This is a genomic window from Streptomyces sp. NPDC005408 (genome assembly GCF_040606445.1).
In the GTDB taxonomy this organism is placed as follows: Bacteria; Actinomycetota; Actinomycetes; order Streptomycetales; family Streptomycetaceae; genus Streptomyces.
This window is the reverse complement of the sequence record NZ_JBEXEX010000006.1, coordinates 167,302-271,921: the sequence shown is the minus strand read 5'-3', so window position 1 is coordinate 271,921 and position 104,620 is coordinate 167,302. Positions and strand designations below refer to the sequence as shown.

The window sequence follows — 104,620 nt, the reverse complement described above, 5'->3', positions numbered from 1 at the left end:
CGCGGAGGAGGGAGCCGAGGGCGGTGTCTCGCGCCGTGCGGTCCGCCGTCCAGCGCGTGAGGAACACGATCCGGCCCCGGAGCACCCGTCCATGGGCAGGGCGTGTGCGGGGGACTTGCCCTCCGTCAGGCATGCTTCTCGCCGAGTGCGGTGCGCAGCCAGTCGAGGGAGCCCTGGCTGAGGAGTTCGTCGGCGAGCCGGTGAGCTGTTTCGGTGACGAGTCGACCGCGGCTGTTGTCGATCCACCGCTGCGCGTTCTCGTAGCCCTGAGCCTTGTACTCGATGCCTTGGAGCATGCACTCCAGCTTGTCCGCGTCCCTGGCGCAGACCGCTTCGGGGGACTCCTTCGCTTCGTACTCCGCGACCAGCTCGCGCACTGCGGATGCCAGCACGTCAGGCATGCCGGCCGTCTGGTCGGCGGTCACGTCCTGCGGGTCAGCCCCTGGCGAGTACTTCTTCCCGAGGTAGTTCACGTCCCCGGTACGGGTCTCCTGGGAGTCGTGCCATACGGCGAGGAACGCGGCCCGTGCCGGGTCCGCGCCCTCCAGCTTGGCGATGATCGAGGCGATCAGGGAGGTGCGCCACGAGTGCTCGGCGACGCTCTCCGGATCGCGCACGCCTGCCATCCACCATCCGGTACGCCGCACATGCTTGAGCGTGCCCGCCTCGTACAAGAAGTGCGCCACTGCGGACAGGTCGTCAGCCACCGTCCGTCTCCTCTCACGCCTCGGCGAGGCGGATTGCGTACCGGATGCCCTCAAGCTCCAGGCGCGCTCGCGCCGACAGCTCCCGGCTATCCAACATCACAGGGAGCCGGGAGCGCAGTGCTCGAACTGCCGACGCCCGCAAAAGGTTGGGGCGCGCGGCGAGGAGAGCCCACAGGGTGTGGACGTTGAGGTCGAAGAACCCGTGATACGGCGTAAGTCCGCGCACCAGGTGATGCATCAGCTTGTCGCCCTGCCAGGGACCCCGGGCGGGAGAAGCGATGAAGTCGTCGGAGAGCTGGACGTGCGGAGTCTCGCCGATCCAGTAGGCCCAGTAGTTGAGGTTGGCGGCCTCGCCCGCGTCGTCGTCGGCGAGGGTGGTGGTGATGAAGTGCGCCATGCGTTCCCGGTCGCCTTGCCGAGCGGCAACGGCCGCGACCGAGCGGTCGTTGAGCCAGCTCGTCAGCCAGTCGTCTGGGCGCTCGGTGCGCTGTTGGTGGGCGAGCCAGTCGGAGGTGTCCGCGCCGTCGTCGTATCCGGCCAGATAGAGAGCCTGACGTCGAAGGAGGAAGTGCGCTGATCCCCGCGCCTGTTCGGCGTTCCCGCGCATACGGGCGAAGAACTGCGCGCGATCGCCGGCCGATAGCTCCGGCCCTGTCGGGACCGGGCCGCGACAGGGGCGTGGGGGGTCGGGCAGAGCTCGCAGCGGCGTGGGCACCATGCCGTTCAGTGGCCAGGCGAGCACCTCGACCAGGTCGCGCTGCAACACCCACGCGCCAAGAGGGTTGTCATCCGCCTGCACACTGCCATCCAGGGCACTGGACAGCAACACGTCTGCTTCCATGGCACGTTCGAGGGCCAAGAGGAGTGCTGGGCTGGTGCCGAGCCACAAAAGGCGGTGGCGGTGCACGAGCATCTGGCCTACAGGTACGGCAGTGAGCGGCCGGCGGCCGGACTCCCATCCGGCGATCGTGTCGGGCGATACCCGGAAGTTGTCGGCGAGCACGTCCTGAGTGTGGCCCAACTGCTCCCGGATGAGACGGAAGACGTAACCGGAGACTATGCCGCCGCGTCCACGCGGAGATGTTCCCCGACCGGTGGTCGGGGTGGTTCGCGGGTGGCTGTCCACGGTGTCCCCCCTTGCCCTTGGGCAGCTGCCCGTTACCCGTACCTGTGGTCACTTCAAGCGGCGATGCGCGCTGCCTACTGTCGTATTCGCAGTGATGACCGGGCAACTGAGCGTAGCGGGAAGGTGCCATCGTGGATGTCACACAGCGGATCCCGAGTCCTCAACACGGGAACGCAACGGCCAAGGAACGGCCGTGCGCCTTCATTTACGATCGGCACGCCACCACCTCCACGGCGATACTCGGCATCCGCCTCGACCGTTGCCGCGCCTACGCACAGTCCCGAGGCTGGGAGATCGCAGGCATCTGGCTCGACCTCGGCGACCACGCCCTGGGGCATTACCGGCCCCAGTTCGAGGCGCTGTGCGTGGCCATGGACACAGCCACGGATCCCGCCGTCTGCCTCGTCGACAACTGGGATCGCCTCACCCGAAATGCCGCTCAGAGTGCCGACATGCGCCGCCGAATCGGGCACGCGGGCGGACACTGCGAGACCGCCGAAGGCGAGAGCGACTCCACTGCGGAAGAGGCGCGCGGTCGCCTGTGCACACCCCAATGACGCCTGCCCCGGCCGATGCATCCGGCCAGGAAACCCCGGCCGGGGCGGGTCAAATCCCCTTCCAACAAAGGAGATCGATCGTGAGCGTACCTCCGACCCCTCCAGTGCCGGACCCACCGGGCAGCCCCATCCCGGACCTGGTCCGCTGTCTGATCACCGACAAGCAGTTCACCAGCTGCCGCAAGACCGTGATGGACGCCAACCCCGACATGGCCGAGGGAATGGCGGGACGCATCATCGAGGAGGCGCTGAAGTTCGTTGCCGCTTGCTCGCGGTACTCCATGGTCGGCCTCGCCCCCTCCCGGATCATCGACGAGGGCTGGCACGCGCTGATCCTCCACACGGCGATGTACGCGGAGCTGTGCGGCTCGCTCGGCGGCTTCGTGCACCACTTCCCCGGTTGGGACCCGACGTACTACGAACCCGAGATCCTGGGCCGCACCCGGGCAATGATCGTCAAGGTGGGCTACACCCCTGACCTCGACCTGTGGGGCCCGCCCTCGGACGGGACACTCGTATCGGTGGCGGCGAAGTGCCAACACGCACCGGAGTGCACCATCCGCCCCATGCCCACCCCCCAGCCGCCCGTAGCCTGAGCGGAGGAGGTGGCGCATGGCCGAGTGGATCGACCCGCGATACGCGCAGCTGGCCGCGGCGTGGAAACGTGCACAGACACCAGACTCCCGCGATCCGCAACCTAGGCCCGTGAGAGGTTTCGTCCTCCCGCGTAAGGCCTGAAAGCACAACGAGTCCCGGGCTGTCTGCGTACCCTGTCGCGGACAGACCGGGACTCCTTCGTCTTGGTGCGTGTCTACCTATCAGGCGTGGGTCTGAGACGGTCATTCGTGCGATCGGTGAACCCGGGGGTTCCGTAATCCGCAGCCTGCCCGCATCCAGGCGGCGTGTTGCTCCATCCGTTGGCGGTCTTCGGGGAAATACCCCTGCCACTGCTCGTCCAGCCGCAGCCAGGCCGCAGGCTGACCCTGCTCAGGGGCGAGTGGTGTCGCTCGGTCGACGATTGCTGTGAAGGACACCCCCATCGTGGCCCGCCAGCCGGGACAGTAAGAGCGAACGGTCACAGCGGCCGGCCTGCGAGGAGTTCTGCTCTGATCCCGGTTTCCTCGAACAGCTCGCGAGACGCCCCCTCGCGGGGCGTCTCATCCGCCTCAACCCTGCCGCCGGGCGAGACCCAACCCCGCCAACGGTGGTTGACCAGCAGGACGTGCGTCAGTTCCGTATCGAAGACCCATACTTCGGTCGCCAACGGTCCACTCACTGCCGCCTCGGCTCTGAGCAGCCAATGGTGGGCGTTGTCGTGCTCGGCTACGGCCTGACGGGCGTCCGCGGCAGCAGCCTCCAGGGTCCGTCGTGCAATCACGTGATGCGTCACCCGCGCACAGTACGGCGAGGCACTGACCGTCGCCCCCGCCTACTCCCCGCCCACCGCCACGTTCGGGTTCCCGTCCCGCCCCTGCGGCTTCAGCTCGATCTGGATCGTGTGCGTCGAGTCCCGGCCCGCCGAGCCGCCCCCGCCCGCCGTGAGCACCCCGATCCGCAGTTCCGCCCGTCCACTGCCCTCGCGGCGTACCTGCACCGCGAACTCCAGATTCACCTTCTCCACACTGAACTTGAGGTCGCGTTCGTCGCCCGCCCGCTGAGCCCGCTCCAGCTCGTCCCGGACCTGTCCGATCACCTCGGCCAGACCTGCCACAGCCGCATCGTCACGCTCAGCCATCGCGCACCTCGTCTCCTGTAGTTATCGTTGTGAAGTATGAGGGAGCCGTTGCGCACGTCCAACTCATCGTCGCAGGAAGAGAGTTGGCGGGTCTGTCTGCTTCGTACGCAGGACCGCTCCGGCCGCCCGCTGGGCGCCGGGGTGCTGCTCCCCGGGGGACTCGTGCTCACCTGCGCCCATACGGTGCTCTCCCGCCCCGGCCACGACGGCACCCGGACCCCCTTCGACACGGTGTACGTCGATGTGCCCGGCGCCGCCGCCCTGCCCGGTGATGCGCCGGACCCGCTGCGCGCCCGGCTGCTGCGGGAGTATCTGGTCCTTCCCACCGCGCACTTCAGCGGCGATCTCGCCCTGCTCAAACTGGACCACGAGCCGCCCGTGCCGCATGCCGTACTGCACCGCCAGATCCCGGCGCGCAATGAACCCGTGCACTTCACCGGCTATCCCGAGGACCTGCCGGGCGGTGAGCATCTCGACGCCCGGCTGATGGGACGCGGCGGGCCGGCGCCCAAGCCCGAGTGGGTGCAGCTCGACACCGACGGCTCGCCGTACGTCGTCCGGCACGGCTACAGCGGCAGCGGGGTCGTGCACAGCCGCTCGCGCCGCCTCATCGGCATCGTGGCCCACCAGTTCGGCACCCCGCAGGCGCCCGTGCGGCGGGAGCACGCGTACATGATCCCGACCGAGACGGTGCTCAAGCATCTGCCGCTGGAACGGCTCGGCCTGACCGTCACCGGCCCCCGTGCCGTCTCCCGCGATGTCGCCGTGGCCCCCGACCGGACCGCCTCGGGACGCGTGCCCGGTCTGCACCGCAGGCTGACCCGCTGGCTGGACGGGGCGCCGGACACCGACCCCGTCGAGCTGGCCTTCGCCGGTGAGGGCGAGCATGCGCTGCTGCACACCATCCGCTCGGCTCTTACCCTCGCCGACCGGGAGCAGAGCCCGCCGTCCGCGTCCGGGAGTCCGGCGGGTGAACCACAGGTGGGCAGCATCGACATCGCCGTCGACGCCACCAACCGCACCGCCGGGCAGCTCGCCGTCCATGCCGCCGAGCGGATCGGTCTGGAGGGCCTCGGATCCCGCACGGCGCTGCTTGAGCAGATCGCCGAGGAGAGCCCGCCGCTGATCGCCGCCTTCCTCGCCGTCGACCGGTCCGCGTCCGAGGACGCGGAGATCACCGCGCTGCTGCGTGCCCTGCTCGCGCGGGACGACAGCAGGCTGCTGCTCGTCTTCAGCGACCCCGGCTCCCCGCTGCTCGCGCGCGTACGGGCCGAACTCCTTGATCCCGAGTGGGCCGACCGCCGCGCGGACCGGCTCGCCGCGCGCGTGAACCGGCTGGCCGAGAGCGAACAGCGATTACGGCAGCTGCCGGGGCACCCGGGCACGGCGGGCCGTCCCGCACCCCGCCGCCCCGAGGACCGGTCGCCGAAGCTGCGCCGCGAGCTCCAGCAGCTGCGCCGCGGCGGCCCGTTGTACGAATCGCCGGCCCTGCCGCACGCGCTGTTCCGGCTCGCCGTCGACGTCGAGACGGCGCTGCTCGACGCCGAGGCCGCCGAGCAGGCGCTGGCCGGTCCGCTCGGCCCGCACGAGTTCGTCGTCGAGCCGCCGGGCGACGGGCTCACCGATCTGCCGGTCGTCGCCGTGCGCGACCCGGACGCGCTCGTCACCGCACCGGCCGGGCCGCATCTGGCGGGCGGCGACCGGCTGCACCAGCAGTACGAGGTGGTGGGCCCGATCGGCCAGGGCAGTCACGGACAGGTGTATCTGGCTCGTGATCTGCTGCTGGACAACCGCCCGGTCGCGCTCAAGGGCATTCTCGATCCGGGCAATCCGGCTGCCGTCCTTCAGGCGCACCAGGAGCGGCTGCGGCTGGTCAGTCTCAACCATCCCTCCGTGATCCGGGTGGTCAACTATGCGCGCCATCCGTCGACTTCGGCGGAGTTCATCGTGATGGAGTTCGCCGACGGTGCGCCGCTGGAATGGGTCGCGGCGCGTATCGGCCAGCAGCGTCCGCCGTTCTCGGGACCTCGCGTGCGCGAGTTCATCGTCGTGTACGGGCTGCTGATCCTGGACGCGCTCAGCTATCTGCACGACCAGGAGGGCCTCGTCTACGGCGATCTCTCCCTCACCAACGTGCTGCACTGCGGCAACGGCATCAAACTCATCGACGTCGCCGGAGTGCGCAGACCGGGCACACCGGGACCGGTCAGCCACCGGCCGCCGGAGACGGGCCCCTCGGGCGAGATGACGACCGCGGGCGATCTGTACACCGTCGGCGCCGTCCTCGACGCGCTGCTCGCCACGGCCCCCGTGCCGCCCGCCGACCTCGGCACCCAGTCGCTGGAGCGGGCCCTGCGGCGCGCCATGGCGCGCGACCCCAAGCGGCGTTACGCCACCGCCCAGGAGATGGCGCTCCAGCTGCGCGGAGTGCTGCGCGAACTTCGCTCCCTGCGGCTCGGCGAGGAGACCTTCGAACCCTCCCCGCTCTTCGACCGGGCCGCCACCGCCCTGGACGGGCAGCTGGGCAAGGCTCCGCCGCTGACCCGCTGGCGGGCCGACGGCAGCGGTGGCGACCCAGGCGCGCAGGTGCCGGGCCCGGCGGAGGTGGCGGTGGCCCTGCCCGTGCCCAAGGCGGACCAGCAGGACCCCAACTGGAAGGAGCTGCAGCGCACTTCGTACGCCGATCCGGCCGGTCTGCTGCAGCTCAGCGACGAGTGGCTGGCATCGCCCGAACTGCATCTGCTGCGCTGCCGGCTGCATCTGGAGCTCGCCCGCGACCAACTGCACGGGCGCGACCAGCAGCTGGTCGCCGCGGCCATGGAACTCGACCGGGCGGGCCGGCTGCTCGGCGACCGGGCGCGCTACGACTGGCGGCTCGACTGGCACCGGGGCCTGACCGAACTCGCCCACGGCCGGGTTCGCCGTGCCCTGACCTGCTTCGACGAGGTGTACGACGCGATTCCCGGCGAGTACGCGCCCAAACTCGCCCTCGGTTACTGCCACGAGAAGCTGGCCGACGGCACGCCGGATGCCGCGACCCGCGAGGGGCACGAGCAGCAGGCCATGCAGTTCTACGACGCGGTGTGGCGGCGCAACCACGCGCTCGGCAGCGCCGCGTTCGGGCTCGCCCGTATCCATCTCGCCCGCCGCAGCCCGGACCTGGCCCTCGCCTCGCTGGACGGCGTGCCGCCCGACTCCCGGCACCGCACGGCCGCCCGTACGGCCATGGTGCGCATCCACGCCGGCCCGCCCGCCGACGGGTCCCCGCCGACCGTGGCGTCGGCGGTGCGCGCCTACGCCGCGCTGCGCAGGCTGGTCAGCCACGAGGGGCTCACCGACCGGCAGGCGTACGAACGGCTCACCACGCAGCTCCTTGAGCTGCTGCTCGAACTGGTCGGCGCGGCACGGGAGAAGGGCGGGGACCTCCTGGCCGAGCTGCGCGGTTCGCTGCCGCCGGGGATGTCCGTACCGGCGAGCGAACGGGAGCTGCGCGAACAGCTCTCCGCCGGCTATCGCAAGCTGGCGAAGCAGGTGCCTCGCACCGATCTCGCCGAGGACGCCGCGCTCGCGGAGGCGCTGCTCGACAACGCCTACCGGACCCGGCCTCTCGGTCTGAGACATGCCAGGGACGGGGACCGGCGCCGGAGCCGGTGGCGGGTCCGGCTCACGCCGGGCCGGTCGCCCGGCGGCGGGGAGAGCGCATGAAGCTCCGCGACCGGGTCCGGCCCGCCGTGACGCGGCTGCGCCTGGGGGTGGCAAAGGCCCTGCCCGCGCTGTGGCAGCGCGCCGCGGGACGGACCCCCGAGGGCAGCCGCCACACTGCCGCGTTCCTGCGCCGCCGCATGCTGGTGCTGCCCATGCTCGCCGTGGTCGCCCTCGCCCTCTCGGCGGCCGCCTACGGCGACATCCACGGCCGTACGCAGCGGCTGCGGGACCGGTGCGTGCCCGCGCTGGTCGATCTGGCGCAGGCCAGGACCTCCCTCGAACTGGCCCAGGAACAGGCCGAGTTGCGGCTGATCAAGACCGAGACACCCGGCCTGGTCGAGCTCGGCGAGACGTACCGCTCTCTGCTGACGGAGGCCACGCAGAGCCTCAACCGGGTCGCCCAGTCCAGGGCTCTGCACAAGGGGCAGGAGCAGGAACTGCGAGTGGTCTCCGGCCTCGTCGTCGCCTACGGGGACAAGATCGCCTGGGCGGAGCGGAACCGTACCAGCGAGGTCCTGCGCAGGGCCGGGGTCGCCTACGCCGAGAACATGCTGCGCGGCAGGCACCGCACGGTCGCCCCGGGAACCGCCCAGGAGCCCATTTCGATCCTGGAGCGCGTCCAGGAGCTGGAGGGCCAACTCCAGCAGGAGAACCACGACTTGGCGGCCTGGAGCCCGCTCACGCTGACCGGCGCGGCCGCCGCCGCACTGGCGGCCCTGCTCTTCGCCTTCGTCCTGCTGGGCACGTCGGTCTTCCTGCGGGACCGACTGCGGCTGATCAGTGTGCAGTTGGCGGTGGCTGCGGTGCCGGTGCTGCTCACTCCCGTGCTGCTGGCCTTCGGCGGGGCCGGGGAACATACCGCGCAGGAGCGGGCACGTACGGCCGTCGGCGCCCTCGATGCGGTAGCCGCTGACCGTTCGGCCCCCCGCCGGATCGAGTCCGCCGCGCACACGGCGGACGTCGCGATGCGCGACGCACATCCCGAGGGCTGGTCACTGACGGCGGGCGTCGTCGTGCCCGCCGGCGGGGTGGGCGCGCTCGCCTGCGGGGTCACGCTCTTCCTCTACGTCCGGCCCTATCCGGCCGGCCGCCGCCCCCGACGGAGGCTAGGGGGTGTCTTTTGGATCAGGCCGGATCAGTGAGCGGGGTCTGGTGCGTGCAGATGCAAGGCGGAGGAAAGAGCCGACGCGGAGCGTCGGCGACTGACGACAACGCAGCAGATGGGCGTGCCAGGGCACGCGAGCCCGGCAAGATCCGAAAGACACCCCCTGGGGGACGCATGAAGCGCTTGAGGGCATTGCTGGCCTGCTGTCTGCTCACCGCCACTGCCGTCACGGCAGGCGGCTGCTCGGACGCGGGCGAGGAGCGCACACTGGTCGTACTCGGCCCGTGGACGGACGGCGAGGAGAAGCCGTTCGTGGCCGCGCTGAGCCGTATCGGCGAGCGGACCGGGCGCAGTTACGTCTACAAGGGCACCCGCTCCCTGCGCGAGACACTGCTCGCCCAGCTCCAGGCGGACGCGCCGCCGGACCTGGCGATCCTGAGCAGCCCCGGCGACCTTGCCGAATACGCCCGCACCGGAGACGCCTACCCGCTGCCCGAGAAGGTCGCCGGAGCCGCGGTCCCGCCCTGGGCGCCGTCCGTGACCGTCGGGAACGACCGGGGCGAGGCCCGTACGCACGCCTACTGGGCGCCCGTGCGGGTGGACCTGAAGTCGCTCGTGTGGAGCCGCGCGGCAAGCGCCGGGAAGAAGCCGGACTGGTGCCTGGGCATGGGCTCGGGTGCGACCTCGGGCTGGCCGGGCACCGACTGGGTGGAGGATCTGCTGCTGCAGCGGAAGGGGCCCGCGGAGTACGAGGCGTGGGCGACCGGCAAGACGCCGTGGCAGCAAACGAGGCCCGCCTGGGAGGAGTGGGCGAGGCTGCTGGCCGCGAACGACAGGAAGGGCGGGGACGCCAGGGCCCTCGGCGCCGAGGGTCTGCGCTCCTCCTTCGAACTGCTCGGCAACGGCAAGTACGGGCTGCTGAACCGGGGCGACTGCACCCATGAGCACCAGGGCTCGTTCATTCGCCGCCACTACCGCGACGACGTCATGCCCGAGCCGACCGCGCGCTTCCTCGGCGCGAAGAGCGCGGGCGAGAGCGTCTACGAGGTCTCCGGCGACCTGGCAGCGGTCTTCAAGCCCAGCGCAGCGGCGTGGGACCTGCTGGGCCGCCTCACCTCCCGCGAGGCGCGCGAGGACTGGGCGAAGGCGGCGAAGCCCGGGGAGCGGCCGTACTTCCCCGGCGGCACGTTCGGCTCCGTACCGCTGTCGCGCGGCACGCGAGCCGTCCAGGAGCTGCTCGACGGGGCGGGCCAGATCTGCCTGGACGCCTCGGACGCGATGCCGCCGACGCTGCGGGACGCGTTCTACCGTGCCGTGCTGGAGTTCCTGGGCGATCCGCAGGACAAGGCGCTGCTGACCCGGCTGCTCGACCAGCTGGAGGCGGAGCGGAAGCTGCAGCGGGACGAGGGGGCGTTCGTTCTGGACGATCTCTGCGACAACGCGCCCCGGGAGGCTCCCTAGGCCCTAGCCGAAGACGACCGTACGGCGCCCGTTCAGCAGGATCCGGTGTTCCGCGTGCCACTTCACGGCCCGCGCCAGCGCCTGGCACTCGACGTCGCGGCCGATCGCCACCAGCTGGTCCGGGGTCACCTCGTGGCCGACACGCTCGACCTCCTGCTCGATGATCGGGCCCTCGTCGAGGTCGGCCGTCACATAGTGCGCGGTCGCGCCGATCAGCTTCACACCGCGTGCGTGCGCCTGGTGATACGGCTTCGCGCCCTTGAAGCTCGGCAGGAAGGAGTGGTGGATGTTGATGATCCGGCCGCTGAGCTTCTTGCACAGATCGTCCGAGAGCACCTGCATATAGCGGGCAAGCACGACAAGTTCGACATTCTCGGCGCGTACCAGCTCCAGCAGCTGCGCCTCGGCAGCCGCCTTGGTGTCCTTGGTGACCGGAATGTGATGGAACGGGATGCCGTACGAGGCGACCAGTTCGGCAAAGTCCGTGTGGTTGGAGACGACCGCCGCGATCTCCACCGGCAGCGCGCCGGTCCTGGAGCGGAAGAGCAGGTCGTTGAGGCAGTGACCGAACTTGCTGACCATCAGGACGATCCGCATCCGCTCCTCGGCGAGATGGATCTGCCAGTCCATCTGGAAGGAGTCCCCGACGGCGGCGAAGCTGGCCCGCAGCTTCTCCACGGTCACCGGCTTCTCGGCCGAGAAGTGGACCCGCATGAAGAACAGACCCGTGTCCCGGTCGCCGAACTGCTGACTGTCCTCGATGTTGCAGCCGGTAATGAAGAGATAGCTCGACACGGCGTGCACAATGCCCTGTTTGTCCGGGCAGGAGAGCGTCAGGACGTACTGGTCAGTCATCCCCGTAGAGTGCCATATTCGCCGGTCCCGGCAGGCCCCCGTCCGTCAGGCGGACCGCGTCATGATACGGAGCACATCCAGCGAGCGCGGCGGGGCGTCCGGGTCCTCGCCGTCGTTGGCCGACAGCCGGACGTGCGCCTCACGGGCGGCCCGCACAGCCTCCGGCCAGCCGTGGTGCTCCAGATACGCCGACACGGGGGCATCCGCACCGACTTGGTGCATGATCCGCAGGACGCGCAGGACGGCGACGTCGACCAGGGCGGCCTCGCCCGAGTCGCGGAAGATCGTGCCGACGTATTTCTCGGCGGACCAGTTGTCCAGCCAGGTGTCCTCGACCAGGCGGTACACGGCGTCGGTGACGTCGCCGTATCCCTCGCGGCCGGCGAGCCAGCACTCCTGGTGGAAGACGGGATCGGAAAGCATGTGCAGCGCCGAGCGCACGTTGCTGCGCCAGCGCCACCAGGGCACGTCATTGAGCGGCATGTCGCCCATGGTGGATGAGCGACGGCCGCGACGGGAAGGGGTGACCGAAGCTTGCTGCATGCCTTCGATCGTACGTTCCCCTGTTGCCCGGCCCGACAGCCCCCCGTAATTCACCTTCTGGTCACCTCTCGTTGAACGATGCTCACTGCTCCGTTACCCCGGAGCAGGAAATGTGCATGACCATGACCGGTTGGCGACGTTCCTCCTCCCCCCGCCCCTCCAGGACCGCTCGGGTTCGCGCCGTCTGTATGACCACGACGGCGGCTGTGGCGGCCGGAACGTCGCTGGTCACCGGCTGTGGCGTGATCCCTGGTGGCTCGGGGGGCTCCAGGGAACCCGTCAAGGTGATGACCTTCGCACCCGAGGACACCCGGGCGACAAACATGCCCGGCATGCCTGCCATGGCGAAGGCGTACGCCAAGTGGGCAAAGACACAGGGCGGCCTGGACGGGCACGAGCTGCGCGTCATCTCCTGCAACGAGGAGAACACCTCGACCGGCGCCGCGACCTGCGCCCGGCGGGCGGTCAAGGAAGGCGTGGTCGCGGTCGTCGGCTCCTACAGCCAGCACGGCGACGCGTTCATGGCTCCCCTGGAGGCCGCGGGCATCCCCTTCATCGGCGGGTACGGGATTTCCGGCGAGGAGTTCACCAGCTACCTCTCCTACCCCGTCAACGGCGGCCAGGCGTCCCTCCTCGCGGGCAACGGCCGGCAGCTCGCGGACGTCTGCGAGCGGGTCTCGCTGGTGCGGCCCAACACCCTCGCGGGCGACGAACTGCCCCAGCTCCTCAACACCGGCCTCACGGAAGGCAGTCGGCACAAGTCCACGGACATCCTGGCGGCCGAGGACGCGACCGACTACACCCCGCAGGCCAAGCAGGCCCGCAGGAAGGCCGGAGCCGGGATCGCCCTCGGGTCGGACCGCCCGGGGTGTGTGACGGCCGCGCTCGGCGAGCGCACCGAGACCTTCGTCGACTCCTTCCGGCGGCTGCCCGAGGACAACCGCAAGATCCGGATCTCGTCCGTCATGGGCAGCGTCGGCCAGCCGCTCATCGACCGCACCGGCGGCCGCAACGGCCCGCTCGAAGGCGCGTACGTCACCGGCTGGTACCCGGACGCGGGCGATACGCGCTGGAGCGAGATGGAACGGGTCATCCGCGCCCACGCCTTCGGCGACAACCGGATCGACCCGGCCGACGCGGGCGTGCAGACCACCTGGATCGCCTACACCGTGCTGAGGACGGTCATCAAGTCGCTCAACACGGACCAGATCACCCCGGGGAAGATCGCGCACGCTCTGGACGACGGGGTGCCGGTGTCGACCGGCGGCCTCACGCCCACACTGCGCTGGGAGTACGAGGACATGCTCGGCACATCCACCTTCCCGCGCATAGTCAACCGCAGCGTGACCTTCCAAGTCGTGCGCGACGGGCGGCTGGTGGCGCAGAAGCCGGGCTTCGTGGACGTCACCAAGACGCTGACGGAATCCTCGACGCTCTGACCCTTTGACCCGCGTGGACCATCTGACCCGCGTGGACGTCTGACCCGCGTGGACGTCTGACCCGCGTGGACGTCTGACCCGCGTGGACGTCCCGCGTGACCCGCAAGGCCGAGGCCTCGCGGGTCACGCGTGACCCTACAGCTGGTCGCTGCGCCGTTCGGTCAGCCCGTACTTGGTGGCGATGGTGTTCCAGAGCCCGGAGGCTTCCCTCTTGGCCTTGGTCGCGTCACCGCTGGCGCGGTTGGCCTGGGCGGTCTGGCCGGTGTTGCGCGCCTTGCCGTCCTTGCAGCCCTTCTTGCCCTTGACCTGCTGGGCCCAGGCCGCGTAGTGGTCGTCGGCCGACGCCGATGCCTGCCAGGCCTTGGTTAGCGCCGAGGTCAGCGCGGCGTTGTCGGGCAGCTTGTCGACGGTCAGACCCTCGAGCCGGGTCACCAGACCGCGGCGCTGCTCAGCGGCGCCGTGCAGATCGGTGGCCGCCTGGTCCAGGTTCTCGCACTGCTTGATGTTCTCCACCGAGCGGATCACCGCGGAGCGGCTGTTGTTGCTGTCCGCGAGGAGCTTGTCGAGCGCCTCGGCCTGCGCCTTGGCGGGGTCGGCGGCGGCCTTGGGGTCGTTGCTCGGTGCGGCGGACGAGGCGGCGACGTTCTTGCCGGTGCCGGGGTCGTCCTTCTTGTCGTCCCCGCTGAACATCACCATGCTGACGCCGAGTCCGAGTACGGCACAGCCGACGACGACGGCGGCGATGACCGGCACGCGCGAGGACTTGCGCGCACGGGGCTCGGGGTCCAGGTCGTGCGGCTCGTACTGCGGCTGCTGGTACTGCCGTTGCTGTTGTTGCTGCTGCTGTCCGTGCTGCTGGAACTGCACCCGGGGCGCCTCGAAGCGGGGCAACTGCTGGGTGGAGTCGGGCGTTTGGCCCGCGGGCCCGTCCGTACGGAAGAGGCTGTCGAACTCCGCGGGAGGCTGCCGGTCCCCGGGCGCCCCGGGCCGGATCCCGAACGGCGCGGCAGTGGGCGCGGGCGGTACGGGCGCGATGTACTGCGTGGCATCGGCGTCGGGCCCCGCGGCGGGTCCCTGGCCGGGCATGGCGCCGAGGAACCGGGTCGACTCGGCGGGAGTCTCGGGCGGCAGCGCGCCGGGTGCGACGGGCGGGATGTACTGCGTGGCGTCGGAGTCCGAGGCGGCGGCGAGGTGCGGGGGCAGAGCGTTCGGAAGCGGCTGCGGCTGCACACCGTACGACCCGGCCTGCGCGGGCAGCACCTGCGTGCCGTACTCGGCGTCCGGTGCGGATCCCTGCCCGTATCCGGCCGGCCCGGCGGGACCCTGCGGGGGCAGCGGCTCGCCGCCGTACCCGCCCTGCGCCTGCGCCCCGGCAGGAGGCAGCGGCTGGGCAGGCGCACCGTACGGAGGCAGCGCATGGGCGCCGTACCCGTCGTGCGCGGCAGGTCCCTGCGCCGCCCCGGCAGGAGGCAGCGCGTGTGCGGGCGCACCCGGCGCGGGAAGCGGCTGGGCGCCGTATCCGGCCTGCGCGTCGGGTCCGTGCGCGTGCGCGCCGTACCCCGGCTGAGGCGCCTGCGCCGGCGGCTGACCGCCGTACCCGGCGGGCGAAGGCGACCCCTGCGGCGGCAGCGGCTGACCCCCGTACCCCGGCTGCGGGGCCTCGCCCCAGCCGTCCTGGATGCCCGGATCACCGGACATATCCGGCATACCGGGCGCACCCGGTCCACCCTGCTGCGGTCCCCACGGCTCACCCCACGGCCGGCCGCCCGCCGGAGCCACCTGGGCCTCGGAGACGCCCGGTATATAGGGCTCACTTCCGTCGGCGGGCAGCACGACGCCTTCGTGCGCGGGCCGCGCAGCAGACTGCTGCTGCTCGTCACCCTGTCCGCTTTGCGTCACCGGGACTCCTACGTGTGGACCTACGGAATCGACGGCTCACGCTACCGGGTGACTCCGCCGCTCCGCACACACGCGTGAGCTCGGTAACAAGACTGCTGCACAAGACGCTGTTAGGGGGTGTCTTTTGGATCAGGCCGGACCAGTGAGCGGGGTGTGGTGCGTGCAGCTGCAGGCCGGAGGATGGGGGTCCCCCCCGCCGAAGGCAGGGGGAGAGCCGACGCGGAGCGTCGGCGACCGACGACAACGCGGCGTGGGGGCACCTCCCGTGCCCGAAGGGCTACGGGGGAGTGCGTGCCAGGGGACACGAGCCCGGCAAGATCCGAAAGACACCCCCTAAGCCCCGCCGATCTCCCCGGCCTCCTCACGCCGCCTGGAGCTCGAGGCGCGCACCGAACTCACGGACCGCCGGCTCGTCCGCGTACGGCTCCAGCCGCTGCTGGAGGTCTTCCAGATACTCCGAGCCCCGGCTGGAGCGCAGCCTGCCCAGGAGGTCCACGGCGCGCGTGCCCGTGTGGCAGGCCTGCTCGACCTCCCTCTGCTGCACCTGCGCCGTGGCCAGCAGGACGAGGCCGATCGCCCGCCGCCTGGCCCGCGACTCCGGGAGGCCGTCCAGCGCGTCCGTGGCATGGTGCGCGGCCACCTCAGCCTGGCCGAGATCCCGGTAGCAGTGCGCCAGCTCGTCCGCGAGATAGGCATGGTCGAAGTGGGCGATCCAGGCAGGGTCGTCCCCCGCCGACGGCTCGGCGTGCTCCAGCGCTCGCAGCGCCCTGCCCGCCACCTCGTGGCAGGTGCGGGCGTCCCCGAGCAGGGCGTGCCCGCGTGCCTCGGCCGCGAAGAACATCGCCTGCGCCCGTGGGGTGACCCGCCCCCGTGCGCCTTCCTGAGCGGCCCGCGCCAGCTGGGCGATCTCTCGCGGGTTCCCGAGCTGCGCTGCCAGATGGCTCATGGAGGCGGCCAGCACATAGCCGCCGTACCCCCGGTCGCCCGCCGCCTGGGCCAGGCGCAGCGCCTGGATGTAGTAGCGCTGGGCGAGACCGGGCTGACCGGTGTCGACGGCCATGTAGCCGGCGAGCTCCGTCAGCCGCGCGACCGCGGCGAACAGCTCACGGCCAACCGATTCGCGGTACGAGCCCGAGAGCAGCCCGGAGACCACGCTGTTGAGGTAGTGCACGACGACCGGCCGGACGTGCCCGCTGCCGAAGCGGTGGTCCAGCTCGGTGAGCGCCGCCGTCATCGCCTGTACCGCTTCGACGTCCGAGGTCCCCACCCGCGCTCCCGCCGTGCGCGCCACCTGGGTGTCCGCTCCGGTGATCAGCCAGTCGCGGCTCGGCTCGACGAGCGCGGACGCGGCGACCGCGGAGCCGGACAGGAAGTCACGGCGGCCGACATCACTGCGCCACAGCTCGCAGACCTGCTCGATCGCGCCCAGCACGGTCGGCGAGAACTGCAGGCCGACACCCGATGCGAGGTTCTTGCCGTTGGCCATGCCGATTTCGTCGATCGTGACCGTACGCCCGAGTTTGCGGCCCAGCGCCTCGGCGATGATTCCCGGCGCCCGGCCGCGCGGCTGCTGCCCGCGCAGCCAGCGCGCCACCGATGTCTTGTCGTAGCGAAGGTCGAGCCCCCGCTCGGTTCCGACCATGTTGACTCGACGGGCGAGGCCGGCGTTGGAACACCCGGCTTCCTGAATGAGCGCCTGCAACCGTTCATTCGGTTGTCGGGCGACGAGAGGCCTGGCTGCCATGAACTACCCCCTGAGGCCGCGATGATCCATGAAGTGATCACTGCCCGGCTGATTACGGACAATGCAGACTTGGAGTGAGTTGGTCGGGTTTTTCCCTGACGCCCCGATCCGCGTGACGCCCCCTGCCAGTGGCTACCCGCCCGCCGCGGCCCGGCCGCATGCGCGCCCCCGCCCGTGCACCCGTGCGCCCCGCGTGCAGGATCGATGCTTTGCGCGCCACGGCCGGACGCCCGTAACCCAAGGTGATGGCGGTAGTTGAGTGTGTCGTGGAAGAGACCATCGGAGTCACGGAAGCCGCGCAGATCCCCCAGCAGCGAGGTGAGCAGCTGCTGGACAATGCCGTGCGGTACGCGGAAGAGCGGCACTGGGACGTGTTCCCCGGCACCTGGCTGGAGGCGGTGGAGGGCATGGAACGCTGCTCGTGCGGCGACACCGCATGCCCGGCACCCGGCGCCCACCCGGCCAGGCCGGACTGGGCGAACCAGGCGACCGGAAGCGCGGTCGCCGCGCGCCGAATGTGGTCGAAGCACCCGAGGGCGTCGATCTTGCTGCCGACGGGCCGTACCTTCGACGCCGTCGACGTCCCGGAGTCGGCCGGCTTCCTCGCGCTGGCGCGTCTGGAGCGGATGGATCTCCCGCTGGGCCCGGTGACCTGCACCCCCGACCGCCGGATGCTGTTCTTCGTACTGCCCGGAGCGGCGGTCAAGATCCCCGACATGATCCGCACCCTCGGCTGGACGCCGAGCGCCATCGATCTGATCGCGCGGGGCGAAGGTCACTATGTCGCGGCGCCGCCGACCCGTATCGGCGGCCATGGCGCGGTGCAGTGGGCGCGCCGCCCCACCCCGGCCAACCGATGGCTGCCGGACGCCGACGAGTTGATCAGCCCGCTGGCGTACGCGTGCGGGCGGGAGGCGGCGGCGGAACGGGCCCGGCGTGGATAGAAGGTGCCGTACTTAAGGTGGTCCCGTACAGAACACATTTACGGGGACATCGAAGGGCAGGGGCACCATGCCGGACCAGGCAATTGGAGCCGAAGCGGCGGGCGGAGCGCGAACAGCGCCGCCCGCCGTTCGCGTGGAGGGACTGTGGAAGAGGTTCGGCGAGCAGATCGCGGTCGCCGGTATCGATCTCACGCTCCCCGCGGGCAAGTTCATCGGCCTGGTCGGACCGAACGGCGCGGGCAAGACGACGACCCTGTCGATGGTGACGGGCCTGCTCCGCCCGGACCAGGGCAGGGTCGAGGTGTCGGGCCACGACGTGTGGCGCGACCCGGTCGAGGTGAAGTCCCGTATCGGCGTACTGCCCGAGGGCCTGCGCCTGTTCGAGCGGCTCTCGGGCCGCGAACTGCTCGCGTACAGCGGGCGGCTGCGGGGCCTGCCGGGCGACGAGGTCGACAAGCGCGCGGCTCAGCTGCTGGATGTACTGGACCTGGCGGGCGCGCAGCACAAGCTGGTCGTCGACTACTCGACGGGCATGCGAAAGAAGATCGGTCTTGCGGCCGCGCTGCTGCACAACCCCGAAGTGCTGTTTCTGGACGAGCCGTTCGAGGGCGTCGACCCCGTCTCGGCGCAGACCATCCGCGGAGTCCTGGAGCGGTACACCGCATCGGGCGCGACCGTCGTCTTCTCCAGCCATGTGATGGAGCTGGTGGAGTCGCTGTGCGACTGGGTCGCTGTGATGGCGGCGGGCCGGATTCGCGCGCAGGGCCCGCTCGCAGAGGTACGGGGCGATGCGCCGTCGCTGCAGAACGCGTTCCTGGAGCTGGTGGGGGCGAACGGCCGGGACACCGGCCACTCGCTGGACTGGCTCGGCGGCGGTGGGGCCAGGTGAGCACCTCCGCTCTCACCCCCGTCTTCATCCGTCTCAAGCTGTCGCTGCTGCGCAACGGCCTGCGCCAGTCGTCCGGCCGCAGGGCCGCGTACATCACCTCCGTCGTCGTCACCCTGCTCTTCGCGGCACTCCAGCTCATCGGCCTGATTGCGCTGCGCGGAAACGATCACGCGGCGTCGGTGGTGGTGCTGTTGACCGGTGTGCTCGCACTGGGCTGGGCGGTCATGCCGCTGTTCTTCCCGAGCGGGGACGAGACGCTCGACCCGACGCGTCTGGTGATGCTGCCGCTCCGGCCGCGGCCGCTGGTGTCGGCGCTGCTCGCGGCATCGCTGGTGGGCATCGGGCCGCTGTTCACGCTCTGCCTGGTGGTGGGCTCGGCGTTCGCCCTGGCGCACGGTGCTTTCGCCGTTGTCGTCTCGGTTCTCGCCGTGCCGCTCGCCCTGCTGGTGTGCGTGGCGCTGGCGCGCGCGGTCGCTGCGGCGAACATCCGTCTGCTGACCTCGCGCAAGGGCCGCGACCTGGCCGTGCTCAGCGGCCTGGTGATCGCGGTGGGCATCCAGATCGTCAACTTCGGCGCGCAGCGCATCGGCGACGCGGGCGGCCTCTCCGCACTCGACCCGGCGGCGGCGATCGTACGGTGGCTCCCGCCGGCGTCCGCGATCGGCGCGGTGGACTCGGCGAGCGAGGGCTCGTACGGAGTCGCCGTCGCCCAACTCGCGCTTTCCGTAGTCGCTCTGGTCCTGCTGCTGGGCTCCTGGCAGCGCAGCCTGACGAAGCTGATGACGTCCCCGGACGGCTCGACGCTGGCCGCGGCCTCGGAGCCGACCCGCAAGGAGTCCGCATCGGGCCTCCACCGTCTGCTGCCCGAGGGCCGTACGGGCACAGTGATGCAGCGCAGCCTGCGCTATGTGTGGCGGGACCCGAAGACGAAGGCGGCATGGGTGACGGCGCTGGCGATCGGTCTGATCGTGCCGATGTTCAACGCCCTTCAGGGCACCGGCTCGATCTACTTCGCGTGCTTCGCGGCGGGGATGCTCGGCATCCAGATGTACAACCAGTTCGGGCAGGACACCTCGGCGTTCTGGATGGTGGCGCTGACGATCTCGTCCACGAAGGACGCGTACGCCGAACTGCGCGCTCGCGCCCTGGCGTTGCTGGTGATCACCCTCCCCTACACCGCGCTCGTCACGGTGCTGACCGCTTCGCTGCTGGGCAACTGGAAGGCCCTGCCCGAGGTGCTGGGTCTGTCCTTCGCGCTGCTGGGCGCGATGCTGGCGACGGGCGCTGTGGCATCGGCCCGCTTCCCGTACTCGATCCCGCAGGACAGCGCGTACAAGAACGTCGCACCCGGGCAGGGCGGGCTGGCCTGGATCTCGATCTTCGGCGGCATGATCTCGGCGGCGGTGCTGTGCGCCCCGGTGATCGCCCTGACGATCTGGCTGCACGCGTCGAGCGGGGAGTCGGCGACGTGGCTGCTTCTGCCGGTGGGCGCGGCGTACGGCCTGCTGATCGGGTGGGCGGGCGTACGGGTGGCGGCGCCGCAGACGGCGAACCGGCTGCCGGAGATCCTGGCGGCGGTCAGCAAGGGGTAACGGACCCTGCACGCAGGGTGCTTCGCACTCGTAAAGTAGCGTGAGGCGCATGTCGACGCCGCCTCCGAACCCCTACGGGCAGCCGCAGTACCCGCAGCCTCAGCAGTATCCGCAGCAGGGGTACGGGGGTCAGCCTCCGTACCCGCAGCCCCGGTACGGCCGGCCTCCGTACCCGGGGCAGGGCGGCTGGGGCGGGCTGCCGACGGCGCCGCCGATTCCGCCGCCGAAGAAGAACCGGACGGGACTGACGATCACCCTCGCGCTGGGGTCCGTCGTGCTGCTCCTGGGCATCGCCTGGTTCGGGAACAACGTCACCGTTCGAAAGGGTGGCGGCAGCGGCTTCCCCGAGGCGCAGTACCGGCTTACGCTTCCCCCGACGCTGCTCGACGGAAAATACAAGCTGGACAAGGACCTGTCCGACAGCACCCAGGACGAGTTGGCGGGGACGAGCCAGGCCAACATCCGTGACGCCAAGGGCACCACGGCTCGGTATCTGTCGCAGGCCGAGGGCGGCGTCCTGGTCCTGTCCGGCATGCACGGCCGCATCAAAGACCCCGACGAGGCCCGCAGCAGCATCCTGAAGGGCGCCGGGGACGCGAAGGGTTCCACCATCGCCGTACCGCCCAAGGACTTCACGCCGGCCGGTTCGGAAGTCACGGTGACCTGCCAGGTGTTGACGTCGGAGCAGGAAGACGGCGGAACGTCCGCGTTCGCCATGTGCGCCTGGGCCGACGACAACACCAACGCCGCGGTCGCCCTGACCAGCGTCAAGACCGCGAAGCAGTCCCCCGAGGAGATCGACCTCGAGGCGGCGGCGGTAGCGACGGTGAAGGTGCGCGAGGAGACCCGTCAGCCGATCGGCTGACGGGCCCGTCCCGCACGACGGGGCAACGTGCGCCCCTGGTCGCTCAGTTCGCTGCCTTCGCTCAGTTCTGCAGCAGCGACTCCAGAATCGCCTCGTTCGGCGGCAGCACCCTCGCCTCGACACCGCTCGGGCACCGCGGATCGAGCCGGAGCCTGGCCAGATCGCGGTCGGCGACGCCCCAGGCGTACCAGGACGACCGTTCCCAGGCCAGCTGCGGCGGGTTGTACCAGCCGTCACCGAGGCCGCCGAGTGCCACCTCGGCCTGGGCGAGCCCCGGTCCGAGCCGGTAGACGAGGCCGCCGAACACCGACGCGTACACCTGGCCGCGGTGGACGCTCAGTTCGCCGTAGCTCGGCAGCTTGCCCGTCTGCAGGACCGTGCGCGTCTCGAGGTCCATCGCAAACCAGTTGCCCGCGACCCGCTTGTAGACCCCGTACAGCACACCGTCGTGCACCTCGATGTGCTGAATGCTCGCGTAGCCCTCGACCGGCGCGACCTCCCACAGCACCTTGCGGCGCCGCAGGTCGAAGGCGACGATCGTCGCGCTCGGCCGGGTCGGTGGCACACTGCCGCCGCCCCAGGTGTCCCCGGCGAGATACGCGATGGGGCAGTCGTCCCTGTCGTCCAGCGCGACCGACATCACGCTCTGGTCGACGATCACGTCCTTGTAGACCGTCAGCTTGCGCCGCCAGGTGTCCACCACGGTCAGCGCGCCCTTGAGCAGGCCGACGCCCGGGGCGCTCGACAGCAGCAGCAGGTCTTCGTCCTCCACCCGCGCGAGGTCCGTCGGCCGCTGCTGGTCGCTGTTGACGAAGCCCAGCGACCGGACCCTGCCGCGGTCCGGGTCGAGTTCCAGGACCTCGGTGCTCGGGTACATCGCCGCGTACACCTTGCCGCCGACGACCCGCAGCTGCTTCGGCTCGCCCGCGACCCTGATCCGCCGGGACGTGCCGTTCTCCGGCCGGTGGGTCGTGATCGAGAAGTGCCCGCCGACATGCACCGTCCCGTGCGAGCCGTACGTCATGGACTGCACGGGATCCGGTCCGGACAGGCCTGCGTCGATCAGCTCCAGGATGTCCGACTGGCCGGAGGCCAGATCCAGCCACCAGAGCCTGCCGCTGCCCGCGCCACCGAGCAGTGTCTCGCCGGCGAGTGGCACCAGCCCGCGGTGCTCGTCCCCGCTCACCGGTGCGACGACCGGCACGAGCGTGTTGCCGTCCCGCCGGTAGACGGTTCCGGTCGGGCGGCCGACGCAGTACAGCGTGCCGTCGTCCGTCATCGTCATCGCGTCGATCAGCCGTTCCGGCGCGGGCGTTGGGATCACCCGTGCGTCACTGCCGTCCGGCGCCATGTCGACGAGGTACTTGGTGAGCGCCGCGATCACCCGGCCGCCGCGGGCGATCATGGCGGCCCCGCCGCCATAGGGGGCCGGGGTGAGGTTGGTCTTCACGCCGGTCGTCCGGTCGTACGCGACGACATAGCCGGATGGCAGCGTTGCCGCGTAGACGTTCCGCTCGTCGGCGGCGATCGCGCGTACATACTGCTGACCGGGCACGGCGTTGCCGAGATTGCGCAGGGCGCCGGTACTCGGTTTGTACTCCCACACTTCGCCGCGCGGCGAAGTGCCCGCGTAGACCGTGCCGTCGGGCGCCGTGGTCAGACACCAGACGAAACCGCCCGCCGGACCGACCGTGCCGATCAGCTTCACCTCGCCGGTGGCCGGGTCGAAGCGGTAGATGTCCGGGAACGGATAGGTCCCGAGGTAGACCTGCCCACCCGATACGGTCGCCGCCCAGCCGCCTTCACCGCGACCGAGCCGGACGGTTCTTGTGAGGGTTCTGGACGTCAGATCGATTTCGCCGAGGAGCGGCGGACTCTGACCACGGGCGACGACGTACGCGCGGTCGCCGAGGGTTGTCATAGCGACTATCGCAGCCGTCAACGATGCGACGCCGTACGTCGAGATGGGGGTACCGGAGCAGGTATCCCCCGTAGTGGTCGTTCCGGTCGTGCTGGTCCCGCTGGTGCTGCCGACTGGGTCTGCCGTGCTCGTTGTGCCTGCTGGGTCGGCGTTCGCCGTTCCCGGAGCCGCGAGCTGCCCCGCCACGGACGCCAGGGCGAACCCGGCACCGGCATGCAATAACCGCCTGCGTTCCATGCGTCACTCCCTGAGACTCGGAGACCCCACTCAAGGTAGATGCGGATCAACGGCCCGTCAGCGATCTCGCACGGGTTCGATCAGAATGTCTTGCCGCGGTGCAACCCCGCGGGATTAGCACCCGTATACGTTCCGCCCTCGCCGACGGAACTCGCAATCGCCGCAACACCCCTGACAGAGCGACAGTTTCCAGTCGATGCGGCCTTCGCGCGCAGCGAGCCGTCCGCACATCAGTGCAGCTCAGGCGATAGTTTTCCATTGCACCACCGAAGATCGTCCATATGGTGGACACCCCGCCGCACCCGCTCCGAGCTGCCCGAACGACCATTCGGTCACCCCCGAACGAACGTACGCGGCCGGAAACGGGCGATGAACATGCGCTCACTGTCCGCATGCGCAAGACTCCCGACCGCAATCACCCCCCGAGCGAAGGAGTTTCACACATGCGTTACATCCGCAACACAGTCGCCGCAGCCGCCACGACATCCGCACTCCTGCTGACCGGCACCACGGCGACCGGCGTCGCCCAGGCCCAGCCCACGCAGCAGACCCAGGCGAAGGGCCTGTACGCCCCCTCCGCCCTCGTCCTCACCATCGGCATGGGCGAGACCGCCGCGACCGCCACGGTCGAGCGGGCCGTCACCCTGACATGCGCCCCGCGCCCCGACGGCACCCACCCCTCGCCCGCGACCGCGTGTAAGGAACTGAGCTCGGTCGACGGCAAGTTCGCCGCGCTGGCAGAGCAGCCGTCGCACAAGATGTGCACGCGCCAGTGGAATCCTGTGGTGATCACCGCCCAAGGCGTCTGGCAGGGCAAGCGGGTCGCCTGGTCGAAGATGTACGGCAACCCGTGCGAGATGGAAGGCAGCATGGCCGACGGAACCGTCTTCGCGTTCTGACGGCTGCGCTCACGCGACGTTCCACGAGGCCGGTAGCTCACCCCCGCAGCAGACGACCTCGATCGTAAGCATCGACGACGCCGACCTCGCCGACCGCCCAGCCGTTGCCGCCGCGGCTGCAGGCGATCCCTCCCCCCGCACCGGGCACACCGGCTCTCCCGTAACTCCGCTGTCCCGCCCAGGAGTTCGCCACCCGGCGCGGGCGCCCGCTCATGGCGTCAGTACGCCGTCCAGGAACGGCTCGATCGCCGTCCGCCAGCCGTCCGGCTGGTCGTAGTGCACCAAGTGGCCCGCGTCCGCCACCTCGCCGTATTCACCGCGCGGCAGGACCCGCACCATCTCCTGGGCCTCAGCGCGGCCCAACTCCCCGTCCAGGCCACGGACCACCAGCGTCGGGCACTGGACCTGGGCCAGCTCTTCCCAGTGGGCGTCGTGGACCCACGTCTCGCGGGACTTGAGCATCTGCCGGCGGGAGAAGACCGGGCGCCAGCCGTCCGCCCGCTCCGCCATGACCTCCGCGAAGAACTCACCGCGGGCCGGATTGTGGCGCTCCACCCACGGGTCATCCTCGCCGAACCACTTCCGTACGTCCGCCAGCGTCGCGAAGGGGACCGGCCAGGAGCGGAACCAGTCGTCCCATTCGCGCTGCGAGGCCGCGCCCAGCGCCGAGGCGCGCATGTCGCAGATGATCAGGGCCTGGACCAGATCCGGGCGCTTGGCCGCGAGCTGCCAGGCGGTGAGTGCCCCCATCGAGTGACCGATCAGGGTCACCGGGGCCAGGCTCAGCTGTTCGATTGCCGCCTCCGCGTCGGCAACGTACGCCTCGCGGGTGAAGGGGCCCTCCGCCGGCTTGTCGCTGCGGCCGTGTCCTCGCTGGTCGAGCGCGACCGCCCGGTGGCGCTCGGCCAGCCAGCGGGCCGTGGAGGCCCAGTGCGAGGCACGGCCCATCAGGCCGTGAAGCAGTAAGACCCCAGGGGCATGCTCACTCTCGCCGCGCCCCTTGGGCGGATCCGCGAACTCCCAGGCCGCAAGGCGTACGCCGTCGGCTCCGGTCACGTCGATGCGCCGCACCATCTGGCCTGGCACCCCCTTCTCTCCCCCGGTGGTCGAGCTCCGTCTCGTCCTGCCAGACTATCGAACCTCTATTCGAAAACTGGGGTCTGGCGCGCAACACCGCTCGTTCGAGTGACCGCCCTCAAGGATTGACTCGCGTGGCCGAGGGGAGATCTTCTGCGGGAGGCGGGCCGCTCGGGGAAAACGGTCCGAGGGGACTGACCCTGGGAGCTCGGGGCTCCGGGTCGGAACAGGGGAGGACAGGCCCCGGCGCCCATAGGCGCCGGGGCCCTCCTGTGGAGAGGGGACGAGGTGCGGGCCCTCGTGCGGAATGCGCCTCGCCGGCGGGCGGCGCATGGCTTGCGGGACGTGCGCGATGCGCGTGATGGGCACGCCGCACCGGCTCTGCGGGATGCACGGGACGAGCTGAGCGCGTTGCGGTGCGCGCGGGGCGTACGACGGGCGCATACCCTGATCCTCCCCCTGGCCTCGCCGGGGACCCCCACCCCCGGCCATGGGTCATAGCCTCAGCCCCAGCGTGGCACGCGATTCGCCCGGGCGCTGCCATTCCGGACGGAAAACGGTTACTGGCGGGTGAAGAACGGCTACCGGCCGGTGTCGGCGAGGGGCCTACTGCTTGGCCACGAACACATGCGAGGCCACATCCGCCTCCAGCTCCGCCGCCTCACCACTGCTGCCCACCAGCACTCCGCCCGCGGACTCGGTCACGCTGACCACCGAGCCGGGCTGGACGCCCGCCCGCCGCAGTGTGTACATCAACTGCGCGTCCGTCTGGATCGGCTCGCCGATGCGTCGTACGACCACGGTCTTGCCGTCCGCGCCCGGGTCCAGGTCCGCCAGTGAGACCATGCCGTCGTCCAGGAACGGGTCGGCCTCCGCCTTCTCGCCCAGCTCCTCGAGGCCCGGGATCGGGTTCCCGTACGGCGACTCCGTCGGGTGGCGCAGCAGCTCGAGCACGCGCCGCTCCACCGCCTCGCTCATCACATGCTCCCATCGGCACGCCTCCGCGTGGACCTGCTCCCACTCCAGGCCGATCACGTCGACGAGCAGACACTCGGCGAGCCGGTGCTTGCGCATCACACGCGTCGCCAGCCGCCTGCCCTCTTCGGTCAGCTCCAGGTGGCGGTCGCCCGCGACCTGCACCAAGCCGTCCCTTTCCATACGCGCCACGGTCTGGCTCACCGTCGGACCGCTCTGGTCGAGCCGCTCCGCGATTCGGGCGCGCATGGGCACCACACCTTCCTCTTCCAGTTCGAGGATGGTGCGGAGATACATCTCCGTCGTGTCGATCAGTCCGGACATACGTGCCCCTCGATGCTGTGACTTGAAAAACAGTCGTGCGCTGGCCCCGACTCAATTCTGACGCATCCCGCTGACAACCGGGCCATGCCGGGGGAAGCCGGTCGGTGAGACCGTATTGACAGGGGAATGGTCCAGACCGCAACGTGATCCGCGGCACTGGTATTCCCCCAGCGGTCCGTCTGCGTACTCCTTACGTACCCATCTGCGTTCCCCACCCCCCGGAAAGGGCTCGGCGATGAGCGAGAGCAAGCTGGCCGGTCAGTTCTTCGACGCCGCGATCGGTCTGCTGCAGCACGTACGGGACGAGGAGTCGGCGAACATCGCCGACGCCGGGGCCGCGATCGCCGACACCGTCGCCGCGGGCGGCCGCCTCTTCGCCTTCGGCGCCGGGCACTCCTCGCTCGCCGCGCAGGACGTCGTCTACCGGGCCGGCGGGTTCGCCCTGATGAATCTGCTCGCCGTCCCCGGTGTGGTGGGTGTCGACGTGATGCCCGCGACGCTCGGCTCGGCACTGGAGCGCGTGGAGGGGCTCGCGGGCGCGGTCCTCGACTCCAGCCCGGCCAAGCCGGGCGACGTACTCGTGATCATCTCCCTGTCCGGGCGCAACGCCCTGCCCGTGGAGATGGCCATGAACGCGCGGGCGCTCGGGCTCAAGGTCATCGGCGTGACATCGGTGGCGTACGCGGAGGGGACCAAGTCGCGGCATGTCTCCGGCACCTTCCTCAAGGACCACTGCGACATCGTGCTCGACTCGAAGATCGCGGTCGGCGACGCGGAACTCACGCATGAGGGCATCGAGGCGCCGTTCGCGCCCGCGTCCACCGTGGTCACCAGCGCGCTGATGCAGGCGACGATGGCGGCGGCGGCCGAGCAGCTCGTGGCGCGGGGGATCGAGCCGCCGCTGCTGCGCTCGGGGAACGTGGACGGCGGGCACGAGTGGAACGGGCGCGTGATGACGGAGTACGGCGACAGGATCTTCTTCCGGCACTAGAGGGAGAGCGGGGCTTCAGGCTCGGCCCGAGCCGATTCAGCCCCGCCGGCGCTTGAGGCGCGGGGTCCGGGGCGGCGATCCGGCAGGGCGCCGACCCGTCACTCCTCCGTCAACCGCGCCAGATCCAGCGACGCCGCCACCAGCACCGCCATGCTCTCCGCATACACCGCGTCCGCCCGCTCGAAGCCCGGGCGGCTCGTGCCCCTCAAGAACGTCACCACACCCAGCGTCCGCCCCCGGCTCCGCAGCACCGTGCACAGCGCGTGCACCGCGTCCCGCGGCCACTGGCGGTCCGCAGCCCAGTCGCCCGTCGCCGACGCGGCCCCCGACGCGGGCGCGCTCGCGCGGACCGAGCCGTTGCGGTCGGCCGCCTGGAGCGCCGGGTGGCCCTGCGGGTAGCGGACCGGGATGCCGCCACCCGCCACCGGGACGCACGGCCCCGGCGCACCCGACGGCGTGGCCGCCGCGCGGATCAGACGTTCGCCGTCCGGCTCGACCAGATCGATCAGCGCATGGTCCGCGAAGCCCGCCAGTGCGAAGTCCAGATACGCCGTCGCCGCCTCCATCGGGTCCTCGCACTCCGCGGCGGCCCGCCCAGCCCGGTGGAGCTGGCTCGACCGGAAGCGCAGCCGGTCCGCCTCCTGCTCGGCCAGCTTGGACTCGGTCACATCGTGGAACAGCCACCCGACCCCGAGCGGCACGGGCTCCTCCGCGAGCGGCGAGGCCAGCCGCAGAAAACCGCTGCGCCAGCACCGCCGCTGCTCGCCCTGCGAGGTGCTCAGCGTGACCCACAGTTCCATGAGCCCACGCGGCGCCCCTTCCGCCAGCACATGGTGGAGCGCGCCCTCCAGCTCCTCCACGCCCTGGACGACCAGCTCACCCAGCGGACGCCCGAGCGGAGACGTACGCCCCGCGCCCAGCGCCCGGGCCGCGTAGCCGTTGACGACGGTCGGCCGCAGATCCACATCGACCAGGACGACTCCCCAGGACGCGTCCTCGAACAGCGCCTCGCTCAGCGCGATCGACCGCTCCAGGTCGATCTGCGCATGCACCTCGCTGAACGCGCAGTACACCCCCGCGGGCTTCCCGTCGGCGCCCAGCACCCGCGCCGACTGGGTCCGTACGAGAACCCGCCCGCCGTCCTTGCGCAGCAGCGCGAACTCATGGACCTGCCGCCCGGGCGCGTCCATCGCGGCCATCAGCCGCCCCTGCACCTCCCCGGCATCGGCGGTCCGCACCGCCCACCCGGCGAACCCGCGCCGCCCGACGGCCTCCTCGGCGGACCAGCCGAGAATCCGCTCGGCCTCGCGGTTCCAGTGCGTGATCGTGCCGCCGGCGTCGAACGCACAGAGCGCGGCATCCATCCCGTCGAGCAGCGCCGCGAGCAGTTCCGACCCGGGCACCGGCGCCGAATCCTCCAACCCCGCGCCCTCCCGGTCCGGCTCGTCGGGCCCCAGCGCATTGGTTGTCTCACTCCTGGAAGCACTCATCCTGAACCCCCTGGCAGGACGCGTCCGCGCGAATTGTGCACGTCAGATCATTCAACTGGAACGTGATGCAGGACACACCCTGTTCCCGGAAATCGTTGCCTTCTGGAAATTCGGTTGTGAGGTCGCGGACCGCTTCCTAAGGTGTGGGGCACACGCGAAAGGAGGTGTTCCGGAAGTGATTTCTTCTCGGACTCGTGAGGTGGCTGCGGGCTGACAGCCCGTCGTCGCACTCTGTGTGCAGCCGACTGACCGTCGGCCGAAATTCCAAGCAGTCACCGACCCGCGGGCTCGCCGGTAAGTCCGGCCGGCTCCTCCTCGGAGGAACCAGAGCCCGCGGGTTTCTGCGTTCACCGGCAGGCGAACCTCACGGCGACAGCCGCTCCACCCGCCAGGAGGACGCCTTCTCCGCGCCCTCCGCCCCCGTACGGACATACCGCAGCCGGTCGTGCAGCCGGTTCTCGTGGCCCTGCCAGAACTCCACCGTCTCCGGCTCGATCCGGTAGCCGCCCCACTCCGGCGGTGCCGGGACCTGTTCGCCCTCCGGGTAGCGGGTCGCCAGCTCCTCGTATCTGCGCACCAGCTCGTCGCGCGAGCCGATCACCGAGGACTGCTCGCTCGCCCAGGCGCCGAGCTGGGAGCCGTGCGGGCGGCTGCGGAAGTACGTGACGGTCTCGTCGCGGCCGATGCGGGCCGCCGTGCCCGTGACGATGACCTGGCGGGCCAGCGCGTGCCAGGGGAAGAGCACGGCGACGTGCGGATTGGCGGCCAGCTCTTGGCCTTTGCGCGATCCGTAGTTGGTGTAGAAGACGAAGCCGCGCGCGTCGTACTGCTTCAGCAGCACGGTGCGGGAGGAGGGGCGGCCGTCCCGTGTGGCCGTGGAGACGATCATGGCGTTCGGTTCGTGCAGACCGCTGGACGCGGCTTCCAGGAACCAGCGTGCGAACTGGTCCATGGGCGCGGGAGTCAGCTCCGTCTCCGTGAGCACGGTGGAGCGGTACTGCTTCCGCATGGCGGCGGGGTCCGGGGTCGGGACGGGGAGATCCGCGTTCGCGGCGGCGGCGTGGTCGGTCACGGGGCCATCCTGCCGCAGGGGCCGAGTTTGCCCGGCGCGGAGTGCCGCTAACCCTCCCCATCCGAAATGGGGCAGTGTGCCGGACGTCACGCTTCCCCGCATCAGCCGGACCGGCCAAAATCTTGGGTCGGGCCACTGTGGCCTCCATACAGCAGGGGATATCGTGCCTGCCTCTCCGGCGGTTGGGTGACCACCAGCCGCACGGGGCATCACCGGGGTGACGGATCCACGCCGACCCTTGCCTGTCGCACACATCTTGAGGAGCCGCCTGATGTCCGACTTCGTACCTGGACTCGAAGGAGTCGTCGCGTTCGAGACGGAGATCGCCGAACCCGACAAGGAGGGCGGCTCGCTTCGCTATCGCGGTGTGGACATCGAGGATCTGGTCGGCCATGTCTCGTTCGGGAATGTGTGGGGTCTGCTGGTCGACGGCGCGTTCAATCCGGGGCTGCCGCCCGCCGAGCCCTTCCCGATTCCGGTGCACTCCGGTGACATCCGCGTCGACGTGCAGTCGGCGCTGGCGATGCTCGCCCCGGTGTGGGGTCTGAAACCGCTGCTGGACATCGACGAGGCGCAGGCCCGCGAGGATCTGGCGCGTGCCGCGGTGATGGCGCTGTCGTACGTCGCGCAGTCGGCGCGCGGACAGGGGCTGCCGATGGTCCCGCAGAGCGAGATCGACAAGGCGCAGTCCGTCGTCGAACGGTTCATGATCCGCTGGCGCGGTGAGCCGGACCCGCGCCATGTGAAGGCCGTGGACGCGTACTGGACCTCGGCCGCCGAGCACGGCATGAATGCGTCGACGTTCACAGCACGCGTGATCGCTTCCACGGGTGCGGATGTCGCGGCGGCGCTCTCGGGCGCGGTCGGCGCGATGTCGGGGCCGCTGCACGGTGGTGCTCCCTCCCGTGTGCTCGGGATGATCGAGGAGATCGAGCGCACGGGTGACGCGACGGCGTATGTGAAGCGGGCCCTGGACAAGGGCGAGCGGCTGATGGGCTTCGGGCACCGGGTCTACCGGGCCGAGGACCCGCGGGCGCGCGTACTGCGCCGTACGGCGAAGGAGCTGGACGCGCCCCGGTTCGAGGTCGCCGAGGCGCTGGAGAAGGCCGCGCTCGAGGAGCTGCACAACCGCCGCCCGGACCGGGTCCTGGCGACGAACGTGGAGTTCTGGGCGGCGATCATGCTGGACTTCGCCGAGGTCCCGGCGCACATGTTCACGTCGATGTTCACCTGTGCCCGTACGGCGGGCTGGTCGGCGCACATCCTGGAGCAGAAGCGGACGGGCCGTCTGGTGCGGCCGTCCGCGCGCTATGTCGGTCCCGCGGCGCGCAATCCGCGCGAGATCGTCGGTTACGAGGACATCGCCGGCTGACGCTCCTCGGCCGGCAGGTCCGCGTGGTGGCGGGCGGCGACCAGTGGGTGGGCCCGCAGCTTGCCCTTGAGCTCGTTGCGGCCGTACTCCGCGAACAGCGGATTCGCGGGGTCTACGGTCACGCCCGGCGCGTTCGCCGCGTACGGGAACGGCAGCGGCTCGATACGGGCGTCCAGGCGTGGGTTGTAGAAGAACGGCACGGAGTAGCGCTCGACGGCTCCGGGCGGGCTGACCACGCGGTGGTTGGTGGCTTTGAGATAGCCGTTGGTGGCGACCTCGAGGAGTTCGCCGAGGTTGACGACGAACGCGCCGGGCAGCGGCGGCACCTCGTGGAAGAGCCCGTCGCCGCGCTCGACCTGGAGGCCGCCTATCTCGTCCTGGTGGAGCAGGGTCAGGAAGCCGTAGTCCTTGTGGGCGCCGACGCCCTGGCCGCCGTCGGATGCGCTGCCGGGGTAGCGCACCAGCTTGAGGTGCAGGTGCGCGCGGTCGCCGAAGACGGCGTCGTAGAAGTCCGGGGGCGCGCCGATGGCGGCGAGCAGTTCGTGCAGCAGCTTGTCGGCGACGGCGCTGAGCCGGTCGATCCAGGCGAGCGCGGCGGTGCGCAGCTCGGGCACGGCCGCGGGCCACTGGTTGGGGCCCTCCAGCCACCAGTAGCCGGGCTCGCCGGGGCCGGGCACATGGGCGGGACGTTCGGCGCCGATGTCGAGCTGGTCGCGCCAGTCCTGGGTGCCGCCGGTGCGTTCGTCGCCGATGCGCGTATAGCCGCGGAAGTGCGGCGAGTTGACGTTGTCGATGGCGAGCCGGTCGGCCTCGGGAAGTGCGAAGAAGGCGCGCATGGCGCTGGTGAGGGCGGTGGTCTCGGCGCCGGTGACGCCGTGCCCGGTGAGCTGGAAGAACCCGACGTCATGGGCGGCGCTGTGCAGCTGGGCGTGCAGCAGGGCCCGCGCCTGGGGGCCGCGGTCGGCGGCGGAGAGGTCGATGACGGGAAGCTGAAGGTACGACATGGATGCATCCGCGGGGTGTACGGGGTCCCATGGGGCCGCCGGGGGTGGGGCGGGGCCACGGGTGCCGGGTGGAGAGGGGGCTGTGCGCTGGGTCAGACGGAGCGCGGACAGCCCATGCTCGTGACGCGGACGTAGTCCACGTGGCGGCGTCGTACGAGCAGAAGCATTCGCCCAGGGTACTGCCCGGGCCCCGAAAGGCGCATGGCGCGGGTCACACCGGCGGCGGCCCGGCCGTCAGCCCAGTGCCTCCTCCAGCAGTGCCGCCCACTGGGCCACCACCCGCTTCCGCCGGGCCGCGTCGTCCGTGAGGAGATTGGCGAGGCCAAGTCCGCGGGCCATGTCGAGCAGCCCCTGGACCGTCTCCCGCACCCCGGGCACGGACTCGTCGACCTCAAGGAGCTGGACCGCGATCCGGTGGGTCTCGCGGCCGACCCGGGCCTCCAGCTCGGTGACCCGGGGGCGCAGTTGCTCCTCGTTGGAGGCGGCGACCCACAGATGCAGGGCGGCCCGGAACAGCGGACCCGTATAGAGGTCGACGAGTGCCGCCACGACCGCCGTGCGGTCCTGGGTCGGCAGCGCGCGCAGCGCCTGCGAGCGCTCTTCCGCGACGTACTCGACGGCCGCCGTGAACAGGTCCTCCCTGGTCGGGAAGTGGTGCTGCGCCGCACCCCGAGAGACTCCCGCCCGCTCGGCGACCACCGAAACCGTCGAGCCTGCCCAGCCGTGTTCGGCGAGGCAGGACACCGCGGCCTCCAGGAGACGCTGTCTGGTGGCCCTGCTGCGGTCCTGCTTGGGAGGGGTCACAACACCCATGCGGGGTCCCGTCGTTCGAGGAATGCCGTCATCCCCTCGCGCGCCTCGGCGGAGGCGAAGAGGGAGGCCGAGCGCTGCACCAGGTCCTCGGCGTCCCGGTCGAAGGCCTCCAGGACCCTGGCCGCGAGGAGTTCCTTCGACGCGGCTAGACCCTGCGGCGACGCCTTGCGCAGCCCGTCGAGCACCGGGGCGAGCGCCGCGTCCACATCGTCGGCGGCGAGGGTGAGCAGTCCGGTGCGGGCCGCCTCCGTCGCGTCGAAGCGCTCGCCGGTGAGGTAGTAGCGCTCGGCCGCGCGCGGGTCCATGCGGGGCAGCAGGGGCAGCGAGATGACGGCGGGCGCGACCCCGATCCGTACTTCCGTGAACGCGAAGTCGGCGACGCTCGCCGCGGCCGCGATGTCACAGGCGCCGAGCAGGCCGAGGCCACCCGCGCGCACATGCCCGGTGACGCGGGCGACCACCGGTTTGGGCAGGGTGACGATCTGCCGCAGCAGCCCGACGAACGTGTACGGGTTGGGCGGGGCCTTGAGATCGGCGCCCGCGCTGAACGTGGACCCGGTGTGGGTGAGCACCACGGCCCGTACGGACTCGTCTTTGGCGCAGTCCGCCAGCGCCTGCGCCAGCTCGCCGACCAGCCGCGCCGACAGGGCGTTGCGGTTGTCCGGCGAGTCCAGCGTCAGGGTGGCGATGCCGCGCTCGTGTGCCGTGGCGACCAGCGGCAGGCGTTGGGTCACGTGTTCTCCCTCTCCCGGTCTCTCAGTTCACGCCTGAGGATCTTTCCCGACGCGGCGCGTGGAACCACTCCGATGAATTCGACGCGGCGGATCTTCTTGTACGGCGCGACGTGCTCGGCGACGAAGGCGATGATGTCGTCCTCGGTGAGGTCTGCGGCGGCCGGCTGCCGTACGACGTACGCCTTCGGGATCTCGTTCCCGTTCTGGTCGTACACGCCGATCACCGCGGCGTCCGCGATGCCCTCGTGGGTGAGCAGGAGCGCTTCCAGCTCGGCGGGCGGGACCTGGAAGCCCTTGTACTTGATGAGTTCCTTGACCCGGTCGACGACGAAGAGCCAGCCGTCGTCGACGCGGCCTATGTCGCCGGTGTGCAGCCAGCCGTCGGAGTCGATCATCTGGGCAGTTGCCTCGGGCCTGCCGAGATAGCCCTTCATCACCTGCGGGCCGCGGATCGCGATCTCGCCCTCCTCGCCGGGGCCGGCGTCCTTGGCCGGGTCGTCGAGGGACACGATCCGCATCTCGGTCGACGCGATGAGCTTGCCCACGGTGCCGGGAGGCGGGTTCTCGGCGCCGAGGGGGACCAGGTGGGTGCCGGGAGAGAGTTCTGTCATGCCGTACGCCTGGCCGATGGACGGCAGTCCGAGCCGCTTCGAGCAGGCCGCGGCCAGGCCGGCGTCCAGGGGTGCGGCCGAGCAGATGATGTATTCCAGCGACGACAGGTCGAACTTCGCGACCGCGGGGTGCTTGGCGAGGGCCAGGACGATCGGCGGGGCGACGTAGATGGCGTTGATGCGGTGCTTCTCGATCGCCCCGAGGAAGCTCTCCAGCTCGAAGCGGGGCAGGACGACGACGGTGGCGCCCTGCCGCAGCGGCGCGTTCATCAGGGCGGTGAGGCCGTAGATGTGGAAGAACGGCAGCACGGCGAGGATGCGGTCGCCGGGACCCATCGGCATCAGCGGCTTGAGCTGGGCGAGGTTGGTGGCGATCGAGCGGTGGGTGAGCATCACGCCCTTGGGGATGCCGGTGGTGCCCGAGGAGTACGGCAGGGCCGCGAGGTCCTCGGCCGGGTCGATGACGACATCCGGCTCGGGTGCGGTCGAGCCGAGCATGTCGAGGATGCTCACATGCCCGTCGGCGCGGTCGCAGACGAAGATCTCCTCGATGCCCGCGGCCAGTTCGGCGGCCCTGCGGGCGACTTCGAGCAGCGGTGAGACGGTGACGATCCAGCGGGCGGAGGAGTCACGCAGCTGCTTGGCGAACTCCTCCGCCGTGGCGAGCGGATGGACGGTGGTGACGGAGGCGCCTGCGCGGGTCGCCCCGTAGAAGACGGTGGGGTAGGCGACGGTGTTGGGGCTGTGCAGGGCGAGGACATCGCCCTTGCGCACGCCCGCGTCGGCGAGGGCGGCGGCGATGCGCCGGTGGAACAGGTCCAGCTGTGCGTACGTGACGGTGGTGCCGTTCACCCCGTCGACCAGGGCGATCGCGTCGCCGTACTCGGCCGCCCGGCCGAGCACCGCGTCGTGGATCGCCTCGGTGACGGACGGGACATCTGCGTACTCACTCCGAAACACCATCGTGGCCCCTCGCTGTGTCCTCCGTGTGGACGGCCAGAATCTCCTTTATCAGTACGACTTGGGGAGACCCAGGGACTGGTGGGATACGTAGTTGAGGATCATCTCCCGGCTGACCGGGGCGATCCGGGCGACGCGGGCGGCGGTGATCAGGGACGCGAGGCCGTACTCCCGGGTGAGGCCGTTGCCGCCGAGGGTGTGGACGGACTGGTCGACGGCCTTCACACAGGCCTCACCTGCGGCGTACTTGGCCATGTTGGCGGCCTCGCCCGCGCCGATGTCGTCGCCTGCGTCGTAGAGCGCCGCGGCCTTCTGCATCATCAGTCGGGCGAGTTCGAGCTCGATATGGGCCTGGGCGAGAGGGTGGGCGATGGCCTGGTGCGCGCCGATGGGCTCTCTCCAGACCTGCCGGGTCTTCGCGTAGTCGATGGCCCGGGTCAGTGCGTACCTACCCATTCCGATGGCGAAGGCGGCGGTCATGATGCGCTCGGGGTTGAGCCCGGCGAAGAGCTGGAGGAGACCGGCGTCCTCGTCCCCGACGAGCGCGTCGGCGGGCAGCCGTACATCGTCGAGGACCAGCTCGAACTGCTTCTCCTGGGCCTGCAGTTCCATGTCGATCTGCGAACGCTGGAAGCCTTCGGCGTCGCGGGGGACGATGAAGAGGCACGGTTTGAGCGCCGGTGCGGCCCCCGGAGAAGATGCAGTTTCGGTGCGGCCGACGACGAGGGTGGCGTCGGCGATGTCGACGCCGGAGATGAAGACCTTGCGCCCGGTGAGTATCCAGCCGTCGCCGTCACGGCGCGCTGTGGTCGTGATCCGGTGCGAATTGGACCCGGCGTCGGGCTCGGTGATGCCGAAGGCCATGGTGAGGGTGCCGTCGGCGAGCCCGGGCAGCCACTTCTCCTTCTGCTGCTGCGTCCCGAACCGGGCGATGACCGTGCCGCAGATGGCGGGTGAGACGACCATCATGAGGAGCGGACAGCCCGCGGCGCCCAACTCTTCGAGAACGATGGAGAGTTCGGCCATGCCGCCCCCGCCGCCGCCGTGCTCCTCTGGGAGGTTCACGCCGAGATAGCCGAGCTTCGCGGCCTCGGCCCACAGCTGTTCGCGTTCGTATCCGCGTCCGTGGCGCTGTCCGAGCGCGGCGACGGCGGCACGCAGTGCGATGTGTTCCTGGCTCTCGATGGTCATGACGCGGTGTCCTCCTCCTGTGTGGCTTCCGCCATTGCTTCTGTGACGACGGCGAGCAGGGCGCCGACCTCGACCTGACGGCCGGGTACGGCGTGGAGCGCGGTGAGGGTGCCGGAGGCGGGCGAGAGGATGCGGTGCTCCATCTTCATGGCCTCCAGCCATACAAGGGGCTGCCCCTGAGTGACCTTGGCCCCTTCGACGAGCCCGTCCCCGATGCGGACGACGGTCCCGGGCATGGGGGCGAGCAGCGACCCGGGCTCGGCCCGGTCCTGCGGATCGGTGAACCGTGGCCGCACGGCGAGCGCGTGCGCGCCGGTGGGGCTGTCGATGTGGACGTGCCCGTCGCCGTGATCGGTGACGTCGAAGGGCCGTACGACTCCGTCGATCTCGAGGCGTACGCGGTGCGGTCCGGCGTCGACGACCCGTACCCCGGGATCGTCGACCAGCTCGAAACCGCCGCCCCGGGTGGGGCGGTACCGGACCTCGTGCTCGCCGTACGCCTTGACCTGCGGCTGCGACCCAAGGTTCCGCCACCCTCCGATCCGGGAGGCGAGCCCCGCCCCGGCCCGCCCGACGGCCTCGGCGAGCGCGGCCGCGATCGCGGCATGCCGCTCGCCGTCGCCGGGCGCGGCGAGGGCGTCGATGTGCCGCTCGTAGAAGCCGGTGTCGAGCCGGGCGCCGGTGAAGTCCGGGTGCTCCAAGGACCGTACGAGCAGCGCCCTGTTGGTGACGGGCCCGTGCACCCGCGCCCGCCGCAGGGCATGCGCGAGCCGCCGCACGGCGGCGTCGCGGGTGGGGGCCCAGGCGATGACCTTGGCGATCATGGGGTCGTAGTGCACACCGATCGAGTCCCCGGCGGCATACCCGGCATCGACGCGCAGTCCGGTGGCGTCCCCCGGTACGTCCAAAGCCCGCAGCACCCCCGTCTGCGGCGTCCAACCCGTCGCCGGGTCCTCCGCGTACAGCCGCGCCTCCACCGCGTGGCCCCGCGCCTCGGGCGGGTCTGCCGGAAGCGCCTCGCCCTGCGCCACGCTCAGCTGGAGCGCCACCAGGTCGATCCCGAACACCGCTTCCGTCACCGGATGTTCGACCTGGAGGCGGGTGTTCATCTCCAGGAAGTGGGCGCGGCCCTCCGGGGAGATCAGGAACTCCACCGTTCCCGCCCCCCGGTAGCGCACCGCCCGCGCCGCCCCCGCCGCCGACTCGTGGAGGGAGGACACCAGCTCGGCGGACAGACCCGGCGCCGGGGACTCCTCGACGACCTTCTGGTGGCGGCGCTGGAGCGAGCAGTCGCGCGTGCCCAGCGCCCACACCGTGCCGTGCTCGTCCGCAAGCACCTGCACTTCCACATGGCGGCCGCCTTCGATGTACGGCTCCAGAAACACCTCGCCGTCGCCGAAGGCTGATGCCGCTTCGGACCGGGCCGCCTCCAGCTCACCGGCGAGGGAGTCGAGCGAGCGGACGATACGCATGCCGCGCCCGCCGCCCCCCGCCGCCGCCTTCACCAGCAGCGGCAGGTCCGCATCCGTGACCGTCGCCGGGTCCAGGGGCGCTCCGCCCATCAGTTCCTTCGCCCGCGTCTTGGACGCCATCGCCTCGATGGCCGAGGGCGGCGGGCCGATCCACAGCAGGCCCGCGTCCGTCACGGCCCGCGCGAACTCCGCGTTCTCGGACAGGAATCCGTACCCCGGATGCACCGCGTCCGCGCCCGCCGCCAGTGCCGCCTTCACGATCAGGTCGCCGCGCAGATACGTGTCCGCGGGCGCCGCCCCCGGCAGCCGTACCGCCGCGTCCGCCTCCCGGACGTGCAGCGCAGACGCGTCCGCGTCCGAGTACACCGCGACCGTCGCGATGCCCAGCTCGCGGCACGTGCGGAAGACCCGGCAGGCGATCTCGCCCCGGTTCGCGACCAGCAGAGTGGAGATCATCAGTGCCTCACATCCGGAAGACGCCGAAGCCGCCGCGCGCGCCCTCGACCGGTGCCGTGTGGATCGCGGACAGGCACAGTCCGAGGACCGTACGGGTGTCGCGGGGGTCGATCACGCCGTCGTCGTACAGCCGTCCCGACAGGAACATCGGAAGCGACTCCGCCTCGATCTGCTGCTCGACCATCGCGCGCAGCCCGGCGTCCGCCTCCTCGTCGTACGGCTGCCCCTTCGCGGCGGCAGAGGCGCGGGCGACGATCGACAGGACACCCGCGAGCTGCTGCGGCCCCATCACCGCGGACTTGGCGCTCGGCCAAGCGAAGAGGAAGCGCGGGTCGTACGCCCGGCCGCACATGCCGTAGTGCCCGGCCCCGTACGACGCGCCCATGAGCACGGACAGATGCGGGACCTTCGAGTTCGACACCGCGTTGATCATCATCGCGCCGTGCTTGATGATGCCGCCCTGCTCGTACTCCTTGCCGACCATGTAGCCGGTGGTGTTGTGCAGGAAGACCAGCGGCACATCGCGCTGATTCGCCAACTGGATGAACTGCGCAGCCTTCTGGGACTCGGCGGAGAAGAGCACGCCCTGCGCATTGGCCAGCACGCCCACCGGGTATCCGTGCAGCCGCGCCCACCCGGTCACCAGGCTCGGCCCGTACAGCGGCTTGAACTCGTCGAAGTCCGAACCGTCGACGATCCGGGCGACCACCTCGCGCGGGTCGAAGGGCGTCTTCAGATCCTCGGGCACGATCCCGAGAAGCTCCTCGTCCGCGTACTTGGGCGACTCGGCGAGCCCCGGATCGGCGTGTGCCTTGCGCCAGTTGAGGCGGGCGACCACCCGACGTGCCTGCCGCAGCGCGTCCGGCTCGTCCACCGCGAAGTAGTCCGCGAGTCCGGACGTACGGGCGTGCATCTCCGCGCCGCCGAGCGACTCGTCGTCGCTCTCCTCCCCCGTCGCCATCTTCACCAGCGGCGGTCCGCCCAGAAAGACCTTCGACCGCTCCTTGATCATGATGGTGTGGTCGGACATGCCGGGGACGTACGCGCCTCCGGCGGTCGAGTTGCCGAAGACGACGGCGATCGTCGGAATCCCGGCCGCCGACAGCCGGGTGAGATCCCGGAACAGCGCACCGCCGGGGATGAAGATCTCCTTCTGGGACGGCAGATCCGCCCCGCCGGACTCGACCAGCGAGATACAGGGCAGCCGGTTGGCGTACGCGATCTCATTGGCGCGCAGGGCCTTCTTCAGCGTCCAGGGGTTGGACGCCCCGCCGCGCACGGTCGGGTCGTTGGCCGTGATCAGGCACTCGACGCCCTCGACGACGCCGATGCCGGTGACCATCGACGCACCGACCGGATAGTCGCTGCCCCACGCGGCAAGCGGGGACAGCTCCAGGAAGGGCGTGTCCGGGTCGAGGAGCAGCTCGATGCGCTCGCGGGCCAGCAGCTTTCCGCGCTTGCGGTGCCGGGCGACGTACTTCTCGCCGCCGCCCGCGAGCGCCTTGGCGTGCTCGGCCTCCAGCTCGGTGAGCCGGCCGAGCATGGTCTCGCGGCGGGCTGCGTACTCGGGACCCGTGGGGTCGACGGCCGAGGCGAGCACGGTCACAGCAGTACCTCCGGAATCACAGCAATACCTCCGGGATGTCGACGTAGCGGGAGCGCAGCCACTCGCCCAGCGCCTTGGCCTGCGGATCGAAGCGGGCCTGCGCGGCGACGCCTTCGCCGAGGATCCCCTCGACGGTGAAGTTCAGGGCGCGCAGATTCGGCAGCACATGGCGTACGACGGTCAGTTGGGCGGTCTCCGGGAGCAGCGCGCGGAAGCGGTCCACCGTCAGCTCATGGGCGAGCCAGCGCCAGGCGTCGTCGGATCGGGCCCAGACGCCGACGTTGGCGTCGCCGCCCTTGTCGCCGCTGCGGGCGCCGGCAACCAGGCCGAGGGGGGCAGCCCTGCGCGGCCCGTCGGGCAGCGCCTCCGGAAGCCGGGCACTGTCGATGACAGGCTCAACTTCCTTGGTACGTACGGGAGTCGGCACCGGGGCCCGGCGCCCGTCGGGCAGTACGGCCGTGTGCGTCACCTCGGCCGCGTCGATGTACTCGGCCTCGAAGACCCCGTACGGCGCGCCCTTGCCCGGCGGGGCCGTCACATGGAAGCCCGGGTAGCTGCCGAGCGCCAGCTCGATCGCCGCGCCGCTCACCGCCCGGCCCACCTTCTCGGGGTCGCTGTCGCGTACGACGAGCCGCAGATACGCGCTGGCCCGCTCCTCCGTGTCGCCGTCGGACCGCTCGGTGCGGGCCAGTTCCCATCGCACCTCGGCCGGCCGGTGCTTGCCGAAGGCGTCGTCGAGCTGCTCCCGCACCAGGCGGGCCTTGGCCTCGATGTCGAGTCCGGTGAGCACGAAGACGACCTCGTTGCGCCAGCCGCCGATGCGGTTGAGGCCGACCTTGAGGCTGGGCGGCGGGGCCTCGCCGCGTACGCCGGAGATCCGCACCCGGTCCTCGCCGTCCTGCTCCAGCCGTACCGTGTCCAGGCGCGCGGTCACGTCGGGTCCGGCGTAGCGGGCGCCCCCGGTCTCGTACAGCAGCTGCGCGGTGACCGTGCCGACGTCGACGAGTCCGCCGGTACCGTCGTGCTTGGTGATGACCGAGCTGCCGTCGGCGTGGATCTCGGCCAGGGGGAAGCCGGGGCGGCGTACGTCGTGGCCGCTGAAGAAGGCGTAGTTTCCGCCGGTCGCCTGGGTCCCGCATTCGAGTACGTGCCCGGCGACGACCGCGCCCGCGAGCGCGTCGTAGTCCTCGGGCCCCCAGCCGAAGTGCGCGGCCGCGGGCCCGGTGACAAGCGCGGCGTCGGTGACCCGGCCGGTGACGACGACATCGGCCCCGGCGCGCAGGCATTCGGCGATACCCGCGCCGCCGAGGTAGGCGTTGGCGCTGAGGGCGCCGGGGAAGCGGGCGGCGAGGTCGTCGCCCTCGACGTGCGCGACCTTGACGGGGACGCCGACGCGGTCGGCCAGCTCGCGTACGGCGTCGGCGAGTCCGGCCGGGTTGAGCCCTCCCGCGTTGGCGACGATCTTCACTCCGCGGTCGTGGGCGAGGCCGAGACCCTCCTCCAGCTGTCGCAGAAAGGTCTTGGCGTAGCCGAGGCGGGGGTCCTTGAGCCGGTCGCGGCCGAGGATGAGCATGGTGAGCTCGGCGAGATAGTCGCCGCTCAGGACGTCGAGGGGCCCGCCGGTGAGCATGTCGCGTACGGCGTCGAAGCGGTCGCCGTAGAACCCGGAGGCGTTTGCGATACGGAGGGTCATCAGGCCTCCTTCCGCTCGCGGCCGGGCCCCGCCGGCCCTGCGAAGGCCTGGGCGATGTCCAGCCACTTGCCGGCGTCGGCGCCCTCGGCCCGCACGGCGAGGTCGGCGCGGTGCGCGCGCTGGGTCACCAGGAGACACAAGTCGAGCGCGGGCCCGGTGACGCGCTGCGCGGCGTCCTCGGGTCCGTACACCCACAGCTCTCCGTCCGGCGCGGTCAGCTCGACCCGCAACGGTTCGGCGGGCGGGGTGAGACCGCGCACCGCGTAGGCGTAGTCGCGCGCCCTGACCCCGATGTACGCGACATGCCGCAGTCGGGGGGTGGGTTCGCGTACGGCTCCGAGCGCATCGGCGATGTCCTGGCCGTGCGCCCAGGTCTCCATCAGGCGTCCTGTCGCCATCGACGCGACGCTCATGGGCGGCCCGTACCAGGGAAAACGCGCCCCGGCCGGTGCCGCACGCAGAGCCTGCTGCAGTTCCTCGCGACCGGCGCGCCAGCGGGCGAGCAGCTCGCGCGGCGGCAGCGCGGCGCCCTCTTCGGCGCCTTCGTCGACGAAGGCGTCCGGCGCGGCGAGAGCCTTCTCGACCTGGGCGCCGAATGCCTCACGGTCGGTGACGGCCAGCAGCGCTGCCACGTCCGTCCAGGCGAGATGGGCGATCTGGTGGGCGATGGTCCAGCGGGGCGCGGGGGTGGCCCCCGCCCACTGCTCGTCGGTCAACTCGCTGACGAGCAGATCGAGTTGATCACTCTCGCTGCGCAGATCGTCGAGCACGACAGCCGGGTCGGACACGGTGCGCTCCCTAGGGACACGACGTTGTGTGCCCGGAGCATGGCAGCGCGAGGGAAAACAAGCAAGCATGCTTGCTTTACTGGATGTGGCCTTCCGGTGCCTTTCGGGCCACCTGAGTCCGTACGGCGCCCATGCTCGCGGCGATGACCAGCGCGATCGCCAACGCCTCCAGTACGGAAAGGGCTTGATGCAGTACGAGGAACCCGGCGGTGGCCGCAATCGCCGGCTCCAGGCTCATCAGCACCGCGAAGGTCGGCGCGGGCAGTCGGCGCAGCGCGAGCAGCTCAAGGGTGTACGGAAGGACGGACGACATCAGCGCGACGGCGAGCCCGAGCCCGAGCGTGGAGGGCACGAGCAGCTTGGACCCGGCATCCGCGATCCCCAGCGGCAGGCTGAGCACGGCCCCGACGGCCATGGCGAGCGCGAGCCCGTCGGCCTGCGGGAAACGCCGTCCTGTGCGGGCGCTGAAGACGATGTACGCGGCCCACATCGCCCCTGCGGAGAGCGCGAAGAGCGCGCCGACGGGGTCGAGCCGGTCGAAGCCGCCGCCGCTGAGCAGGACCACACCGCCGAGGGCGAGCCCCGCCCAGACGAGGTTGATCAGCCGCCGCGACACGATCACCGAGAGCACTAGCGGGCCGAGGACCTCGAAGGTGACGGCCGCGCCGAGCGGGATGCGGTCGACGGCCTGGTAGAAGAGGACGTTCATGGCGGCCATGGCGGTGCCGAAGGCGACGACGGTGCCCCAGTCGGCACGCGAGTGCCCGCGGAGCCTCGGCCGGCAGACGATCATCAGCACGACCGCGGCGAGGACCAGCCGGAGCGTGACGACACCGAGGGCTCCGGCGCGCGGCATGAGCAGGACGGCGACGGCGGCACCGAACTGGACGGAGAGCCCACCGGCAACGACGAGCGCTACGGGCCCGAGGCTGCGGCGGGAGCCCGGCGCGCGGGTTGCGCCTTCCAGGGCGACGGCGGCCTCGGGCTCGTTCGCGACGACAGTGGTCGGACGCTCGTCCACCGGACCTCCCTGGCTGAATCTGACCCTCTCCAAGCTACGGGTCGGCGCGCGCTACGTGAAATGCTTACTGGGCTGCGGTTATGCTCCCCGCGCATGATCATCGAGCTGCGCCGTCTCCGCTGATTTCTCGCCATCGCCGAGAAGTCCAGCGTGACCAGGGCGGCGGCCCGGCTGCATCTGACCCAGCCGGCCGTGTCCCGCACGCTCGCGGCAGTGGAAAGACACCTCGGCACCCGGCTCGTGGACCGCTCCACCCATCATCTCGCCCTCACCGCGGAGGGCACCGTCTTCCACGACAAGGCGGCAGCCGCGGTCGCCGCCTTCGACGAGGCCCTCGACCCGGCCCGGCTGCGCCGCTGGCCCCTGCGGCCCGGCCACGCCTGGTCCGCCCTCGGCCCGTACACCACCCCCCTGCTGCGCCGCCGGGAGCAGGAACACCCGGACACTCCCTCGAACTCCTCCGCATCGACGACCGCACGGCAGGCCTGACCCGCGGCGATGTCGACGCGGCGGTCCTGCGCGGCCGCGAGGTGGCGACAGAGGTGCCTACGAGATCGTCTATGCCGGAACGGGAATAATCCCAAGTCGGCATGGACGTGGGGAAAGGCGCTCCGTAGCGTCGATCTCAGGCAGTCCTGATAAGGGCTGAAGCGAAGGGGGACATCGTGCCACGCGAGCAACTGACCTGACTCACCGGCAACTTAAACGGTCCGAACTGCGACGACAACGACTGCCCCAACCTCTACAGGCACGACGAGCGAGGGTCCATCGTCGTCCAAGGTGATCTCTATGACGGCTTTGCGGTCCCGGACGGGGAAGGGCTCGTGGAGATCCCGGAGCACACCTTGAGGGAGGCTGTCCATGTACTTGGATGGTGACGAGTGGAACAGAGCTTTCGACTCCTTCACGCAGGACGCGTGGCGCTTCGAGGCCCAGCCCACGTACACCATGCCGCAGGAAGCGAAGAGCCTTGCCCGCTTCCTGCGAGGGGAAGCCAAACCGGGTGACCACAATTCGCGTTGGCACGAGGGCGTCCGTGCATATGTGACGTCGGGCCGGAGGATCCGTCGCGTACGAATCGTGCGCCGGCCTCTCACCGACTATCAGCGCTACCAGTTCGCGTGGGGCATTCCGGGCAACATCGAGGCCGGGGAAGACATCCGTGTTCTCGACGTCACCAGCGAGGACTACGGACTCCCGCTCGGCGGCACGGACTGGTGGATGTTCGACCATGCACGCATCGTCCAGTTGAACTTCCGTCCGGACGGAACACTGATCAACCGCGAAACCTTCGAAGGCGACATACAGCCGTACCGGGAGTGGAGGCGCATCGCGCTTGCCGAGTCCGTACCGTTTGCGGAGTACGTGAAAGAACACGGGTGACGTTCGAACCTGAGCAGCTGGGTCAGTCCAGGACCGACCTGGCCGAGAGACTGAGAGAGCTACGCAAGGCAGCCGGTCTCACAGGAGACCGGTTGGCCAAGCGATGCAACATGTCTCAGTCGCAGATCAGCAAGTTCGAAACGGGGAAGAGGACCCCGAGCCTCGTTGACGTGGAGCGCATCCTTCGGGCAATTGGCGCTCAACCGGAGCTGATCAGCGAAGTGACGGCTCTGGCCAGAATCGCCAACACCCAGTGGCAGGACAAGCGGTCCTCGCGGCGCAGAGGTCTGGAGAAGCGGCAGACAGAACTTGCCGCTCTGGAGGCCGAGGCGACAACCCTGCGGTATTTTCTGCCCGCCATGGTGACCGGCCTGTTGGCCACTCCGGAGTATGTGCGGGCGAGCCTGAGCGGCTTCCCGGGCGACATCTCGAAGACGATGGCGCGCAAACTGGAGCGACAGTCGGTCCTCTACGACACGTCGAAGTCCTTCACCTTCCTGCTCACCGAGCAAGCCGTGAACTGGGCGATCGTGCCGCCTTCGGCCATGGCCGTACAGATCGACCGGTTGATCTCGCTGGCCCGCCTCCCCAATGTCCGCATTGGCGTGATCGCGCCCGGGGCCCTGATACCCCATGGCCCGATGAACACCTTTACGGTCTATGACGACCGGCTGGCGACGGTGGAGAACTTCACGGGGCGCATGGTCTTTCGGGACTCCCGTGACATAGCGGAACATCTGGAGGTCTTTCGCCTGTTCGAGGCGCACGCCCTCTTCCAGGATGCTGCCCGCCAACAGCTTTACGAATGGGCCGAGTTGCACCGCGGCTGATTTTTATGCCGCAACAGGAATTGGTCTGGTTACGCCACCGATGCGCCGGGACCATGGATGCATGCCGACCAACCAGCAGAATCCAGGTGAGCAGCCCGTCGCCAAGGGCTGGCGAATGGACCCCATCCCAAGTCGCCCTGCCTACAAGGACGAAGACGGGAACGTCCGTATCCCCATCTGGCTGACGAAGAACGGTCGGCATGCGGCGGACACAGAAATGGTCCTGCTCCCCTCGGAGGCCGGTTTGCTGAACGAGCGGCTGACCGACGCCATCGGCGATGCGCCGACGACCTTGCAGGCGCTGCTCCACGCCGACGTCATCGCCAAGGGCCCCGGCGTCACCGTCGTGTCCAAGCTCCCCCACTCCGCCTGAGGCGGACCCTCACACCCCCATGGCTTCCGCCCGACACGGGCGGGGGGACGGCCACGCCCTGTGGCCGCCCGACGATCAGGAAGGCACACACATGCAGTACGGAACCGAGCTGTACGCACTCCCCATCGACCGCGCCGCCTTCGCCAAGGCGTGCGGCGGGAACACCCACCCCGACGGCGAGTCCTGCGTGACCCTCGCCCGCATCGGCGAGGACGCCTGGGCGCTGGGTGACAGCAAGCAACCGGGCATGGAGCCGTTGCGCTTCACGACGGCCGAGCTGGACGCTGCCGGGATCGCCCCGGAGCGGTTCGGCCTTTCGGCCTAGAGAGCCTCCCCAGTCGACCTCGGCCCCTTCCCCCAGGGGCCGAGGCCTCCAACCCGACCGAACAGGGCGCCAGTTGCACCATCACGGCTATTTGTGGACCGGCCCGAAGCAGCGGTTCGACCAGGAAGGCCTGCGTCGCCCCCCACACCCCGAACCGCCCCCGGCCGACATCAAGCAGGAGCTGATCCAGCGGTACCGGGACGTCGTCGCCGAGTTCCCCGAATCTGATCTGCCACCCCTTGAGACAGCCCACTGGCTGCTGAAGCCCAAGGCATTGATCTTGGGGACGTGGGAGGAGCCGAAGAGGGCAGCGGAATGGCTCGGTGAGCAACTGACCGTCTTCGCACCACGCTTCGTTTCCGAATCGGACCGGGACAGCACGCGCATGACCATGCTCACCAACTCCGCCGCTGAGCGACTTGGCTGGGGCGGCGACGTATCCATCGGCTACTACCTCGAACGGCCGGTATTCCTGTCACTGGCCTTGGTGACGTGCTCCCCCAACCATGCCTCGCCCGATCTCCAATGCCCATCCGCTAGATGAGAAGGAGACTGACCGTGTCCGTGAGTGGATCCGCCCCCGCCCTGCTGGACGGCCCGGAATGGAAGGCGTACTTCCGGAATTTCAAGCGCTCTGCGTTCCGGCTGGAGGTGCACCAGCTGTACACAATGCCGACCGAGGCCGAGACCCTCCGTAGCTTCCTCGCCGATGAGCCCAAGCCGGACGACTTCAATGCAGCGTGGCACGAGACGGTCCGAGGCCAAAGGTCGTCGGGCCGCACGATGACCCGGGCCAAGCTCGTCCGCAGGCCGTTGACGGACTACAGCCGCTACCTGTTCGGGTGGGCCATCCCGGGCAATGTCGAGGCTGGGGAGGACTACCGGATCGTGGACGTTACGGAACGAGACGTCGACCTGCCGAACCAGGACTTCTGGATGTTCGACGAAACGACCGTGGTGCACCTGAACTACCGGCCGGACGGGACGCAGATCAACCGTGAGCTCATCCATTCCCCTGACCTCAGCCAGTACCTCGCATGGCGCGACCAAGCCCTAGAGGGTTCCATTCCGTTCAATGACTATCGAACCTGAGCATCAAACAAGAGAACGAAGGGACTTGGCGGGGCCCTGAAGGGTCTCCGCCTGGCCTCGGGCTGAGTGGTAGCACCTGGCCATTCGCTGCAGCATGAGCCGGACGAAGATCAGCCGCATCGAGACCGGCCGCGCCCTGCCGAGCGTGATCGTCGTTGAGCGAGCAGGGAGGCAGGCGGCCGCTGTCACAGAACTCCGCTGTCGAGCCTCTTGGTTGGGGCAGAGATCTTCTCCTCGGCTACTACCTCGAACACCCCCTGTTCGTGTCCCTGGCACTGGTGACCTGCTCACCGAACCGCGCCGCGCCCGACCTCCGCTGCCCCGGCAGCTAGCTCCCTTGGGCCCTTGTTCACGCAGGCGACCCAGCTCTACCCTCCGAGCAGCGCCCGGCACAGGAGGACCCCCGCGTGAACGTCGTCAGCCTTGTCACCCTTCTGCCCTTAGCCGTGATCTTGTCCTTGCCGGTGATCGCCGTCATGGTCCGCCGCGGGGCAGCATCGCGCGGGCGGGCCCGCAGGGAGATCGAGTTCAGCAATGCCCTGCCGGCCCGGTCGACGCCGGAGGGGGAAACGGACGGGCTCGCGCTGGGCGCCCTGGACCACCTCTGCAGCACGAGCGGGAGCGTTCCCAACGTGTTCGTCGACATGTCCGGCTACTTCCGGCAGATGGCCTGGAATCCCGCGGATGTGCATCACATCATGGGCAGGCTGGAGCACCTGGGGCTCGCTCATCAGCAGGTGACCGACCACCATCCGTTCAGCCCCAGCCGCTACCGGACCACCGCAGTGGGAGTCAGAGAGAACGTGACGAACTACGGCCGCAGGCACGCGCCTTCCGGTGTCACCATCCATCAGACCTCGGGCTCCGGCGACAATCACGTATCGGGGAACTTCAACAGCCCCGGGGCGACCTCCACCACCTATCAGGCCCACAGCGAGCAAGGCCGGGTCAGCTACCAGGAGTTGGCACAGCAACTGAGGAAAGAGGCCGACCTGGCTCCGCAGGAGCAGGCCGATGTCGCCGAGAGCCATGCGGATGTCCTCGACGCGGCGCTGGCCGACGGCGACGAGCAGGCTCGCGATCAGGCGGTCGGACGGATCCAGCGGTTCCTGCAGACGGCCGGTACCGGCTTCGAGGCCACCCAGCGGTTGCTGAGCCTCCTCAACTCTTAGCGCCTTTCCACCCGGAGCAGATCCGAGGTGTAGGCCTGCTGGGCGCTGGTGATCGACGCATACGCGTCCGGGTCCTGCCCGACCACGGACAGGAAGTTCTTGGCCTGGTTCCGGGTCGAACGTCGCGGAGGCTCCGAAGGCGGGGGCTCGTCCGGGGCGCCGCCGTACATGGTGCGCTGGAAGTCGCCCATGTATCCGGCGGTGATGTCCCCCCTCACGCGCAGCCCGGTGCGGGTGGTGGTCGCTGCGATGGACCAAGGGCAGCCTCTACCGGGCCTGCGGAGCCGCCCGGCGGGCCCGGTCCCGCCGGGCGGGGCCAGTCACCCGGCTCCCCGCACTGCGCGCCGCGCCGCCCCGCCCGTGGTAGAGAGGGCTCATGCAGCGCGACGAGCTCATCTGGTTCCTTCGCAGGTACAAGCTCGCCGTCCAGTCGACAGTGTCGCCGGACGGCGCACCCCAGGCCGCCGTCGTCGGATACGCGGTCAGTGACGACCTCGAGATCGTCTTCGACACCGTCGAGACGACGCGCAAGTGGCTCAACCTGCGCGCCGACCCCCGCATCGCGCTCGTCGTCGGCTGGGACGACGCGGTCACCGCGCAGATCGAGGGCGTCGCCGACTTCCCCACCGGCGCCGAGCTCGAACGCATTCAGGCGTGCTACTTCTCCGTTTATCCCGACGGCCGGGACCGGCTGTCCTGGCCCGGTATCACCCATGTGCGGGTACGGCCGTCCTGGGTGCGGTACAGCGACTTCACCCAGGACCCTCCGCACATCGTCGAGCTGCCACTCCCATAACCGGTCAGCCGTCAGGACGCCGGTGTCAGGGCGGGCTTGGCCACAACGTCGCTTCCTAAGCGGCTTCCTGCAGATCGCTGATGTGGATGGGTGACGGTTCTGGTGGCGGGAGGCGGTGGATGTGGATGACGTGGGCGGTGCAGCTGGTGGGTGACTCGTCGGGGCGCAGGGTGCGGTATCCCGGTGTGCTGCGTTTGGTGGCCCGGGGTGCTGATCGTCCGGGTCGGGGCCTGCTGGCCTCGCGGGCCAAGTCGGCCCCATGGGCACAGTGTTTCACAGACGGATCACGGCCGAGCAGGCAAGCGCAGAGGCGCAACTTGCGTGCTGCCAACGCCTTCCAGGATGTCCGTACATCTCAGCCGTGCTGCGGAGCTCCGTCCGGGAGGTCGTCCGCCCGTGCACAGCCGAGTACGTCTTGGGCGACAATGCGAGCCGTGTCAGCCGTAAGAAGGGAAAGCTGATCTTTGGTGGCTCGATCGGGATCTTCGGGAAGGCCGCTGGTTCCGATCACTACTTTAAGGAGGGCGTCAGGATCCTTTGGGAAAGGGCAATTCACGTACAGGACAGCAGATCCTCCCCTCCCTTGGTATCCACGCGCTTCCCCGAGCGCGATATGCGCGAGTCCCGGCCCAGTCGTGTCCCGCTCGAAGTCCTGCCGACTGTAGTCTGCACTAAGAAGTCGATAATATTCGATCGTGACAACTTTTCCGCCGCCAGTCAGCTCGCATTTTCCGACCTGAGGCTTGTCCGCTGTCGCTGATTTGCTAGGGGAGAAATTGTATGCGCCGAATGATGGTTCTTCCTTGAACTGCTTCCCCTTCTTGGGGAGGATCTTTGCGACAGGATTCCCGGGCAGGGAGTTCTTGCACACCTTTTCGGGTACTGAGATCGTGGAGCTCTCGGATGGCCAGAACTTCCAAATGGAGAATGCGGTAACCGAAATTAGCGCCAAGCCAACAGGAACTACCCATACCCAACTCGCCCTGCGGCTGGATCGCGTACTGTCGCCCATGAAATTAGACTCTCGCTTTCGTTGGCTGAGAGAACTGAGCAGGTGGAAGGGTCACTTGATTCTCAGCCCGTATCCCGTCAAGACTGCATTTCCGGCAGAGGTGGCCATGGTCTCCGCCTGCTTTGGGTCGTATCCTGCCTGGATCGCAGCTGTGTACGTGGCATCGTGCGCCGCGGATCCAGAACTGTACCTCTGGTTTTCCAGGAAATTCTCTTTGGTGATTGCCGCCTCAGAGCTGGAGTCTCGGGTGTAATGTTTCACCACTGATTCCTGGACATCCTCGACGACCCATCCCACCGCATCACCCCCGACAGGAATATGTCCGATTCCCATTCCGATGGCTCTTCCTGCCCACTTGTTTGCGGTGGCGACACCTTCATTGAATTTGGCATCGGATGCGATCTTATCGTCGTAAACAGCCTGAGTTCGCGATTCGGCCATAATTCCTGCGATGTCGGCCCCGGGAGCAACCCTGTTGTTCACCTCGGTCGAAAGTAGGTTGCCGTAGTCCTTGCGATCTGCGAAAGCGTCGTTGACGAGGTCCGTTGTGACAGCCTGCTGCGCGTTGATGATGGCTCCGTAGGCATCGGGGTCCTTGCCCACTGCGCCTAGGAAGTGCTTGAGAGTGCCGGCAGTAAGAGCGGAAGGGTCGTTCGGGTCGACGCCGAGGTTTGCATTTTCGCCGTGGGTCGGAATCACGGCGGGACCGTTCAGTCCGTCCTGCACGTCACGCATGTATTCAGCTGTGATGTTGCCGAGGCTGTCACTCATCGGAACTCTGTCGACGAGACCGGGGTCGCCGCCGAACTTGTCGATGATGTCGTGTACCAGCTGGGCGCTCTCGGCCGAGTGCGGCGGCGTGGGGCCGTCGCTGCCGTAGGGAAGGCCAATGGTGGCGGACTCCAAGGCATGGCCGAGCGCATCAGGCATGAACTCCGACGCGGCCTTGGGGAACGCAGCAGGGTTGTGGTTCTGCGGAGGATTGAGGTCCCCCGGGAACCCCTGGTAGTCCTTGTCGGTGAAATAGTCCAGATAATTCGTGCTCTTGCCAAGATCCGGTGCCCCGGCCTTGACGGTCCCGTCGTCGTTGTATGCCGTCGGATCCGCGGTGAAGAACTCCTTCGATGCCTCCGGGCTGTTACCAAGGGCCTCCAGGACACTCACCACCGGGTCGTAGCCGGCGCCGTCCTTCCCTGACGGGTTGTACAAGTTCTCGCCGTACACGCCCTTCGCGTCGGCGAACATCGCCGGGTCCTTCTTCTGCATCTGGGTCACGTGTTCGGCAATAGGGTTAAGGAACTCCGGGTCATAGTTCCCGTACCGCAAGATCCCGCCGAGCAATTGGTATCCGTAGGGCGGCGAGTTGGTGCCAGTGGCAAGCTGCTCCAGCTGGATCTTCTGGGTACCCAGCTTACGGAACTCCGCACTCCAGCCCTTGAGGTACCCGGGGTTGCCGTCCGGGTCGGTTGCCGTCGCCAGGGTGAGGCCCATGTTGCGCTGCAGTTCCTGAGTCAAGCCCAGGCGTGTTTTGTCGCCCACATGGTGCTCTGCGCTGTCGATGGACATATGGCCGAAGAACTCCAGGGCCTGCTTGGGCCCACCCAATCCCCGATAGAAGGCGTCCGAGAACTCCGGATCCTTCGAGTTGTACTTCATGATGCTGTTCAACTCGGCGTACTGCTTGTCGCTCATCTTCGGGCCCAGCTTGGCCAACTCGAGCGCTCGGGCCGTCTCGGCATCGTCCAGCGACGCGTAATTGTCCGCGCTGAAGTTGTTGAGGTCGTGGCTGTTGGTCTTGCCGAGCGCTCGGGTCATCGAGGCGTCGATCTCCATGGCATGCGCCACGTACCCGGCTACGCGGTCCGCCAATTGCTGGGCAGAATCACGCTGCTCCTGCGTGTGCTCATCGCTGTCACCCCGCACATGAGGGAAGAACCACCGGACCGCCCCACCCCCGATGTCCTCGATCCTGACTCCCAGGCTAGGAGCATCGACATCGATCGCGGTCTGCAAGCTCTTCTGGATCTTGAGAAGTTCCACGTGGGCATCGTCGAGGAGCTGCCAAACACTCTGCGCCTCAGCGTGCGCGTCGGCGAACTCCTTGGCCGTCTTCTTGATGAACGCCTTTGTTGCGCTGGCGTTGTCCCCGGCCCAGTGGGCAGACTCCGCCTTCGCGACCATTCCCTCATTGGCGCTCTTCGAGAGCTTCAGAAGGTTGTCAACAGTCTTCTTCCAGTCCGTAACGGCTGTGCCAAGCTTGCTGAGGTCGACCTCGGCCACATCCATGAAAGTGAGGCTGGCCACCGCTGTCCCCCTTACTTGAAGTACTTGTTGAGCTCTGACACGGGCACGGCGGAGCCATCGCGGTGGTGCAGCGAGATTCCGACTTCGGCGTCGTCGTTGGCGTGCATCTTCTTGGAGTAGTTCAGGTGATTGGAGATGTGCGCGCAGGCCTGCAGGAGCGTCTTCAGCTGGGTGTCCCACACGCTCACCGTTGTCTCCAGCGCGGAACCGAAAGCGAAGTTGTGGCTCTTGAGATTGCCGGCGGCCTGCATGGTCGACCCGGCGCCATTCTTGTCCATGCCCGCGCCTGCGATGTCCGCCTGCTTGCCGAGGTCGCCATGCAGAATGAAGGCATCATGGCCGACGGCACCCAAGTCGTCCTGGGAGGCAACGAAATCACCTTGCCCGCCGCCCCCGGGGTCCGCCGGCAATTGGTTGAGCCGCATTCCCGTGGAGCCCTTCTCGGCCGCCTGTGCTTTCAGCTGCTCCCATTCGTCCCACGCCATGGGTGGATCCCTTCCCCGTTGTCCGCCTCGTCCCCGTACGCCCGTCTGATGGACGGCAAAGTTCCACGTCAACCTAGCAACTGGCCCTTAAACCCACCGGTGCTCTGCCGCACCTCACATGATTCCTTCACCATCACCCGGCCCCGGCCCCGGCCCCGGCCCCGGCAAATCCTCGTCCTGGCCCTCTGGCCGATCAGCCGTCCAGCCCCTCTGCCAGCACCTCCGCCAGATGCCTCGCCCGCCGCCCCTCCAGCTGGTCCAGTTGCGTACGGCACGAGAAGCCGTCCGCCAGGATCTCCGTATCCTTTCCCGCTGCCCGCACCGCCGGGAGCAGCTGGTCCTCCGCACAAGCGACCGATACCCCGTAGTGGCCCTTCTCGAAGCCGAAGTTGCCCGCCAGGCCGCAGCAGCCGCCGCTCAACTCGCCGATCAGGCCCGCCCGTTCCCGCAGGCGGCGTTCCGCCTCGTCGCCGAGGACCGCGTGCTGGTGGCAGTGGGTCTGGCCGGCCACCTCCCTGTTCAGGCGGGGCGGTTCCCAGTCGGGGGCGCACTCCTCCAGTGCCTGGGCGAAGGTGCGGACCGAGCCTGCCAGGCGGGCCGCCCGCGGGTCGTCGGTCAGCAGTTCCGGCAGGTCCGTCTTCAGGGCCGCCGCGCAGCTCGGTTCCAGGACCACCACCGGGACGCCCAGGTCCAGCAGGGGCTCCACCGTGTCCAGGGTGTGGCGCATGACCGCGCGGGCCCGGTCGAGCTGGCCCGTGGAGACGTATGTCAGGCCGCAGCAGACCCGGCCCGGCGGCAGGGCGATGCCGATGCCCGCCGACTCCATGACCTTCACCGCCGCCCGGCCCACGGAGGGTGAGAGGTGGTCGGTGAAGGTGTCAGGCCACAGCACCGCCGTGCGGCTCGTAGCGAAGACGTCCGTCCGGTCGCGCATGTGGTCCCGCAGCCAGCGCCGGAAGGTCAGGGGCGCCAGCACAGGCAGATCGCGCTCGGGCGCGATGCCGCCGAGGCGCTTCGCGAGCGCCGCCAGCGGCCGCACCCGCGCCACCGCGTTGACCACCCGTGCGTACGGCGCCGCCGCCCGCAGCCACACCGGCAGCCTGCCCATCGCGTAGTGCGATGCGGGCCGCACGCGGCCCGCGTAGTGGTGGTGCAGGAACTCCGCCTTGTACGTGGCCATGTCGACGCCCACCGGGCAGTCACTGCGGCACCCCTTGCAGGACAGGCACAGGTCGAGCGCGTCGCGCACCTCGTGCGAGCGCCAGCCGCCGTGGACGACATCGCCCGCGAGCATCTCGTGCAGCAGCCGGGCCCGCCCCCGCGTGGAGTGCTGCTCCTCGCCCGTCGCGCGGAAGGAGGGGCACATCACGTCCGAGCCCGAACTGGGCCCCGCGACCCGGCACTTCGCGACGCCCACGCACCGCCGCACCGCCCCCGCGAAGTCCCCGCCGTCGTGCGGATATCCGAACTCCACCTCCACCGGCTTGCTCGGCAGGACGGAGAAGCGGAGGTTCGCGTCCAGGCGCGCAGGCCGGGCGAGCATCCCGGGGTTCATGCCGCCCGCCGGGTCCCAGATGTCCTTGACCCGGCCGAAGAGGGCGACCAGTTCGTCGCCGTACATCTTCGGCAGCAGTTCGGCCCGCGCCTGCCCGTCGCCGTGCTCGCCCGACAGCGAGCCGCCGTGCGCGACGACCAGGTCCGCGACCTCCTCCGAGAAGCGCCGGAAGCCCCGCACGCCCTCGGCGCTCATCAGGTCGAAGTCGATACGGACATGGATGCAGCCGTCGCCGAAGTGTCCGTACGGCGTGCCGCGCAGACCGTGCGCGGCCAGCAGCGCCCGGAAGTCCCGCAGATACGCGCCAAGCCGGGCCGGCGGCACCGCACAGTCCTCCCAGCCCGGCCAGGCCTCGGCGCCGTCGGCGGTGCGGGTCGCCGTGCCCGCCGCGTCCTCGCGTACGCGCCACAGCGCCCGCATCCCGGCCGGGTCGTCCACCACCGTGCCGTCGAGCGCGTCCGCCGCCCGCACGATGTCCGCGGCGCGGGCCCGCGCCTCGGCGGCCGTGTCGCCGCCCGTCTCCACGAACAGCCAGGCCCCGCCGCGCGGCAGCCCCCGCTCGCCGCGCACCAGGTCCTCGGCCATGCCCTCGACGGTCAGCGGCCGGTGCGCCAGCAGTCCGGGCGCCGCCTCCGCCGCCGCGCTCTCGTCCGCGTAGCCGAGCACGGCGAGCGCACGCGCGCGTGGCGCGTCGACGAGCCGTACGGTCGCCTCCGTCAGCACCCCCAGCGTGCCCTCGCTGCCACAGAACGCCCGTGCCAGATCGACGCCCTTCTCGGGCAGCAGCGCATCCAGCGCGTATCCGGAGATCCGCCGCGGCAGCCCGTCCGGGTACCCGGTCCGCAGCAGCGCGAGATTCCGCTCGACCAGCTCGCGCAGTCCCGCCGGAGCGCCGGACGGAGCCCCTTCCCAGCCCTGGCCGAGCCGGAGCTCGATGCCTCCGTACGTCACGACCGACAGACCGTGGACATTGTCGGCGGTCGTGCCCCACGCCACCGAGTGCGAGCCGCAGGAGTTGTTGCCGATCATTCCGCCGAACGTGCAGCGGCTGTGCGTGGAGGGATCGGGCCCGAAGGTGAGCCCTTCGGGCCGTACGGCATCGCGCAGCGTGTCGAGTACGACGCCGGGCTGCACCACCGCCGTACGCGCCCCGGCGTCCACCTCCACCACCGCGTTCATATGGCGGGTGAAGTCCAGTACGACGCCGATGCCCGTGGCCTGTCCGGCGATGGACGTGCCGCTGCCTCGCGGCACCACCGGCACCCCGTACGTCCGGCACACCTCCAGGGCGGCGGCCACGTCCGCCGCGTCGCGCGGCGCGACGACGCCGACCGGCACCCGCCGGTAGTTGGACGCGTCCATGGTCATCAGGGCGCGGGCTGCCGCGCTGAAGTCCACCTCGCCGCGCACCGCCCGCGTGAGGGCATGCGCCAGCTCGCCCCTCTCGCGCCGGCTCCGCACTGTCTGTCGCTGCTCCGCCATGTGTCTCAGGATGCCCCTGTCGCTCACGTCACACCGGAAGGAAACCGCCGGTTATGGGCGCCGCGAACCGTCAGCGGGGCGCAAAGCCCACCCAGAACTGACCAATGTGATCGCCAACTCTCCTATAGTGACCACCACTTGATCAGGGAACACGCGGCTCCAGTTACGCCCTCGCCACCCCGGAAGGCCACACTCGATGACCGGCAACGCCCAGAACCGATGACCCGCGTCACGCGGGCGGCACCCCCGGCGCAGCCCCACCCCGCGCCCGCCGGGACGAACGTCAACGCCCTGAAGATCGTTGTCGTGGGCGGCTTCGGAGTCGGTAAGACGACGATGGTCCGCTCCGTCAGCGAGATCCGTCCGCTGCACACGGAAGAGCTGCAGACGGAGGAGGTGATGCGCCGCGCGGGCCGCACCCTCGACGACACCGCGCGCGACAGCGGCCCCGACACAGGCCGCGTCAGCGCCAAGGACTCCACGACCGTCGCCTTCGACTTCGGCCGGATCACGCTCGCCGACGGCAGCGTCGTCTATCTCTTCGGCGCGCCCGGCGAGGAACGCTTCGGGTTCCTGTGGGACCGCCTCTTCGAGGGCACGCTCGGCGCGGTCGTCCTCGCCGACACCCGCTCGCTGCCCGACGCCTGGTACGCGCTGGACCGCCTGGAGCGGCGCGGCACGCCCTTCATCGTGGCCGTCAACGACTTCGGCGGGCCGCTGCACGGCGAGGAGCAGATCCGCGAGGAGCTGGCGCTGGGGGCGGAGGTGCCGCTGGTGGAGTTCGACGCCCGCGACCACTCCTCCAGCAAGTTCGTACTGCTCGCGCTGGTCGAGCATCTGCACGAGCTGTCCGTACGGGAGCCCGCAAAAGAGCCCGCGCAGGAGCCCGTACAAGCGCCCGTGGAGGACAAGGACTGACGCGATCTGACTCGGCCCGCCCCACGGCCGACGCGCAGGTCAGGACAGCGGGGCCCGTCTCAGCCGCCGGACCGCGTGTCCACCGCGCCCCGGGACCGGATACGCTCCGGAACGTGGCTGAGATCCAGATTCCCGCTGACATCAAGCCCGCCGACGGCCGTTTCGGCGCGGGCCCCTCCAAGGTGCGTACGGAGGCGCTGGACGCCCTGGCCGCCACCGGCACCTCTCTCCTCGGCACGTCCCACCGCCAGGCCCCGGTGAAGAACCTGGTCGGCGCGGTGCGCGACGGCGTACGCGACCTCTTCCAGCTCCCCGAGGGCTACGAGGTCATCCTGGGCAACGGCGGTTCCACCGCCTTCTGGGACATCGCGACGCACGGCCTGATCGAGAACAAGTCCCAGCACCTGTCCTTCGGCGAGTTCTCCTCCAAGTTCGCCAAGGCGGCGAAGCTCGCGCCGTGGCTGGCCGAGCCGACCGTCATCACCTCCGACCCGGGCACGCACCCGGACCCGGAGGCGGAGGCGGGCGTCGACGCGTATGCCTTCACGCACAACGAGACCTCGACGGGCGTCGCGGCCCCGATCAAGCGCCTCGCGGGCGCGGACGAGGGCGCGCTGGTCCTGGTCGACGCGACGTCCGGCGCGGGCGGCCTGCCGGTCGACATCGCCGAGACGGACGTCTACTACTTCGCCCCGCAGAAGTCCTTCGCCTCCGAGGGCGGCCTGTGGATCGGCGTCTTCTCCCCGGCCGCGCTGGAGCGCGCCGCGCGCGTCCACGGCTCGGGCCGCCATGTCCCGGAGTTCTTCAGCCTGCCGACGGCGATCGACAACTCGCTGAAGAACCAGACGTACAACACCCCGGCGCTGTCCACGCTCTTCCTGCTGAACGAGCAGCTGAAGTGGATCAACGGCCAGGGCGGCCTGGACTGGTCGGTCGGCCGCACCGCCACGTCGTCGCGGACGCTGTACGGATGGGCCGAGGCGTCCAAGTACGCGACCCCGTACGTGGTCGACCCGGCGAAGCGCTCGCAGGTCATCGGCACGATCGACTTCGCGGACGACATCGACGCCGCGGCGGTCGCCAAGGCGCTGCGCGCGAACGGCATCGTCGACACTGAGCCGTACCGCAAGCTGGGCCGCAACCAGCTGCGCGTCGCGATGTTCCCGGCGATCGACCCGGCGGACGTCGAGGCGCTGACGGCGTGCATCGACTACGTGATCGAGAAGCTGTAGCACTGCGGAGCACCAGATGTACGGGGACGGGCCCGGCGGCGTCACGCTGCCGGGCCCGTCCCCGTTCTCCCCGGCCGCCCGCCCGCCGCGGGATCACCCCATGTGCGCCTTGACGTAGTCGACGACCTCCTTCATCTCCCTGGTCGGCGAGAAGTCCACGTACTCACAGTCCTCGAGCGCCACCGGGACGTGACCGGCCGGCCAGTAGAAGGCCTGCCCCGCCTCGTAGATCTCGTCCCCCGACGGGGTCCGCATCATCAGCCGCCCGCTGAAGAGGAATCCCCAGTGCGGGCACTGGCACATGTCGCCGGGCAGACCCTTCACGGCCGGTCCCATGTCCGTGCCCTTGGGGAGTCTCGCGAACGCGGCGGTCATGTCGCCGCCGAGTTCCGTCATCCGCAGCTCCACGCCGCCGCCCTCGACGGCGACGGGAGTCTCGTCCCTCGTGGTTGCTGTCATGGTTCCTCCAGTGCCGGCCCCCTTCCAGTTTCGTACCGGAGGGCGCTGTCTGCCGGATGGACCACCGCCGCGGGCGGACCGGGCTCCCTGTCCTGATGCTGGGTCGTGTGCAACCGCCACCGTCGCCACCGTCAGGAGCAAAAACCGTGCTGCCACGCCCCCGTTTCCGCTTCCGTAGGCTGCGGCTCCCCGCCGCCGCCCTTCTGGCCGTCGGCTCCCTCGCCGGGCTGGTGTCCGCACCCGCGGCGGCCGGGGAGTCCGCCGCAACCGGTCACGACGGTGCGCTGAGCAAACGCATTCAGGAACTGGTCCGGGCGCCCGGCGGCCCGCCCGGAGTCATCGCCGTACTGCAGCGCGGGGGCAACACGGAGTTCTACCGGGCCGGGGTCTCGCAGCTCGGCACCGACCGCCCGCCGCAGCCGACCGACCACATGCGGATCGCCAGCACGGCCAAGGCGTTCAGCGCAGCCGTCGCCCTGCAACTGGTCGACCGCGGACTGCTCGGCCTCGACAAGCCCATCCGCAGATGGCTGCCCGCACTCCCCGAGGCCTGGCACGCGGTGACGCTCCGGCAGCTGCTGAACCACACCAGCGGTCTGCCGGACTACTCCACGGACTCGGAATTCCTCGAGATCGTGACCGCGGATCCGCACCATGTCTTCGACTCCCGCCGCCTCCTCGACTTCGTCGCCGGGGACCTGCTGCTCTTCCCTGCGGGTTCGCGGTACCAGTACTCGAACTCCGACAACATCGCCGTGGCCCTGCTGGCCGAAGCCGTGACGGGCAGAAGGTACGAGGAGCTGCTGAAGCAGACGGTCTACCGCCCGCTGGAGCTGCGGAACACCAGCCTCCCGCAGGGCTTCTTCCTCCTCCCCGAGCCGTATCTGCACGGATACGCGGTCGACCCGCCGGCCGCCCCGGAGGACGTCAACACGGCGCTCAGCGCGTCCGGCGTCTGGGCGTCCGGCGTCTGGGCGTCCGGCGGCATCGTGTCGACCCCGAGGGACCTGACCGCGTTCATCCGCGCCTACGCGGGCGGCGACCTGATCTCGAAGCCGACGCGCCACCAGCAGCTGAAGTGGCGCGACGGCGCCTCCGAACCGGCGGGCCCGGGCGTGAACGCCACAGGTCTGGCGATCTTCCGTTACACCACGCGCTGCGGTGTCGTGTACGGCCACACGGGCAACTTTCCCGGCTACACCCAGCTCATCGCGGCGACCCCTGACGGCCGGCGGTCCCTGACGTTCTCGATCACCACGCAGGTGAACAAGACCAACAAGCCGGCGCTGCTCGCCAAGCTCAGGAACATCCAGGAGGACTTCGTCTGCGCGCTGCTGCGCCGGTAGCCAACGGCCCCGCGCCACAGGGTGACGCGGGGCACGGAAAGTGCATTCATGGAGGTATGAGTACGAGCCCGGGGCTCAGCCCCTTCGAGAAACAGTGGGCCGTCCTGCTCACCAGCTTCAAACAGGACGGTACGGGCGTCGGCACCCCCGTCAGCATCGTCGTCGAGGGCGACCACGCATACGTCCGCACCTACGCCACGTCCGGCAAGGCCAAGCGGATGCGGAACAACCCGGAGATCGAGCTCGCCCCCTGCACGGTGCGCGGCAAGCCGACCGGACCGGCGATCAAGGCCAGGGTGCGGCTGCTCGACCCGGGCAGCGAGGAGAGCAAGCACGCGTCGAAAATGCTCCTGCACGAGCACCCGTTCATGCAGGGCGCGCTGGTCCCGATCGCACACAAGGTGAAGCGGGACACGACGCTTCACTACGAGGTACGCCCGCTCTAGTCACCCTTTCATCACCCTCTAACCACGGCGCAGCAGGCGCTTGATCCCGAGGACGAGAGCGGTGCCGCCGGCGAGGACGATCAGCCCGTAGGTGAAGTTGCTGTTCTCTCCGCTCTTGGCACCGCCGGCCGAACTCCCGCTCGCGGAAGGAGACTTGCTGCCTCCGTCCGGCGAGGACTCGTTCCCGAGGCCGACCCGCTGCACCTCGCTCTGCTCGCCCTCGGAGCCGAACATCAGCGCCTTGCCGTCGAGGGTGTACGTCACCGACTCGGCCTGCCCCTGAATGGGTGCCCGGACGCGGTGGTCGGCGCCGAGGCGGCCGTTCTTCCACTCGTATCCGCGCGCGCTGAAGTAGGAGCGCAGTACGAGTTCCTTGCCGTCCGGCGAGAAGGCGCCGTCGGTCACCCACGGCACCTCCCCGATCCGCCGGAAGGTGTTCGTGCCGGAGGAGGTGAGTTTCGCGGGTCCCTCGTACAGCCCGCCGCCGTCTTCGTTCTTCGACGCGATATAGACCCGCCCGGTCGTGGGATGCACCATCAGCGCCTCGGCGTTCCGCGCCCCGTCCTCGTACGTGACGGTGTACTGCGTCGCCCGGACGGTCATGTCCTTGAGGGCCTTGGGCTCGGGGAACTTATAGATCCAGACGTGGTCCCAGCTGCCGTTGAGGTTGTCGCCGATGTCCCCGACGTAGACGTTCCCGTCCGGGCCGACCGAGATGGCCTCCATGTCACGGGGCTTCCCGACCCCGCTCAGGGTGATCGTCGCGACGGTCTCGCCGGTCTTTGAGTCGACGGCGAAGACGCGCGGCTCGTCCTGGTCGTTGTGCGTCCAGTACACGCCCGGGTGCACCCGGCTGGCGGCGAGCCCGCTGGACTCCGTGATGCGCGGGTCCTTGATCGTGAACCCGGAGTCGTCGTCGGCGGAGGCGGGGACGGCGGCGAGCACGAGGGCCGCGAGGGAGACGGCAGCGGCCCCGGAGGCGGCCCGGGTGACGTACGGAAGCGAACGCATGACCCCCAGCCTGCCACCTCGCTCCTGGTGCTTCCGGCTCAGCCGCCGAGGTGGGCCGGACAGGGCCTAGCGAGCCCGGGGCCGTGGCCAGCCTCACATCGCAGCTGCGGGGCTTGATCGGACATGATGACCCCCATGCGTTTCATGTTCGTCGGCGACTCCATGACCATCGGACGCGCCGGCGACTACACCTGGCGCTACCGGATGTGGCAGCACCTTGCCGCCTCCTTCGACGGCCCGTACGAGATCGTCGGCCCCCGGACCGAGCTCTACGACACGGCGGCGAACGCCCCGGTCTCGCACACCTACGCCGACCCGGCCTTCCCCGCCGAGGCCCGCCGCCATCTGTCCGGCTGGGGCGAGGGCTGGCTCCACATGGCCCCGGTCATCCGCGAGACGGTCGCCGCGGAGCGGGCCGACATCCTTCTGGTCTCGCTCGGCCTGATAGACCTCGGCTTCTACACGGACAGCACCCAAACCGCCCTGAACGCCCGCCACTTCATCACCGAGGCCCGCGCGGCCAACCCTCATGTACGGATGGTCCTGCTGCGGGTCATCCCCAACATCCGCGCCCGCTCCGACGCCCCCTTCGCGGCGGAGTGCGACCGCTTCAACGAACTGCTGGCCAAGGCGGTCGCCGACCTGGACACGGCGACCTCGCCGATCCTGCTGGCGTCGCCGCCGGAGTCGTACGCCATCGACACGGACACGTACGACGGGACACACCCGGGCCCGACGGGCGAACACAAACTGGCGGCGGCGTTCGCGGGGGCGATGCACCAGGCGTGGGGGCTGGGCGGGCCGTAGGGCGGCGCCACGCGCGCGTGACGCCGCCTCTCTTACTGCCTGACGGCCGTCAGAACACGAACGGGCCAGGAGCCTGCGCGGACGTCGCGTTGCAGGTCACGGTGATGCCGAGGACCACGACCGTCAGCGACTTCCCCTCCAGGCTGTCGCCCGTGGCCACAGTCCCGGTGAGCGGGCCGGTGGACACGTCGCCCCCGGCCGGGATGGCCGGGTTGGAGTTGCCGGTGAACGTCGCCGTGTCGGAGCCGTTCTTGGTGAGGTTGAGGGTCGACTTGACCGAGTTCTCCGAGATGGCGATGGGCGACTTGATGGCCGAAGTCGACACGCTGATGGTGGCGGCCGTGCCGTCCTGAGTGGCCGTGAGTGTCGCCGAGCCGGAGCCGTAGGAACCGCAGTCGAAGGAGATGGTGGCCGTCTCCGGCGTCACCGCGCTCGCGATGGGTGCCATGACGAGCGTGCCTGCTGCGACAGCTCCGCCCAATAACGCGCCTGTTGTGAGCTTGCCGTACTTCATGGGGTCCCGCCTTCGTGTGGGGGTTACGGGTTGGCGTCACCGGCCACCACGTTCGATCCGCGGCTCGCGGGATCCGGGGCTTCGGGGATGGGGGTTGGGGGTGCCCCTGGTCCTGACGGGTAGTCAGCGACATCAGTCATTGCGACATGGACACCTCAAAATGGCAAGGTGCATTCCGCAAGGCTTGGCCGTCTCTGGCCAATTCCGGCCGTCGCACCCGCAGAGGCGCCGGCATCCACCCGCTTGCCAATGCCCTTACAAAAAAGGCCTGTTGTAGAACATCCGGTGGATCTAGGCTGACGCGATCACAAATCCTGCAGGAAGGTTTCACACCCATGCGCAAGCTCAGCCGCATCGCCGCAGTCGTCGGCGCAGGCGCCGCGATAGCCCTCGGCAACGCCTCCAGCGCCCAGGCCGCAAGCACCTGGTACGCCTACGCACACACCTCCAGCACCGCCTATGGAACCTTCACGGACGACGGTGACGCGTTCAGAGCGTGCGACACCAAGACGGACGGCCTGGGTGTCTGGCTGAAGGTCACCGCCACCTGGTACGCGGGCCCCAACGACGTGCCGTTCACGGGCAGCTTCGAGCGGTACTTCACGCCGGGCAACGGCAACTGCACCGAGTACCACCACGGCAACCTCGTCGAGGACCGCACGGTCAAGCTGACCGTCTGCCTCGGCAACACGGTCAACGGCACGACCAGCCGCTTCGACTGCGGATCGACCATCACCGCCAAGTCCTGACGCGGGCCAGGGCGCCCCACCCGGGCGCCCTGAAGCGGCGCCCGGGCTTGTGCCTACGCCCGTGTGAGCCGGTTCGCGAGCGTCGACATCGTGTACGTACCGATGCCCATGACCACCTCCAGCGCGTTCTGTTCGGTGTAGCCGTGCGCCAGGAACGCGCGCAGGTCCTCGTCGACCACGCCCCCTGCCGTACGCAGCACCTCCAGCGTGAACTGCCGTACCGCTTCGAGCCGTACGTCATCGAGCGGCTTCTGCTCGCGCAGCGCGGCGATCAACTCTGCATCCGCGCCCAGCGTCCGCAGCTTGCCGGTGTGCATCTCCACGCACACATGGCACTCGTTCCGCGTCGCGACCACCATGACGACCACCTCGCGGGCGACCGGATCCAGAGTCGTCTGCTCGAACATCGCGCTGAGTTTCAGGAAGCCGTCCAGCAGATGGGGCGAGGAGGCGAGCCTGGCGACGGCCGGTGGCAGATGGCCCAGATGCCTGATCGTGGACTCCATGGCGCGGCGCGACGCGGGTGGGGCCGATTCCAGGGTGTGTTCGGTAAACATGCGAGGGTCTCCTACAATCGACAACATGGTTGACGATAAAAAGGTAAACCAGGTTGTCGAAGTGCGCAACGCCCTTACGGACACGCCTGGTTACGAGCTGCCCCTGCTCCTCTTCGCCGGGTTCCGCTCCCTCATCGACCGCCTCCACGCCGAGCTGGCCCAGCAGGGCCACCCCGACGTCCGGCCCGCGTACGGCTTCGCCATGCAGGCGATCGGCCCGCACGGCACGACCGCCAGCGAGATCGGACGGCGGCTCGGAGTCTCCAAACAGGCCGCGGGCAAGACGGTCGACCGCCTCGTCGCCCTTGGCTACGCGGAACGCACGGACGACCCGTCCGACGCCCGCCGCAAGCTCGTCCGGCTCACGGCACACGGCCTGGACGCGCTGACCCGCTCGGCCGCGATCTTCGACGAACTGCGGTCGGACTGGGCGGGCACGGTCGGCGCGGGGCGCGTGCGCGAGATCGAGGACGTGCTGCGTACGGTCGTCCCGGCGGATGCCTTCCGGCTGGACGCGGCGGGGTGGTTCGGCGGCGCGTGACGAGTTTTCGCTGACCGTGACGAAGGTCGCCTTCGGGCAGCCGCTCGACCTCACCAGCACCCCCCCTCGGCCTCACCCCCACCACCGACGAGTTCCCCCGCGGCTGACCCCCTCGCGCACTTGCCTGGAGCGCGCTCCAAGGCGTTGGCTGATGAACCATGAAGTACACACAGCTCGGACGCACCGGACTCAAGGTCAGCCGACTCGTCCTCGGGACGATGAACTTCGGGCCTCAGACCGACGAGGCCGACAGTCACAGCATCATGGACGCCGCGCTCGGCGCGGGGATCAACTTCTTCGACACCGCCAATGTGTACGGCTGGGGCGAGAACAAGGGCCGTACCGAGGAGATCATCGGCTCCTGGTTCGCCAAGGGCGGCGACCGGCGCGACAAGGTCGTTCTCGCCACCAAGGTCTACGGGAACATGGCCGCCGACGGGGACCCGTGGCCCAACCACGACCGGCTCTCGGCGCTCAACATCCGCCGTGCCGTCGAGGCGAGCCTCAAGCGGCTGCAGACGGACCACATCGACCTTTACCAGTTCCACCACATCGACCGCCACACCCCGGTCGAGGAGATCTGGCAGGCCATCGACACCCTGATCGCCCAGGGCAAGATCCTCTACGCGGGCTCCTCCAACTTCCCCGGCTGGAAGATCGCCCAGACCAACGAGATCGCGCAGAAGCGTGGCTCGTACGGGCTCGTCAGCGAACAGTGCCTCTACAACCTCGCCGAGCGCCGCGCCGAGATGGAGGTCATCCCGGCCGCGCAGGAGTACGGACTCGGAGTCATCCCCTGGTCGCCGCTGCACGGCGGGCTGCTCGGCGGTGTGATCAAGAAGGAGAGCGAGGGCAGGCGCCGCGCCTCCGGGCGCTCGGCGGACGCGCTCGCGAACACCGAGGTACGGGCGCAGGTCCAGGCGTACGAGGATCTGCTCGACAAGCACGGTCTGGAGCCCGGCGAGGCCGCGCTGGCCTGGCTGCTGACCCGGCCGGGGGTCACCGGGCCCATCGTCGGACCGCGTACGGCGGACCAGCTGGTGTCCGCGCTGCGCGCCGTCGAGCTGGAGCTGAGCGACGAGGTGCTGTCCGGCCTCGACGAGATCTTCCCGGGTCCGGGGCCCTCCCCGGAGGCCTTCGCCTGGTGACTCGCGCGAGCGGCCGTGGGGTGGTCAGGGCTACTGACCGACCACGGCCGCCACGGCGACGATCGCGAACATGAGCACCAGGACGCCGGCCATGATCTGATTTCTGGTCTTGGGATTCACCCCCCGAGACTAACCGGCCCGCCCGAGCGGCCAGGCACCGACCGTCTCGTACCGCGGCTGCTCGCCCCGTACCCCGCTCACCGGCAGATTGCTGCGGACGAGCGCGAGCTCGCCGACCTCCCAGGACGTGCCCTCGAAGGCGTCCAGCTCCTCGACGTACGGACGAAGATCCGCTTCGTCGCGGCTGCGGGCGATCGTGAGATGGGCCTGGTAGCGGCGGTGCTCCTCCATGCTGATCCCGGCCCGCCGCGCGGCCGCGTCCGCGCGTTCGGCGAGCAGGCGCATCTCCTCGAGACCGCCCGCCGCCCCCGCCCACAGCGCGCGTTGCCCGAAGCGTCCGCCGCGGTGCATCCGCAGCGGGAAGGGTTCGGTCCGGTGGGCGGCCCGCCCGAGCCGCTCGTGCAGCTCGGGCAGCAGGCCGTCGTCGACCTCGCCCATGAAGGCGAGCGTGAAGTGCCAGCCTGCCCGGCCGGTCCAGCGCAGGGCGTCCGCGCCGGGCAGGGTCCTCAACCGGTCGATTTCGACGGCGAGTTCGTCGATGACCGGGGTGGGGGGCAGTACGGCGGCGAAGAGTCTCATGATCCGAGTCTGACGCAGACGGGGTGGCCTACGCCGCCGTCGCCAGTTGTTCCCTCGGGACGAACTCCACATGCCTGCGCCCCCGCCGCAGATCTATTTTCAGGCGCAGCCCGCCCACACGGGCGAGCATCACGCCGACTCCGATCGCCGCGGCCATCGCCACCGCACCGCCCGCCGCGAAGCCGATCCGCGGTCCGTAGGTGTCGGTGATCCAGCCGACCAGGGGCGCGCCCAGTGGCGTACCGCCCACGAAGACCATCATGAACAGGCTCATCACGCGGCCCCGCATGGCCGGTTCCGTCGCCATCTGGATGCTGGAGTTGGCCGTGACATTGACGGTCAGGCCGAACATCCCGATCGGCACCAGCAGCACCGCGAAGATCCAGAACTGCGGCGCGAACGCGGTCACGATCTCCAGGAGTCCGAAGAGCACCGCCGCGACCACAAGCACCCGAAGCCGCGAGGTGCCGCGCCGGGCGGCGAGCAGGGCGCCCGCCAGGGAACCGGCTGCCATCAGGGTGTTGAGCAGGCCGTACGTACTCGCGCCCGAGTGGTAGACGTTGTTGACGAAGGCCGAGAGCCAGATCGGGAAGTTGAAGCCGAAGGTGCCGATGAAGCCGACGAGGACGATCGGCCAGATCAGCTCGGGCCGCCCCGCGACATACTTCAGCCCCTCCCGCAGCTGCCCCTTGCCGCGCGGTGCGCGTTCGACCTTGTGCAGCTCGCTGTTGCGCATCAGCAGCAGACCCGCGAGGGGCGCGATGAAGGACAGCCCGTTCAGCAGGAATGCGTAGCCGCTGCCGACGGCCGTGATCAGCACACCGGCGACGGCCGGGCCGACCAGCCGCGCGGACTGGAAGTTGGCGGAGTTGAGACTGACCGCGTTGGCCAGCTGCTCCGGGCCGACCATCTCGGCGACGAACGACTGGCGCGCCGGGTTGTCGACGACGGTGACGAGGCCGAGCAGGAAGGCCGTGAGGTAGACGTGCCAGACCTGGACATGGCCGCTGAGCGTGAGCACGGCGAGCGCCAGGCCGGTCAGGCCCATCGCGGTCTGGGTGGCGACGAGCAGCTGCCGCTTCGGCAGCCGGTCGGCGAGCACGCCGCCGTACAGACCGAAGAGCAGCATGGGCAGGAACTGCAGCGCGATGGTGATGCCGACGGCGGACGCGGATCCGGTCAGGCTGAGCACCAGCCAGTCCTGGGCGATGCGCTGCATCCAGGTGCCGGTGTTGGAGACGACTTGCCCGGTGGCGAAGAGCCGGTAGTTACGGATCTTCAGCGAGCTGAACATGGTTGTAGGGGCTGGTGCGGGTGCGGAGGGTGCTCCGGGTCCCGAACTCAAAAGGTTCGCCTCCTTGGCTGTGCGGTGATCAGAGGTGCGCGAGCTTCTCCAGTACGGGGGCGGCGGCGCGCAGCTTGGCCCAGTCGTCCTCGTCCAGACCTTCGGCGAGCGAGGCCAGCCAGGCGTTCCGCTTGCGGCGGCTCTCTTCGAGCATGGCCTCTGCCTGCTCGGTCTGGCTGACGACCTTCTGCCGGCGGTCGTCGGGGTGCGGCTCGAGCCGGACGAGTCCCTTGGCCTCGAGCAGCGCCACGATCCGGGTCATGGAGGGCGGCTGGACATGCTCCTTGCGGGCCAGCTCACCGGGGGTGGCGTGGCCGCAGCGGGCGAGGGTGCCGAGCACCGACATCTCGGTCGGGCTCAGCGATTCGTCGACGCGCTGATGCTTCAGGCGCCGGCCCAGCCGCATGACGGCCGAGCGCAGGGAGTTCACGGCGGCGACGTCGACGGCATCACCATGGGACAGGTCAGGCATGTTTGTTAGCATAACTCATTACCCTGCCTAAAGACTAGTCGAGGTTACTGCCTCGATAGATTCATCACTCATATGAGTGAGGCAGATCCGGAAAGTGACGCACCGGCCAAGACGGTCCGGCGACTCTGGCTGACATGGGATCGACTGTGCTCAGCCTCCGCATAGACGGTGAGCTCCTCGACCGGCTCCGGCACCATGCCGCCAGACGCGGAATGAGCGTCCAGGACTATGTGGTCCGGACGCTCATCCGCGATGACTTCGACGAACGCTTCAAGGCGGCCGTCGACGAGACAGAGAAGTTCTACGGGCTCACGTGAAGCTCATGACGTGAGCCCCTGACGTGAAGAGGCTTACGTGAGACCCAGCGCCGGCATCGCGTAGTAGAAGACGAACACCGCTGACACCACATACATGGCGACGGGGACCTCGCGGCCCCGCCCGGCGGCCAGCCGCAGCACGCTGAAGGCGATGAAGCCGATGCCGATGCCATTGGTGATGGAGTACGTGAACGGCATCATCACCATCGCCAGGAACGCCGGGACGGCGACGGTGAGATCGCTCCAGTCGATGTCGCCGACCGAGCCCGCCAGGATCAGGAAGCCGACCGCCAGCAGCGCGGGAGTCGCCGCCTGGGACGGGACCATCGTGGCGAGCGGCGTGAGGAACAGCGCCACCCCGAACAGCGCACCCGTGACGACCGATGCCAGTCCGGTACGGGCACCCTCGCCGACGCCCGCCGTGGACTCCACGAAGCAGGTGTTGGCGGAGGACGAGGTCGCACCACCGGCCGCGACCGCGATGCCGTCGACGAACAGAACCCGGTTGATGCCGGGGAGGTTGCCGTCCTTGTCCATGAGCCTGGCCTCGTCGCCGACGCCGAGAATCGTGCCCATCGCGTCGAAGAAGCAGGAAAGCAGCACGGTGAAGACGAACAGCACGCCCGTCAGATAGCCGACCTTCGCGAAGCCGCCGAAGAGGCTGACCTGGCCGACGAGCCCGAAGTCGGGGGACGCGACCGGATTGCCGGGCCACTGCGGCGTGGTCAGGCCCCAGGACGGGACGGTGGCCACCGCGTCGATGATCATCGCGACGCCCGTCATCACCACGATGGAGATCAGGATCGCGCCCGGCACCTTGCGGATGATCAGGGCCAGGGTGAGCAGGACGCCGAGGGCGAAGACCAGGACCGGCCAGCCCTCCAGATGACCGCCGGTGCCCAGCTGGAGCGGGACGGTGGTCTTGGCGACGTCGGGGATACGGGAGACGAAGCCCGCGTCGACCAGGCCGATCAGCATGATGAACAGGCCGATGCCGATCGCGATTCCCTTGCGCAGACTGCGCGGCACGGCGTTCATCACGCGCTCGCGCAGACCCGTGGCCACCAGCAGCATCACGACGAAACCGGCGATGACGACCATGCCCATCGCGTCCGGCCAGGACATCCGGGGCGCGAGCTGGAGGGCGACGACGGTGTTCACACCGAGTCCGGCGGCGAGGGCGATCGGGACATTGCCGATGACGCCCATGAGGAGCGTGGAGAAGGCCGCGGTGAGCACCGTGGCGGTGACCAGCTGGCCGCTGTCGAGCTGGTGCCCGTACATGTCCTTCGCGCTGCCGAGGATGATCGGGTTCAGCACGATGATGTAGGCCATCGCGAAGAAGGTGGCGAAACCGCCGCGGATCTCGCGGGGGACGGAGGAGCCCCGCTCTGAGATCTTGAAGAAGCGGTCCAGACCGGCGAGCGGCCCGGAGGGGGCCGGGGGCACGGAGTCGACCTTGGCGGTGGCCGTGGGGGGCATGCGGAACCTCGTCGGTGATTTTTGGCCGGTTTCAGATGTTCCTACGAACAAAACCGGTCGGACACAAACGGCTTCAGTATGAACGCATAAGGGTGGAGAGTGGTATCTCCGCGCGTAGACCAGTGAGGTCAGGGGGTTGCACGGGGGTGTGGAGGGCCGTGCGGCGCAACCTAGACTGACCGCATGGCGAAGTGGACCCCCAAGCACGAGGCACCCGAGCCCCTGGAGGGGCCCGTCGTCGCCACCATCACCGGCGGCACGATCCTCTGGTTCGTCCTCTTCCTCGTCCAGATCCCCTTCTACAGCTGGTTCGCCGACCGTGACCTGATGTGGTGGGTGTGGACATGCCTCGCCGGCGGCGGTCTTGGCCTGATCGGCATCTGGTACGTGCGGGGGCGCGACGCCGCGATCAAGCGGGCGCAGGCCGCGGAAGCCTCCCAGGCGGACGCGGACGCCGGTGCCGCCGCGGGCGACGAAGGCAACTGACCCGTAGGGCATCCGTACTGCACGCGTGATGCCAGGGAACGATTCGCGTCCTCCCCCGGTCTGATCTCCGGCGCCCTCGGCGGGTGAACCGGACAGTCCGGCCGTACCGTCGAAACCATGACGCAGCGGGCGAGGATCGACACGAACGGCCCCGAGCCGGGCGAACCCGTCATCGACGCGGGAGCCGAGCTGGACCCCGTACACCCCAGGAAGCCGCCGAAGTCCGCACTCGCGCCACGCTCTGACGGGCTGACGACGGCGGAGGTCGCCGAGCGGGTCGCGCGCGGCGAGGTCAACGACGTCCCTGTACGCAGCTCCCGCTCCCTCACCGAGATCGTCCGCGCGAACGTCTTCACCCGCTTCAACGCGATCATCGGCGTGCTGTGGCTGATCATGCTCTTCGTCGCGCCGTTCCAGGACAGCCTGTTCGGCTACGTGATCATCGCCAACACCGGTATCGGCATCATCCAGGAGCTGCGCGCCAAGAAGACACTGGACGGTCTTGCGGTCATCGGCGAGGCCAGACCGACGGTACGGCGGGACGGCACCGCCGCGGAGATCTCCACCTCCGAGATCGTCCTCGGCGATCTCGTCGAACTCGGGCCCGGCGACAAGGTCGTCGTGGACGGCGAGGTGGCGGAGGCGGACAGCCTGGAGATCGACGAGTCGCTGCTGACCGGCGAGGCCGACCCCGTCATCAAGCAGCCCGGGGATCCGGTGATGTCCGGGTCGTTCGTGGTCGCGGGCGGCGGGGCGTTCACCGCGACGAAGGTGGGGCGCGAGGCGTACGCGGCGCAGCTCGCGGAGGAGGCGTCCCGGTTCACGCTCGTCCACTCCGAGCTGCGCAGCGGTATCTCGACGATCCTCAAGTACGTGACCTGGATGATGGTCCCGACCGCGATCGGGCTCGTCATCAGCCAGCTGGTGGTCAAGAACAACAACTTCAAGGACTCGGTGGCCAGGACCGTCGGCGGCATCGTGCCGATGATCCCCGAGGGGCTTGTGCTGCTGACGTCCGTCGCCTTCGCGATCGGGGTCATCCGGCTCGGGCGCAAGCAGTGCCTGGTGCAGGAGCTGCCCGCGATCGAGGGCCTGGCGCGGGTCGACATCGTCTGCCTGGACAAGACGGGCACGCTGACGGAAGGCGGCATGGACGTCACCGCGCTGCGGACGCTGGGCGGCACGGAGGAGTCGTACATACGCAAAGTCCTCGGCGCGCTCGGTGAGTCCGACCCGCGGCCGAACGCCTCCCTGCAGGCGATCATCAACGCGTATCCGGACAGCGAGGACTGGCGGTGCACGGAGTCACTGCCGTTCTCGTCCGCGCGCAAGTACAGCGGCGCCAGCTTCAGCGAAGGCAACGGCGAGAACTCCACCTGGCTGCTCGGCGCGCCCGATGTGCTGCTGCCGTCCGGCGACGCCGCACTCGCGGATGTCGAGCAGCTCAACGAGCAGGGCCTGCGGGTGCTGCTGCTCGCCCGGGCGGCGGGCGAACTGGACGCCCCGTCCGTCGCCGCCGGTGCGCGGCCGGCCGCGCTGGTCGTCCTGGAACAGCGGCTGCGCCCTGATGCGGCCGACACCCTGCGCTACTTCGACGAGCAGAAAGTCCACGCCAAGGTCATCTCCGGCGACAACGCGGTGTCGGTGGGCGCGGTGGCCGGAAAGCTCGGCCTGCCCGGCGCGCAGAGCACGGTCGACGCGCGCCGACTGCCCACGGAACAGGCCGAGATGGCCGCATCCCTGGACGCCCACTCGGTCTTCGGACGGGTCACCCCGCAGCAGAAGCGCGACATGGTCGGCGCGCTGCAGTCACGCGGGCATACGGTCGCGATGACGGGCGACGGAGTGAACGACGTCCTCGCCCTCAAGGACGCGGACATCGGCGTCTCGATGGGCTCGGGCTCGGAGGCGACACGGGCGGTGGCCCAGATCGTGCTCCTCAACAACAGCTTCGCGACGCTGCCGTCGGTGGTGGCGGAGGGGCGCCGCGTGATCGGCAACATCACGCGGGTGGCGACGCTGTTCCTGACGAAGACGGTCTACTCCGTGCTGCTGGCCATCCTGGTCGTCTGCTCGCAGGTGGAATACCCCTTCCTGCCCCGGCACTTGACGCTGCTGTCGACCCTGACGATCGGCGTACCGGCCTTCTTCCTGGCGCTGGCCCCGAACAAGGAGCGCGCGAAGCCGCAGTTCGTACGCAGGGTGATGCGGTACGCGATCCCGGCGGGGGTGATCGCGGCGGCGGCGACGTTCGCGACGTATCTGCTGGCCCGCTCGTACTACAGCGGCCCCGGCTCGCTCGACGCGGAAACGAGCGCGGCGACGCTGACCCTGTTCCTGGTCTCGATGTGGGTCCTGGCGATCATCGCCCGCCCGTACACGTGGTGGCGGGTCTGCCTGGTGGCGGCGATGGGTGCGGGCTTCCTGATCGTGCTGGCGGTCCCGTCGCTCCAGAACTTCTTCGCCCTGAAGCTGGTGGGCACGACGATGCCGTGGGGCGCGGTGGCAATCGCGGCGGCGGGGGCGGCGCTGCTGGAAGTCTCGTGGCGGTGGGTGGACCGACGCTTCGGTTAGGCACCGGGGGCCGTGGGTGCCGTGGGCCAGGGGGCGTTGGTGGTTGCTCCCGGTGGTGGGTCTCGCGGGCGAACCCCCGCGCACCACCGGGCGAGCCGGGACCGCCGAGACCCGGTTTGAGTACTCGTACTCAGGACCGCCCCGGCGCCCCCCGCCTCATAATCGACGGGCACGTGCCCCTTCCGGCCCTGCCCGCCTGAGACTTGGAGCGCCTTCGTGAATCGCCTGACTGCGGCCTCGGCCGGTCTGTTCGTGCTGCTGGTCCTACCCGTGACGGCCGGGTGCGGGACGGAGCAGACCGTCGACGCCGCCGCGTCGGCGTCCGCGTCGTACGAGGCGCAGCGTAAGGCGGCGGAACAGAAGCACGACCGGCTGTTCCCGGACGTGGCTGCGATCTGCTCGGACGAGGTGGTGCAGTCCGCGTCCCCGAGCGCCCCGGCGCCCGAACCGACCGACCCGGAGGCGCGGAAGTACGCGGAGAACCACGCGTACAAGCAGCAACTGCCGCTCAAGGGCCCCGCGCTGTGCCGCGGGAAGGCACACGCGAAGCGGATCACACCCGCGCTGGAGGGTGTCCACAGCGAGGCGGACCTGCGGTCCAAGCTGACCGCTCTCGGCTACCCGGAGCCCACGGTCGAGGTGTACACCACGGGAGGCTCCCTCGGCTTCACGTTCAGCGTCCCGGAGACGGGCCCCTGCATCACGGGCCTGCTGACCTCCCCCGCGAAGGTCGAGGCCCACGGCCCCTACATGGAAGGCGGCTGCATGGAGCCCAAGGGCGGCCACTGACCTCGGGCTCGTCAGTCGAACCAGCGGTCCCTCGCCAGTTCCTCCGTGCGGGACGGGTCCTCCAGTAGTGCCGCGACCTCGAAGCGGCGCGGCCATTGGCCCGTTGCCCAGGCCAGGCCCGCCGCGACGCCCTCCAGGGTGGAGGCGTGGATCACGCCGTCCGGGGTGCGGCGCCATTCCAGTTCCGTGCCGCCTGCGATCAGTTCGTCGTGTTCGATGTACGTCGCCGGCGTCGACGGGCCGAGCAGCACGTGAACCGATTCCGGGACCTCGTGCTCCTCGCCCTCCGTCGTCACCTCCGCCGTGACCGTCTCGCTCAGGCGGCGGACCTGGAACAGTTCCGCCAGTTCCGCAGCCCGCGAGGGGGTCACGGGAAGCAGCGGGAGGCCCGCCGCCAGCGGGAGCAGGTCCGGTGCGTCGGCGACCACCGCGTCCGAGGCATCCACGACGCGGACCTCGCCGTCCACCACCGCGCGCAGGTCGTCCGGGAGCGTGACCTGCTCCGGGTCGAGGTCCGCCAGTGCCGAGTACAGGGCGTGGAGTTGGGCGGCCCGCACCGGACGTGCAGGATCCGCGAGGCGGCCCAGGAGCTCCGCCGCGCCGCCCGGTTCGTCGAGGAGGGCGGCGACCGAGGTGCGGACCCCGAGGGCGCGCAGGACCTGGGAGTCCTCGAAGCCCGTGGTGTCGGCCGATTCGTACAGGCCCTCCAGCAGCGGGTCCGCGCCCGCCGCCCGCAGGCCGGCCGGGCGCCGGCCGTGCAGGACCGGATGGTCCCGCAGCCACCACGCCGTGTACGGACGCACCGTCTCCGTCGTGCCGTCAGGCAGCAGAATCCGTACGGACTGGGTGAGCGCGTCCCGCAGCGGTGGCTGCGCCAGCAGCGCCAGCGCCTGCGGCCAGCAGTCGTCGTCCACCAGGTCCAGGTCGCGGACCGCGACGAGTTCCGTGGCGACCGGCGGCACGGGCGTGTCCGGCAGCCGGTCGAGGACGTCCTCGCACCACACGTCGACCGCGTCGAGCAGTCCCGCGTCGTCGGGCTCGGCGAAGTCCCCGTCGCGGGGCTCCAGTTCGTCGGGATCCAGGACGACATCCGTGGCCCGTACGAGCGCGAAGTTCGCCAGCACTCCGCACGCGGCGAGCGGCTGCTCGCCCCACCGCTCGGCCAGTTCGGCGTCGCAGAGGGCGAGTTCGTCCTCCCGCATGACGGACGCGAACGGGCTGCCGGGCAGGACGAGTTCACCCGCCGGGGCGAGCTCGCCCTCGTCGTCGGGCAGGGCCAGCGCCCCCAGCCACGGCTCGTCGCCGGGTTCGAGCCCCGCGTCCCGTACGAGCGCCAGCACGGTCTCCGCGAGCTCGTCCGCGTCCAGCGCGTCCTCGTCCCAGACCTCGCCCGCGTCCAGCGAGCCCGCGACCGCCGCCCGTACCTGCGGTGTCGTCAGCACGGCGCGGGGTGTCGCGGGCAGCGCGCCCAGCTTCTCGAGCAGGGGATGCGCGGCATCAGGGTGTACGACCTTCAGACCGAGCCGGGCCAGCTGTGGCGGAGTCTCGGCCAGCGGCAGCAGCGTCTGGCGGGGCCCGATCGTCGTACGGCCGTCCGCGAGCGGGACGGGAAGTCCGGACAGCCGGTCCGGGTCGACCCCGGCGAGGCTGTCGTACAGCCGCTGCCACCAGCCGGGCTCGCGCTCAAGACCCGCAAGCCGGTCGATCGCCTCGGTCAGCGGCACCCGCGCGACACCGAGCGTACGCAGCTCGACGCGGCGCTCGAGACCCGCGGGCAGCAGGCTCGGCAGCACCTCGGCCAGGACCTTGACCGTCTCCGCGCCCGCACCCTCCAGGACCTCCGCCTCGATCGGCCGCAGCCCGGCGGAGATCTCGCGGTCCGGCAGGCCCGTGTCCTCGCCGGACACGTCCCGCGGCGCGGCCGCCTCCAGGAACGCCGTACGCGGAAGCCGCTCCAGAATCTCCGCCCGCAGCTTGCCGTCCAGCTCGCCCTTGCCGAGCGGGCCCGGCACCAGGTCGATGGTGCCGACGGTCACCGGCTGCCAGCTGCCGAGCAGTTCGGCGTACGCGTCCGCCGCCTTGCGCACCAGGAAGTCGGTGAGCGGCCCGGGCACCGGGTGTCGGCGGGTGGTGTCCAGCGGGAGTGACGCGATGAGCAGCGCGGGTACGCCGAGGGGTTCGTCGGTGGGCGTGGGCGCGTGCACCACGGGGGCGGTACGCGGCCGGGCCGGCGCGCCCTCGTCGTCCACGGGCACGGCCCAGGTCACCGTCCAGTACGGCCGGAGCCGCTCCTCGACGGGCCGGTCCGCGAGCAGGGCGGGCTCGATGCCGCCGCCGTGGCTGACGACGCGCCAGCGCCGGTCGCCCTGGGTGCTGTCCTCGATGTGTACGTACGCCCCGTGCACGGAGCGCCGCAACTCCCGTACGCCGTCAGGGGTTTCGACGACGATCTCCGAGAGGCCGGTCAGCGTGAGCAGCAGCGCGTCGTCGATCCCGGCGAGCAGCCGCTCGACGAGGTCGACCGCGGCACCGTCACGCAGCGGAAGGACGACCACGGTGTCGTAACCCTCTGGGGCCGTGCCCTCGGCGGGCAGCGGGAGACGCAGCAGCGGTACGTGCCCGTCGCGCCGGCGCAGCTCGTCGCCGAGGCCGTGGCTCGCCTGGGCCGCCTGCTCGGCCAGTCCCCTGGCCTCCGCGAGGGACCAGCGCACACCGCCGTGGCGTCCGACGACGGCGGGCTCGTCGCTCACCGCGAGAACGGCCGCGAAGCCGACGCCGAAGCGGCCGACGGCGGACTCGTGGCCTTCACGCTTGGCCGAGGCGCGCAGAGTGCTCAGGGACTCGACGCCGGTCGCGTCCAGCGGCGCACCGGTGTTCGCGGCGGCGAGGACGGCGGGCTGGTCGCCGGTGCTCGGCCGCAGCGTGAGCCGCAGCCGCCCCGGGACCTTGGCGCGGGCGGCGGCGTCCGCGGCGTTCTGGGCGAGTTCGACGACGAGGCGGTCGCGGTATCCGCCGAGAGCCAGGTCCTCCTCGGCGTTGGCGTCCTCCCGGAAGCGGGCGGGACTGGCCCCCCACGCGTCGAGCACCCCGCGCCGCAGCCGCGCCGTCCCGAACGGGTCGGCCCACTCGGTCGTCCTGACGCTCACGCTGTGACTCCGCTCTCTCCGGTTACGGGCGCATGCCGCGTATGCCTGTGCGGCCGAAGGTACCTCGGTGCGGGGGGTTGTGGTGCGGTCCGGGGTGCCCGGTGCGGGCGTTCGTAGTGCGGTCCGGGGTGCGCCGGTGCCGTGGGGTGCGGGTTCCGGGGCGCCTCCGGGGTCGACTCCTCGGCGTCGGCGGCGATGAGGCGTCCGCATTGATCACCCGGTGCTGGCCGCCAATCGCCTGCGGGGACGGCCCTGCACCGCCCCTCCCCACCGGCACGGCAGGGGTGCGGGTCGTCCGGGTTCGCCAGCGAAGCCGGCCACCGGGCACGACAAGGCGCGCGCCAGGGACCCAGTGAGGACTACGAGTGGCCCAGGTCCTCCGACGCGCCGTCCGGTTCGGAGACCGAGCCGCCGTCGCGGGCCGGGCGCAGCGGGAACTCGTCCGCGCCCATCGTGTCCAGCACCGGCGGCGCCGGCACCGGCGGCTTCGGCATCACTGCCGCCTCCGAGTGCCCACCGCAGCCGTACGTCAACGAGACGACCCGCCCGTCCGCCGGCGAGAACTCGTTCGCGCACACCCCGAACGCCTGCCGCATCGAGCCCGCCATCGGAACCAGGAAACCGCACGTCACACATGCCGCCGGGGCTGCCTGTGCCATCGGGGTCTTCGCACCGAACGACTCGTCCCAGCGGTCCGCGGCGATATGCAGCCCGTACCGGGAGAGCACCCTGGCCCGGCGCATGCCGAGCTCCTCGGCGACCGCCGCGATCGAGCCGCGGGACGGGGCCAGCGGCAGCGAGGCCGGCGGGCCCGCGGTGACCTCCGCGTCCTCCGCCTCGACCAGTTCGGCCATCTCCTCCGACACGGCGGAGTTCGGCGGCGGCGCGTCCTCGCCGGAGAAACCGGCCTCCAGCCGCAGATCGTCCGCCTCGGTGGGCAGCAGATCCCCGGGCCCCATGTCGCCGGGCCGCAGCCGCTCGCTCCACGGCACCCACTCGGGCGCCAGCAGCGCGTCGGGACCGGGCAGCAGGACCGTCTCGTCGAGGGTGACCACCTTGGCGCGGGAGGCCCGGGCGACGGTCACCGCCCAGCGCCAACCCCGGTAGCCCATCTCCTTGCACTCGAAGAAGTGCGTGACGACGCGGTCTCCCTCCGAGACGAGGGACACATGCTCGCCGACCACCCCCGGGGCCGCGGCCTCCTCGGCCGCCGCCCGGGCGAGGTCTACCGCCTCGGCGCACAGACGGTCAGGGGTACGGCTTCGCGTCGCAGCACTCACAGGTCTCGCTTCTCTCCTACGCCGTCTCCAGGGTGCGCCGGCCGATTCGCGAGGTACGGGCCGCAGGCGGAGCGGACCAGAGGGCCGCATCGACGTCCGCGCCCGGACCAACCGTGTCTCGGGCACACCTACCGTCATCCATTCTGCGGGATGCCGAAGAGGCGCGCGGCCGAGAACAACCGCCGGTGGCGCGCTACGCACGCTACCCCCTCTGCCGCCCGCCGCCCACCTGCCCGCCCCAACAAGGGGCTAACAACACCGCATCACGGTTCGCCTCGGCAGGGCTTGGGGCACTATGACGGGGTGGCAGCCGAGAGGTCGTCCGACGGAGCCGGCCAGCTCAGAAGAGCAGGCCGGACGGTCGGGCGCGCCCTGCACCTCCCCTTCACGGGCACGGCGCGCGGCATCCGCAAGGCGACGCACGCGCACGGCGCGGGCGAGTCGGGTCTCGGCAAACTGATCGAGCTGCACGCGGTGAACGGCGCCGGCGATGTCATGATCACCGTCGCGCTCGCTTCGACGGTTTTCTTCTCCGTACCGACGGACCAGGCACGCGGCCGTGTCGCGCTCTACCTCGCCGTCACGATGCTGCCGTTCACCCTGCTGGCCCCCGTCATCGGACCACTTCTGGACCGCATCCCGCACGGCCGCCGAGCGGCGATGGCGGCCTCGATGCTCGCCCGTGCGGTGCTCGCCGTGACCATGTCCGGGGCGGTGGAGACAGGCGGACTGCAGCTGTATCCGGCCGCGCTGGGCGTGCTGGTCGCATCGAAGGCGTACGGAGTGGTGCGCAGCGCGGTCGTGCCGCGGCTGCTGCCGCCGAAGTTCTCGCTGGTGAAGGCGAACTCCCGGGTGACGCTCGCGGGGCTGCTGGCCACGGGTATCGCGGCGCCGATCGGGATCGGGCTGCAGAAGGTCGGGCCGCAGTGGCCGCTGTACGGGGCGTGTGCGCTGTTCCTGCTGGGCGCGTACTGGGCGTTCACGATGCCGCACAAGGTCGACTCGGCGAAGGGCGAGCGCAAGGCGCACATGCTGACGCACGGCGAGAAGAAGCCGAGTCTGCGTACGGTCGGGCCGTCCGTACTGCACGGGCTGCAGGCCAACGCGTCCTTTCGCGCACTGTCCGGCTTCCTGATCTTCTTTCTCGCCTTCCTTCTGCGGGAGCATCCGCTGGCCGGGCAGAGCGCGGCGGTCTCACTCGGGATAGTGGGTGTCGCGGCGGGCGCCGGCAATGCGCTGGGCACGACGGTCGGGGCGTGGCTGAAGGCCCGCGGGCCGGAGATGATCATCGCGACGGTGCAGTTCGTGGTGCTGGCGGCCGCGATCACCACGGCGGTGTTCTTCGGCGCGGGCATGGTGGCCGTGCTGGGCGCGACGGCGGGTCTGTGCCAGGCGCTGGCGAAGCTGTCCCTGGACGCCCTGATCCAGCGGGACGTCCCGGAACAGGTCCGTACCTCGGCGTTCGCGCGCTCCGAGACGCTGCTCCAGATGGCCTGGGTGGCGGGGGGCGCGATCGGCATCGCGCTGCCGCTGAACGGGACGGTGGGGATGTGGGTGGCGGCGGGGATCGTCGGGCTGGGCGTGGTGTCGTCGGCGCGCGGGCTGCTGGGGGCGGCGCGGCACGGAAGCAGGCCGCGGGCGAAGGTGGCATAGGGCGGGTGCGGCAAGCGATGCGGGCGGTGCGGGTATGGGCGGTGCGGGCGCGGTTCGGGCCGACCGATCCGGCCTCGCCGGCGTTCGAGGCGCGGGGTCCGGGGCGGAGCCCGGCAGGACGGCGCGACGCGCGGTGGACCCCCGCGTGGCGGGAACCGACGCGCCCGATAGCCTCGGGCCATGACCGTTGCGTTCTTCTCGGGCAAGCGCCGCCGGGCCGCTGCCGCTCTCGGTGCCGTCTCCGCCGGCCTCCTCGTACTCTCCGCCTGCGACAAGCCGACCCCGCTCGCGACCGTGACGGTCGGGACGGACTCGGTGCACACCGAGGCGGCCTGCTACAACGACGGCAAGCCGATCAAGGAATCGCTGCTGCAGGGCTGCCTCACCGAGAAGCCCGCCAAGACCATCAAGGTCGCCCTGGACGACAAGGTCCGCATGGGCGTCGACCCGGAGATCGCCGACCACGGCTGGACGCTCCTCTTCGGTGGCCAGCCCGTCGAGCAGGAGCCGTACAAGAAGGCCTACCGGACCATCCCCGGCAATGCCTTCTTCTCCTCGCAGACCGGTGAGCCGACCAGCAAGACCGCCGTCTCGATCATGGAGACCAGCGGCAAGAAGGTCATCGGGATCTGGCACTTCCAGTTCGAGAAGGAGTCCTGAGAAGGACTCAGGTCCGGAGGGCCGTGCTGTGCGCGTACTGGTGGTGACCGCGGTGGCGGCGGAGGCTGACTCCGTCGTCGCGGGGCTCACCGGTCTCGAGCACGAGACGCGGCAGCTGCCCGGCGGATACGTCGTGACCCGCGCGGCTCGCACCGTCCCGCCGCCCGGCGCGACACCCCGGCCCCCTGCCGCGCACCCGCCCGTCGTGGATGTGCTCGCCGCCGGGGTCGGCCCCGCGGCGGCCGCCGCGGGCACCGCCACCGCGCTCGCCCTCGGCACGTACGACCTCGTCGTCTCCGCCGGGATCGGCGGTGGCTTCCAGCCCCAGGCCCCCGTCGGCGCCGTCGTGGTCGCCGACGCGATCGTGGCCGCCGATCTCGGCGCCGGCACCCCCGACGGCTTTCTGCCCGTCGACGAACTCGGCTTCGGCCGCAGCGTCCATCTCCCGCCTCCCGAGCTGTCCGCGCGTATCGCCAAGACCCTCGACGCCGTGTACGCGCCCGTCCTCACCGTCTCCACGGTGACCGGCACCGCCGCCCGCGCCGCCGAGCTGAGTGGCCGTCACCCCCGCGCCGCCGCCGAGGCGATGGAGGGCTTCGGGGTCGCGGAGGCCGCTGCCGCCCACTTTGTACCGGTCCTGGAAATCCGCGCGATCTCCAATCCCGTCGGCCCCCGCGACCGTGCGGCCTGGCGCATCGGCCAGGCGCTGGACTCGCTGCGGTACGCCTTCGATCTGATCGCCCCTGTCCTCGAGGAAGCGCCGTGACCTTGCAGATCGCGTACTCGCCCTGCCCGAACGACACGTTCGTCTTCGACGCCTGGGCGCACGACCGGGTCCCCGGCGCACCCGCCATCGATGTGACGTTCGCCGACATCGACATCACCAACGGGATGGCCGAGCGCGGTGAGTTCGATGTGCTGAAGGTGTCGTACGCCGTACTGCCCTGGGTCCTCGACGAGTACGCGCTGCTGCCCTGCGGCGGGGCGCTCGGCCGCGGCTGCGGTCCGCTGGTGCTCACGAAGGAGCCCGGTACGGATCTGACGGGCAGGACCGTCGCCGTGCCGAGCGAGCGCTCGACCGCGTATCTGCTGTTCCGGCTGTGGGCCGCGGACACCGTCCCCGGTGGGGTCGGCGAGGTGGTCGTGATGCCGTTCCACGAGATCATGCCCGCCGTACGGGACGGCAAGGTCGACGCCGGACTCGTCATCCACGAGGCGCGGTTCACCTATCAGAACTACGGGCTGCACTGCCTCGCCGACATGGGCGAGCACTGGGAGTCGACGACAGGCCTGCCGATCCCGCTCGGCGCGATCATCGCCAAGCGGTCGCTGGGCGAGGCAAGGCTGAAGCTGCTGGCCGAATCCATCCGCATCTCGGTGCGGATGGCGTGGGACGAGCCGGAGGTCTCGCGGCCGTACGTACTGGAGCACGCCCAGGAGATGGACCCGTCCGTGGCCGACCAGCACATCGGGCTCTACGTCAATGAGTTCACCGCGGACCTCGGGGACGACGGGTATGCGGCGGTCCGCGGACTCCTGACACGCGCCGCGGCCGAGGGGCTCGTACCGCCCCTCGGCCGCGATGCGCTGAGCTTCGTCTAGGGCCTACACGTCCAGCTGGTCCGCCACCGCCCGCAGGAGGCCCGCGATCTTCGCGCCGTGGACCTTGTCGGGGTACCGGCCGCGCTCCAGCATCGGCGTGATGTTCTCCAGCAGGGTCGTCAGGTCCTGCACGATGGACGCCAGCTCGTCGGGCTTGCGCCGCTGCGCCGCCGCCACGGACGGGGCCGGGTCGAGAACGGTCACCGAAAGCGCCTGGTCACCGCGCTGGCCTGCGACGACGCCGAATTCGACGCGCTGGCCGGGCTTGAGCGAGTCGACCCCGGCGGGGAGCACTGACGAGTGAACGAAGACGTCGCCGCCGTCGTCGCGGGAGAGAAAGCCGAAGCCCTTCTCGCTGTTGAACCACTTGACCTTGCCGGTAGGCACGTCTGTCCTCGTCCTCGTACTCGTTGGGGCGCTGGGGCACCGGAAGTTGGGCACCAACCTGGGCACCGAAAAACGGCTCTGGATAGCACTACAGCGGGTCGCCTGACCCGCCACCCCCAAGGCTAATGGTCCAGGGGCTGGTGACAAGACGTCGCCGAACGGTTCCTACGCGCAGGGAACTACCCTGGCCGGATGACTGCTACTCCTCCCGCCCCCGGTGACGGGCTGGTGCGCGTCGGCGCGATCGTCTTCATCGTCGGCGCCGTGGCCACACTGGTCACCGTGGCCCCACTGTTCCTGGGGACCGAGCCGTTCCCGTCGATCGCGTACGCGGTGTGCATGCTGATGGGCGTCGGCTTCCTGATCGCCGCGGCGGGTGTGCTGCGCTCGATCGCCGCGCAGCGACGACAGGCCAAATCCGCACTCTAGTTCTGGCGGTAGGTCTCGCCGCGGGTTTCGCTGTACGTGCGCAGCCAGGCCGGGAACGCGGTCAGGTCGTCGATGATCACGTCCGCGCCGGCCGCGCGCAGCTCCTCCGCGTCGCACGGCCCCGTCGGCACGGCCACCGACAGCGCATCGGCCGCCCGCGCGCCCCGCACGTCCCCGGTGTGGTCGCCGACGTACACGCTCGCGCCGTGCTCGCGCAGCGCCTCCGCCTTGGCCTCCGCCCACAGCCAGCCGATGACCTCGTCCGGGGCGATCCCGAGATGCGCGAGGTGCAGCTTGGCGTTCGGCTCGTGCTTGGCGGTGACGACGATCGCGCGGCCGCCGAGCTCCTGGACGGCGGCGACGGCATCGCGGGCGCCGGGCAGGGCGAGGGTCGGTTCGATCGCGTACGTGGGATAGATCTCGCGGTAGCGGTCGCCCATCCGCTGGATGTCCCCGTCCGGGAACCAGTGCGCCAGCTCCTCCTCCAGGGGCGGCCCGAGCCTGGTCACGGCCAGGTCGGCGTCTATCCACACGCCGGTCTCGGCGGAGAGCGCCAGGTAGGCGGCGTGGATGCCGGGGCGGGAGTCGATGAGGGTCATGTCGAGGTCGAAGCCGACCGTGAGCGGGTGCGATGCCATGGAGGCCATTGTGCCCAGTCGGCCGCGGCGGGCCCGCCGTCGTGACCCTGCTGCTCGCGGTCCTGCGCAGGGGGTAGGCACCGGGACGCCCTTGCACATGGCGTCCTTGGCCGGGAGCTTCCCGGTGAGCAGACAGAGGCTCCCGTGTCCGGGCCGCTTGCCACCGCCCGCGAGGGTCGAGATTGCAGGATGCGGAAACGGGCGCTTCGTTCAGTCGGTATTACGCCGCGCCCGCCACACCAGGTAGAGCGCGGAGGCGACTGCCGCCCCCTTCACCACCCAGGGCAAGGTCCCGGCGAGCGCGTCGCGCATCCCGTCCTGCGGGATCGGTTCGCCCCAGCGCCCGTTGACCCGGCCCCACAGCCAGACGAGACCGCCCGCCACGACCGCCCCGGGCAGGCCGACGACCGCCCACTTCGCCTCGGCACGGGACAGCCGGCGCGAGGCGTACGCGAGGAGCCAGCCGAGGCCGAGGGCGAGCCAGGAGCCGAGCACTGCGCCCGCGACCAGCAGAGCGGCGGCCAGCAGCAGGAACGGGTTGGCGAACGCGGGCAGTTGACCGTCGGCCGTCGTACGGCGGCGAAGCCGCGGGCGCCACCGGCGCCGACCGGTCCGCGCCTCCACCGCGTCGTCGTCCTCGTACTCCTCCTCGTACTCCTCGTCGTCCGCGGTCGCCTCCGCCTCCAAGTCCCCCTTGGACGGCGGGGGTTTCAGTATTTCGGGGACCTCAACTCCGCCGACGAACCCCGCCACGCTCTCGCCCGCGCCGAACGGCCCGGGTTCGACGCGCCACCAGTCGGGCTCGCTGCCCGACGGCCCCAGTTCGTCCATCCCTGCCAGATGCGGCGGCGAGGCCCCGGCCGACATCCGGGGGGCCTCGGACTGCTCCGGAGCCGCGGATCTGCGCGGCCGCGGGATGCGGCGGCGTGCGCGCTGCTCGGGGACAGCGGACTGCGGCACGTCCCGGGGTGCGAGTCGGGGTGCACCGGTGCCGCTCTCCCCGGAAGCGGCCGCCACGACCTCGTCCGGCGTACCGAGCCGCCCCAGAATGCGGCGTACGGACGCGGGGGTGTCGGAGCCGAACTTCGCCCGCTGCCGGTCGATCTCGTTCCGCAGCGTCGACACCAGCCGCATACGCGTGCCGGACGGCAGTTGCTGCTGCTGAGCGAGGTCCCCGACCCGGCTCAGATAGTCGTAGACGAGCTGATCGCTCTCGATCCCCACCGGCGTTCCCCTGACGTTTCCGGCCCGGCCGCACTGTCGTCCCGGGCCCGCCCTGTCCCCGACGGTAGCGCTCCAGGGACTACCGTGGTGCGGATGGGGACCATGCCCGAAGGAAGCAGTACGGCCGGCCGCGGCGGCCCGCGCACGCTGGCCGAGGCCCTGCGCACCCGCGGTGACGAGGAGCTGGCCGCACTGCTGCGCGCCCGCCCCGATCTGCTGACCCCCGTGCCGGGCGATCTGACGCAGCTCGCGACCCGTGCTGGTACGCGTGCCTCCGTCGTACGCGCGCTCGAGCGGCTCGAGCGCTTCACGCTGCAGACCGCCGAGGCGCTGGCCGTGGCCCCCGACCCCACCCCGTACGAAACCCTGCGCGCGCTGCTCACGGGCGACGAGGGCGACCCGGAGATCGAGGCGGCCCTGCCGCACGCGGTGGACGCGCTGCGGACGCAGGCGCTGATCTGGGGCGGAGACGACCGGCTGCGGCTGGTGCGCACCGCCCGCGAGCTGCTCGCCCCCTCTCCCACCCGTCCCTCGCCGACCGGTCTTGGCCCGACCGTCGCCGAGGCCACCGCCGGGATGTCGCCGACCCGGCTCCAGGAGATCCTCGCGGCCGCCGGGCTGCCGACCACGCACGACCCGGTCTCCGCGGTCGCCGCGCTGGTCTCGCTGTTCACCGACCGGACGCGGATGGCCTCGCTGCTCGACACCGCACCGCCCGAGGCACTGACGGTGCTGGACCGGCTGGTGTGGGGTCCTCCGTACGGCGAAGTGACGGCGAGCCCGACCCCGCCCGTGCGGTGGCTGCGCGACCGTGGGCTGCTGCTGCCCGCGTCGCCGCGCACGGTCGTGCTGCCGCGCGAGGTCGCGCTGCATCTGCGGGCGGGCCGCGCACACCGTGCGGTCGAGCCGGTGCCACCGGCGGTCAAGCCCGCCGCGACGGCGTCGATGACGCAGGGCCGTCCACAGGTTGTGGACAGTACGGCGGCGGGCCAGGCGTACACCGCGCTCACGACGGTCGAGGACCTGCTGAAGGACTGGCACGAGGGCGGGCCCGCGGTGATGCGGTCGGGCGGCCTGTCGGTACGTGACCTCAAGCGCACCGCGACCGCGCTGGACACGAACGAGCAGATGGCCGGGTTCTGGCTCGAACTCGCCTATGCGGCCGGGCTGTTGGCGTCGGACGGCGAGGCGGACGAGCGGTACGCGCCGACGCCCGCGTACGACGACTGGCTCACCCTTCCGGCGGCCGAGCGCTGGGCGCGGCTCGCCACGGCCTGGCTGACCGCGACCCGGACGGCGGGACTGATCGGCGGCCAGGACGCCAAGGGCCGTACGCTCTCCGCCCTCGGCCCCGACCTCGACCGCTCGTCCGCGATCGAGGTCCGCCGCCGGGTCCTGGACCTGCCGGCCGCCCTCCCGGCGGGCACGGCCCCCGACCCGGAGTCGGTACTCGCCCGCCTGCGCTGGGAACGCCCGCTGCGCGGGAGCGGTGCGGCGGACCCGGACGCGAACGCGGCACGGAACGCGGCGAGGGTCGGCCCGACCGATCTGCGCTCGCGCATCGCGGCCTGGACGCTGACGGAGGCGGAGGTCATGGGCATCACGGGCCGCGGCGCGCTGTCGGCACACGGGCGCGCCCTGCTCGGTCACGGCACGGCGGTCCAGGGCGCTGCGGCTCCGTACTCCGGAACGGGCGCGTCGGCCGCGGCGGGGGCGGGGACCGGCGGAACCGGGACGCACGCCCCCGCCGAAGAACTCGCCGCACATGCCGAGGCCGCGGCCACCGCGCTCGCGCCGCTCCTGCCCGAGCCGCTCGACCACGTACTCCTCCAGGCCGACCTCACCGCCGTCGCTCCCGGACCCCTCCAGCGGCCGCTCGCCGAGACCCTCGCCGTACTCGCCGACGTCGAGTCCAAGGGCGGGGCAACCGTCTACCGCTTCACACCGGGCTCGGTTCGCCGCGCGCTCGACGCCGGGCGGTCCGCGTCCGACCTGCACACCTTCCTCGCCACGCACTCCCGTACGCCCGTGCCGCAGCCGCTCAGCTACCTCATCGACGATGTCGCGCGCCGCCACGGCCATCTGCGGATCGGCGCCGCATCCGCCTACGTACGCTGCGACGACGACGCACTGCTCGGCGAAATCCTCGCCGACAAGCGGTCCCAGGGCCTGCGGCTGCGCCGGCTCTCGCCCACCGTCCTGGCCGCGCAGGCGGACCCCGCAACCCTCCTCGACGGCCTGCGCACCATGGGATACGCGCCCGCAGCCGAGTCCGCGGAGGGCGATGTCCTCATCACCCGCGCCCACGCCCGCCGCACCCCGCCGCGCACACCGCCCGCCCCGGTCCCCGACGGCCCGCCCGTGCCGGACGCGACGCTGCTCGGTGCGGCGGTGAAGGCGATCCGCGCGGGCGACCTCGCGGCCACGGTCGAGCGCAAGCCCGTCCCGGAAGCCGCGAAGAACGGCGAACTCCCGCGCACCACCTCCGCCGAGACCCTGGCCACCGTCCAGGCGGCGGCGATGACGGGCGCAGCGGTCTGGATCGGCTATGTCAACGCGGACGGCGCGGCCAGCCAGCGCGTCATCGCCCCGGTGCGTGTGGAGGGCGGCTTCGTCACGGCGTACGACCACACGGCGGACGAGGTCCGCACGTACCCCCTGCACCGCATCACCGGCGTCGCCGAACTCGCGGACGACTCGGCCTGACGGGGGCCTGACGGGGCTGCCGGTCAGGCCCGCAGGCTGCCGGTGAACAGCATCACGACCAGCCGTAGGATCGCGAGCCATGACTGCCCCGGAGCCGACCATCCTCGCCACCTCTGGTGGTCACCGCACCGGCGGCCGCACCATGGTCGCCTTCGACGCCCTGGTCCATCACGCCCTCGAACTGTCCGGGGTCCACGGTCGCCGCCCGCGGATCATGTACGTCGGGACGGCGATCGGCGACGCCGAGCACTTCACCGCGCGCATGGCCGAGGCCGCCCGCGTCGCCGGGTTCGATCTGACGCCGCTGCACCTGTTCCCCATGCCGAACCTGGACGACGTGGAAGGCACGGTCCTCGAACAGGACGTCGTCTGGGTCATGGGCGGTTCGGTGGCGAATCTCCTTGCCGTGTGGCGCGTCCACGGGCTCGACGCGATCTTCCGCCGAGCCTGGGAGGCCGGTGTCGTGCTCAGCGGCGTCAGCGCGGGATCGATCTGCTGGTTCCAGGGCGGCACCACCGACTCCTTCGGACCCGAACTGCGGCCGCTCACCGACGCACTCGGCTTCCTGCCCTACGGCAACGGCGTCCACTACGACAGCGACGAGGGACGCCGCCCCCTGGTGCACCGGCTCGTCGCCGACGGCACTCTGCCCGTCACGCACTGCACCGACGACGGAGTGGGCCTGGTGTACCGCGGGACCGAGCTCGTCGAAGCCGTGACGGAGACGACAGGGAAGGGCGCGTACGTCGTCGTACGCGAGGGGGACTCGGCGGTCGAGAAGCGCCTGGAACCGCGCAGGCTCCCTCGGCCCCGGTACTAGGTCCTGTCCGGTCGATCAGGCCGGATCAGTGAGCGGGTCTGGCGATGGGGCACCTCCCGTGCCCGAAGGGCTACGGGGGAGCATCGCAGGCCGGAGGATGGGGGTCCCCCGCCGAAGGCAGGGGGAGAGCCCACGCGGAGCGTCGGCGACCGACGCAACGCAGCATGGGGGCACCTCGGCACCTCCCGTGCCCGAAGGGCTACCGGGGAGTGCGTGCCAGGGCACACGAGCCCGGCAAGACCGGCCGGACAGGACCTAGCTACGCGCCCGCGGCCGCGTACGGCACACTGGAGGTTTGGCCTTACCGAAAGGGCGCAGGTGTGAACGGACCCCTCATCGTCCAGAGCGACAAGACTCTCCTCCTCGAAGTCGACCACGAGCTGGCGGACGAATGCCGTCGCGCCATCGCGCCCTTCGCGGAGCTGGAGCGCGCCCCCGAGCACATCCACACCTACCGGGTCACCCCGCTCGGCCTGTGGAACGCCCGGGCAGCCGGACACGACGCCGAGCAGGTCGTCGACGCCCTCGTGGCGTACTCCCGCTACCCCGTCCCGCACGCCCTCCTCGTCGACGTCGCCGAGACGATGGCCCGCTACGGCCGGCTCACCCTCTCCAAGCACCCCACCCACGGGCTCGTACTGACCACCACCGACCGGCCGGTCTTGGAGGAGATCCTCCGCTCCAGGAAGGTCCAGCCGCTGGTCGGCAACCGGATCGACCCGGACACGGTCGCCGTGCACCCCTCCGAGCGCGGGCAGATCAAGCAGACCCTGCTGAAGCTGGGCTGGCCCGCCGAGGACCTGGCCGGATACGTCGACGGCGAGGCGCACCCTATCGACCTCGACGAGACGGGCTGGGCGCTGCGGCCGTATCAGAAGCAGGCCGTCGAGGGCTTCTGGCACGGCGGCTCGGGCGTCGTCGTGCTGCCCTGCGGCGCCGGCAAGACGCTCGTCGGGGCCGGTGCGATGGCGCAGGCCAAGGCGACCACCCTGATCCTGGTCACCAACACCGTCTCCGCCCGGCAGTGGAAGCACGAGCTGGTGAAGCGGACGTCGCTGACCGAGGACGAGATCGGCGAGTACAGCGGTACGAAGAAGGAGATCCGCCCCGTCACCATCGCCACCTACCAGGTGCTGACGACGAAGCGGAAGGGCATCTATTCCCACCTGGAGCTCTTCGACTCCCGGGACTGGGGCCTGATCCTCTACGACGAGGTGCATCTGCTGCCCGCGCCGGTCTTCAAGTTCACGGCGGACCTCCAGGCCCGGCGGCGGCTCGGTCTCACCGCGACTCTCGTACGGGAGGACGGGCGTGAGTCCGACGTCTTCTCCCTGATCGGGCCGAAGCGTTTCGACGCTCCCTGGAAGGAGATCGAGGCGCAGGGCTACATCGCGCCCGCGGACTGTGTGGAGGTCCGGGTCAATCTCACCGACTCCGAGCGGCTCGCGTACGCCACCGCCGAGACGGAGGAGAAGTACCGCTTCTGCGCCACCACCGCGACCAAGCGGAAGGTGACGGAGGCGCTGGTCCAGCGGTTCGCGGGCCAGCAGATCCTCGTCATCGGCCAGTACATCGACCAGCTCGACGAGCTGGGCGAGCATCTGAACGCACCGGTCATCAAGGGCGAGACGTCCAACGCGCAGCGCGAGAAGCTCTTCGACGCGTTCCGGCAGGGTGAGATCTCCGTGCTCGTCGTCTCCAAGGTCGCGAACTTCTCGATCGACCTGCCCGAGGCGACCGTCGCCATCCAGGTGTCAGGCACCTTCGGCTCCCGCCAGGAGGAGGCCCAGCGCCTCGGCCGGGTCCTCCGCCCGAAGGCCGACGGTCACCAGGCCCACTTCTACTCGGTCGTCGCACGGGACACGATCGACCAGGACTTCGCGGCGCACCGCCAGCGCTTCCTGGCGGAACAGGGGTACGCGTACCGGATCATGGACGCGGACGAGCTGCTGGGCTAGGCGAGTTGCTGAGCGCACCGCCCGGAAGGGTGTCCGTACCCGGGCGGTGATCAGCAGACAGGGGACGAACAGAAACGTCTGGAGGGCCGGTTCGAGCCAGAGGCCTGCGGCGAGGGCGATGAGCACCAGCGGCTGCCGCACGGAACGCCTGGCGAACCGGAAGAGGGCGAGAGTGGCTGCGGTGAGTAAACGCGGGGTCACTTTCCGGAACTTCACGGCCGTGACCCTACTAGTGATCAGGCCCAGTGATCAGGACCAGTGGGCGCGACTAGTGGGCGGGACGGCCGGGTCAGCGGCGGCGGACGCCTGCCTCCTCCGCATACTCCCCGAGGACGGCGACACTGAAGACGGCCTGGGCATAGACCTTGACGACGCGCAGCGCGTTGCCGAGGCGGTGCGGAGAGTGCTGGGTCGAGCCGGTGGCGGTCGCGCCGTGGCTGGGGTGGGGTATGTGGGCGCCTGGGGTAAAGGTTGCTGTGCTCATGTCTCCATGATGGATTTCCGGCCCACGCATTACATCGACCTGCGGACTGAACCGCGCGGTCGGCCGCGTACGACTCCAGGCATACGCCGTCCCCTACGGGGAGGACGCCCGGCCTCCACCCCCTGCGCCCGGAAAAAACCATTCGCGCCCGGTCCGCCCCCTGACTAAAATCCCCCTCTTCCCCGCCTCCCTCCCAGGAGCGCCGCCGCCCGGACGGAAACCGGCCGGTCCGCCATGTCGTGATCCATGCAGCATCTGCCCGGAGGCAACCCGTGCCCGCGCACGCACCCGACACCGACCCTCTCGCACGCGAAAGAGCCCATCTCACCTCCTCCCGCTCCGCGTTGCGTACGATGCGCGAGGACGTCCAGGCCCTCGACATCCGCGACGTCACCGCGAACTGGGTCAACGCCGCCGTCCTGGAGCGCCAGATCGAGGAACGCATCAAGGCGCTCGCCGATCTCTCCCACACCCCGCTCTTCTTCGGCCGCCTCGACTATCTGCATGTGGTGGGCGCGTCGCTGGCCGAGGGCGCGGAGGGAGAGCGCTTCTACATCGGCCGCCGGCACGTGCATGACGCGGACGGCGACCCGATGGTCATCGACTGGCGCGCGCCCGTGTCGCAGCCGTTCTACCGGGCGTCCAGGAAGGACCCGCAGGATGTCGGTCTGCGCCGGCGCTTCGGCTACACGGCCGGCGACCTCACGGCGTACGAGGACGAGCATCTGACCGATCCCGCCGCTGAGACATTTTCCGGCTCCGCCGGGGGGCAACGCACCAGCAGACTGCTCCAGGCGGAGATCGAGCGGCCGCGCGTCGGCCCGATGCGGGACATCGTCGCCACGATCCAGCCGGAGCAGGACGAGATCGTACGCTCCGGGCTCGGCGGCACGGTGTGTGTACAGGGCGGGCCTGGCACCGGGAAGACGGCGGTGGGGCTGCACCGGGTCGCGTATCTGCTGTACGCGCACCGGGAGCGGCTGGCCAAGACGGGGACGCTGGTCATCGGGCCGAACCGCTCCTTCCTCCACTACATCGAGCAAGTGCTGCCGGCGCTGGGTGAGTTGGAGGTCAAGCAGGCAACGGTGGACGACCTCGTTGCGCACGTGGAGGTACGGGGCTCGGACGCGGCGGACGCGGCGGTCGTCAAGGGCGACGCACGGATGGCGGAGGTGCTGCGACGTGCCGTCCGCTCCCATGTCACCATGCCCACGGAGCCGCTGATGGTCGTACGCGGCTCGCGGCGCCGGCGCATCCCGGCGTACGAACTCGAAGAGATCGTGCAGGAGTTGCTCGACCGCGACATCCGCTACGGCGCTGCCCGCGAGGCCCTGCCGCAGCGCATCGCGCACGCGGTCCTGGTCCGCATGGAACAGTCGGGCGAGGCGCCGGACGACCGGGTGCAGGACGCGGTGGCGCGCAACCCCGCGGTGAAGGCGGCAGTCAAGGCTCTCTGGCCGCCGGTGGACCCGGCGAAGCTGGTGCTGCGGCTGCTGTCCGACGCCGACTTCCTCGCGGAGCACGCGGAGGGCGTGCTGACCGCGGACGAGCAGAAGACGATCCTGTGGACGAAGCCTGCCCGCAGCGTCCGGGCCGCGAAGTGGTCCCTGGCGGACGCGGTGCTGATCGACGAGGCGACGGATCTGGTGCAGCGCACGCACTCGCTGGGCCATGTCGTACTCGACGAGGCCCAGGACCTGTCCCCGATGCAGTACCGCGCGGTGGGCCGCCGCTGCACGACGGGCTCGGCGACGGTCCTCGGCGACCTGGCCCAGGGCACGACCCCGTGGGCGACAGGGAGCTGGCAGGAGGCCCTGTCCCACCTGGGCAAACCGGAAGCGGCTGTGGAGGAACTGACGGCGGGCTTCCGCGTCCCGCGCGAGGTCATCGCGTACGCCTCCCGGCTGCTCCCGCACATGTCCCCCGGCCTGACGGAAGTCACGTCGGTCCGCGAGTCGCCGGGCTCGCTGTCGGTCCGCGAGGTGGCGGTGACGGACATGGACGCGGCGGTGGTCGCGGCCTGCGAGGAGTCCCTGCGCCACGAGGGCTCCATCGGCCTGATCGCGGCGGACGCGCGCATCCCGTCGCTGGCCGCGGCCCTGGCGTCCGCGGGCCACGCCCACCTGGCCCCGGGCGAGGAGACGACGACGGAGTCCCGCCTGACACTGGTCCCGGCGTCGCTGGCGAAGGGCCTGGAGTACGACTACGTGGTCCTCGACGAGCCCGCGGCGATCGTCGACGGCGAGCCGGACGAACGCACGGGGCTGCGCCGGCTGTACGTGACCCTGACGCGAGCGGTCTCAGGGTTGGTGGTCGTGCACGCGGCGGCGCTGCCGGCCGAACTGGGCTGACGACACGTGGGACTCCGCCCCAGTGTCATGTGGTGTTTGCGCAGGCTCAGGCCGCCGTCAGGGTCGCCAGCTCCGCCGTGAGGTTCTCGCGGGCCGCGGCCTCCCAGTGGGCCTGCCCGTACGGCGTGTGGAACAGCCGCGGCAGGTCGAGCAGCTGCTGCAGCACCGCCGCGCGGCCCGCGCGGAAGGCCTCGTCCGGGACGAAGGCGTACTCCTCGCGGACCGCGGCGGTGTACGCGGCGTACGGCTCCGGGGCCGAGGCCAGGATCGCCAGGTCCGCGTCGCACAGGACCAGGCCGTTGGTGTCGTCCGGTGCGGGGGCGTGGGTGATCGTCAGGCGGACCAGGCGGGCGACCTCGGCCGTGCTCGCAGGGGGGAGGCCCGCTTCGGTGAGGGCGCGTTCGGCGAGGCGGGCCGAGCGTTCCTCGTTCTCCGAGCGGTCGGGGAGGTAGACCGCGTCGTGGAACCAGGCCGCGAGGCGGACCAGGTCCGGGTCGGCGGCGTACTCCTCCAGGGCATCGATGTGGAGCAGCATCGCCGTCAGGTGATCAAGCGTGTGGTAGTGGCGCTGCGGCTCCGACCAGCGGGTGAGCAGATTCTCGGCGTACGGCTCCGGGTCCGGGCCGCTCGCGCCCCCGCGGGCGGCGAGGAGGGTGCGCGTCCAGCGGTCGCGGAGGTCCGCGGAGGGGGCGGTCATGGGCCGAGCCTAAAGGGCTGTCCCCCGGCCGTGCTCAAAGGGCTGTCCCGCGGTCGCACCCGTGCGGTTGGCTGGGGGCCATGGATTCCGTACGTGACTCTGAGCTTCCCGGACGGCTGTTGCGCACCGAGCGCGACGCCCTGATCCCGTTGCTGCGCGCCCGTCCCGACGAGGACTTCGCGCTCCGTACCTGCTGTCCCGGCTGGACCGTTCGTCATGTGCTCGCGCATTGCAGCTCGGCGCTGATGCGGGTGGTGGAAGGGAGGTTCGAGGAAGGGGTGTTCAGTCCCGAGGCCAACGACCGCGACATCGCCGAGCGGGCCGAGTGGTCCAACTCCCGTGTCGTGGACGAGCTGGAGCACGGCATGACCGAGTCGGGCCCCGTCATCGAGAAGGCCGGGCACGGGAAGCTTGACGGGATCGCCCTCGGTGAGTGGGTGCATGCCGGGGATGTACGGGAAGCCTTCGGCGAGCCCGGGGCGTACGCGGGCGAGGGGCTGCCGTATGCGCTGGAGCTGCTGGCGGCGCTGACCCGGGTCCGCAGGACTCAGCCGCTGCTGGCCCGGCTGAACGGCCACGACGCCCCGCTCGTCCTCGGCGCCGACAGCCCCGGCCCCGCCACGTACACGGGACCGGCCTCCACGCTGATCCGGCTGATCGGGGGCCGTCCCCTGACCGGTACACGCTACGAGCTCTCGGGGGCGGGCGAGAAGGAGCTGGTCTTCTTCGGCTGAAGCGGCAGCAATGGGCGCAAGCGGGCGATAATGGCAGCAAAGGGCATGTGTGCCGTTCCCTGCGCGGAGGCAGCCGACATGAACGCTGTGATGATCGCCCAGAGCAGCTCGGGAACCGAGCTGGCGGAGGGTGCCCACCTGGCCGGAGCCGGTCTGGTCCTCATCGGAATCGTCATCGTGGCCCTCCTCGGAGGTGCCATGTGGCGGGAGGCGAAGCGGCGGGAGCAATTGGTTCCGCCCCGCCCCGAGGAGCAGCCGACGACCCCCGACCATCGTGAGCACATCGAGGAGGTCCGGGACGAGGACGAGGACGACTTCCCCCACGAGGGGCGGCTCCTCCCGTACAACCTGAAGACCCACAGCACTCACACCACCGGCAAGGGGCCCGACGAACGGCCCAAACACGGGAAGAACGCGGGCGGCGGGGCGTTCGGAAGCGGCCGCCTGGGCGGCTGAGGCCGCGCCGCCCCCCGCCGACCCCACTGGTTGCGCCTACGCCGCGCGGAAGCGGCGCAGGCGCAGTGAGTTGCCCACCACGAAGACCGACGAGAAGGCCATCGCCGCGCCCGCGATCATGGGGTTGAGCAGGCCCGCGGCGGCGAGTGGCAGCGCCGCGACGTTGTAGGCGAAGGCCCAGAAGAGGTTCGAGCGGATCGTGCCGAGCGTCCTGCGGGAGAGCCGGATCGCGTCGGCGGCGGCCCGCAGGTCGCCCCGCACGAGCGTGAGGTCGCTCGCCTCGATGGCGGCGTCCGTACCCGTGCCCATCGCCAGGCCCAGGTCGGCCTGGGCCAGGGCGGCCGCGTCGTTGACGCCGTCGCCGACCATCGCCACGGAACAGCCATCGGCCTGAAGGCGCTTGACGACATCGACCTTGTCCTCGGGCATCACCTCGGCGACGACCTCGTCGATGCCGACCTCGGCGGCGACGGACTCGGCGACCGCCCTGTTGTCGCCGGTCAGCAGGATCGGGGTGAGGCCGAGACCGCGCAGGCGGGTGACGGCTTCGGCGCTGGTGGCCTTGACGGCGTCCGCGATCTCCAGGACGGCACGGGCCTCGCCGTCCCAGGCGACGGCGATGGCGGTACGGCCCGCGGCCTCCGCGGCCGCCTTGGCGCGCTCCAGCCCGGCGGGGAGGCGGATCTCCCACTCGGCGAGGAGCTGGGTGCGGCCGACCAGCACGGCATGGCCGTCGACGATGCCCTGCACGCCGAGGCCGGGGATGTTCGCGAAGTCCTCGGGGGCGGGGAGCGTGCCGGTCCGCTGTACGGCCGCTTCGGCGACGGCACGCGCGATCGGGTGCTCGGAGGCGTGCTCCAACGCGCCTGCCAGGCGCAGCACTTCGGCCTCGTCGTGGCTGGTGTGGACCGTGAGGAGGGTCATCCTGCCGGTGGTGACCGTGCCCGTCTTGTCCAGCACGATCGTGTCGACGCGGCGCGTGGTCTCCAGGACCTCGGGCCCCTTGATGAGGATGCCGAGCTGTGCGCCGCGGCCCGTACCGACCATGAGAGCGGTCGGCGTGGCCAGGCCGAGCGCACACGGGCAGGCAATGATCAGTACGGCGACGGCGGCGGTGAACGCGGCCGTCAGCCCGGCGCCGCTGCCGAGCCAGAAGCCGAGGGTGGCCATCGCGAGCGCGATGACGACGGGCACGAACACGGCGGAGATCCTGTCGGCGAGGCGCTGGGCCGCGGCCTTTCCGTTCTGCGCGTCCTCCACGAGCCTGGCCATCCTGGCCAGCTGGGTGTCGGCGCCGACGCGGGTGGCCTCGACGACGAGGCGGCCGCCGGCGTTGAGGGTGGCGCCGGTGACGGTGTCGCCGGTCGAGACCTCTACGGGTACGGACTCGCCGGTGAGCATGGAGGCGTCGACGGCGGAAGCGCCTTCGACGACGGTGCCGTCGGTGGCGATCTTCTCCCCGGGGCGTACGAGGAAGCGGTCGCCGACCTTCAAGTCAGTGGTGGGGAGCGTGACTTCACGGCCTTCGCGCAGAACGGTGACTTCCTTGGCACCGAGTTCGAGCAGGGCCTTGAGGGCGGCGCCCGCCTTGCGCTTGGAGCGGGCCTCGAAGTACCGCCCGGCCAGGATGAAGGCGGTGACCCCGGCCGCGGCCTCCAGGTAGATGTTCCCGGCGCCGTCGCTGCGGGAGATCGTCAGCTCGAAGGGATGGACCATGCCGGGCATCCCGGCGGTCCCGAAGAACAGCGCCCATACCGACCACAGGAAAGCGGCTGACGTGCCGACGGAGATCAGCGTGTCCATGGTCGCGGCGCCGTGCCGGGCGTTGGTGAAGGCGGCACGGTGGAAGGGCCAGGCGGCGTAGGTGACGACGGGGGCGGCGAGGGTGAGGGAGAGCCACTGCCAGTACTCGATCTGGAGGGCGGGGATCATCGCCATCGCGATGACGGGTACGGCGAGGACGACGGCGGTGGTGAGGCGTTGGCGGAGGTCGCGCAGCTCGTCGTCCTCGTGGGCGGCTTCCCGGGTGGGGGTCGGCTCGGCGGCGGTGTAGCCGGTCGCCTCGACGGTGGCGATCAGGTCCCGTACGGACACGTCCGCGCCACGGAAGCTGACTTTCGCCTTCTCCGTGGCGTAATTCACGGTGGCTTCGACGCCGTCGATGCGGTTGAGCTTCTTCTCGATACGGGCTGCGCAGGAGGCGCAGGTCATGCCGCCGATGGCGAGTTCGACATGGGTGGGGGTGGCGGTGGGTGGCACGGTTCCTCCCGTATCGTACATACCCCTAGGGGGTATCTCTGAGTTCCATGTATACCCCCCAGGTGTATGGGAGGCAAGGTCTGATTCCGATACGGGAGGTTCGTACGGCTGCCTGTGCGGTACATGCGCATTAGGCTTGGCATTGGACTAGACCTGTATGAGCCGTAGTCGTCTCCCTGGAGGAATGGGGTTCCATGAGCAACCGTGCAGTCCTGGAGGTGATCGCTCTCGACGCGGAGGACGCGGTCGCGGCCGAGTCCGGAGGGGCGGACCGCCTTGAGCTGGTCACCGACATGGCCGCGGACGGGCTGACGCCGTCCAGGGAGACGTTCGCCAGGATCCGCGCTGCCGTGGACATCCCGCTGCGCGTGATGCTGCGGCTCGCGGACGGCTTCGCGGCGGGCGACGTCGACGCGCTGGTACGCGCAGCGCGGGGGCTGCGCGCGGAGGGAGCCGACGAATTCGTACTCGGCTTCCTGGACGCCGACGGCACGGCCGACCTGGTGACGGTCGAGCGGCTCGTCGCCGAACTGGAGGGCTGCCGCTGGACATTCCACCGGGCGATCGACCGCGCGGCGGACCGCGACGGGCTCCGCAAACAGCTCGCGGACCTGCCGGGCCTCGACACGTACCTGACGGCGGGCTCGGCGTCGGGCGTCGACGAGGGCCTGCCGACCCTGGTGGCGGAGGCGTCGAGGCGGGGCGAGCCGGGCTACGAGCCGCAGATCCTGGTGGGCGGCGGGCTGCGCCTGGACCACGTGCCGGTGCTGAGGCGGGCGGGGGTGGACGCGTTCCACATCGGAGGGGCGGCAAGGCCGGAGGGGTGGTCCACGCCGGTCTCACCGGAGGCGGTGCGGGAGTGGCGGGACGCGCTGGACGGGTAGGAGGTGCGCCGGGGCCCGGCCCGGCACAGGCCCTAGGTCCTGTCCGGTCGATCAGGCCGGATCAGTGAGCCGGCCTGGCGATGGGGGCACCTCCCGTGCCCGAAGGGCTACGGGGGAGTGCCGTGCCAGGGCACGCGAGCCCGGCAAGATCGGCCGGACAGGACCTAGGCGGGGCGTCCCTTCGGCCTGCGCAGCCCCGCATCCGTAAGACGTCGTACGAGCTCCTTGGAGCCGATCTCCACCGCCCCCGCCCGTACGGCATCGTCGTACCGGTGGGACGGGACGTCGTAGTGGTCCCGTTCGAAGGCCCGCGGCGGGCAGCCGATCGACGCCGCGAACGTGTGCAGTTCCTCGTGCGAGACGTCGCTGACCAGGTGCGACCACATCCGGCCGTGGCCCGGCCACGTCGGCGGATCGATGTACAACGTCACTGAAGGCCACCGACCGGCGCCACGACGACGCCCGCCTTCGCGCAGACCCAGTGCGGATCCGGCCCCAGTTCCGGCTCGACGTCCAGCGCGTGCGGGTCGCCCATGTCGCAGACCGGGCAGAGCGGCCAGCGGCCGTACCGCTCCAGGAGGGCGTCCTGGACGTCCTGGGCGACCAGGCCCGCGAGGTACTCGACGCCGTCCGGCCACTGCTCCACCCACCAGCGGCGGTGCGTCACCGCGTCCTCGACCAGCGACACCACCCCGGCGTCGGCCACATCGCGGGCGGCCAGGTCGGCGAGGACCAGAGCGCGTGCCGCGTGCAGGGCCTGCTCCAGGGGGTTCGCGTCGTCCATGCAGCCATTGTCCCCCAGGCCCCTACCCGGATCTCAGGGGCCTGAGGGGGGTTGACGCTGAAGGATTTTCGAAAATATCTTTCAAGGGTGACCAATCCAGTGAAGGAAATTTTCAGCGGCGACGCCCCGCCCGCTCCCGCCGCCCTCGCGGCCAAGGTGCGGACCCTCGCGCCGTCCATGACCCGCTCCATGCAGCGGGTGGCCGAAGCCGTCGCCGACGATCCGGCAGGCTGCGCGGCCCTCACGGTCACCGGTCTCGCCGAGCTCACCGGCACCAGCGAGGCCACCGTGGTCCGCACCGCGCGCCTGCTCGGCTACCCCGGATACCGCGATCTGCGCCTCGCACTCGCCGGTCTCGCCGCCCACCAGCAGTCGGGCCGTGCGCCCGCCGTCACCGCCGACATCGCCGTCGACGACCCCATCGCCGACGTTGTCGCCAAGCTCGCGTACGACGAGCAGCAGACCCTCGCCGACACGGCCGCCGGGCTCGACACCGTACAGCTGGGCGCGGCCGTCGCCGCCGCCGCGACCGCACGCCGCATCGACATCTACGGCGTCGGCGCGTCCTCCCTCGTCGGCATGGACCTCGCCCAGAAGCTGCTGCGTATCGGCCTCATCGCCCACGCCCACGCCGACCCCCACCTCGCCGTGACCAACGCCGTGCAGCTGCGCTCCGGCGACGTGGCCATCGCCATCACCCACTCGGGCTCCACCGGCGACGTCATCGAGCCCCTGCGTGTCGCCTTCGACCGCGGCGCCACGACCGTCGCGATCACGGGCCGCCCGGACGGGCCCGTATCGCAGTACGCCGACCATGTGCTGACCACGTCCACCGCCCGCGAGAGCGAGCTGCGCCCCGCCGCGATGTCGTCCCGCACCAGTCAACTCCTCGTCGTCGACTGCCTGTTCATAGGCGTCGCACAGCGTACGTACGAGACGGCGGCCCCTGCCCTCGCCGCCTCGTACGAGGCCCTCGCCCACCGGCACAGCCCCCGCAACCGCTGAGCCCCAACCGCTGAGTCCTGACAGCCGAGTCCTGACCGCTGATCACCAAGCGCACCAACCCCCCACACGGACCGAGAAAGCAGAGCCGCTTTTCATGACCTCCACGTCCTCCGCGTCCCCGGAGTCCTCCTCCTACGGTGAACTCCGCGCTCAGCTGGCCACCCTCACCACCGAGGCCTTCCGGCCCGAACTCGCCGACATCGACCGGCTGCCCACGCTCGAAATCGCCCGGATCATGAACGGCGAGGACGAGACCGTCCCCGCCGCCGTCGCCGCGCAGCTGCCGAGCATCGCCGCCGCCATCGACGCCACCGCCGAGCGGATGGCCCGCGGCGGCCGGCTCGTCTACGCGGGCGCGGGCACGGCGGGACGGCTCGGCGTCCTGGACGCGAGCGAGTGCCCGCCCACCTTCAACACCGACCCGGCCGAGGTTGTGGGCCTGATCGCGGGCGGTCCCACCGCCATGGTCGCGGCGGTCGAGGGCGCCGAGGACAGCAAGGAGCTGGCCGCCGCGGACCTGGACACGCTGAAGCTGACCGCGGACGACACGGTGGTGGGGATCTCGGCTTCGGGCCGCACGCCGTACGCCGTCGGCGCGGTGGAGCACGCCCGCGCCCGCGGCGCGCTCACCATCGGCCTCTCCTGCAACGCGGGCAGCGCGCTCGGCACGGCCGCCGACCATGGCATCGAGGTCGTCGTCGGCCCCGAACTGCTCACCGGATCAACCAGGCTGAAGGCCGGTACGGCGCAGAAACTCGTCCTCAACATGATCTCGACGATCACCATGATCCGGCTCGGCAAGACCTACGGAAACCTGATGGTGGACGTCCGCGCCTCCAACGAGAAGCTGCGCGCCCGCTCACGGCGGATCGTCGCACTGGCCACCGGGGCGTCCGACGAGGAGATCGAGGCCGCACTCGCCGCGACGGACGGCGAGGTGAAGAACGCGATCCTCACCATCCTCGGCGGGGTCGACGGCCCCACGGCCGCCCGGCTGCTTGCCGACTCCGGCGGTCATCTGCGCGCCGCGCTCGGGAACGCGACCGCCGGCTGACCAGACTGGACCATGGCACCAGACACCCCGTCAGAGTCCTCGGACAAGAACAGCGCCACCGCAGCCGCGATCCTTCCGCTTGTCGGCGGCGCCGGGAACATCACCACCGTCGCGCACTGCATGACCCGCCTCCGCCTCGGCCTGCGCGACCCCTCCCTCGTACGGGAGGAGGAACTGAAGGCGCTCCCGGCCGTGCTGGGCCTGGTCGAGGACGACACGTACCAGATCGTGCTGGGCCCGGGCACAGTCGCCCGGGTCACGCCGGAGTTCGAGGCCCTCCTCAGCACCCCCGCGGCACGCGGCGCCGCCATCAAGGCGGCCCAAAAGGCCAGGAACTCGACCCCGTTCAAGCTGTTCCTGCGCCGTATCGCGAACATCTTCGTGCCCCTGATCCCGGCGCTCATCGGCTGCGGCATCATCGCCGGACTCAACGGCGTCCTCACCAACATGGGCTGGCTGCCCTCGGTCGTGCCCGCGCTCGCCGCCATGGCCTCCGGCTTCATGTCGCTGATCGCGGTCTTCGTCGGCTACAACACGGCGAAGGAGTTCGGCGGCACGCCGGTGCTCGGCGGCGCGGTCGCCGCGATCATCGTCTTCCCGGGCGTCGCGAGCATCGAGGCCTTCGGCCAGAAGCTCTCCCCCGGCCAGGGCGGAGTACTGGGCGCGCTCGCCGCGGCGGTCCTCGCGGTGTACGTCGAGAAATGGTGCAGGCGCTGGGTCCCCGAGGCCCTGGACGTCCTGGTCACACCGACCCTGACCGTCCTGGTCTCCGGCCTGGTCACCCTCTTCGGCCTGATGTTCGTGGCCGGTGAACTCTCCACCGCGATCGGCGACTTCGCCAACTGGCTGCTGGCCAATGGCGGCGCGGCTGCGGGCTTCGTCCTCGGCGGCCTGTTCCTGCCGCTGGTGATGCTCGGCCTGCACCAGGCGCTGATCCCGATCCACACGACGCTGATCGAGCAGCAGGGCTTCACGGCCCTGCTGCCGATCCTCGCGATGGCGGGCGCGGGCCAGGTCGGCGCGGCGGCCGCGGTCTACGTCCGCCTGCCGGGCAACATCTCGATCCGCAGCACGATCAAGTCCGCGCTCCCGGCCGGTTTCCTGGGCGTCGGCGAGCCGCTGATCTACGGCGTCTCGCTGCCACTGGGCCGCCCGTTCATCACGGCCTGCGTGGGCGGGGCGTTCGGCGGCGGCTTCGTCGGCCTGTTCAACATGCTCGGCGACAAGGTCGGCTCCACGGCAATCGGCCCCTCGGGCTGGGCCCTGTTCCCCCTGCTCGACGGCAACAGGGGCTTGGGCGAAACGGTGGCGGTGTACGGGGGAGGGCTGCTGGTGGGTTACGTGGTGGGCTTCCTGGCGACGTACTGGTTCGGCTTCACCCGGAAATCCAGCCCCGCCGGCGTTTGAGGCGCGGGGTCTGGGGCGGAACCCCAGTTCGGGAAGGGGCGGGTAGGGGATAGGCCCGCCGCAGGCGCACCGCCCGCCGACCTCGGCCTACCCGCCCCTCGGAGCGCCCGCGGCTACGCCGCCCCCGCCGTCTGCTCCTTGATCGTCACCCGCCCCTTACGGATGACGGCCAGCCTCGGCGCCCGCCGCGCCAGCGCCGAGTCATGCGTGACCATCACAAACGTCAGCGTGTGCTCCTCCCACAACCCCTCCAGCAGATCCATGATCTCGTCACGCATCGACTCGTCGAGATTGCCGGTGGGCTCGTCCGCAAGCAGCACCGCCGGCCTCTTGACCAGCGCCCGCGCGATCGCCACCCGCTGCTGCTGCCCCCCGGACAGCTCCCCGGGCAGATGCCCGTGCCGCTCCCCCAGACCGACCGAGACCAGCGCTTCGGCCGCACGCTCCCGGCGTTCCGCGGCCTTCAGGCCGAGCGGTACGAGCGCGGTCTCCACGTTCTCCAGGGCCGTGAGCGTGGGAATCAGGTTGAAGCTCTGGAACACGAAGCCGATCTTCTCGGCCCGTACCCGCGTGAGCCTCGCCTCCGGCAAGGTCGCGAGGTCGGTGCCGTCCAGCATCACACTGCCCGTCGTCGGCCGGTCCAAGCCGCCGAGCATCTGAAGCAGTGTGGACTTGCCGCCGCCGGTCGGCCCCTGGATGACCAGGCGCCCGCCGTCCTCGATGACCAGGTCCACCCCGTCGAGGGCGGTCACCTGCTCCTTGCCGCGCCGATAGTGCTTGGTGACATCTCTGAGCTCGTACATGGTGCTTCAACTCCTGTTGTACGTAATGAGGTTGTGGCTCGACGGCTACTCGACGCGGCGCAGTGCATCGGCGGGGCGCAGCCGGGACGCCCGCCAGCCGCCGAAGCCGCCCGCCACCAGGCCGCCCGCCACCGCGAGTGCCACGGCCAGACCGATGGTCGTCAGCGAGACGGGCGCGGTCAGGGCGATGTCCAGCGCGCGGGACGCGGCCTGGCGGGCGGGGCCGCCCTGGCCGCCGCCACCGGCGAATACCCGTCCGCCGCCGCCACCGCCCCCGCCGCCCAACTGAGCGGTGAGAGTCGGGCTGAACGCAGTGATGGCCCACGCCCCCGCAAGCCCGATCCCGATCCCGAGCGCCCCGCCGACCAGCCCGTTGACCAGCGCCTCGCCGGCCACCTGCCGGGTCACCCGGCCGCTGCGCCAGCCCAGCGCCTTGAGAGTGCCGAACTCCCGCACCCGCCGGCTCACCGCGGCCGACGTGAGCAGCCCCGCGACCAGGAACGCCGCCGCAAGCACCAGGTACGAGAGCCACTTGCCGACGCCCGCGGCGAGGTCGGAGGCGGTCGAGAGCGATCCGGAAACCGTGTCCGCGAGATCGGCCGACGTGGTGACCGTCGTACCGGAG

General features: G+C 70.4%; 95 protein-coding genes and 2 pseudogenes (1 of these 97 cut by a window edge). 50 read left to right on the top strand and 47 right to left on the bottom strand.

The features are described from left to right. Nucleotides 1–125: 125 nt before the first annotated feature. Together ABZS64_RS09330 and ABZS64_RS09325 are read right to left on the bottom strand one after the other, a co-directional pair. Entirely contained in the window at nt 126–707 is a 582-nt protein-coding gene (locus ABZS64_RS09330) for an HD domain-containing protein (RefSeq protein WP_355825402.1), read from the bottom strand. 13 nt (nt 708–720) lie between these two features. After that, nucleotides 721–1,767: a helix-turn-helix transcriptional regulator gene (locus tag ABZS64_RS09325; protein ID WP_355825444.1), complete on the bottom strand. Its 1,047-nt coding sequence runs from the start codon at nt 1,765–1,767 to the stop codon at nt 721–723. A 197-nt stretch (nt 1,768–1,964) separates the two neighbouring features. On the opposite strand from ABZS64_RS09325, the gene ABZS64_RS09320 reads away from it, so the two are divergent. Both ABZS64_RS09320 and ABZS64_RS09315 read left to right on the top strand, forming a co-directional pair. After that, nucleotides 1,965–2,390: a recombinase family protein gene (locus tag ABZS64_RS09320; RefSeq protein WP_355825399.1), complete on the top strand. Its 426-nt coding sequence runs from the start codon at nt 1,965–1,967 to the stop codon at nt 2,388–2,390. 80 nt (nt 2,391–2,470) lie between these two features. Continuing rightward, the gene (locus ABZS64_RS09315) at nt 2,471–2,986 is read left to right on the top strand and encodes a hypothetical protein (protein WP_355825396.1); all 516 of its coding nucleotides are present in this window, start codon (nt 2,471–2,473) and stop codon (nt 2,984–2,986) included. Nucleotides 2,987–3,465: 479 nt separating this feature from the next. Here ABZS64_RS09315 and ABZS64_RS09310 read toward each other — a convergent pair whose 3' ends face one another. Beyond that, complete coding sequence (locus ABZS64_RS09310) at nt 3,466–3,768, bottom strand: NUDIX domain-containing protein (protein WP_355825393.1); 303 nt, start codon at nt 3,766–3,768, stop codon at nt 3,466–3,468. Between the two features lie 51 nt (nt 3,769–3,819). Beyond that, entirely contained in the window at nt 3,820–4,125 is a 306-nt protein-coding gene (locus tag ABZS64_RS09305) for a trypco2 family protein (protein ID WP_355825391.1), read from the bottom strand. 36 nt (nt 4,126–4,161) lie between these two features. On the opposite strand from ABZS64_RS09305, the gene ABZS64_RS09300 reads away from it, so the two are divergent. The 3 genes from ABZS64_RS09300 (at nt 4,162) to ABZS64_RS09290 (ending at nt 10,396) form a co-directional block, all read left to right on the top strand. Beyond that, nucleotides 4,162–7,830: a tetratricopeptide repeat protein gene (locus ABZS64_RS09300; RefSeq protein ID WP_355825388.1), complete on the top strand. Its 3,669-nt coding sequence runs from the start codon at nt 4,162–4,164 to the stop codon at nt 7,828–7,830. After that, nucleotides 7,827–8,972 (top strand): hypothetical protein, encoded by a 1,146-nt coding sequence (locus ABZS64_RS09295; RefSeq protein ID WP_355825385.1) that lies wholly within the window; start codon nt 7,827–7,829, stop codon nt 8,970–8,972. Before ABZS64_RS09300 ends, ABZS64_RS09295 begins: the two co-directional genes overlap by 4 nt. A gap of 137 nt (nt 8,973–9,109) precedes the next feature. Continuing rightward, entirely contained in the window at nt 9,110–10,396 is a 1,287-nt protein-coding gene (locus ABZS64_RS09290) for an extracellular solute-binding protein (RefSeq protein ID WP_355825382.1), read from the top strand. Between the two features lie 3 nt (nt 10,397–10,399). On the opposite strand, the gene purU is transcribed toward ABZS64_RS09290, so the two are convergent. Both purU and ABZS64_RS09280 read right to left on the bottom strand, forming a co-directional pair. Then, nucleotides 10,400–11,251, bottom strand: a complete 852-nt coding sequence (gene purU, locus ABZS64_RS09285) for a formyltetrahydrofolate deformylase (protein ID WP_355825379.1) — start codon at nt 11,249–11,251, stop codon at nt 10,400–10,402. A 45-nt stretch (nt 11,252–11,296) separates the two neighbouring features. Continuing rightward, complete coding sequence (locus ABZS64_RS09280) at nt 11,297–11,743, bottom strand: hypothetical protein (protein ID WP_355825442.1); 447 nt, start codon at nt 11,741–11,743, stop codon at nt 11,297–11,299. Between the two features lie 173 nt (nt 11,744–11,916). Here ABZS64_RS09280 and ABZS64_RS09275 point away from each other — a divergent pair, with 173 nt between their 5' ends. Beyond that, a complete protein-coding gene (locus ABZS64_RS09275; RefSeq protein WP_355825439.1) occupies nt 11,917–13,233 on the top strand; it encodes an ABC transporter substrate-binding protein in 1,317 nt (438 codons plus the stop codon). 135 nt (nt 13,234–13,368) lie between these two features. Here the strand turns inward: ABZS64_RS09275 and ABZS64_RS09270 are convergent, their stop codons facing one another. Both ABZS64_RS09270 and ABZS64_RS09265 read right to left on the bottom strand, forming a co-directional pair. Further along, nucleotides 13,369–15,132 (bottom strand): hypothetical protein, encoded by a 1,764-nt coding sequence (locus ABZS64_RS09270; RefSeq protein WP_355825376.1) that lies wholly within the window; start codon nt 15,130–15,132, stop codon nt 13,369–13,371. A gap of 361 nt (nt 15,133–15,493) precedes the next feature. After that, nucleotides 15,494–16,876, bottom strand: a complete 1,383-nt coding sequence (locus ABZS64_RS09265; RefSeq protein ID WP_355825373.1) for a transcriptional regulator — start codon at nt 16,874–16,876, stop codon at nt 15,494–15,496. 245 nt (nt 16,877–17,121) lie between these two features. Here ABZS64_RS09265 and ABZS64_RS09260 point away from each other — a divergent pair, with 245 nt between their 5' ends. From ABZS64_RS09260 to ABZS64_RS09245, 4 genes are all read left to right on the top strand, one after another. Continuing rightward, nucleotides 17,122–17,820, top strand: a complete 699-nt coding sequence (locus tag ABZS64_RS09260; RefSeq protein ID WP_355825371.1) for a bifunctional DNA primase/polymerase — start codon at nt 17,122–17,124, stop codon at nt 17,818–17,820. Nucleotides 17,821–17,887: 67 nt separating this feature from the next. Continuing rightward, on the top strand, nt 17,888–18,709 hold the full coding sequence (locus ABZS64_RS09255; protein WP_355825368.1) for an ABC transporter ATP-binding protein: 822 nt from the start codon (nt 17,888–17,890) through the stop codon (nt 18,707–18,709). Beyond that, nucleotides 18,706–20,301, top strand: coding sequence for a transporter (locus ABZS64_RS09250; RefSeq protein WP_355825365.1), 1,596 nt, complete (start codon nt 18,706–18,708; stop codon nt 20,299–20,301). The genes ABZS64_RS09255 and ABZS64_RS09250 overlap by 4 nt, the downstream gene beginning before the upstream one ends. Before the next feature lie 49 nt (nt 20,302–20,350). Beyond that, nucleotides 20,351–21,166, top strand: coding sequence for a hypothetical protein (locus ABZS64_RS09245; protein WP_355825362.1), 816 nt, complete (start codon nt 20,351–20,353; stop codon nt 21,164–21,166). Nucleotides 21,167–21,227: 61 nt separating this feature from the next. Here ABZS64_RS09245 and ABZS64_RS09240 read toward each other — a convergent pair whose 3' ends face one another. Next, nucleotides 21,228–23,087 carry a hypothetical protein gene (locus ABZS64_RS09240; RefSeq protein ID WP_355825359.1) on the bottom strand — a complete coding sequence of 620 codons (1,860 nt, stop codon included), beginning with the start codon at nt 23,085–23,087 and terminating at the stop codon, nt 21,228–21,230. A 680-nt stretch (nt 23,088–23,767) separates the two neighbouring features. On the opposite strand from ABZS64_RS09240, the gene ABZS64_RS09235 reads away from it, so the two are divergent. Beyond that, nucleotides 23,768–24,223 carry a subtilase-type protease inhibitor gene (locus ABZS64_RS09235; RefSeq protein WP_355825356.1) on the top strand — a complete coding sequence of 152 codons (456 nt, stop codon included), beginning with the start codon at nt 23,768–23,770 and terminating at the stop codon, nt 24,221–24,223. Nucleotides 24,224–24,433: 210 nt separating this feature from the next. Here the strand turns inward: ABZS64_RS09235 and ABZS64_RS09230 are convergent, their stop codons facing one another. Both ABZS64_RS09230 and ABZS64_RS09225 read right to left on the bottom strand, forming a co-directional pair. Further along, on the bottom strand, nt 24,434–25,297 hold the full coding sequence (locus tag ABZS64_RS09230) for an alpha/beta hydrolase (protein ID WP_355825436.1): 864 nt from the start codon (nt 25,295–25,297) through the stop codon (nt 24,434–24,436). A gap of 609 nt (nt 25,298–25,906) precedes the next feature. Further along, entirely contained in the window at nt 25,907–26,599 is a 693-nt protein-coding gene (locus ABZS64_RS09225) for a metal-dependent transcriptional regulator (RefSeq protein ID WP_355825354.1), read from the bottom strand. A 235-nt stretch (nt 26,600–26,834) separates the two neighbouring features. Here ABZS64_RS09225 and ABZS64_RS09220 point away from each other — a divergent pair, with 235 nt between their 5' ends. Next, the gene (locus ABZS64_RS09220) at nt 26,835–27,590 is read left to right on the top strand and encodes an SIS domain-containing protein (RefSeq protein ID WP_355825351.1); all 756 of its coding nucleotides are present in this window, start codon (nt 26,835–26,837) and stop codon (nt 27,588–27,590) included. Nucleotides 27,591–27,688: 98 nt separating this feature from the next. On the opposite strand, the gene ABZS64_RS09215 is transcribed toward ABZS64_RS09220, so the two are convergent. Both ABZS64_RS09215 and pdxH read right to left on the bottom strand, forming a co-directional pair. Next, nucleotides 27,689–29,080 carry a PAS domain-containing protein gene (locus ABZS64_RS09215; protein WP_355825348.1) on the bottom strand — a complete coding sequence of 464 codons (1,392 nt, stop codon included), beginning with the start codon at nt 29,078–29,080 and terminating at the stop codon, nt 27,689–27,691. A gap of 364 nt (nt 29,081–29,444) precedes the next feature. After that, complete coding sequence (gene pdxH / locus ABZS64_RS09210) at nt 29,445–30,089, bottom strand: pyridoxamine 5'-phosphate oxidase (RefSeq protein ID WP_355825434.1); 645 nt, start codon at nt 30,087–30,089, stop codon at nt 29,445–29,447. 334 nt (nt 30,090–30,423) lie between these two features. On the opposite strand from pdxH, the gene ABZS64_RS09205 reads away from it, so the two are divergent. Next, nucleotides 30,424–31,524: a citrate synthase 2 gene (locus ABZS64_RS09205; protein WP_355825345.1), complete on the top strand. Its 1,101-nt coding sequence runs from the start codon at nt 30,424–30,426 to the stop codon at nt 31,522–31,524. On the opposite strand, the gene ABZS64_RS09200 is transcribed toward ABZS64_RS09205, so the two are convergent. From ABZS64_RS09200 to ABZS64_RS09155, 10 genes are all read right to left on the bottom strand, one after another. Further along, entirely contained in the window at nt 31,503–32,528 is a 1,026-nt protein-coding gene (locus tag ABZS64_RS09200) for a 2-oxoglutarate and iron-dependent oxygenase domain-containing protein (protein WP_355825343.1), read from the bottom strand. The two genes, ABZS64_RS09205 and ABZS64_RS09200, sit on opposite strands and share 22 nt — an antisense overlap. Before the next feature lie 234 nt (nt 32,529–32,762). Then, entirely contained in the window at nt 32,763–33,341 is a 579-nt protein-coding gene (locus ABZS64_RS09195; protein ID WP_355825341.1) for a TetR/AcrR family transcriptional regulator, read from the bottom strand. After that, nucleotides 33,329–34,075, bottom strand: coding sequence for an enoyl-CoA hydratase family protein (locus tag ABZS64_RS09190; protein ID WP_355825338.1), 747 nt, complete (start codon nt 34,073–34,075; stop codon nt 33,329–33,331). Before ABZS64_RS09190 ends, ABZS64_RS09195 begins: the two co-directional genes overlap by 13 nt. Then, a complete protein-coding gene (locus ABZS64_RS09185; RefSeq protein WP_355825335.1) occupies nt 34,072–35,649 on the bottom strand; it encodes a 4-coumarate--CoA ligase family protein in 1,578 nt (525 codons plus the stop codon). Before ABZS64_RS09185 ends, ABZS64_RS09190 begins: the two co-directional genes overlap by 4 nt. Nucleotides 35,650–35,697: 48 nt before the next feature. Beyond that, nucleotides 35,698–36,837 (bottom strand): acyl-CoA dehydrogenase, encoded by a 1,140-nt coding sequence (locus ABZS64_RS09180; protein WP_355825333.1) that lies wholly within the window; start codon nt 36,835–36,837, stop codon nt 35,698–35,700. Further along, nucleotides 36,834–38,765, bottom strand: a complete 1,932-nt coding sequence (locus ABZS64_RS09175; protein ID WP_355825330.1) for a biotin carboxylase N-terminal domain-containing protein — start codon at nt 38,763–38,765, stop codon at nt 36,834–36,836. The genes ABZS64_RS09180 and ABZS64_RS09175 overlap by 4 nt, the downstream gene beginning before the upstream one ends. A 7-nt stretch (nt 38,766–38,772) precedes the next feature. Next, nucleotides 38,773–40,371 (bottom strand): carboxyl transferase domain-containing protein, encoded by a 1,599-nt coding sequence (locus ABZS64_RS09170; protein WP_355825327.1) that lies wholly within the window; start codon nt 40,369–40,371, stop codon nt 38,773–38,775. A 16-nt stretch (nt 40,372–40,387) separates the two neighbouring features. After that, nucleotides 40,388–42,064, bottom strand: a complete 1,677-nt coding sequence (locus ABZS64_RS09165; RefSeq protein WP_355825324.1) for an acyclic terpene utilization AtuA family protein — start codon at nt 42,062–42,064, stop codon at nt 40,388–40,390. Further along, on the bottom strand, nt 42,064–42,852 hold the full coding sequence (locus tag ABZS64_RS09160) for a TIGR03084 family metal-binding protein (RefSeq protein WP_355825322.1): 789 nt from the start codon (nt 42,850–42,852) through the stop codon (nt 42,064–42,066). Before ABZS64_RS09160 ends, ABZS64_RS09165 begins: the two co-directional genes overlap by 1 nt. Nucleotides 42,853–42,928: 76 nt before the next feature. Further along, nucleotides 42,929–43,819 carry an EamA family transporter gene (locus ABZS64_RS09155; protein WP_355825431.1) on the bottom strand — a complete coding sequence of 297 codons (891 nt, stop codon included), beginning with the start codon at nt 43,817–43,819 and terminating at the stop codon, nt 42,929–42,931. A gap of 186 nt (nt 43,820–44,005) precedes the next feature. Here ABZS64_RS09155 and ABZS64_RS09150 point away from each other — a divergent pair. The 9 genes and pseudogenes from ABZS64_RS09150 to ABZS64_RS09110 form a co-directional block, all read left to right on the top strand. Then, nucleotides 44,006–44,397, top strand: a pseudogene (locus tag ABZS64_RS09150) (LysR family transcriptional regulator); the annotation flags it as partial. Between the two features lie 141 nt (nt 44,398–44,538). Continuing rightward, nucleotides 44,539–44,751 (top strand): annotated as a pseudogene (locus ABZS64_RS09145) (hypothetical protein). Next, on the top strand, nt 44,735–45,256 hold the full coding sequence (locus ABZS64_RS09140) for a DUF6879 family protein (protein WP_355825319.1): 522 nt from the start codon (nt 44,735–44,737) through the stop codon (nt 45,254–45,256). Before ABZS64_RS09145 ends, ABZS64_RS09140 begins: the two are co-directional and overlap by 17 nt. After that, entirely contained in the window at nt 45,253–46,086 is an 834-nt protein-coding gene (locus ABZS64_RS09135) for a helix-turn-helix transcriptional regulator (RefSeq protein WP_355825316.1), read from the top strand. The genes ABZS64_RS09140 and ABZS64_RS09135 overlap by 4 nt, the downstream gene beginning before the upstream one ends. A 61-nt stretch (nt 46,087–46,147) precedes the next feature. Further along, nucleotides 46,148–46,459, top strand: a complete 312-nt coding sequence (locus tag ABZS64_RS09130) for a hypothetical protein (protein WP_355825313.1) — start codon at nt 46,148–46,150, stop codon at nt 46,457–46,459. A gap of 91 nt (nt 46,460–46,550) precedes the next feature. Further along, the gene (locus ABZS64_RS09125; RefSeq protein WP_355825310.1) at nt 46,551–46,784 is read left to right on the top strand and encodes a DUF397 domain-containing protein; all 234 of its coding nucleotides are present in this window, start codon (nt 46,551–46,553) and stop codon (nt 46,782–46,784) included. A gap of 73 nt (nt 46,785–46,857) precedes the next feature. Next, on the top strand, nt 46,858–47,328 hold the full coding sequence (locus tag ABZS64_RS09120) for a hypothetical protein (RefSeq protein ID WP_355825307.1): 471 nt from the start codon (nt 46,858–46,860) through the stop codon (nt 47,326–47,328). A 14-nt stretch (nt 47,329–47,342) separates the two neighbouring features. Further along, entirely contained in the window at nt 47,343–47,876 is a 534-nt protein-coding gene (locus ABZS64_RS09115; protein ID WP_355825305.1) for a DUF6879 family protein, read from the top strand. Nucleotides 47,877–48,283: 407 nt separating this feature from the next. Continuing rightward, nucleotides 48,284–49,048: a hypothetical protein gene (locus tag ABZS64_RS09110; RefSeq protein ID WP_355825302.1), complete on the top strand. Its 765-nt coding sequence runs from the start codon at nt 48,284–48,286 to the stop codon at nt 49,046–49,048. Here the strand turns inward: ABZS64_RS09110 and ABZS64_RS09105 are convergent. Continuing rightward, nucleotides 49,045–49,266, bottom strand: coding sequence for a hypothetical protein (locus ABZS64_RS09105; RefSeq protein WP_355825299.1), 222 nt, complete (start codon nt 49,264–49,266; stop codon nt 49,045–49,047). The genes ABZS64_RS09110 and ABZS64_RS09105 overlap by 4 nt on opposite strands. A gap of 158 nt (nt 49,267–49,424) precedes the next feature. On the opposite strand from ABZS64_RS09105, the gene ABZS64_RS09100 reads away from it, so the two are divergent. After that, entirely contained in the window at nt 49,425–49,844 is a 420-nt protein-coding gene (locus ABZS64_RS09100; RefSeq protein WP_355825296.1) for a pyridoxamine 5'-phosphate oxidase family protein, read from the top strand. A gap of 1,063 nt (nt 49,845–50,907) precedes the next feature. On the opposite strand, the gene ABZS64_RS09095 is transcribed toward ABZS64_RS09100, so the two are convergent. The 3 genes from ABZS64_RS09095 to ABZS64_RS09085 all read right to left on the bottom strand — a co-directional run bounded on the left by ABZS64_RS09095 (nt 50,908) and on the right by ABZS64_RS09085 (nt 56,682). Beyond that, nucleotides 50,908–53,142 carry a hypothetical protein gene (locus ABZS64_RS09095; RefSeq protein ID WP_355825293.1) on the bottom strand — a complete coding sequence of 745 codons (2,235 nt, stop codon included), beginning with the start codon at nt 53,140–53,142 and terminating at the stop codon, nt 50,908–50,910. A 29-nt stretch (nt 53,143–53,171) separates the two neighbouring features. Beyond that, the gene (locus ABZS64_RS09090; RefSeq protein WP_355825291.1) at nt 53,172–53,645 is read right to left on the bottom strand and encodes a hypothetical protein; all 474 of its coding nucleotides are present in this window, start codon (nt 53,643–53,645) and stop codon (nt 53,172–53,174) included. Nucleotides 53,646–53,838: 193 nt separating this feature from the next. Continuing rightward, nucleotides 53,839–56,682 (bottom strand): FAD-binding and (Fe-S)-binding domain-containing protein, encoded by a 2,844-nt coding sequence (locus ABZS64_RS09085; protein WP_355825288.1) that lies wholly within the window; start codon nt 56,680–56,682, stop codon nt 53,839–53,841. A gap of 219 nt (nt 56,683–56,901) precedes the next feature. Here ABZS64_RS09085 and ABZS64_RS09080 point away from each other — a divergent pair, with 219 nt between their 5' ends. Next, nucleotides 56,902–57,600: an ATP/GTP-binding protein gene (locus ABZS64_RS09080; protein WP_355825286.1), complete on the top strand. Its 699-nt coding sequence runs from the start codon at nt 56,902–56,904 to the stop codon at nt 57,598–57,600. A gap of 113 nt (nt 57,601–57,713) precedes the next feature. Beyond that, nucleotides 57,714–58,832, top strand: a complete 1,119-nt coding sequence (serC, locus tag ABZS64_RS09075) for a phosphoserine transaminase (RefSeq protein ID WP_355825283.1) — start codon at nt 57,714–57,716, stop codon at nt 58,830–58,832. A gap of 93 nt (nt 58,833–58,925) precedes the next feature. On the opposite strand, the gene ABZS64_RS09070 is transcribed toward serC, so the two are convergent. Then, complete coding sequence (locus ABZS64_RS09070; RefSeq protein ID WP_355825280.1) at nt 58,926–59,291, bottom strand: hypothetical protein; 366 nt, start codon at nt 59,289–59,291, stop codon at nt 58,926–58,928. A 146-nt stretch (nt 59,292–59,437) separates the two neighbouring features. On the opposite strand from ABZS64_RS09070, the gene ABZS64_RS09065 reads away from it, so the two are divergent. Next, nucleotides 59,438–60,637 carry a serine hydrolase domain-containing protein gene (locus tag ABZS64_RS09065; RefSeq protein WP_355825277.1) on the top strand — a complete coding sequence of 400 codons (1,200 nt, stop codon included), beginning with the start codon at nt 59,438–59,440 and terminating at the stop codon, nt 60,635–60,637. A gap of 56 nt (nt 60,638–60,693) precedes the next feature. Next, on the top strand, nt 60,694–61,083 hold the full coding sequence (locus ABZS64_RS09060) for a PPOX class F420-dependent oxidoreductase (RefSeq protein ID WP_355825274.1): 390 nt from the start codon (nt 60,694–60,696) through the stop codon (nt 61,081–61,083). 18 nt (nt 61,084–61,101) lie between these two features. On the opposite strand, the gene ABZS64_RS09055 is transcribed toward ABZS64_RS09060, so the two are convergent. Next, nucleotides 61,102–62,094 carry a WD40 repeat domain-containing protein gene (locus ABZS64_RS09055; RefSeq protein WP_355825271.1) on the bottom strand — a complete coding sequence of 331 codons (993 nt, stop codon included), beginning with the start codon at nt 62,092–62,094 and terminating at the stop codon, nt 61,102–61,104. Nucleotides 62,095–62,229: 135 nt separating this feature from the next. Here ABZS64_RS09055 and ABZS64_RS09050 point away from each other — a divergent pair, with 135 nt between their 5' ends. Next, nucleotides 62,230–62,901 carry a GDSL-type esterase/lipase family protein gene (locus ABZS64_RS09050; RefSeq protein WP_355825268.1) on the top strand — a complete coding sequence of 224 codons (672 nt, stop codon included), beginning with the start codon at nt 62,230–62,232 and terminating at the stop codon, nt 62,899–62,901. A gap of 49 nt (nt 62,902–62,950) precedes the next feature. Here ABZS64_RS09050 and ABZS64_RS09045 read toward each other — a convergent pair whose 3' ends face one another. Continuing rightward, nucleotides 62,951–63,415, bottom strand: a complete 465-nt coding sequence (locus ABZS64_RS09045) for a hypothetical protein (RefSeq protein WP_355825265.1) — start codon at nt 63,413–63,415, stop codon at nt 62,951–62,953. 335 nt (nt 63,416–63,750) lie between these two features. On the opposite strand from ABZS64_RS09045, the gene ABZS64_RS09040 reads away from it, so the two are divergent. Further along, on the top strand, nt 63,751–64,164 hold the full coding sequence (locus ABZS64_RS09040) for a hypothetical protein (protein WP_355825262.1): 414 nt from the start codon (nt 63,751–63,753) through the stop codon (nt 64,162–64,164). 53 nt (nt 64,165–64,217) lie between these two features. On the opposite strand, the gene ABZS64_RS09035 is transcribed toward ABZS64_RS09040, so the two are convergent. Further along, nucleotides 64,218–64,721: a carboxymuconolactone decarboxylase family protein gene (locus tag ABZS64_RS09035; protein WP_355825259.1), complete on the bottom strand. Its 504-nt coding sequence runs from the start codon at nt 64,719–64,721 to the stop codon at nt 64,218–64,220. Nucleotides 64,722–64,746: 25 nt separating this feature from the next. Between ABZS64_RS09035 and ABZS64_RS09030 the strand changes: the two genes are divergently transcribed. Together ABZS64_RS09030 and ABZS64_RS09025 are read left to right on the top strand one after the other, a co-directional pair. Then, a complete protein-coding gene (locus tag ABZS64_RS09030) occupies nt 64,747–65,262 on the top strand; it encodes a MarR family winged helix-turn-helix transcriptional regulator (RefSeq protein ID WP_355825256.1) in 516 nt (171 codons plus the stop codon). A gap of 158 nt (nt 65,263–65,420) precedes the next feature. Beyond that, nucleotides 65,421–66,410 carry an aldo/keto reductase gene (locus ABZS64_RS09025; protein WP_355825253.1) on the top strand — a complete coding sequence of 330 codons (990 nt, stop codon included), beginning with the start codon at nt 65,421–65,423 and terminating at the stop codon, nt 66,408–66,410. A 129-nt stretch (nt 66,411–66,539) separates the two neighbouring features. Here the strand turns inward: ABZS64_RS09025 and thpR are convergent, their stop codons facing one another. Genes thpR through ABZS64_RS09010 form a run of 3 tightly spaced genes read right to left on the bottom strand, consistent with a single transcriptional unit; the run spans nt 66,540 to nt 68,926 of the window. Continuing rightward, nucleotides 66,540–67,109: an RNA 2',3'-cyclic phosphodiesterase gene (thpR, locus tag ABZS64_RS09020; protein ID WP_355825250.1), complete on the bottom strand. Its 570-nt coding sequence runs from the start codon at nt 67,107–67,109 to the stop codon at nt 66,540–66,542. Nucleotides 67,110–67,137: 28 nt separating this feature from the next. Continuing rightward, nucleotides 67,138–68,454, bottom strand: coding sequence for an MFS transporter (locus tag ABZS64_RS09015; RefSeq protein WP_355825248.1), 1,317 nt, complete (start codon nt 68,452–68,454; stop codon nt 67,138–67,140). Between the two features lie 28 nt (nt 68,455–68,482). After that, nucleotides 68,483–68,926, bottom strand: a complete 444-nt coding sequence (locus ABZS64_RS09010; protein ID WP_355825245.1) for a MarR family transcriptional regulator — start codon at nt 68,924–68,926, stop codon at nt 68,483–68,485. A gap of 134 nt (nt 68,927–69,060) precedes the next feature. On the opposite strand from ABZS64_RS09010, the gene ABZS64_RS09005 reads away from it, so the two are divergent. After that, nucleotides 69,061–69,243 carry a ribbon-helix-helix protein, CopG family gene (locus ABZS64_RS09005; RefSeq protein WP_175257654.1) on the top strand — a complete coding sequence of 61 codons (183 nt, stop codon included), beginning with the start codon at nt 69,061–69,063 and terminating at the stop codon, nt 69,241–69,243. Nucleotides 69,244–69,276: 33 nt separating this feature from the next. Here the strand turns inward: ABZS64_RS09005 and ABZS64_RS09000 are convergent, their stop codons facing one another. Continuing rightward, nucleotides 69,277–70,725 carry an NCS2 family permease gene (locus tag ABZS64_RS09000; protein WP_355825242.1) on the bottom strand — a complete coding sequence of 483 codons (1,449 nt, stop codon included), beginning with the start codon at nt 70,723–70,725 and terminating at the stop codon, nt 69,277–69,279. Nucleotides 70,726–70,908: 183 nt separating this feature from the next. Between ABZS64_RS09000 and ABZS64_RS08995 the strand changes: the two genes are divergently transcribed. From ABZS64_RS08995 to ABZS64_RS08985, 3 genes are all read left to right on the top strand, one after another. After that, the gene (locus tag ABZS64_RS08995; RefSeq protein WP_355825239.1) at nt 70,909–71,211 is read left to right on the top strand and encodes a DUF2530 domain-containing protein; all 303 of its coding nucleotides are present in this window, start codon (nt 70,909–70,911) and stop codon (nt 71,209–71,211) included. A gap of 117 nt (nt 71,212–71,328) precedes the next feature. Further along, nucleotides 71,329–73,785 carry an HAD-IC family P-type ATPase gene (locus tag ABZS64_RS08990; RefSeq protein WP_355825236.1) on the top strand — a complete coding sequence of 819 codons (2,457 nt, stop codon included), beginning with the start codon at nt 71,329–71,331 and terminating at the stop codon, nt 73,783–73,785. 216 nt (nt 73,786–74,001) lie between these two features. Continuing rightward, nucleotides 74,002–74,574 (top strand): hypothetical protein, encoded by a 573-nt coding sequence (locus ABZS64_RS08985; RefSeq protein ID WP_355825233.1) that lies wholly within the window; start codon nt 74,002–74,004, stop codon nt 74,572–74,574. A gap of 11 nt (nt 74,575–74,585) precedes the next feature. On the opposite strand, the gene ABZS64_RS08980 is transcribed toward ABZS64_RS08985, so the two are convergent. Together ABZS64_RS08980 and ABZS64_RS08975 are read right to left on the bottom strand one after the other, a co-directional pair. Continuing rightward, nucleotides 74,586–77,720: a molecular chaperone Hsp90 gene (locus ABZS64_RS08980; protein ID WP_355825230.1), complete on the bottom strand. Its 3,135-nt coding sequence runs from the start codon at nt 77,718–77,720 to the stop codon at nt 74,586–74,588. 359 nt (nt 77,721–78,079) lie between these two features. Then, entirely contained in the window at nt 78,080–79,000 is a 921-nt protein-coding gene (locus ABZS64_RS08975) for a DUF3027 domain-containing protein (RefSeq protein ID WP_355825228.1), read from the bottom strand. Nucleotides 79,001–79,303: 303 nt separating this feature from the next. On the opposite strand from ABZS64_RS08975, the gene ABZS64_RS08970 reads away from it, so the two are divergent. The 4 genes from ABZS64_RS08970 (at nt 79,304) to ABZS64_RS08955 (ending at nt 82,915) form a co-directional block, all read left to right on the top strand. Continuing rightward, the gene (locus ABZS64_RS08970; protein ID WP_355825226.1) at nt 79,304–80,653 is read left to right on the top strand and encodes an MFS transporter; all 1,350 of its coding nucleotides are present in this window, start codon (nt 79,304–79,306) and stop codon (nt 80,651–80,653) included. 180 nt (nt 80,654–80,833) lie between these two features. Continuing rightward, complete coding sequence (locus ABZS64_RS08965) at nt 80,834–81,313, top strand: DUF2771 domain-containing protein (RefSeq protein ID WP_355825223.1); 480 nt, start codon at nt 80,834–80,836, stop codon at nt 81,311–81,313. 28 nt (nt 81,314–81,341) lie between these two features. Next, nucleotides 81,342–82,079: a futalosine hydrolase gene (locus ABZS64_RS08960; protein ID WP_355825220.1), complete on the top strand. Its 738-nt coding sequence runs from the start codon at nt 81,342–81,344 to the stop codon at nt 82,077–82,079. After that, entirely contained in the window at nt 82,076–82,915 is an 840-nt protein-coding gene (locus ABZS64_RS08955) for a 1,4-dihydroxy-6-naphthoate synthase (protein ID WP_355825217.1), read from the top strand. The genes ABZS64_RS08960 and ABZS64_RS08955 overlap by 4 nt, the downstream gene beginning before the upstream one ends. Nucleotides 82,916–82,918: 3 nt before the next feature. Here the strand turns inward: ABZS64_RS08955 and ABZS64_RS08950 are convergent, their stop codons facing one another. Then, entirely contained in the window at nt 82,919–83,302 is a 384-nt protein-coding gene (locus ABZS64_RS08950) for a cold-shock protein (RefSeq protein WP_355825214.1), read from the bottom strand. A 192-nt stretch (nt 83,303–83,494) separates the two neighbouring features. Here ABZS64_RS08950 and ABZS64_RS08945 point away from each other — a divergent pair, with 192 nt between their 5' ends. Then, nucleotides 83,495–83,731: a hypothetical protein gene (locus ABZS64_RS08945; protein WP_355825211.1), complete on the top strand. Its 237-nt coding sequence runs from the start codon at nt 83,495–83,497 to the stop codon at nt 83,729–83,731. Here the strand turns inward: ABZS64_RS08945 and ABZS64_RS08940 are convergent. Then, entirely contained in the window at nt 83,728–84,378 is a 651-nt protein-coding gene (locus ABZS64_RS08940; protein ID WP_355825208.1) for an HAD family hydrolase, read from the bottom strand. The genes ABZS64_RS08945 and ABZS64_RS08940 overlap by 4 nt on opposite strands. A gap of 201 nt (nt 84,379–84,579) precedes the next feature. Next, nucleotides 84,580–85,593 (bottom strand): hypothetical protein, encoded by a 1,014-nt coding sequence (locus tag ABZS64_RS08935; RefSeq protein ID WP_355825205.1) that lies wholly within the window; start codon nt 85,591–85,593, stop codon nt 84,580–84,582. A 102-nt stretch (nt 85,594–85,695) separates the two neighbouring features. Here ABZS64_RS08935 and ABZS64_RS08930 point away from each other — a divergent pair, with 102 nt between their 5' ends. The 3 genes from ABZS64_RS08930 (at nt 85,696) to ABZS64_RS08920 (ending at nt 91,077) form a co-directional block, all read left to right on the top strand. After that, nucleotides 85,696–88,299: a helicase C-terminal domain-containing protein gene (locus ABZS64_RS08930; RefSeq protein ID WP_355825429.1), complete on the top strand. Its 2,604-nt coding sequence runs from the start codon at nt 85,696–85,698 to the stop codon at nt 88,297–88,299. Nucleotides 88,300–88,378: 79 nt separating this feature from the next. Further along, nucleotides 88,379–89,119, top strand: coding sequence for a peptidase E (locus ABZS64_RS08925; protein WP_355825202.1), 741 nt, complete (start codon nt 88,379–88,381; stop codon nt 89,117–89,119). A gap of 320 nt (nt 89,120–89,439) precedes the next feature. Beyond that, nucleotides 89,440–91,077, top strand: a complete 1,638-nt coding sequence (locus ABZS64_RS08920; RefSeq protein ID WP_355825200.1) for a DNA repair helicase XPB — start codon at nt 89,440–89,442, stop codon at nt 91,075–91,077. A gap of 289 nt (nt 91,078–91,366) precedes the next feature. On the opposite strand, the gene ABZS64_RS08915 is transcribed toward ABZS64_RS08920, so the two are convergent. Beyond that, on the bottom strand, nt 91,367–91,561 hold the full coding sequence (locus ABZS64_RS08915; protein WP_355825198.1) for a hypothetical protein: 195 nt from the start codon (nt 91,559–91,561) through the stop codon (nt 91,367–91,369). A gap of 272 nt (nt 91,562–91,833) precedes the next feature. On the opposite strand from ABZS64_RS08915, the gene ABZS64_RS08910 reads away from it, so the two are divergent. Beyond that, complete coding sequence (locus ABZS64_RS08910; RefSeq protein WP_355825195.1) at nt 91,834–93,912, top strand: UvrD-helicase domain-containing protein; 2,079 nt, start codon at nt 91,834–91,836, stop codon at nt 93,910–93,912. A gap of 46 nt (nt 93,913–93,958) precedes the next feature. Here the strand turns inward: ABZS64_RS08910 and ABZS64_RS08905 are convergent, their stop codons facing one another. After that, on the bottom strand, nt 93,959–94,609 hold the full coding sequence (locus ABZS64_RS08905) for a hypothetical protein (protein ID WP_355825192.1): 651 nt from the start codon (nt 94,607–94,609) through the stop codon (nt 93,959–93,961). An 80-nt stretch (nt 94,610–94,689) separates the two neighbouring features. Between ABZS64_RS08905 and ABZS64_RS08900 the strand changes: the two genes are divergently transcribed. Further along, entirely contained in the window at nt 94,690–95,343 is a 654-nt protein-coding gene (locus ABZS64_RS08900) for a maleylpyruvate isomerase family mycothiol-dependent enzyme (protein WP_355825189.1), read from the top strand. Nucleotides 95,344–95,421: 78 nt separating this feature from the next. Further along, nucleotides 95,422–95,799 (top strand): DUF6479 family protein, encoded by a 378-nt coding sequence (locus ABZS64_RS08895; protein ID WP_355825186.1) that lies wholly within the window; start codon nt 95,422–95,424, stop codon nt 95,797–95,799. 36 nt (nt 95,800–95,835) lie between these two features. On the opposite strand, the gene ABZS64_RS08890 is transcribed toward ABZS64_RS08895, so the two are convergent. Beyond that, entirely contained in the window at nt 95,836–98,079 is a 2,244-nt protein-coding gene (locus ABZS64_RS08890) for a heavy metal translocating P-type ATPase (protein ID WP_355825184.1), read from the bottom strand. Nucleotides 98,080–98,252: 173 nt separating this feature from the next. Between ABZS64_RS08890 and ABZS64_RS08885 the strand changes: the two genes are divergently transcribed. Next, nucleotides 98,253–98,942: a copper homeostasis protein CutC gene (locus tag ABZS64_RS08885; RefSeq protein WP_355825181.1), complete on the top strand. Its 690-nt coding sequence runs from the start codon at nt 98,253–98,255 to the stop codon at nt 98,940–98,942. A 164-nt stretch (nt 98,943–99,106) separates the two neighbouring features. Here the strand turns inward: ABZS64_RS08885 and ABZS64_RS08880 are convergent, their stop codons facing one another. Then, nucleotides 99,107–99,373: a DUF4031 domain-containing protein gene (locus tag ABZS64_RS08880; RefSeq protein ID WP_355825178.1), complete on the bottom strand. Its 267-nt coding sequence runs from the start codon at nt 99,371–99,373 to the stop codon at nt 99,107–99,109. Next, nucleotides 99,370–99,726, bottom strand: a complete 357-nt coding sequence (locus ABZS64_RS08875) for a hypothetical protein (protein ID WP_355825175.1) — start codon at nt 99,724–99,726, stop codon at nt 99,370–99,372. Before ABZS64_RS08875 ends, ABZS64_RS08880 begins: the two co-directional genes overlap by 4 nt. An 87-nt stretch (nt 99,727–99,813) precedes the next feature. Here ABZS64_RS08875 and ABZS64_RS08870 point away from each other — a divergent pair, with 87 nt between their 5' ends. The 3 genes from ABZS64_RS08870 to ABZS64_RS08860 all read left to right on the top strand — a co-directional run bounded on the left by ABZS64_RS08870 (nt 99,814) and on the right by ABZS64_RS08860 (nt 103,192). Further along, nucleotides 99,814–100,731: a MurR/RpiR family transcriptional regulator gene (locus ABZS64_RS08870; RefSeq protein ID WP_355825172.1), complete on the top strand. Its 918-nt coding sequence runs from the start codon at nt 99,814–99,816 to the stop codon at nt 100,729–100,731. A gap of 94 nt (nt 100,732–100,825) precedes the next feature. Beyond that, nucleotides 100,826–101,785 (top strand): N-acetylmuramic acid 6-phosphate etherase, encoded by a 960-nt coding sequence (murQ, locus tag ABZS64_RS08865; protein WP_355825169.1) that lies wholly within the window; start codon nt 100,826–100,828, stop codon nt 101,783–101,785. Between the two features lie 12 nt (nt 101,786–101,797). Beyond that, a complete protein-coding gene (locus ABZS64_RS08860; protein WP_355825166.1) occupies nt 101,798–103,192 on the top strand; it encodes a PTS transporter subunit EIIC in 1,395 nt (464 codons plus the stop codon). 113 nt (nt 103,193–103,305) lie between these two features. On the opposite strand, the gene ABZS64_RS08855 is transcribed toward ABZS64_RS08860, so the two are convergent. Both ABZS64_RS08855 and ABZS64_RS08850 read right to left on the bottom strand, forming a co-directional pair. Continuing rightward, the gene (locus tag ABZS64_RS08855; protein WP_355825163.1) at nt 103,306–103,995 is read right to left on the bottom strand and encodes an ABC transporter ATP-binding protein; all 690 of its coding nucleotides are present in this window, start codon (nt 103,993–103,995) and stop codon (nt 103,306–103,308) included. Between the two features lie 45 nt (nt 103,996–104,040). Beyond that, nucleotides 104,041–104,620, bottom strand: the 3' portion of a protein-coding gene (locus ABZS64_RS08850) for an ABC transporter permease (protein ID WP_355825160.1). It continues 863 nt past the right edge of the window; 580 of the gene's 1,443 nt are visible here — the last part of the coding sequence; its start codon lies off the right edge, out of view — the gene reads right to left on this strand; the stop codon is at nt 104,041–104,043.

What these genes read in the sequence shown, in the direction of transcription:
- ABZS64_RS08925 (WP_355825202.1), top strand. Translation starts at nt 88,379, where the DNA reads ATGACTGCCCCGGAGCCGACCATCCTCGCCACCTCTGGTGGTCACCGC.
- ABZS64_RS09100 (WP_355825296.1), top strand. Translation starts at nt 49,425, where the DNA reads ATGCAGCGCGACGAGCTCATCTGGTTCCTTCGCAGGTACAAGCTCGCC.
- ABZS64_RS09235 (WP_355825356.1), top strand. Translation starts at nt 23,768, where the DNA reads ATGCGTTACATCCGCAACACAGTCGCCGCAGCCGCCACGACATCCGCA.
- ABZS64_RS08930 (WP_355825429.1), top strand. Translation starts at nt 85,696, where the DNA reads ATGCCCGAAGGAAGCAGTACGGCCGGCCGCGGCGGCCCGCGCACGCTG.
- ABZS64_RS09295 (WP_355825385.1), top strand. Translation starts at nt 7,827, where the DNA reads ATGAAGCTCCGCGACCGGGTCCGGCCCGCCGTGACGCGGCTGCGCCTG.
- ABZS64_RS09215 (WP_355825348.1), bottom strand. Translation starts at nt 29,080, where the DNA reads ATGAGTGCTTCCAGGAGTGAGACAACCAATGCGCTGGGGCCCGACGAG.
- ABZS64_RS09050 (WP_355825268.1), top strand. Translation starts at nt 62,230, where the DNA reads ATGCGTTTCATGTTCGTCGGCGACTCCATGACCATCGGACGCGCCGGC.
- ABZS64_RS08945 (WP_355825211.1), top strand. Translation starts at nt 83,495, where the DNA reads ATGACTGCTACTCCTCCCGCCCCCGGTGACGGGCTGGTGCGCGTCGGC.
- ABZS64_RS08905 (WP_355825192.1), bottom strand. Translation starts at nt 94,609, where the DNA reads ATGACCGCCCCCTCCGCGGACCTCCGCGACCGCTGGACGCGCACCCTC.
- ABZS64_RS09260 (WP_355825371.1), top strand. Translation starts at nt 17,122, where the DNA reads ATGGCGGTAGTTGAGTGTGTCGTGGAAGAGACCATCGGAGTCACGGAA.
- ABZS64_RS09280 (WP_355825442.1), bottom strand. Translation starts at nt 11,743, where the DNA reads ATGGGCGACATGCCGCTCAATGACGTGCCCTGGTGGCGCTGGCGCAGC.
- ABZS64_RS09055 (WP_355825271.1), bottom strand. Translation starts at nt 62,094, where the DNA reads ATGCGTTCGCTTCCGTACGTCACCCGGGCCGCCTCCGGGGCCGCTGCC.
- ABZS64_RS09130 (WP_355825313.1), top strand. Translation starts at nt 46,148, where the DNA reads ATGCCGACCAACCAGCAGAATCCAGGTGAGCAGCCCGTCGCCAAGGGC.
- ABZS64_RS09220 (WP_355825351.1), top strand. Translation starts at nt 26,835, where the DNA reads ATGAGCGAGAGCAAGCTGGCCGGTCAGTTCTTCGACGCCGCGATCGGT.
- ABZS64_RS09080 (WP_355825286.1), top strand. Translation starts at nt 56,902, where the DNA reads ATGACCCGCGTCACGCGGGCGGCACCCCCGGCGCAGCCCCACCCCGCG.
- ABZS64_RS09040 (WP_355825262.1), top strand. Translation starts at nt 63,751, where the DNA reads ATGCGCAAGCTCAGCCGCATCGCCGCAGTCGTCGGCGCAGGCGCCGCG.
- ABZS64_RS09060 (WP_355825274.1), top strand. Translation starts at nt 60,694, where the DNA reads ATGAGTACGAGCCCGGGGCTCAGCCCCTTCGAGAAACAGTGGGCCGTC.
- ABZS64_RS08860 (WP_355825166.1), top strand. Translation starts at nt 101,798, where the DNA reads ATGGCACCAGACACCCCGTCAGAGTCCTCGGACAAGAACAGCGCCACC.
- ABZS64_RS09095 (WP_355825293.1), bottom strand. Translation starts at nt 53,142, where the DNA reads ATGGATGTGGCCGAGGTCGACCTCAGCAAGCTTGGCACAGCCGTTACG.
- ABZS64_RS09255 (WP_355825368.1), top strand. Translation starts at nt 17,888, where the DNA reads ATGCCGGACCAGGCAATTGGAGCCGAAGCGGCGGGCGGAGCGCGAACA.
- pdxH (WP_355825434.1), bottom strand. Translation starts at nt 30,089, where the DNA reads ATGCGGAAGCAGTACCGCTCCACCGTGCTCACGGAGACGGAGCTGACT.
- ABZS64_RS09245 (WP_355825362.1), top strand. Translation starts at nt 20,351, where the DNA reads ATGTCGACGCCGCCTCCGAACCCCTACGGGCAGCCGCAGTACCCGCAG.
- ABZS64_RS09175 (WP_355825330.1), bottom strand. Translation starts at nt 38,765, where the DNA reads ATGATCTCCACTCTGCTGGTCGCGAACCGGGGCGAGATCGCCTGCCGG.
- ABZS64_RS09005 (WP_175257654.1), top strand. Translation starts at nt 69,061, where the DNA reads ATGGGATCGACTGTGCTCAGCCTCCGCATAGACGGTGAGCTCCTCGAC.
- ABZS64_RS09025 (WP_355825253.1), top strand. Translation starts at nt 65,421, where the DNA reads ATGAAGTACACACAGCTCGGACGCACCGGACTCAAGGTCAGCCGACTC.
- ABZS64_RS08895 (WP_355825186.1), top strand. Translation starts at nt 95,422, where the DNA reads ATGAACGCTGTGATGATCGCCCAGAGCAGCTCGGGAACCGAGCTGGCG.
- ABZS64_RS09070 (WP_355825280.1), bottom strand. Translation starts at nt 59,291, where the DNA reads ATGACAGCAACCACGAGGGACGAGACTCCCGTCGCCGTCGAGGGCGGC.
- ABZS64_RS09085 (WP_355825288.1), bottom strand. Translation starts at nt 56,682, where the DNA reads ATGGCGGAGCAGCGACAGACAGTGCGGAGCCGGCGCGAGAGGGGCGAG.
- ABZS64_RS09185 (WP_355825335.1), bottom strand. Translation starts at nt 35,649, where the DNA reads ATGGTGTTTCGGAGTGAGTACGCAGATGTCCCGTCCGTCACCGAGGCG.
- ABZS64_RS08855 (WP_355825163.1), bottom strand. Translation starts at nt 103,995, where the DNA reads ATGTACGAGCTCAGAGATGTCACCAAGCACTATCGGCGCGGCAAGGAG.
- ABZS64_RS09265 (WP_355825373.1), bottom strand. Translation starts at nt 16,876, where the DNA reads ATGGCAGCCAGGCCTCTCGTCGCCCGACAACCGAATGAACGGTTGCAG.
- ABZS64_RS09225 (WP_355825354.1), bottom strand. Translation starts at nt 26,599, where the DNA reads ATGTCCGGACTGATCGACACGACGGAGATGTATCTCCGCACCATCCTC.
- ABZS64_RS08885 (WP_355825181.1), top strand. Translation starts at nt 98,253, where the DNA reads ATGAGCAACCGTGCAGTCCTGGAGGTGATCGCTCTCGACGCGGAGGAC.
- thpR (WP_355825250.1), bottom strand. Translation starts at nt 67,109, where the DNA reads ATGAGACTCTTCGCCGCCGTACTGCCCCCCACCCCGGTCATCGACGAA.
- ABZS64_RS08965 (WP_355825223.1), top strand. Translation starts at nt 80,834, where the DNA reads ATGACCGTTGCGTTCTTCTCGGGCAAGCGCCGCCGGGCCGCTGCCGCT.
- ABZS64_RS09290 (WP_355825382.1), top strand. Translation starts at nt 9,110, where the DNA reads ATGAAGCGCTTGAGGGCATTGCTGGCCTGCTGTCTGCTCACCGCCACT.
- ABZS64_RS09165 (WP_355825324.1), bottom strand. Translation starts at nt 42,064, where the DNA reads ATGACCCTCCGTATCGCAAACGCCTCCGGGTTCTACGGCGACCGCTTC.
- ABZS64_RS09180 (WP_355825333.1), bottom strand. Translation starts at nt 36,837, where the DNA reads ATGACCATCGAGAGCCAGGAACACATCGCACTGCGTGCCGCCGTCGCC.
- ABZS64_RS09140 (WP_355825319.1), top strand. Translation starts at nt 44,735, where the DNA reads ATGTACTTGGATGGTGACGAGTGGAACAGAGCTTTCGACTCCTTCACG.
- ABZS64_RS09045 (WP_355825265.1), bottom strand. Translation starts at nt 63,415, where the DNA reads ATGAAGTACGGCAAGCTCACAACAGGCGCGTTATTGGGCGGAGCTGTC.
- ABZS64_RS09305 (WP_355825391.1), bottom strand. Translation starts at nt 4,125, where the DNA reads ATGGCTGAGCGTGACGATGCGGCTGTGGCAGGTCTGGCCGAGGTGATC.
- ABZS64_RS09010 (WP_355825245.1), bottom strand. Translation starts at nt 68,926, where the DNA reads ATGCCTGACCTGTCCCATGGTGATGCCGTCGACGTCGCCGCCGTGAAC.
- ABZS64_RS09205 (WP_355825345.1), top strand. Translation starts at nt 30,424, where the DNA reads ATGTCCGACTTCGTACCTGGACTCGAAGGAGTCGTCGCGTTCGAGACG.
- ABZS64_RS09300 (WP_355825388.1), top strand. Translation starts at nt 4,162, where the DNA reads ATGAGGGAGCCGTTGCGCACGTCCAACTCATCGTCGCAGGAAGAGAGT.
- ABZS64_RS08890 (WP_355825184.1), bottom strand. Translation starts at nt 98,079, where the DNA reads ATGTACGATACGGGAGGAACCGTGCCACCCACCGCCACCCCCACCCAT.
- ABZS64_RS09035 (WP_355825259.1), bottom strand. Translation starts at nt 64,721, where the DNA reads ATGTTTACCGAACACACCCTGGAATCGGCCCCACCCGCGTCGCGCCGC.
- ABZS64_RS09200 (WP_355825343.1), bottom strand. Translation starts at nt 32,528, where the DNA reads ATGTCGTACCTTCAGCTTCCCGTCATCGACCTCTCCGCCGCCGACCGC.
- ABZS64_RS09275 (WP_355825439.1), top strand. Translation starts at nt 11,917, where the DNA reads ATGACCGGTTGGCGACGTTCCTCCTCCCCCCGCCCCTCCAGGACCGCT.
- ABZS64_RS09240 (WP_355825359.1), bottom strand. Translation starts at nt 23,087, where the DNA reads ATGACAACCCTCGGCGACCGCGCGTACGTCGTCGCCCGTGGTCAGAGT.
- murQ (WP_355825169.1), top strand. Translation starts at nt 100,826, where the DNA reads ATGACCTCCACGTCCTCCGCGTCCCCGGAGTCCTCCTCCTACGGTGAA.
- ABZS64_RS08990 (WP_355825236.1), top strand. Translation starts at nt 71,329, where the DNA reads ATGACGCAGCGGGCGAGGATCGACACGAACGGCCCCGAGCCGGGCGAA.
- ABZS64_RS08940 (WP_355825208.1), bottom strand. Translation starts at nt 84,378, where the DNA reads ATGGCCTCCATGGCATCGCACCCGCTCACGGTCGGCTTCGACCTCGAC.
- ABZS64_RS08875 (WP_355825175.1), bottom strand. Translation starts at nt 99,726, where the DNA reads ATGGACGACGCGAACCCCCTGGAGCAGGCCCTGCACGCGGCACGCGCT.
- ABZS64_RS09125 (WP_355825310.1), top strand. Translation starts at nt 46,551, where the DNA reads ATGCAGTACGGAACCGAGCTGTACGCACTCCCCATCGACCGCGCCGCC.
- ABZS64_RS09230 (WP_355825436.1), bottom strand. Translation starts at nt 25,297, where the DNA reads ATGGTGCGGCGCATCGACGTGACCGGAGCCGACGGCGTACGCCTTGCG.
- ABZS64_RS09195 (WP_355825341.1), bottom strand. Translation starts at nt 33,341, where the DNA reads ATGGGTGTTGTGACCCCTCCCAAGCAGGACCGCAGCAGGGCCACCAGA.
- ABZS64_RS08915 (WP_355825198.1), bottom strand. Translation starts at nt 91,561, where the DNA reads ATGAGCACAGCAACCTTTACCCCAGGCGCCCACATACCCCACCCCAGC.
- ABZS64_RS08900 (WP_355825189.1), top strand. Translation starts at nt 94,690, where the DNA reads ATGGATTCCGTACGTGACTCTGAGCTTCCCGGACGGCTGTTGCGCACC.
- ABZS64_RS09000 (WP_355825242.1), bottom strand. Translation starts at nt 70,725, where the DNA reads ATGCCCCCCACGGCCACCGCCAAGGTCGACTCCGTGCCCCCGGCCCCC.
- ABZS64_RS09090 (WP_355825291.1), bottom strand. Translation starts at nt 53,645, where the DNA reads ATGGCGTGGGACGAATGGGAGCAGCTGAAAGCACAGGCGGCCGAGAAG.
- ABZS64_RS08995 (WP_355825239.1), top strand. Translation starts at nt 70,909, where the DNA reads ATGGCGAAGTGGACCCCCAAGCACGAGGCACCCGAGCCCCTGGAGGGG.
- purU (WP_355825379.1), bottom strand. Translation starts at nt 11,251, where the DNA reads ATGACTGACCAGTACGTCCTGACGCTCTCCTGCCCGGACAAACAGGGC.
- ABZS64_RS09030 (WP_355825256.1), top strand. Translation starts at nt 64,747, where the DNA reads ATGGTTGACGATAAAAAGGTAAACCAGGTTGTCGAAGTGCGCAACGCC.